The following is a 112,122-nucleotide window of genomic DNA, read 5'->3' on the forward strand; positions in this document are numbered from 1 at the left end:
GAGACCAAATTTTTCCATTTTAAGAATTGATCTAATTTCATTGTTTTTTATGCCCCAAGATATTGATAAAGTAGGATAAATAATAAAATATATAATATCTTGAGACTAATACCACCAGTCAGACCATATTTAGATAGGTTCATAAAGGGTTTTATATGCATGCTTATATATGTAGCTTGTTGGCCTTTGTTAGCTTATTTAGCTGGAAACTTAATCCCAGCAATTGGATCAGGTGATCTATCAAAAGTTTCTAGCATAATAATTAAGTCTTTATTAGTATTTTTAATTCAAAAAACTGCTCAATTTGGACAGGATGTATTCATAGCAAAACCATCATTAGAAATTAGTGAAGTAATGAGGGGAAATTTATTTAGCAAAATTCAAAAAATAGATATGACTTCTGTCCAGAAGATTTCAGCCGGAGATATCACATACAGACTTACAGAGGATGCTGATAGAGTAAGCGAAGTTATTTATAAAACAGCTCAGGATACTATTCCATGTACCTTACAATTATTAGCTGTAATAATATATATGTTTTATTTAGATTGGTCACTCACATTATCAACGTTTTTTTTAGCACCATTGATTATTCTTTCAGTTAATAGTTTTGGAAGAAGAGTTTTATTCGCATCTGAGAAAAGTCAAGAATCAACCAGTAATTTAGCAGAATTAATAGGTGAATCTATAAATGGAATGTCGACGATAAGAGCTTTTGCTGCAGAAAATTGGATTGAGAATAGATTTTATAAAAGATTAATTGCAAATAAAAAAGCAAAATATAAAACATTAAAATTACTAGCATTTCAGCATCCAGTTGTAGGCTTCATAGAGGCATTTGGAATATTAGCAATATTAGGTTTAGGCGCCGCAAGAATTAATTTAGGCCTTCTAACTAGTGAAGAATTTAGTAGTTTTTTTGCTGCAATATTGATGCTTATTGATCCAATAAGCCATGTAAGTACAAATTTTAATGATTTTAAACAGGCAGAAGCATCAATAAAAAGGTTGAATAATATAAATCTAGAACCTATTGAAGATAGTAAGAAAAATTTCAAAAAGTTATATAATATTGAGGGCAATATACGTTTCAAGACTGTTAATTTTGAATACAATAAAGATAATCAAGTTCTTAAAAATATAAATTTAGAAATTAAAAAAGGTGAAGTTACAGCTTTCGTTGGAGCTTCAGGGGCTGGTAAAAGTACAATGATGGCATTGATATTGAAATTTATAACTCCAAATAATGGAGACATTTTTATTGATGATAAGAATCTAAAATTATTGAATACAAAAGATATAAGAAAAAATATTGCACTAGTACAACAACAACCTTTTTTATTTTCAGGGAAAATTATTGATGTAATAAGAATGGGCAGGAGTTATACCGAAGAAGAAGTAATTGAATCAACAAAAAAAGCTAATGCTCACCACTTTATTGAAAATCTTCCTCATCAATATGAAACTAAGATAACTGAAAGAGGATCAAATTTCTCAGGTGGTCAGATCCAGAGGATAGCAATTGCTAGAGCAATACTAGGAAACCCATCTATTCTTCTTTTAGATGAGGCTACAAGCGCATTAGATGCAGAATCTGAGTCAGAAGTTCAAGAAGGGCTTAATAGAGCAATGAAAGATAGAACAGTTATTGTAATTGCTCATAGATTAGCCACTACACAAGGGGCAGATAAAATAGTTGTCTTCGATAAGGGCGAAATTGTTGAGGTTGGGAAACATATTGATTTACTAAATAAAAAAGGGATTTATAAAGAATTATGTGAAAAACAATTGATTAAAAAGTTATGATCCTATTTTATTTATTAATAAAGTTAAATCCATGAGTGAAAATACAAATGATTCTGCCAACCCAGTTTTAACCTTTGAAGGTAAGAAGTATTTGATAAATGATCTTTCTAATGACATAAAAGAATCTATAAAAGGATTACAAATAGCAGAAACACAACTTAAAATGCATGAAGATACTTTGAAATTACTTTCAATTAGTCGAAACTCCTTGGTGAATCAATTAAGAGAAAAACTAAAAGACTTAGAGTAAAGTTTTAATCTTCATGTATTTCTTGTAGAGAGTAAGTATTGATTTTATTACTTTGCAAGGCTTTGATTGCTTTAATGGCTGCCTTCGCTCCAGGGATGGTTGTAAAAGTAGGAATATTATATTCTAAAGCAGCACGCCTTAAATATGCGTCGTCATGAAGAGCCTGTGATCCTATTGGAGTATTAATTATTAATTGAACAAGTCCAGAACGAATTAGGTCCTCTATATTTGGTCTTCCTTCATGGACTTTTAGCACTTTTTCAACATTAATGCCTAAATCTACCAAGTATGCAGCTGTACCTTTTGTTGCAATCAATTTAAATCCTAAAATCAACAATTCTCTGGCAATTTCTTCAAGATTTTTTTTATCTAAATCATTAGTAGACAAAAAAGCAACTCCTTCAGAAGGAACACCATTTCCTGCTGCCAATTCCGACTTAGCATAAGCAATTCCGAAATCCTTAGCTAAACCCATTACTTCCCCAGTAGATCGCATTTCAGGACCTAGAAGTGTATCAGATCCAGGAAATCTTTTAAAAGGTAAAACAGCTTCTTTTACTGCCTGAAATTTTGGAGAAAATTCTTTAGTAAAATTAATATCTTCTAATGTTAAACCTTGCATTAACTGGGTCGCTAATTTTGCAACTGGTTTACCTATGGCCTTGGAAACGAATGGAACTGTTCTGGAAGCTCTCGGATTAGCCTCAAGAATAAATAATTTGTTTTCTTTATTATTTAAATTTGTCACTGCAAATTGTAAATTAATCAAACCAACAACATTTAGTTTTTGTGCAATTAATTTAGTCCAAGTCTTTACATTATCTATAGTTGATTCCGAAAGAGAAATTGATGGTAAACAACAAGCTGAATCTCCCGAATGAATTCCTGCAGGTTCAACATGTTCCATCAAACCAGCAATTACAACTGAACCTTCTGAATCACATAAAGCATCAACGTCTATCTCAATAGCATTATTCAAATATTGATCGAGAAGGATTGGATGATCAGGTGATACCTTAACTGCTTCAGAAATGTATCTAGATAATTCATTCTCATCTTTAACAATTTCCATTGCCCTGCCTCCTAAAACATAAGAAGGCCTTACGACCAAAGGAAATCCAATATTTTTGGCTACCTTTTGTGCTTCATCTTGATTACGAGCTATGCCGTTTAAAGGTTGCCTAATACTTAATTCTTCAAGTATATTTGTAAATTCTTCTCTATCTTCTGCTATGTCGATAGATATTGGAGACGTTCCAAGAATTTTTGTACCAGTTTTTAAACCCTCATCAGTTTTAAGCCATTCAAATAAAGGTAATGATAATTTCAATGGAGTTTGACCTCCAAATTGAACTATCAAACCATAAGGATTTTCAGCTTCTATTATGTTGAGAACATCCTCCAAAGTTACAGGCTCAAAATATAAAATATCGCTAGTATCATAATCTGTTGATACAGTTTCTGGGTTACTATTAACCATTATTGTTTTGTAACCACTTGTTGAAGCTTGATATGAAGCATGACAACAACAGTAATCGAATTCTATTCCTTGACCAATTCTGTTTGGACCTCCTCCAAGAATCATAATTTTCTTTGACTTATTATTATCTGAAATCTCGCTATCAAAAATTTCAGAATTTAAATTAATAAAGGATTCTTCGTAAGTTGAATAATGATAGGGAGTCGAAGATGAGAACTCTGCTGAACAAGTATCGACTGTTTTATAAATAGGTATAATATTTAGATCTTTTCTATATTTTCTCACTTCAAAAAAGTCAGACTTAGTTAACTTTGCTATCTGTTGATCTGAAAAGCCTAATTGTTTAGCATTTAGCATCAAATCTCTATCTAGATCAATAAGTCCTTTTTCTTTCAAAAATTCATTTTCAAAATTAAATATATTACGTAATTTCTCAATAAACCAAGAATCTAAATTAGTAACTTCTTGAATATAAGAATTGGTTTTGCCTATCTGCATAGCTTTTTTAACTATGAGAATTCTTTCAGACGTAGGTGTTCTTAAACTATTATTTATGTGATTCTCGTTCTTAAATTCATCTAGTGAATCACATTCCCATCCAAAAATACCTACTTCTAAGGACCTTAATGCTTTCTGAAAAGATTCTTCAAAAGAACGCCCGATTGCCATTGACTCACCTACGGATTTCATTGAAGTGGTTAAGGTATTTGAAGAGCCTTTAAACTTTTCAAATGCAAATCTAGGGATTTTAGTAACTACATAATCAATTGATGGTTCAAAACATGCAGGTGTTTTTTTTGTAATGTCGTTAATAATCTCATCAAGTGTATAGCCAACCGATAATAAAGCCGCAATTTTGGCTATGGGAAATCCAGTTGCTTTACTTGCCAATGCAGAGGATCTACTCACACGAGGATTCATTTCTATTACAATTACTTCTCCATTAGATGGATTTATTGCAAATTGAATATTACTCCCTCCAGTTTCAACTCCTACCTCTCTAATAATTTTTAATGACATGTCCCTCAATCTCTGGTACTCCTTATCTGTTAAAGTCTGTGCGGGAGCTACAGTAATGGAATCTCCAGTGTGGACACCCATTGGGTCTAAATTCTCAATACTGCAAACTATTACTACGTTATCTGCTGTATCTCTCATTACTTCTAATTCAAACTCCTTCCATCCAATAAGTGATTTTTCAATTAATATTTGATCCCTTGGACTTTCCTCTAATCCAGTTGTACACAATTCAATAAATTCTTCAAGATTAAAAGCAATTCCACCTCCTACACCACCCAAAGTAAATGCCGGCCTTATTATAAGAGGATAGGAATTAATTTTTTTTTGTACTTCTTTAGCTTCAGCCAGGTTAGAAGCTATACCAGATGGGCAAACATTTACATTTATCTTTTCCATCGACTCTTTAAACAATTTTCTATCTTCAGCTTTATTAATAGCTTTTAAATCAGCACCAATTAATTCAACATTATTTTTTTTTAAAAAATCTGACTCTGATAATTTAACCGCTAGATTCAAAGCAGTTTGACCTCCCATAGTGGGAAGAATAGCATCAGGTTTTTCTCTTAAAATTATCTGTGAAATGATTTCAGGAGTCAATGGTTCAATATATGTTTTACTTGCAACCTCAGGATCAGTCATAATCGATGCCGGATTTGAATTTATCAATATAATTTCATAACCAGCTTTTCTTAAAGCTTTGCAAGCTTGAGTGCCAGAGTAATCAAATTCGCATGCTTGTCCTATAACAATCGGACCTGAACCTAAAATAAGAATTTTTTTAAGATCACCTCTTTGAGGCATAATTTAAAACCTTCATTTATTTCATGCTACTTATAAATCATCAGATTTTAATGAAGTTACTTGAAAAGCAACATTTGTTTCTATAGTATTGAAAGAAAATAATTTTTTATGAGCGAACTTCAGCGACTTAAAAGTTTGTTACCTCCAGAGAATGAAAATTGGGTATTTGTTGAAGCTGCTGCAGCTATAGATCCACCTTTAATAACGCTTGAGGAAATTGGTCGTGACGAAGTAGAAATCCAAATTGATTTAGATGAATGGGATAACTTTGCAATTGACCACAGAAATCTATTATTTTGGCACGAAGTAGGCAAGATCCAAAATGACACAATTCCCAGAGATGGTTGGGAAATGGCAGCTCTTGCTATTGGGCTTGGAGGAGCGATAGGGGAGTTGTGGGTACAAGATGGGCTACTTTTATTACTTGCTCTTGGTTTATCAAGTTTTGCAGGTTATAGATTATATATAAAAAATAATTCTGAAAAAAAACTTCAAGATGCTATATTTGCAGATGAAAAAGCTATAGATCTTGCTTGTAGATTTGGATATAGCATACCAAATGCGTATAAAAGTCTCGGAGGAGCATTAAAGGAGTTAATAGATAAAACGCGAAAAAAGAAAAAAAGAAGTTTCTTTGAGGATAGATTAGATGCTCTAAGAAAAAGTGCTGAAAAAGCTAGATCAGAATTGTCTCAGCAAGAAGGTTCAGAAAAATCTGTCTCAAGCGAAAATGTATATGGACAATAAAAGTTTGGTTTTAATGGCAGCTAAAGCTTGTGATGATAAAAAGGCAAAAGACATAAAACTTATAAAAATTGACAAGGTATCTTTCATAAGTGAATGGATACTGATCGCAGAAGGATTATCTGATGTACAAGTTAGATCTATCACTAACTCTGTTGAGGGAGAGCTTAGAGATAAGGCTAATATTGAACCAATAAGAAAAGAAGGTTTTAACGAGGCAAAATGGGCCTTACTTGATTATGGCGATTTGATTGTAAATATTTTTCAACCAGAAATAAGAAAATTTTATGACCTTGAATCATTCTGGAGTAATGGAGATAATCTTACATTTCCATAATTATTATTTTATGAGCCAATCAAAATGTCCTGTTCCTAGAGAGCAACAACCCACAAATGAATACATTGAATTATCAAAATCCAATATTTTTTCATGGCCAAAAACGAAAAAATCATTAATTCTTGTATTGATTAAATTCTGGTTATTTACTTTTGTTATATTTCTTGTTATTTCTTCTGGAAGTATATATTTCAAGACATCTCTTTTAAAATATATTCTATTAAGTTTTTTTAGTAGTTTATCAATACCACTTTTAATTGCCATCAAGTTATATCTTGGTTGGAATCATGTCTTTAAGAGATTAACATCAGAAAGAGTTGAGTACGAAGAATCCGGTTGGTATGACGGTAATGTATGGATAAAGCCCTTAGTTTTAAGAGAAAAAGAATCACTAATAGCCTCAATTGAGGTAAAGCCTATTTTAAAAAATTTAATTCAAATTTTTTCTATTATTTCAGTAATAGCATTATCAGGAATTTTGCTTTTTCAATATAACAATTTCTAAATGAGTTCAAACTTCAAAAACCTATACACATCGAATAATCCTCCTTTAGAAGCAATTTTAATGAGAGGCTCAAATATTGAGTCAATCCATAAAATTCATGCTGTTATTACGGACAAAAAAGGTAGGGTTTTAATGTGCGCAGGAAATCCAGAATATAAAAGTTTTATAAGATCAGCATTAAAACCTTTTCAGGCAATACCTTTTGTTAGTAGTGGAGCTGCATCAAAAATAAATAATGATTCAAAATCAATTGCATTAGCATGCGGTTCACATAGTGGATCAAAACTTCATTCAAGGGAAGCCTTCAAAATATTATGGGAATATGACATCGACATTAATAATCTGAAATGTCCAAAATCAAAGATAAGTCCTTTAGAACATAATTGTTCAGGCAAGCATGCTGCTTTTTTAGCTACATGCAAAAAAATGAATTGGCCATTAGATACCTACTTAAAGGGGAATCATCAACTTCAAATAGAAATATTCAGAATTATTTCTGAATTACTTGAAATCCCAATATCTGAAATAAACGCAGAACGTGATGATTGTGGTGCCCCAACTCTTTATTTAAAACTATTAGAAATGTCAAAATTATATTCACTTCTGAGCAGTTCCGACAATGCTGAATTAGAACAAATCAGTAGGGCGATGACAACTAACCCAATAATGATAAGCGACAACAATAAATTTGATACAGAAATAATTAAGGCATCCCATGGACAAGTTATAGGTAAAGGTGGTGCAGAGGGAATACAATGCTTATGTAAGGTAAATGAAGGCATAGGACTTGCATTAAAAGTAGAAGATGGTTCAAAAAGAGCCAAGCATGCTGTTAGTCTTCATTTACTAAAACAGTTAGAGTGGATATCTGACTTAAGAATTCACGACATAGAAGAAAAAGTGTTTAATTTTTCTGAAGGAGTACGAATTGAAGTTAAAGGTAAATTAAAATTCCAAGAATCCTAAAGAAATAGAAAAAATTACTCTTTCAGATGTATGCTATATATATGTCGCGGGGTAGAGCAGTCTGGTAGCTCGTCGGGCTCATAACCCGAAGGTCGGAAGTTCAAATCTCCCCCCCGCCACCAAATAGGAGCAGCTTAGCGGCTGCTTTTTTAATTTATGCAATTATTTTCAGTATTTTTGGAGATATTATAAAACAATAGGATTTACAAAGAACTAAAGAGAGCTTATTAGAGGCTATTAGAGTTCCTTTTGCATGGAAAATTTTAAATCAACTCTCACTATTAGACCAATAATGATTAAGAAAATTCCAATGTAAGAGTTGAAAGATAGTTCCAAAATACTTAATTAAATTTCTATCTAAATCTTAGCTCATAAATCTTTTTTATTAAATATTCTAATAAGAAAACAATTTTTTAAAAAATAGGAATAATATCTCTTTCTTGTTGAATAAGTAAATTATTAAGGTAAAGTGTCATATAAATTTAGAAAAAATATATGCAGAATTTGCTTCAGCGGGATCTAGGTTCAAGCTTGCTATCAATAGCAATTATTTTGGGATTGATAGGTTTATTTTCTGTTTTCTTGAGAATATTTACAATTTCAATAAAAAGAATCCTTGAAGCAGTATTTAAAAAATCTTAATTATTAAAATAAATAAAATATTTATAGTTAGTCACATAGTTCTAATCCCAATAGGTATAATAACCTAAAAATGTTAATTTTAGATAAGGCAAAGATAGGGGATTATGTTCAAATAAACTTAGAACTATCAAAGGATAGACTTAATAAAGAAATTCTTGATGATATAAATGTTTCTTCAGTGGCTAAGATAAATAATTTTAGAATAACTGATGGTAAGGGTATTGGAGTTATAGTGCAATTATCTAATGGTAAAGAGCAATGGTTTTTTGAAGATGAAATTGAGCTCCTCGACGAAAATGGTAATGTAATTAAAAAGAATTATCTTAAAAACGAGAATAGTAATTTAATATTTGAAGTTTTAAAAGGACTAAATTATGAAAATAAAAATAAGGTAAGAGAGTTACTTAATCCAATTAACTTTTCTCTCTGGCTGGTTGTATCGTTTAGAGATATTTTTTAATTCGTTAAAAATTTCTATAAAATAAAAATAATTTAATAATTTATTTAAATAAAATTTCAGAAATTAAAAATTGAAATGGTGCAAAATATTATCGATGTAAGAAATTTATCTAAGTCATTTGATATTTCTTACAAAGAACCAGGCTTAAAAGGAACAATTAAACATTTTTTTAGAAGACAAACAAAAAGTTTAAAAGTTATAAAAGATATAAGTTTTGAAATTAAAGAAGGAGAAATAGTAGGTTTTCTTGGTGCTAATGGAGCTGGGAAAACAACAATTTTAAAAATGCTTTGTGGCTTAATTTATCCAAGTGAGGGTTCGATTTTAGTGTCAGGCTACTTACCTTTCATGAGAAAAGAAAATTTCCTAAAAAATATCACCTTAATAATGGGACAAAAGCAACAACTAATTTGGGATCTTCCGCCAATTGAATCACTTTATTTGAATGCATCAATATATGACTTAAATAAGTTCGAAGCTAAAAGGAGAATAAAAAAACTATCCGAAATGCTTGAAATTGATGAAGAGCTCTTCATACCTGTTAGAAAACTTTCATTAGGTCAGCGTATGAAGTCAGAATTACTAGCAGCTTTGATACACGAACCAAATATTCTATTTTTAGACGAGCCGACACTTGGATTAGATATTAATGCACAGAGAAATTTAAGAAAATTCCTTCAAAAATATAATAAGGAAACTAATGCAACAATATGCCTAACTAGTCATTACATGAAAGATATTACATCACTATGCAAGAGGGTTATATGTGTTCATGAAGGAGCTATATCATATGATGGAAAACTTGACCTATTATTAAAAAAACTATCTCCTGTTAAAGAAATATTAATAGTTTGTCGCTCAGAAGAAGATGCAATTAAATTAGAAAATTCCGGTTTTACGGTTAAAACTAAAATAAAAAATGAAATCACTATAAAAGTTGAAAACGACTCTATTACTTCTTCTCTAAAAACAATTCTAAATGATTTTGATATTGAAGACCTTTTTATAAATGAACCACCTATAGATGAAATTATTGGGAGGGTATTAATTAAAAAAGATTATGATATCTAATTTGATTAACCGCAAAATATTCACCTTATTAAAGGTGCAATATTCTAACATGTTGGAATATAGGGTAGAAATTGCATTATGGGCAATTTCAGGAATTATTCCTTTTTTCATGTTAAACATTTGGACAAACAATAATCTAAATGAATCGATAAACATTAGCGATGTTATGCTTTCTAGGTATTTCTTATGTGCTTTTTTTGTAAGACAGTTTTCTGTAGTTTGGGTTGTATTTAGCTTTGAAGAGGATTCTCTTATGGGGAAGGTATCTCCGTATTTAATTCAACCTTTAAATCCATTTTTCAGATATTTTGCACAACATCTTGCAGAACAAATAACAAGATTTCCTTTCGCACTAATAATCGCATTTTTCTTTTTTATATTCAATCCAGAAAGTATATGGATTCCAAATTTGGGTATTTTATTCTTATCGATAATATCGACTTTCTTATCTTTCTTAATTCAATTTTTAATTCAGTCAATAGTTGCATGTCTATGCTTCTGGACAGAGAAAGCATCATCGATAGAAAGATTGTTATTTATTCCAACTTTATTTCTCTCAGGTCTTTTAGCTCCAGTAGTTTCATTTCCCGAATATGTTAAATCTTGGATTTATTTAACTCCTTTTCCATATCTAATTGATTTCCCTGCGAACTTACTATCAGGTAATGAAACAAACATTAGTGGAGGCTTAACTATGCAAATTGCATGGATTCTTTTACTTTTCCCAATATTCAAAAAGATCTGGTCTGAAGGAACGAAAAAATATACTGCTATGGGCTCATGAATCTAAGAAAATATCTAAAAGTTTATAAAAAATTCTTACATACTTCTTTGGCTTCTGAGTTGGAGTATAAGACAAATATATTAATTGATTTAATTACTGCAATTTTAAGTTTAATAGGGAGTATTTTTCTATTATCTATTTTCTTTCAAAGTAATGGATATATTGGAGGGTGGAAATTTGAACAGGCACTAATAATTCAAGGTATTTATACAATTTTGAATGGAATAACTAATACATGGTTCAATCCAAATCTTACAGAAATAGTTAAGCATATTAGAGAAGGAACCTTAGATTTCGTACTTTTAAAGCCTATTGATAGTCAATTTTTCATTTCCCTAAAAAGAATTAGTCCATCTGGTTTTTTAGAAATAATGCTTGGATTTTGCTTATTGTTATACTGCATCAAAATTAATCAAATAAATTTAAATTTAACCTTTCTTTCTCTATGTTTAATTACGATAATCTGCTCAATTTGTATCTTATATAGCTTATGGTTTTTTATTTCAACAACTACTATTTGGTTTGTTAAAACATGGAATGCCACAGAAGTATTAAGATCGTTCCTTTATATTGGAAGATTTCCTTTAAATTCATTTTCATTTTCATTAAGAATATTTTTTAGTGTTTTCATTCCTATTGCATTTATAACTACAATTCCCTCCGAAGTTTTCTTAGGTATTTCTCAATTATGGAAAATATTGCTTGAAGTTATTGTTGCTTTAATATTTTGCTCTACTTCAAGAAAGTTCTGGTTATATGCATTAAAGTTCTACTCTTCGGCATCGAGCTAAATAAATATTATTTAACAACCTCCCTGCAAAATTCCCAAATTCTTTGTTTACTTTTCAGATTAGATAGTCGAGATAATTTCTTAAAAGTATTTGTTGATTTTTCAACAGATAAAAGCCTGCAGTTATAGTTGATATCATAATGTCTTGAAATAATTCGTACTTTAAATGCAACATCACAAAGAATAATTATTAGCGTGAGAAAAATTACAATAACAGAAAAAAGAGAAAATGATTTTGAATAATTTTCATTTTCAGTTTTTAATTCAAACTTCATTATTTAACTATATGTTTAGGGCACTTAATTGCTGCAATAGCAACGGCTGTAACTTTGAAATTTTCTGACTTCTCAATAACCTTTTTAACCTCTAATGGTCCAAATTTATTACTTGCATCACTGTAAGAAAGTAGTAAAGATTTATAATTATCATGGCCTAAATCTCTATATTCACAAAAATTATCTCCAACATAGTTCAAAAGAGTTAGTAATGTTAATTCAATCATTAAATCTTTTTAACTAACAAAGTTCATACGAATAATACAATGCATGACATTTTTTACAAGTTTAATTAATAAAATACTTGAAATCATGAAATAAGAAGTTTACTAATGTAATTTAAAATTAAAAAATTTTTTCAGAATTGTAATACTCACACTTATGAAATCATTAAAGCACTATCTGTAGTGGGTAAGTGTTAGTAAATATACACTACTTATAGGGGCTTGCATTTTATAAGAAATTGGTTTAAAAATAAGGTTCCCCATCACCCGGCCCCACGTTTGTGAGGCCTTTTTTTATAGGGTTTGAACCAATAGTATTTTTTAATACAATTAGATATTCATAAAAACATAGAGTAAAAAATAAAGCCAACAATGAATTTAACTTTATTAGCTCTTATGGCAATTTTCGGTCTTTTTTTGACCACAACTGTATTGACCTTATCATTTAATTAATCTATAAAAAATTCTTTATGGATTTAATCAATAAACTAATCCCAACAAACAGACAAACTGATGTAAAAGTTTTCTTGATCAGTATATTTCCTTTTAATTTTGACAAATGAGCCCCGAAATATCCTCCTGTAAAAGAGCCAATTATTAGAATTATTAATGTATTTGAGGGAATTGATCCTATTTTACTCAAAAAAACTGCTCCGGTAAAATTCCAAAAGATCCCAACAGTAAGGAATGTCAAACTTATAGCTCGAAGAAAATCCATTCCAAAGGTTTTTATTAAAAGTATTGTAACAAGCAATCCAGTTCCTGAAGAAATAGAACCATTCAAAATACCAATTAGGAAAATAAAAATTAAAAATCTAATTTTATAAACTGAATTAAATTTAGCTTTTCCAGATGATAAACCCAAATCTGATTTAAGGATTGAGTAAAAAGCCAATAATATTGAAATTATTCCTAAAAATAAATATAAATATTTTTCAGATATATATTCAACTATTGAGGCTCCAAGAATAACTCCTGGCAATCCAAAAATCAAAATTAGCCAAGCAACACGTATATCATTTCTTAGAGATTTGTAATTTCTTAATGAACCTCCTATTCCTAATGCTACTGTTGCTAATTTATGACTAGCCAAAGCCTGATAATAAGGAATCCCAAATAAAATCAATGCTGGCAATTGAAGTAATCCTGCTCCACCTCCAGAAATTGCTGAAAAAGTATTAGAAAAGAAGGAGATCAAAAAGATAGAAATAAATTTATATAAAGAGTTATCAACGTTATCTACTAATGTAGTTAAAAAATAAAGCATTAAATCTAAATTCTAATATTTAATAATTAAATATTCTTATTTTATAAGAAACGAACTATTTACAAAGTATTATCTTCTCTGTTTCAATCAAACTTTAAAAAAACTGTTATTATCTAAAAAATTATCAAGAACATTATGCATAGGCAAGATGCAATTTACCTTGATCAACTATGTCCCAAGATAAGTAATAAAAGTTGGAGAGAGTCACTTCATAAACTTACTAAATATAAATGCATTTATTGCGGTAAACCATCAGAATCCCTTGATCATCTTCATCCAATGTCACAAGGAGGTAAAAGCAGTACAAATAATTGCGTGCCATGTTGTTTGTCATGTAATGGCAAGAAATCAGATTCCGAAGTTCTTAGTTGGTACAGAAAACAAAATTTTTATGATCCTAGAAGAGCTATGGCAATACGAGCATGGCTTAATGATGATTTAAAACTAGCGTCAGTTCTTTTGAACTACTTAAAGTAAAATTAAATAATTAATTTATTAAAATCCCTAAAAATTTATTTTATCAAGCATAAAACTAACATCCCATTTTGGTAAATAATTATTTTGTTTTAAATTATTCTTTTTTCTTTGGAATTAATTTCATAGCTCCTTAAAATTGAAATGTTAGAATAATCATCTTTCCACATTATTGGCGAATCTATAACTTTTCTTTCCGGAGATTTTACTGAAAAAATCAATCCAAACACAAAAAGGATTGTAATCAAGATTAAAGACATTACTAGTTTGTCTGGAATATTATTCATTAGCTTAATCTATCTAGAAAATTTTTTGTCAGGAGTTGTTTTTTCGTATATTTCTAGAAAATAAGATTTAAAATAGTCAACTCCCAACTTGCCAATTAATCCAAATGACCAACCACATTCATTTACTACTTGTAAGGAAATTTGATTTGCCAAGTCATCTTTCTCAATCCATTGTTTTTGTGGATTGTAAGAAAAAGATATAATATTTTCTGTTTTTAATATGGCTGATTTCATTGCTTCATCTTTAGAAAAACCATTTTGAATAGCCTTGCAATATTTTCTAGAGAAATTATTAGAGATCCTATTTTGTAGTAAAGAAACACTAGGATCTGACTTTTCAAATGCTAAACCTATTGGAGGATTAAATAGATAAATTATAAAGAGAACTAAACCAAAAAAGAAATTTAACAATAGCTATTAATCAATATTTATAAATTATATAATAGTTTCTTTTTATTTTCTTTTCAATTTAATCTTATAAAAATTAAAAGCTAAATTTAATTTCAATTTATTAATAATTAATAGTATTGCAATAAGTTCAGTAATAATATTCAAAGGTTTATTTGACTACTAATATGTACGATTCATTGATGACTCTGCTATTTTTCCCTGATTGGACAAACGGATTACCATCAGACTTTCTAATTCTTCATTTTTTCGTTGGGGCTGTGATTTTTCCATTCAACATGATTCATGCAAAAGCAAGAAAAATCGATAGTAATAATCCACAGGAAGCAGCTAATGGATATAAAAATTCAGACACTACTACATTTTTTGGCTTCGAAGAAATCAATTAAATTTTAATAAAATTAATTAATTGATTATAATTTTCCTAAATACTTCCTTAAATCTTAAAATTTTTAGTCCTAGTGAACCCTTAGGTATATTGATCTTGTTTTTAGGATTAATATTTACTTATATGATTTTCTATATTATTTATGCTGTAAGCACTAATAAAGAATCAATCGAAGATATAAAAATAAGAACAAAAAAGGAGTCTTTGCAAAAGGAGAAAATAGGAAAATTATTCCCTAAGAAAAAATAAATTTAATTGTTTTATTACTATTCAGCAATCTATTTATATTATTGATTATTAAATCAGTAGGATCAAAAAACATTAATTTTAGCTCTCTTAAGTCAAACATTTTTCTATAAATCATTATTTTAACAACTCAATTTTTCGTGTGAGAAATTAATTTTGTATTAATACAGCAAAAATATTTTCATAACTAGAAAAAAATGTTAAAAATGAAGAAATGATTTAGAAACTTGGAGAATTCATCTCAATATCTATTTCTAGCTAGTGGAGCAAAGAATGGAGAAGGGTTTTGGATTGTGGGAGTCAAAAGTTGTGATGAAACTATTCTTGAAGATAAAAACCTTTTAGATTGTCATAGAAAAGAATTAATAGGAAATGAATCAGCAAAGGATATTCTTTTCGCTATTAATTTAAACATAAACAATTTATTTAATGAACTAAAAAATAAAAATTTTTTAATTAAAAGACCTTCCATGGGGATTTCATTTGATATACCACTAGATATCTTGGAAGGTATATTTGATTTTTGGTTAGATATTTATAAAAATCAAGAAGCTTGGGAAACTTGTATAGGTCTTCTTAAAGTTAGAAAAAGAATTTCCCTAACAAACCTAATTGAAAGCGAAGGTTTAAAGGGTAACTCTAAAAAATGGGCTATAAAAGTTGAAACTTTACATACTTATGTGCCTACTGTACCTAGGATAGAAAAGTTAAATGAACCTATGTGGAAATAATACTATCTTTAATTAATCAATATATTTACTTCGTAGGATATTTAAGTAAAAATAAGATTATTTAATAATTAAAAATGAATAAGCCATATTCTTTTAATAACGATCAAATGAACGGAATAGTGGAGGATACTTACACCAACATAATAAAAGAATGTGAAAACCTAAAAAAAAATACTAATTGCCCAAATGAGCAGGTAGTAGCGCTTTTAAGTGTAATCGCCTCAAATTTTGCTACTACAACTGATAAAAGCTTAAATTAACATGACAATTTATTTTACCTGGAATGATTTTGATAAGAGCGTATTACACATAGCTAATAAATGTAAGTCTTTAGAGTTATCTGGAATATATGGAGTTCCTCGCGGTGGTTTATGTCTCGCTGTAGCACTAAGCCATAAATTAAATATTAATTTAATTTCAGAGCCAAGAAAAAATTCATTAATAGTAGATGATGTTTATGAAACTGGTATTACATTAAACACTTTAAAAGATATAGATGGAGCTACGTTTTTTGTATTATTTAGTAAGATGAAAACTAAATGGTGGAATACTGTATTTATATCTAAAAAAAGCGAATGGATAGTTTTCCCATGGGAAAACACTTCTAATTTCCAAAGCGATCGCAACGATTACATCATAAAAAGAGGTTTAAGTTGAAAAAAAAATTATATTTAGCAAATCCATATGGCTTTTCAAAACAAACAAAAAAACTCTTAAATGAATTTATTAATATCTTCAAGGATTTAAATATAGAAGTATATGAACCATTTGAAAGGACGAAACACATTCTAAAAAAAGATGGTGAATGGGCATATGAGCTAGCAAGACGTAATTTCCATGATTTGCAAAAATGTGATTGCATTTTTGCAATTGTGAATGGAACGCCTCCAGATGAAGGCGTAATGATTGAATTAGGTATTGCAATTGCACTAAAAAAGAAAATCTTTTTATTCAGGGATGATTTTAGAAATTGTTCTGACAGCAATCAATACCCCTTAAATCTCATGTTATTTCTTGGACTGCCAAGATATAATTGGGAAAAATATTTTTTTGAATCCTTAGAAGATATAAAGAATAACAAAAAAGGATTTATAGATTGGGCAAAACAAACTAAATAAACAAAAAATTTTTGAGTAAAATTTTTAAATATAAAAAATAAATCTGACAAGGTGTTAGAATATAACTTTATTAAGGAAATTTTGACACAAGTTACAGTTGGAGAGAATGAGGGAATTGAGTCTGCCCTAAGAAGATTTAAAAGACAAGTATCAAAATCTGGAATCTTTGCAGATTTAAAAAGACTTAGACATCATGAAACCCCTATTGAAAAATACAAAAGAAAGTTGCAACAAAGAAGAAAAGCAAGAAGAAGATAATTTGAACTAGGCTTTATAAGTAGTCTTGAATTTATATTTTTAATATTTTAGTAAGTTAAAAAAATAATTATTTAAGCTTTTTAAGCTTCTTAACAAGATTTATTCCAACACCTGATACGGCAAGAAGATCGTTTTCGTCTGCTTCAATAACTGCATTAATTGTTTTAAATCCAGCCTCATATAGAGCCTTAGCACTTTTAGCTCCAACGCCAGGAAGTGTCGTTAAGGTTTGAATATTTTTCTTTGAACTTTCTTTTTTTGATTTTGTCTTTGTTTTTGTAGATTTTGGAGACTTAGTTATTTTTTTTTCTTTTTTTAATTTAGTTTCAGAGGATGCTGGACTTTTAAATAGAATAGATTTTAGTTTACTTAGAATTTTTGTAATCATTGATATATTAAAGCAATAAAATTATATCTTCCAATTAAATATTATCAAAATCCAAAAGAATTAATAACAACACTAAAAATAATTGAAAAAAATAATTTATTTACACTTATATAAAGACACATAATTAATATTTGTGCAAGCTTAGGAATCTTATAAGTGATTTTACATTACTCTGAAAGTTTTAAAAAAAGAAAAATGGTTACTTTTCAAAATAAAAAGTATTTACTAATAGTAAAATTAGAATTTTATTAGTAAGACGAGCACAGTAAAATGAAGGTTATATTTATAAGTGGTCCTTCTGGTAGCGGTAAAACCACCTTATCAAATCAAATAATATTAGAAATTAAAAATGGTATTGTTTTAAGTACGGATAATTACTACAAAACAAATCTAATAAGTAAATTTCTTTCAAAATTTGTAGAAGGTTATTTCGATAAAAGTATAAGTTTTAATTACAATTTATTTAAAAATGATTTTAATTTAATTCTAAAGAATGGAATTTCAATGCATGAGCGTTCTTATAATTTCGAAAAGAAAACAATGAAAAATTTATTAAGAGAAACAAATAATATTAATTTTTTAATTGTCGAAGGTATTTTTGCTAAAGAATTCTCAAACACTTTAGATAATTTAAATTATTTTTTTTTAGAATTAAAAATTAATAAAAATGAGTGTCTAAAAAGAGTTATACAAAGAGATTTAAAAGAAAGGGGGAAGTCAAAAAATCAAGCAAAAAAAGATTTCTTAAAATCATGGGATATTTATTATGAAAACATCAAAAATAAAAGAATAAAAAATAAAACAAATGAATTCATTATTACAAAAAATACTAATATTGATGAAATACTTAAAAAAATTATTTAATTAAGTCTTTTATTTTTTTCACTAATGTTAAAGCACTTAAAATTGAGCCTTCAATCCTACCAAATCCTTCTCCTTCAAACCAATCTCCGCAAAAACCAATTCTATATTTTCTACTTAATTGTAAAGATAATGGGACGGCACATCCAGAAGGTTGAGAAGCTCTCCATTTCATAATAGTAATTTTCTCATTACAAGTTAATTGATTTACTGAGGAATTACCTTCAAACAGTTCATTGAAATTTGTAAATATTTTTTGTTTAAAAAGATCTTCATCTTTTGCATTTATATAAGAATTAATAAAATCTATATTTCTTGAATGTACTACAATACCTAATTTATTATTATCATCTAGCTGAAAAATAATCCTTTCAAATTTATATTTATTCTCTAGATTCTTATTTAAATAAAAATATCTTTGTTTTTTAGAATAAAAATCTTTAAAACTATAATTTACATTTGTATAAATTAAAAAAGTTAACCTAGGAATAAATGATTGTTTACCTAAAAAATTTAAAAGCAAATCAATTTTTATATCTTTATTTTTAGGAATAGCTTTTCTTAATGGGATTTGATTTATGTTTAATATTTTTAATGACCTTTTGTGTAATAACAAATTAGTTGTAGAAATAAGAAATTTAGATTTGTATTCATCTCCATTTTCAGATGTTAATGTCCATTCATCATTATTAAATTTCAAATCAACTATTAATGTCTCAAAATAATAATCTATTTTTCTCCTTGAATCATTCAACTGTATTATCTTTTGTGATAATTGACTCATAGAAAATAAAGAAAGATAATTTACCCCGCAAGTAAATTCAGATTTATTAATGGTATCTAAATTAGATGCCTCATCTAGAAAAACTAATTCTGAATAATCTTGTTTAATAAATTTATTATCCAATAATTCATCAATATATCTTTTTAATAAGAGGTTATTTTTAGAGTTGCAAATATTGAAATTTGGAGCACCATGATTAAGACTCCATCCTTTAAATCTTTTACTTATTCTTGTACTTGATCTCCCTCCAAGTCCCCGTCCAGCCTCAAATAAAGCAATCCTTTTTGTAATGTTATTATCTAGATACTTTGAAGTAAAAACGCATGATGATATTCCTCCTCCTATTATTATTAAGTCGTATGTAGAATCACTTTTCATAAGTCTGAAATTGATTGAAATTATCTTTTATTTTCTAAAAAAACTATTAAGAGAATCAAGTTTTTCTGATGATGAAAAATCAGTTTCAATAAGAGGAGTAATATTATTATATTTATAAAAACAAATTAACTCTCTTGTAAAATCATTAAAATCATCTAATGAATATAAATACTTTTCTGATATGTGAACCCCTTTCCAAGGACGAAATTTAAACCTTGCTATAAATTGTTTTGAAGGAATTAATAAACTCCCAAATAGATTTAATTTTTCATATTTAGCTTTGTTCTTAATAAAAGCCACTTCATTCTGAAGTACTTTAATATCTGTGCCATATTGAAACCAAACTGAATTTATTAATCCTGTAGAAATTTTCCTCTCAAACCTATCTCTTTCTGAAGGCGATTTATAATATTTTTTTAAGTATGGATTATGAGCTATACCTAATTTAATTTTTACAACTTTTTCTTTTTTTATTTTACTTAAAACATTAACAGAATCAAAGTTTTTTTTCTTATTAGATCCTGATAAAAGAAGAATTTCATAATTTCTATTTGAATAAGAGTTTTTTAAAAAATCTAAAAAATCATAATATGATTTTTCTTCATTTTTAGAGTATTGATGATAAAGACTATAGTGATAAGTTACATTAAATTCTTGGAAGTTTTTTGATATATATTTAATGGTGGAATTAAACAATTCCTTCTTAATATTACCCTTGCATGGAATGTTGATATTTGTTATTTCATTAAATTTGCAAAACTTAAGTTTATTTTCTAATTGTAAAATATTTTTAAAGGACAATTCAAACCTTAAATTATTAATCATCAATTAGTAAATAAAACTTATATTTAAATATTTTAACGAAAACAAGCATCTGATATGATTCTAATTTTTGAGACATTATCATTATTCCTTCTCTTAATTAAATAGCTGGGTGAAACCTCCAATACTGCTTTTATAGAAATTTTATCTTTTGATGATTTTTTAATGATATTATTGAAACATTGCCAGTTCTTTGGAATTATTATTCCAGGCCAGGACAAATAAAGACCTGCAAAAATCCCAAAAAATAGAATCAAAAAAGATCTCATATCAAAATATTTAATATGATTAAATAATATAAGCAAAAAGGCAATTTAAAAGTTTACAAGAAAATAGTTAATTAATTTTATATTTTTTTTTTAGGAAATCATATAACCATAAAAGATTTTAATGTACTCGAGAGGTTAGAATATCAAAAAGTATTTTGAAAAATATGGCAAGCCAAGACTATCTAATTGCAATAGCATTAATAGAGCAAAACCTTGTTAGAGCGATGCCTCTTGGAGGGAAAGAAATCAAAGGTAGTATTGAGGAACCTGAAAATTTCAAGAAACTTGGAGAGGAGGTCATTTTAAATCTTCTCCTTAGAGTGTTTCAAAGAAGCGATGAAGGTGCATTGAAGAGGTCTTCTGAAGATAATGGATTACTTCTGGTTAATATGCATCCTAAAAGGATGCAGAAAGAACTTCCATTTATTAAGTCTGAATGGATAAGAGACGGAGATACTCAGCAATTTTTAAAATACCTTGGCAATTTATCTAAAGAAGTATGGACTGCTTCATTTGTAAAATACAAAGGAATTGAATTTACTTCTATCTCAAAAAATGATGAGATCTAAAATTTCTATATTAATTTTCACTTTAGAGGATTTCTTTTTTTAGCTTATTATTTTCCTTTGAGATCCTAAAACAATTCTTACCATTTCCAAAATCTATTGAATAATATTCAACATCATTTTTTATATGCAAAGCACAATTGCCTTCAATACAAATACACGATTTAATAATTTCTCTCCTTATAACATCATTAACGTAAGGTTCCCTTTCTTTCTCTTCGTCAAAATGAGGACAGGCTACATCATTAACTATCCCTAGGCAATCTAATATAGACAATTCTCTTGCAAAAGAATCAGTAATACCCTTATCAAACCAACAGATAGCTCCAGCACTTACACCACTCATTACAATTCCTTTTTCATAAGCATTTTGTAAAATGTTATGTAAATTCCATTCTTTCCAAACTGCCAACATACTTTTAGTATTCCCTCCTCCAACATAAATGATATCTTGACTTAAAATTTTCTCCTCTAAGTTCTCTGTTCTTGAGAAAAAATCTATATGACTTGTTATGCAATCAAGCTTAGAAAATGCTCTATAAAAATTCAGTTTATAGAGACTACTGTCTCCAGATGCTGTAGGTATGAAGCATATTTTTGGTCTTTTTTTATTAATTAAAGAAATTAAATATTTCTCAATTTCAAGAGAGCCTAAAGATCTTCCAAATCCACCTCCCCCAATTGCGACTATATTTTTACTATTCATATTAAATGTATGATTTGTTTATGAATTTAAGACAAATTACTATTAAAGATCAAATTGAATTAAAGAAGGTTTATTTTGATTCAATTCAATCATTAGATGAAAAAATATATACTAAAGAACAAAAAAGAGCCTGGTCAAGTCAAGCATGGGATAATCAAAATTTTAATAAGTCAATAACTCAAGGAAAAGGATGGCTTTTAAGTGAAGAAGGAATAATTATTGCTTTTGCTATAAGATTTCCCATCAATAGAATTGCTTTATTTTACTGTAAAGGTAAATTCCAGAAAAAAGGCTTTGGCTCTAAGTTACTTAATAAATTAGAAGATGAAGCCAAGAAGGAAGGTTTAGATTCTCTTTCAACTGAAGCTAGCTTGATAAGTTATAAATTATTTCTTAAAAATGAATGGAAAATTATACGTAAAGAAAAAATAAATATAAACGATATTTTTTTTGAAAGATATAAAATGATTAAAATTATTAATTAGAATAAATTAATGCTTAGAAAAAGCAAAGGGATAATAATCATTCAAAGAATGCTAGTCTGGGCTTTATACTTTTTTTCAGGATTTATACTTTATTCAAACAAAGGTAGTTTATATTCTTTTTTAATTACTTTTTCAAGAATTTTTTATCCATTATCTATATTTTGGTTGCAAATAAGAATTAAAAAAAGGACGAATTTTCTGCCTATCGATTCAAAAATGGGGACATCACAATTATGGTTTAATTTATTACCCGTTATTGCATCTCTATTAACAGTAATTTTTTCTATAACAAATGCTTTCTTTTATATATTTGAAAAATTAATTAACTTCTAAATTAAAAAAACTAATTTATCTCTATTAAAATTTATTTCATAAAAACATAATGTAAAGAAATTTGCTTTTTACTTAAATTTGTTTAAATTTTAATTAGAAACCAAATAGAAACATGAAAAATATTTCATTAAAAGGAAATATGAATTTTCATAATAAAGAAAAAGAAATAATTAATTATGAATTTTTCTCTTTAAAAATCACAGATAGTTTATATAAAAAAGATATTGGTAAATTTCTAGAGACTCTTTCTTCTCATTTTATTTAGGAAAACATATTAAATTTCTGATCTTCAAATTATAACAGTCTTATAAATAAATAAGTTTTTGAAGGATAATAAGTAAAATCAAATAAAATCTAATGCAATTATTTCTTGCTGACTGTCAATTTCCAAATATTGAAAATCAAGTTAAGGCTTATCAATTATTTGTCGAAGTCTGGGAAAACGGTGAAATGGCAAAATCTGATAAAACAGACAAATTTGAGATGTTATTTAGAGTACATGCACCCGGCGAAGGGAGAGTAGTTTGTTTATGTAAGGCACAAAGCGATAAAGAAATATTTGAGCATTTTGCTCCATGGAGAGCCAAATTCGGTATTCATATGGAATTTACACCTGTAATAAGTTGTCAAAATGTTGTTGATTACCATAAAGATTTGTTCAAAACCTTAGGAAAATAAGCTTGAAGCTAAACATTATAATGATTAAACCTTTCCCCAGTCTTATCTATAAAAGAAAAGATAAAAACTTATCTTCTTCAAAAACTACGCCTATGCAAGAAGAAAAAGTTAAATCTAAACCATTAATAATATTTGGTTCCATCATCTCATTAACTTCTATCTTTTTACTTTTATTTACCATTAATAATAAATTTGGATGATTTGAGTAATTATCACTAATAGTTAATAACAAAAATTATTTATCATAAGTCAAGAGTTATTAAACATATGGCATTTAACGAAGGTGGGATGGCATCAGGCCTTCTTATCATTGCAGTATCAATAGTTTTTGCAGCAGGTTTTGGATTTTTAGTATTGCATTTTGTCCCTGGAACACCATTTTAATAAACCATGTTGGATTAAATATCACTAGATATATTTAAACACTAACAGTTTCTAAATCCTGGATTTGTCTATCCTCAGGATTAGATTTATTCTTTAATTTGTATACATAAACCAATGAACCTAAAGCAATACTAGTAGAGGCTAATATTCCTGATATGAGTATTAAAGCAAAAAGACCTCCTATTAGCCCCCCTTTAAGCCTCAACAAGTTTGATTTTATTAAAAGAATTGATAAAAAAACAATAGTTGCTTTTAGAGAAGAGATTTTCAGAAAAGTCAATGTATAAAAAGGGTTTAACAGCATCTCATTAGCAATTTAAATTAAATATTATTCTAGAAATAAATTATTAAAACCGCACAAAAAAAAAAGACTCTAATGAGTCTTTTAATTTAAATCTATAAAAGATTTATTAATTTATGCATCTTTATCGAACTTGCTTAGGTTAGGGCCTGCAACCAAACCAACTAGAGCAAAAAGAACTAAAGATAGGACACCAACAGCAGCTGCATAAGGATTGAAACCACCTAAAGAAAAGGAAGCTAATAAATTCATGATTTAAAAAACAAATATCTTGGAGTTAAGCATACAGAATATTTGAGGGAAATATACCTATATTGAGACATTTCTTCGTAATTATGAAAATATTTAGCTAAATCCTTCATTACCAACACACAAATTTTTTATTTTTTATTTTATTATTAAGAGATACATAATAGCTTTTGATTGCATATTTAAGACAATTAACACTAATTTTCCCTAATGACTTCTAACTATACCTTTATTTATGATGGAGAATGTCCATTTTGCAATCATTTTGCAGAACTTCTAGAAATCAAAAGCAAGCTAAATAATATTAAAATTCTTGATGGTCGTAAGAATTTAAACCTAATTAAATCTCTTTTAGAAAAAGGTTATGACATAGATAAAGGTGCTATTCTCCTGAAAGATGAAGATATCTTTCATGGAGCAGAAGCAATAAATACTATTTGCAAACAGATAAAAAACCCTTCAAGTAGTCTACTTTTATTACTTTCTAGAATATTCAAATCAAATAAAAGGACAAAAGTATTATTCCCATTACTTGTTAGAGCAAGAAGATTAGCATTGATATCAAAAGGCATATCAACATCTCTAGTTTAAAATCAAAGATTTATAAACAATAAATAACATATTTATAAGCTTCTGTATCAATAAATGATAATTAATTATTTATTAGCTAGAACTAAGTGGTAACACTAAATATAAATGATAGAAAACTTCAATCCCTTTATTTCATTAGGCGGTGACAACCAAAAAGTTAATCATATGGCTGAAGCTGCACTTGAAATGAATTTAACATGCAATGATTTAAAGAAGGATTTAAATTTAACTGATGGGGATGTAGTTGATATGTTACAACTAGTTATGGATAGTTTTAAAAATAATAATTAATTTTAAATCGTTATAAATATTTTTTATATTCCTATTTATTTAATGAAAACAATACAAATTGAGTTTTCAAAATATGAATCAGTTAACTTCTTATGGTCTGAATTAATAGAGGATTACGGATTTGATAAAGCCAGAAAAATAATTTCTCAAGCTATTGACTTACAAAAAATGAATGGCACGAAAAATACCACTATGCCAATCATATTTTCTGGAACAGGAGGATTAGCTCTAATACCCAAACAAATGCTAGAAAAAGAGGATTTTAAAATTAGTTATAAAGATAATCAAGTTTTAATATTTAATCTAAAAAGAAAGTCATTTCAAATTTTAAATGAAGCAAACTAATATATATTAGTACCTTCTCGATAAAGTCAAAATTACTTTATAGTTTAGTAAAACAATTTAGTGATAATGACTTTTGAGGCGACCTACCTTGGATCAAATGGTTGGTTTATAAATTTTAAAAAAACTAATTTAATTATTGATCCTTGGCTCAAAGGAGATTTAATTTTTCCACCTGGAGAATGGTTTTTCAAAGGCTCATTAGAACAAGATATTTCGATCAATAAAGATGTAGATATCATTTTATTAACCCAAGGATTACCTGACCACTGTCATATTCCTACATTAGAAATGTTTAGAAAGGATATTCCCATAATTTGTCCTAGAAGTGCTAGTGGAATATTAGAAAAAATTGGTTTTACTTCAATTGCGATTCTAAAGCCGAATGAAAAAACTCAACAATTTAATTTAAGTTTTGAAGCTACTGCTGGGGCTCCAGTCCCACAAATAGAAAATGGATATATTGTTAGAGACGATGAAGATAATAGCTTTTATATAGAACCCCATGGATATCTTGATGAAAATTTAGACAAACAAAATCTTGATGCAGTAATAACACCTACAAAAAATTTAGAATTACCCTTAGTAGGTTCTTTTGTAAAAGGTGCAGAGGTAATACCTAAATTGATTAATAAATTTAATCCGAAATTTATACTCTCAAGTACCGTTGGGGGGGATGCAAAATATTCAGGTTTTTTAAATAACTTTATTTCAGTACAAGATTATAAAGAAGAATTGAATTGTAATCTTATTAATTTAGAGAGTATGCAATCTATTATGATTTAAATTGATCTTAAAAATCCTTAAATTTCTCATTTAGAATCAACGTAAATTCAATTTATAAAGGAGTACAAAAATTCATTCATTTTTATATACCTCAATACTTTTTTTAGTTCTAAATACAAGTTATTTTTGTGACAATGCAAAGCTTAATCTTGTGATTAGAAATAATATTAATGGTGACTTCACCATAATAAAAAAGATATCTGAGTTAAAGCCAGGTGCATTTATCAATATAAATTGGAATAAAAAAAATCTTATGCTTCCTTACTCTCTAAGGAAAGATTATATTTCATTTACAGACAGAAAATGGGAATGGAGATACCAATTAAATAAAGATGGTTTTCCTAATATGAATAATCCATCATTAAATGAACTACTTCCTTCTGGGGAGATAAAAACACATCTTTGTGAATGTGAAGATAATAAGTCGAACTTATAATTTCAAGACAAGTATCCTAGATTATTCAATTCCTGAAACTTTTAATAAAGATGAACAAACCAATAAGTGAAAAGAAAATTTCAAGATATGTAAAACTTGAAGATTATAAAGTATTTGATTATGAAATACCTGAAATTTTTTTGGACTTCGTAATAAAGAAAAATTCAGTTAATGTTAAAACAACACTTAGATTGGTAAAAAACAATAAGAATACTAAAAATCTTATTCTTGATGGTATCGATATATTAATTAAAAAAATATACATAGATGACTCTCTTTTAGAGGAGAAAAATTATAAACAGCAAAAAAATAATTTAGAAATTAAAAATATAAATAAAGATAGTTTTTCATTAAAAATCGAAGGAATAATTAAACCAAAGGAAAATACATCCCTTTTAGGAATGTATGAGAGCAATGGAATAATAACTACGCAATGCGAGGCAGAAGGATTTAGAAGGATAAGTTACCACTCTGATAGACCAGATATTCTAAGCAAATACACAGTGAGGATTGAGGCTGACAAGAATGATTATCCAATATTACTTTCAAATGGTAACGTCGTGAAAGAAAATAAACTTACAAATAATCGACATGAAATAATTTGGGAAGACCCATATCCTAAACCATCATATCTATTTGCATTGGTGGCAGGGAAACTTAATTGTGTAAGAGACTATTTCATAACAAAATCAAATAAAAAAGTAAAAATAAATATATATGTCGAAGATGGCGATGAAAAATATGTTCAACATGCTATAAGTTCATTAAAGAAATCAATGAAATGGGATGAGGACAAATATAACCTTGAATACGATTTATCATTATTCAATATAGTTGCAGTTAGGCACTTTAATATGGGAGCCATGGAAAATAAAAGTCTCAATATTTTTAACTCAAAACTAATACTCGCTGATTCTGAAACAACAACTGATGAAGAATTAGAAAGAATAGAAGGGGTGATCGCTCATGAATACTTCCATAATTGGACTGGTAATAGAGTGACATGTAGAGATTGGTTTCAATTATCTCTAAAAGAGGGTTTAACAGTATTTAGAGATCAACAATTCACTGCAGACCTTCATAATCATGAAATAAAGAGACTTGAGGATGCAAAATTTCTTAGAAGAAATCAATTTAGGGAAGATTCCGGTCCAACATCACATCCTGTTATGCCAGAAAAATATCAAGAAATAGACAATTTCTATACGACCACAATATACGAAAAAGGTTCTGAAATAATTAGAATGCTTAATAATCTTGTAAAAGAAAAAAATTTTTATAAAGGATTTAGTAATTACATCTCAACTTATGATGGTAAGGCAGCAACAATAGAACAATTTGTCGATAAAATATTAGAGAACAATAAGGAAATTGATCCTGAAGAATTTATAGTCTGGTACAAGCAAAATGGCACACCAAAAGTTAACTTTAAGAGAATCTGGGATCAAACAGACAAAAAACTTACAATTCAAGCCTCTCAAAGTAATCCCATAAAGAATAACCCAAATAATGATTTACCTCTAATAATCCCTATAAATTTAGCTATATTTTGCGATGAAAATAAAACAATAAAAAAAACAGTCGTTCTAAAATCCAAAAAACAAGAATTTATTTTTAGGAATGTAAGATCTCAGTTCCCAATACCTTTGGTAACTTATTTTCGAGAATTTTCTTCACCTGTAGAGTGGGGATCAGATACCACCTTGGATGAAGAATTTTTAATCTTAAAATACGAAAAAGATTATTTTATTATATCTAATACAGTAAAAGTATTCTATAAAAATATTATTGCATGCAGATTAAATGATAAACCAGATTTTAAAATCGAAAATAAATTAATAAGCACCTTAATATCATTTATAAACAATAGAGATATTAATTTATCTCTTTTATCAGAATTACTAAGTATTCCGACTTTTGCTGAAATTGAATCAGAAATGATAAATATAGATCCTTTAAAAATATATAAAACTATTGATGAACTAAATTATTTATTCGGTACCCGATTAAAAAAGGAATTATATTTTAAGCTCCAAGAAATAGAAAAAAATCTAGATAAAGTTTGGCCTGAAGGAAAACATGAAAGGAAGTTAATCGAAACTATATGGAAACTTCTTTTGCACAGTAATGATGAGGAAATAAAAAACAAAATAATTAATTATGTCGATGGTACTTCGATGACGCTAGCAAAAGCTGCATTGAATTCTTTTAGTAGGATTGATTGTCCTGAGAGAAAAATAATATCAAAGATATTTTTCAATAAATGGAATAATAATTGTTTAGTGTTGGATAGTTGGTTTGCATTCAATGCATCTATAGAAATTAATGGAAAAACAAGTAGCATTGAAAAATTATTTGAAAATAAGTTTTTTGATTCAAAATCACCAAACACATTAAGAGCAATATTAAATACTTTCGTAACAAGAAATAGTATTTTTCATGCAATGGATGGATCTGGTTATAAATATATTGCAAAAAAGATAACTCACTTTGATAAATTAAATCCAATCGTAATTTCCCGTTTTGTGAAGGTATTTAGTAGATACAATTATTATTCAGAACCATACAAAAGTAATATGATTGAAACTATTAAACAGATCAAAAGAAATAAACTTTCAACAAATACTAAAGAAGTTTTAGATGCGATAATAGAGTAGATGTCTTTATATTTAATTAAATATAATAATAGAAATTGTAATTATAAGTAAGAAAATAAATACAAGATATTTATTAATAAAAATATCTTTAAATAAATTTTTATTATGATCTTTATTCCACTTTTTATTGACGTATTCCTTAGTTATAAATTTATTAGGTCTGCCACAATATAAACATGTTGGAGATGTAAGTAAAATTAAATTTTTACATTGGGAGCACTTTTTTTTTTCCATAATTTAATTTTACTGAATAAAGTTGAAACCAGAAATAAAAAAGTAATTTAATTCTTATTTTTATTATTTTGAATAATTAAATATCATTTCAAAAACAAAATTGAATTAAACTATTTTATAAAATTCAATATAATAAAAGATTAATATTTGGTTTCATATGTTTGCTATTGCACTTGGATTGTCTCCTATTGAAAAAATCACTGTTGCAATAACTGCTTCGATTTTTTTAATTTCTTTTACATGGATCTCAATTAAGGGAGATTTAAATAAAATTGCTAAGGAACTAATTGAAGATAATGATAATAATCAGGATAATTAAAGAATCCTTTAACCTACTTTTTATGCAAACCAGGATAATCAATAATATGTCTTATTTCTTTAAGAGAAGAGCCATATACTTTATCACCATTTAAGTGAACACCTTTCCATTTTACTTTTCTATTATAAAAACTTTTACTAGTATTTTTTAAGAGATAACCTTCAGTATCACAATTTAAAGTTATATCCCAACCCTTATAATTTTCTATCATTTAGATTAAAAGATCTATTATTGATAATACTCAGAGAAAGAATAAACAAAAACAAAGGAAATAAGTATTTTTTTCGTTATGTTTTCTTAATATTTATTTAGAGCTGACTTTTATTTTACGAGCAGCTTCATCAGCATTTTTCCTAGCCAAATTAATGTCTGAATTTGATGAAAGAACAACTCCCATTCTTCTGCCTTTCCTGGAGATTGGCTTGCCAAATATGAGTACTTTAGTATTTTCAACTTCTAATGCTTCATTAAGACCTTCATAAATAGGATTCATATGCTCTTGGTCGGAAAGTATAACTCTGGTTGCAGAGGGTTCTATTAGATTTATATGGGGTATAGGTAAATTTAAAAAAGCCCTTAAATGTAATTCAAATTCATTAATATTTTGACTAACTAATGTAACCATACCAGTGTCATGAGGTCGTGGAGATAATTCTGAAAATATAACCTCATTTTCTTTAACAAAAAACTCTACACCGTATAATCCAGATCCATTTAGATTATTTAAAATTTTAGTTGTCATTTTCTTGGCTTCACTAATTAAGGATTGATTAATCTCCAAAGGATGCCAACTGCATTGATAATCTCCATTAGATTGAAGATGTCCGATTGGTAAACAAAAAATATTTTCACCGTTGTTTTTTCTTACAGTTAAAAGAGTAAACTCAAAATCAAAATTAATAAATTCTTCAATAATTACCCCTTTAACTTGGCCTCTAGAATTTGCTTGTGCCTGACTCCAGGCTTGATTTAAATCATTTTTTGATCCAACCAAACTTTGTCCCTTACCTGAAGAGCTCATTAAAGGCTTAAGTAAAAGTGGAAATCCAATTTCATCTGCTTTTTTTTCTAGGTCCTCAAATTTATAAATATAATCATAATTTGCAGTTTTTATTTTTAAATCTCTAGAAACCAATTCTCTAATTTTATCTCTATTCATTGTTATTTCTACAGTTCTAGCATTTGGGACAATCTTGAAACCTTCATCCTCTAATTCTTTTAAGGCTTCAATTGAAAGTGCCTCTATTTCAGGGACAACAAAGTCGGGAGTAAATTCTTTTATAGAATTTTTTAAAATATTTTTATCTCCCATATCAATTACTTTTGAATAATCAGCGACTTGCATTGCCGGTGCTTTCTCATATCGATCAATAGCAATAACTTCTAATCCTAATCTTTTGGATTCTATTACTAATTCCTTCCCAAGCTCGCCACTACCAAGTAATAAAATTCTTTTTTTAGAAAAAACTGAATCATTCATATTTATAAAGTATTATTCATCATCATCAGAAAGCTGACTAGTTGAATCATCTCTATTTTCTTTATCTTTAGAGAAACTAAATAAAGATTTCGTACCCAACAAATTCTTACTTCGCATACTATTAGTCATTGATATTGAAATTGCACCAAAAAAGAAGACTCCAATCATTGCCCAAATAATTCGTTCTAAAGCAATTGCAGGTGAAAAACCTTGACCGGAATTAATAATTTCAGTAAGTGGGTCTAAAGGGTCCAAATTTAAACTGTTAAATAATAATAATTATAAAGGCTTAAAGAAATTAAAACTTAAAACTTACAAAAGAAATAACACAAAATATTGAATATTTTAAACACAAAAAACGCTATACAATGTTATCTTCAAAGGGTGATTTTTTTAAGACATGCAAGTTGACGTACAAAATACTACTGTTTTTTCAGCAGATGGATCATCTATAAAACTTGGTCAATACTCAGGGGAAGTAATTTTAGTGGTTAACGTAGCTAGTTATTGTGGGAATACTGCTCAGTATGAGGATCTTCAAAAGCTTCATGATTTATATTCAAGCAAAGGGCTAAGAATACTTGCATTCCCATGTAATGATTTTGGTAAACAAGAACCAGGCTCACTTTCAGAAATAAAAGATTTTTGTACCACAAAATATGGAGTTAAGTTTGAAATCTATGAAAAAGTTCATGCAAAAGGTGATACCACAGAACCATATACAACGCTTAATAAAGTTGAACCAGAGGGAGACGTTGAATGGAATTTCGAGAAGTTTCTAATAGGAAAAGATTGTAAAGTAATTGCAAGATTCAAGCCAAGTGTTAAACCATTTGATGAAAACTTAATAGCAGCTATTGAAGTAGCTTTAGATTCATAAAAATTTCCTTATAATTTACTAGAAAAATATTAAATCAAACAAACTTTATATTGAATCAAAAGATAGACAAAAATTTTGTCGAAATAAATTTTGGAATAAAAACTTGTCTAAATAATTTTTAATTTAACTTCTTATTTTTTATCAGAATTAACTTCTACGTCTATTATTTCATCTTTAGCTAGACTTTTTTTTGGTTTAATTGATTTTACCTCTGCCTCTTTTGCTTCTTCCTTAACCTCACTTTCTTCTGCTTCCTCTGCTTCTGCTTTTACCTCTGCCTCTTTTGCTTCTTCCTTAACCTCACTTTCTTCTGCTTCCTCTGCTTCTGCTTTTACCTCTGCCTCTTTTGCTTCTTCCTTAACCTCACTTTCTTCTGCTTCCTCTGCTTCTGCTTTTACCTCTGCCTCTTTTGCTTCTTCCTTAACCTCACTTTCTTCTGCTTCCTCTGCTTCTGCTTTTACCTCTGCCTCTTTTGCTTCTTCCTTAACCTCACTTTCTTCTGCTTCCTCTGCTTCTGCTTTTACCTCTGCCTCTTTTGCTTCTTCCTTAACCTCACTTTCTTCTGCTTCCTCTGCTTCTGCTTTTACCTCTGCCTCTTTTGCTTCTTCCTTAACCTCACTTTCTTCTGCTTCCTCTGCTTTTAATTCTGAATTTTCTAAAGTTTGATTTTCTTCTTTAGTTAATAGGAATTTTAATAACTTTTTGAATAACAAGGTACCTTTTTCAATTCTTTTTGGACCTAAAATTGATAGTAAAACAACTAAAATTATGAATATTTCAGGTGAATTTAAACCTAATAGTTTCATAAATTTCCATATTCTAATTATATTTTAGTACATGCTTAATATTAAATCTAATTATTCTCAAAAGTTGGTAAATAAAGATCCCTATTTGATGCAATTATCCCCTCTTCTTTAAAGAATATTTCTAGATCTTTTAAATCATTTATATCTACAAATTCCGCACAATTATCTAATATATTGTTATGAGTAAAACCCCACAAATTTTCCAAATATTCATCGTCATCAGGGAAAGTAACAAATTTCAAATATGTATTATTTAAGGCATATTCACTTGCAAATTCAGAATCTAATCCTTGCCTTTTAGCATCACAAAAAACTTTGGCAAATCTTTTACCTACAGATGTCTGAGCACTTGATAAATCTAAATTACCTTGGATCGCATTTACATTTATTGGAGCAATAAAAATGATTATTGGTAGTATAATAGATATTAAAATAAACAATAAAATAATTTCCTTTTTTAAAATGTATTCAATATAAACTAGCAAAAAAAGTAATGAATTAGGCCTATTTAAATAAAATCACTTATCAAAAAATTAAATATATAAAATAATAAAGATAGAGTAAACTCCATTTCAGAATTTATAATAAATTAAAAAATATTTAAAATAATATGTCTTCAGATATAAAGATAAAAGGAAGGGGAGTTAACAGGATAATTAAGAGTAAGGTGATGCTATCGCCCTTAGCAGGGGTTACAGATAACATTTTTAGGCGACTTGTTCGTAAATGGGCTCCTAACTCTTTACTTTTTACAGAAATGATAAATGCCACGAGTCTTAAAAAAGGATTTGGAACACAAAAAATCAATCAAATAAATTTAGAAGAAGGTCCAGTAGGAGTTCAAATATTTGATAATAGACCATATGCTGTTTCTGAAGCCGCTAAACAAGCTGAGGACTCTGGAGCTTTCTTAATTGATATAAATATGGGATGTCCAGTAAAAAAGATTGCAAAGAAAGGTGGAGGCAGTGCCTTAATTAAAGACCGTAAACTTGCTATAGAATTAGTCAAAAATGTCGTAAAAGCTGTAAAAATTCCAGTTACAGTAAAAACTCGACTCGGATGGGATAGTAAAGAAGAAAATATAGAAGATTTTTTATTTAAGCTTCAAGATGCGGGAGCAACAATGATCACACTTCATGGAAGAACTAGAAAACAAGGTTTTTCAGGTAAATCAGATTGGGAAATGATCGGGAGACTTAAAAAGTTATTGGAAATTCCAGTAATTGCTAATGGAGATATCAAAAATCCAGATGACGCTCTTAATTGTTTAAATAAAACAAATGCAGATGGTGTAATGATTGGACGAGGGATTTTAGGATCTCCATGGAAATTAGGAGAAATAGATTATGCCATTAAAGAAAATAAAAATTTTAAAGAACCAAACGCAGAAGAAAAACTATATTTAATTATTGAGCACCTTGATGAATTAATAAAAGAAAAAGGAGATCACGGTTTGCTAATTGCTAGGAAGCATATTTCATGGACATGCAAAGATTTTAAGGGTGCATCAAATTTGCGAAATAACCTGGTTAGAGCTGTTGATAAAAATGAAGTTAAAAATTTAATAAATAAAATGATTAAAACTTTGAATAAAGAAAAAAATAGATTAGCTTAAAACAACATTATTCTTCCAATGAAAATAATTAGTAAAGAAACAAGTAAAAGAGTTTGTGATCATATGAACAATGATCATATTGATTCAGTTCACAAATATCTTATTCATTATGGGCAGATATCAAGCTTTGAGAATGCTTATATGGAAGAAATTAATAACAGTTATATAAAAATAAATTACGATGGCCAGTCAGCAATTATCAATTTTAAAAATGAAATATCTGAAGAAGAAATTCATTCAACTTTAGTATCAATGATTAAAGATATTAAATAAAAAATATTTTATATAAGAAAAAAATCTAATTTTTATTTTCATAGTAATCTGTTATCTTTTTACATTCTTCAAATGAAAGCATGCTTAATCTAGAAGTGGCTTTTATTTTTAGAATTGCACAAACAGCTAATAAATCGGAGATATCAACATTAAGCGCTTGAGAAAGCTCTAGGACCCTAAGACCTTTCATTAGCAAAAATAATATCTTTTTCTATATTATCAAGAACATTTAATTCAATGGGCTGCATTTTTTCCTAAACCTGCAACAAATGGAAATGTTTGTTCATCACCAAATATATCTTCTGCAGAAGAATTAGAAATATTAGTTTTTTTGTTATTATCAGGCTTAATTTCTTCAATTTCATTAGAAACATCATCTTTAATATTATTTCCAATTTCTTTTGCTAATAAATTATTCGTATTAGAAAATATTGAAAAAACTAATACACCTAAAAACAAAATAATTCTTTTCATAAAAACATATTTATCTAATACTATTTTCTTATCCCATTAAAGTTATTTGGAAAAACTTGATAATTTTAAAACAAATCTAAATAAATCAATGTAAAAAATATTCATCTTCCTAACTTATTTCTATTTTTAAATCTAACTAAAAAATAAAGACCTAGTAATAAAAGAATTGCTAAGGAGTACTGATCAAGAAAAAAATAAACTATATAGACGAGGAATGGGAATAAGCAGGCCCTCTTGAAATTTAATTTCTGTTCTTTTGACATTTTTTTCCAATTTAAATATTCTTCCCATTGAAAAATCTTCTTAATTTTTCTACTACTATTATTACTATTAAACATAAATTTATAAATATAGTTTTGGTGATTCTTATATTAATAAAGAATATTAATCTACAATATCAGAATTAGCTTTTTTCATTGAATAAAGATATTTTCTTAAATAAAAAATGAACTCAAAACCAGTTTGGAAAATAGAAAAAATTGTTTTACCTCAACATGCAGACCATGCAGGCGTAATGTGGCACGGTACATATTTTAATTGGCTTGAAGAAAGCCGAATAAATGCACTTTTAGAAGTAGGTATAAGTTATTTTGAACTAACTAAAAAAGGCTTAGATTTACCTTTAATCAATACTTCAATAAAATATAGATCTCCTTTATTTCTTGGTGAAAAAATAACCATCGAGAGTGAATTCAATATTAAAAAAAGTCCTAAGATTAATGTAATTTCAAAATTTCTTAGCAATGAAAATGAAATCTCTACTATTGCTGAAGTCAATTTAGTCTTAATAAATAAATTTAATTTTTCTATAATAAGAAAAAGACCCGACTTCTTATCAGAAGCGTTTATTAAATTAAACGGTTGAAATTATAATCCGTTAATTGAACGATTTATTAAATTATTAATTATGAATATATTACAAGTTATTGATTCTTACCAATATGAAATGGAATCAAGATATCAAGAAAAATCAATGCTTACAAATCTTTTTACAGAGCACAAATTCATTGGATGGTTAGGGTTGTTTATAATATTTTTCTCTATCTTTGCAATTTTTGTTTTTCAATTTCTTGAGTGGGAAAGTAATGACAATAATAAAAGTTAGCAAGAATTAATGCTTATAATTCAAATGAATGATTAAAAAAATGGCTATCTATTTAAAAATAACAAACCCTACAGAGGTTGTAAAAAAAAAGACCTCAAAATGGCTTACAGATATTACGCCTGAAAGAATTGATAGGAAATTGGTTGAGGATGAAGTAATAAAAGGCATTATCGAGCAATTAACATTAGAAGGAATAAAAGGCGAAATATCAGCAATTAATGGGTTTGAAGTAAATGAATCTTCAGTAATAACAAAAAATAATTTTGTTATTAGAAAAACAAAAACTTTTTAGATCCAAAATAAAAATTTTAAAAGAATTATTTTTATTTTAATTATTTTTTTTAATTTTTATAATTGTAAGTGATTATAAAATTAAAAAGAAACCAAATTTTATTTTCAAAGGAACGCATTAGATAAAGGAAAAAGATGCTTACGGTACCTAGGATTATAAAAAATGGACTGGCAATCCACCTCTTGATGAAATAGCTATAGAGAAAAATATATTAAATGGATCCAAGTGATTTAAAGAGTGTATAAAATATTTTTTGGGAAAAGAATTTTAAATAAATTTGGCAATATGGAATTATTTTTCGACAAGTGGAGATGCAATTGTAATGAGAATACTAATATTGATGATGAGATAATTGGATCCAATAGAAATCTTCAAAATTAAGATTGGTTTGTATTCATATAAAGTTAAATAGAGAAATCATGCTTAAACCTACTAGAAAATGATTACTCAAAAAAAATTAACGAAAGATATTAAATTTAAAAATCATTGCATTAAAATCCTCAAACAACATGTCTGGGAAGTTAAATAAAAACCTAATACTGGAGATCAAGGGGTTGACTTAATTGAGTCAATAAATCATATGAGAATATTTATTCAATTCAAAGATAATAAAAAAGCTATTGGAAATAAAGGGTTCAAGAATTTTCAGCTGTTAAATTAAATTATTTTGGAAAGCTACACATGCAATAATATTCTCAAAATCTTGCTTTACAAAGTCTGCCCATCAACTAGAAAAATCAAATAAAGTAAAACTAATCAATGAATATCAATTAAAAGATTTAGAAATGTATGTTTTTTAATAGTTTATATCAATTGTGTTAAGCCCTCTTTGTAAAGCAATAGTGTTGTAAAAAGCCCTGAGGCCCACATTAAACCTCTAACTGTTGGGATATTAAATACATAGGCACCAATGTATAAAAAACGGAAAATAGGATGAATTAATGCTGCAATAATTGCAATATTAGAGTCAGTTAAAGTAATCAAACAAAGAAGGCATCCAGGGGCATGTAGGGAAATACTTTCCCAACAATTTTGATGACACCAAACCGCTCTTTTACCAAAAGGAGTTAATTCGTCAAATAAAGCCCTTGGAGCAGACATATTTTCAACAGAATATCCTGCTTTAACTCTTCCTATAGTTAATGGAATAATAGATAATAAAACAACACCTACTGATAGACAAAGGCTCCAGGCAAAAACTACTTGCATTTCAATAAAATAATATTATTAGCTTAATAATTACAGCTTTCTATCGTGATAAATAAAAATCATTACCTTAGATAAAACTTCGTAAGGACTGATATAGTTTATATTAAAAAAATTATTTTATGGATAGTACAAAGCTTATTTTGATTGCTGGCATCAGTTTATTAATATATTTTGCTTTTATGTTTTTAGGATTCTTTCTGAAAAATAATAATCTAAAAGCACAGAATCTAAAAAAAGACTAAAAACTTCTTTTTAGCATCAAAATTTTAAATTTCTAATAAATAATTTTATATCTTTTTGGATATATTTTATGGAAATAAAATTTAATCCCAATAATAATAATAAAATATAGAGTTTTTATCGAGTAGCTGCTGATAGATGAAAAAATTTTATAAATTTATTAAAAGTTTTCTGTTTGTATCAATTTGGCTAATTTTATCCTCATTTTTAACACAATTTTGGAATACCTTTCATTGGGAATATATTTACTTAAACTGTAGAATCATATTTGACAAGGAATTTTGGTTTATTGCAGAAAAAATTCTTTTTGGATTTGATATTGGATACTGGTTAGAAGAATCACTAAAATTCTTAAGTTATGAATTACCTAAAGAATCTTTTAAATATTTTCCAATTTATTTTGTTTTAAAGTTTATTTGGATCAAGAATTAATTTTATTCCTCTTTGTTTAAGCTAATTCAGACCAATTAAATTAAAGGGATCAAGAAATTGAATAAAATTAATAAAAGGAGAATATTAAAAAAACTATTAGAACTACTCCGCCTAAGCTCCCAGACACCCTCTAAATCATTTCTCTTTTTGCTGAATGCAAAGTTATTATCAAATTCAAGTTGATTAGCAATATCTTAGATTTTCTCTGAATTTGGGGTTTTTAGAAGAAAATTTAATAATTCATCTTCTAATTCCATTTAATAACCGCTGAGTATAAAGCTAAGGATAAATACCCACCTCCGTATGCTATATTCTAGCCAGAATGTGTTGATTCAATGACAAAGAGCTATTGGTTAAAGAAAATTTCAATTCCAAATGCTGATTTATTTCTGGAATATATAAGAACAGTTTTGCCTTGGATTAAATCTGTGGGAGGAGTTATAGTAAAAAGAGATTTGATACAAGAATCAACCTCAAATGAATGGGATGGAGGGCAGCTAGGATTAGTAATAGAATTTGAATCAAAATTTGCTGCTAAAAAAGCATTTTATTCTGAAGTATTTCAAAAATATCTTCAGTCCAGGGATTTAATGGAACTTGTTACTATAAGTACTCTTTAAGAATTAAACAATAGAGATATCAGGCAAACATCTTGTAAGTATTTATTACTATTAAATTATTTATGTAATATTTATAACTTCACTACAAATTAGATATTTTGCAAAATTTGATTGTACAAGTAATTAGTTAATCAAATGAACTATTCAACAGAAAAAGATGATTATTTGATGACAACTCCATATACAAAAAAAATTCAGCAAAAATTCGAAAAGGTTAAGTCATTTTTAGAGCAAAATGGATTTAATCCTTCATCAGAAAGCTTAATGCAAGATATTGTCAGTTCAGAAGAATATATTGCTAAAAATGGCTTATAAAAAATCAGAATATATTAAGAGTCCTTAAATAATAAAAACCGCCTATTAAAAAAGGTAATAATATTCCAACAAATAAAAATATAGATTTTTTTGATTCACTTTCTGATATAGGATTAATTTCTGGTTCTATTGCAAAACCATTCTGTCTACCACCACTTTCGGTTGTATAACCTTTTTTATTCATAAGAAAAATAATCTATGCAGATTATCTCATGTAAAAAAGTTTTTTAAAAAATTTTTTACATTTAGAATTATAATAATTTCTTGTTCTAATAATTGATTTCGATCTGAGATTTCAATTTGGCAGCTTTTTTTAAAAGCCCTACAACTTCCTTACGACCAGTAGCATATTCAGCCTTATTTAGTAAGTCACTATATTGTTTTGTGATTTCTCTATGTTTCATTTTTAGTAATTTCTTAATTAAATTATAAAGTTACTAAAAATATTTTTTGTATAAAAAATATCAAAATAGAGTTCTAGTACCTTTACCTATTGAAACCAACCTTTTTTCTTTGGTTTAATCTCTTGTTTAATAAATTCTTTTTTTATACAAAATAGTCCTTTTTTTGAACTATTTATAGTAGTTAACTAAGTCGATAATTAATATTGCTAATAATGAAAAGCCTAAAATCAATGGTAAATAGGGATATTTTTTCAAAACTTCATTAAATATATTTTTCGATGTTTGCTCCCCCTTTTTCTTTTCTCTAGGTGGCAAGCCTAACTCTTCCCTTCTCTTAGCTTCTCCCATAATTTCTAAAAATATTTTAATCCTATTTTATACATATAGAAATATTAATGTATTATTCGAGAGTTTAATTATTAATGGTTAATTTAATATATATTTTGGATATATTTAAAATAAATAAATAAAAAATGATAGAAATTGTTTGGTCAGTAAATATAATGATTGCAATTCTGATTATTGGGGTTGCGTGGATTCTTTACTACATATTCACTTATGATCAAAAATTTAGTTCCTAAATAAATGTCAGATAAAGATCTAAGTAATTTTCTAAAAAAAATAGAACAACTAAATCAAATTGCTGAGCTTATTAAAAATAATCCTAGTAAAAAGTTGTTACTTTCAAAGTGCAAAAATCATGATGAAGTAATTAAATTAACCTCTCAATGGGGTTTTGATATTGGTAAAAGGTGGGGAGAATATTAATTGATTTTATTATCAGCATTATTAAAATTGCCATCAACTTCAAATTAAATTCCTAAGATTAATTAGTATTTTTTGTATTGGAGTTATGAAAGAAATTGCAGAGATAAAGTCAAATATATATAAAATAGCCGCTGTTACAGATAGGGGGCAAAGATTAAATAAATTAATTTCTCCTATGTATGAGGAAAAAAACAATGAAATGGTGGAATTGATTGATGATCTTAAAAACCTTAGTTTCGAAATATCAGAAAAATCATTATCTGGAGAGTGGGAATTGATTTTTTCTAATGTTGAATTATTTAGAAGTTCTCCTTTCTTCCTTGCTATTGAAAACGCATTAAATGATGAATTTAAAAGTAATCTTTTTTTTAAATTACATCAATTGCAAGTAGGATCATTTGGAATATCTACTATTGGGAGAATTGCTCAAAAGATTGATTTTGATAATAAAGAATTTATTTCTACTTTTGACACTACAATATTTGGGCTCACAACAATTCCTATCTTAGGTTGGTTTAAACTTTTACCTACCTTTGGTGGAAGAGTAATAACCCTAGCAAGTGATTTAGTTTTAAAAAATAATTCACTTGATATGAACTTACAAAAGACAAAAGTTTCCAAAGTTGATGGACTTAATAAGATTCCATTCTTTAGTGAATTACTTATGGATAGATGGTATCCAGTTAAAGATGTATGGAATAAATTACCTTGGAATAAAGAATCACCAAATTGCCATGTATCAATTGTATATTTAGACGAAGAAATGAGAATTATGCAGGATATGTATGGCTCTATTTTTATTTATATAAGGCCTTCAATTTCTTTATTGAATCCAAATACAATATCTGATAATTAATTGAAGGTTGAATAATATTCATAGTAATTTCCAGAAGAAATCTAAAAAAATTTATTTTAAAGATTTATTAATAAATACATGTCGCGTGTCAAATACGAATAGTTTATGTTCGTAGTGAACAATTTTTATTATGCTTAGGAATCAAGAAAAAAATTCACTTGTTAGAGGAATTTTTTTAATAGTGGGATGGGGCTTTGGTTTAGACCGATTCTATGAAGGAGATAAAAAAGGTGGTTGTTTATCAATCATAGGTTGGAGTCTCACATTTTTTAGCTTTGGCTTTTTGAAATGTTCAGGATATGAATATGTTGATGGAGTAAAAAATTATTCAGAATATTCTCCTAATCCTTTAATAGTATTACCTTTACTTGCTGTAGCATATGGTGGCTTTCTAATAATTAAGAAGGCATTTAGATTAGCAAAACAATTTGAGAATGCGGAATAGTACTACAAGTAAGAAAATTCAAGATAATAATCCAGTACCTTTCAAATAAAATTTAAATAAAAGAATTACTAAAAGGTTTATTATTGCTAAGGCTACCAATCCATTTCTGTTCTTAACATCTAACTTCTTAACTAAATTAGAAAGATAAACGACTGGATTTTCAGGCTCTTTATTATCCAAACTTTATTAAAATATTAATTTGAGAAGAAATTATCACAGTTTCAATAGAAGAATCAATATTGTAAAGATGAATATCCAAAAAGAAAGAAATAATTTCTAATCCATAATTCCTGCATTTCTTAAAAAAGCTTTACCAATATTGCCAATCAAAAGAAATGCAGACAAATTAATTAAAAGGATTATTAATAATGCCAACATTTTGTGGTTTGGATTAGTTGAAATGCTATCAAATCCCTTATTAAGAAATCCTTCAAAAAGTGATTTAGCTTTGTTTAGTTTTTGTTGAGTTGAATCAAGATTAGTTTTTTCTTTAGAAGAATCTTGATTACTTGCTTTCTCTAGGAATTCTGTAAAGGCCTTAACATTCTTTTCTTTTGTATTCCCCTCATTAAGATCTTTATTATCTTCATTAAGATTGGAGGACGATTCGATTGAATTATTTTCCTCAGGATTAAGATTTGAATCTTCCAAATTAGTAGTAAATGCTAGGAGTATATTACACCATAAAAAAAACCACTCGATTAATTTTAGAGAGGGTTAGCTAAGGTTAAAGTTATTATTAAATTTATAATTTATTTTAATTAAATTTGCGGTAGTAGCATACTGAAGTTTTAATTTAGATTATATTCAAGGTGATTTTTTTATTACATATGTTAGATGCGAATACTAAAAAAGCATGTAAAGATGATATCTCAATAAGAGAAACTAAAATTAGAAATATAGAACATGCTATTGAACAAGCAGAATTAATGATAAAAGAATCAAAAATGAGCCAAGAAGAATTAAACTTCTTAAAAAGAAAAATATCGGACTCAAGACAGGATTTAGAGATACTTTATTTAATGAAAATTCAATAAATAAACTATTTATGTATGAATCTTTAAAAAGATTTAATTTTCTTAAGAAAATTAATTTGTATATTTGAGGACTTATAAAGTTTAAAAGGAATGTAAAAATTTATATAAAGGTTTCATTTATGTTTAAAAATAATATGTATGTACCTTTATAAGGTTATTCCTTACATCTTTATTTTAATTACTGCTATTGCAAGCAGCTACTTATATAGTTACTTAGTTCTCGCTGCTATTTAAATTCTTTGAATATTTTAGATACTAAATAAATTAAAATATTTTCAAAAACTAATTGTATGAATAAAGTAAAAATAGCAATTTTTGCAATATCGATAATCATATTATCCTTTATCGGAATAAAAAAATTAGTTTATATAAATCAAGCTAAAGATTTAAAAAATAAAGAAGAATCGATCTTAAATGAATCTACTCGTGTTTTAAGTGAATGCTTTGATCTAGAAAATAAAAGTAAAAGGACTCTTAATAAATCAATTGAATTAATTGAATATTGCTTAGAGGAATATGGATATAAAAACTGATTTCAAATTTTAATTACTAATTTCTTTAAATCACCACTAAAATAAATCTAATACTTTTGTTTTTGATAAATTAACTTGGTTTTTTCCATAAATTTTGTTATTAATAAAATTTTCCTAATTTAATGTTTCTTTAAAATGACTAAAGTCAAATGTTCTTATTTGGGAGATTTAAACTGTGAGGCTATTCATCTACAATCAGGAAGTCTTATAAAAACGGATGCGCCTTTAGATCACTTTGGCAAAGGTGAAAGTTTTTCACCAACTGATTTATTAGCAACATCTCTAGGTACTTGTCTGCTAACCATTATGGCAATTAAAGCTAAATCAAAAGGATTTGATTTGGAAGGTATATATTTAAATATTGAAAAACTTATGACGCAAAATAACGAAAGAAAGATAAAAAAACTAATAATAGATATTTTTATACCAGAAAGCACTTCTAATGAAACTATTAATTTCTTGAAAATAGCTTCCCAAGATTGTCCAGTTACAAGAAATTTATCTCAAGAAATAGATATTAAAATTAGTTGGCATCATAAATAAATCACAAAAATAATAATTAAAGAAACTAATGAAATACATTATTGGAATAATCATTCTGCTTTTTGGAATATATATTATTACTGATTTAGCATTAAAGACTAGGTATACAAGAAAAAGACTTTCAAACAAAAAAAGTAAAGCTTTTTAATTTTAAAGTTGAATATTAAAAAATAGAGTCATTTATATAATTAGAATAAAAGCTTATTTTAGTTTTATTTTTTCACTATTTTTTTGTCAATCAAACTAATCAAAGGGATCATAAAATTTACATTTATTCCAACAGTACACCATATATAAGTAACAATAAAAATTATTTTTATATATAAATTAGGGGGCAAAGTGAAAAGTATTTTGAAAAAACCTCCAATGAATAATATCAATATTCCAAGTTGAAATAGACCTTTAAATATCCATATAAGTCCATTTTCTTTAATGTTTTTATAAAACAAATAAAAAACAAAGCTTGATAACAATATATATATGAGATTAATAATCATCTTTTAAAGAAAATCTAATAAATTTGTCATTAAAAAGTCATGTTCACAATTATCACTTTTTTATATGAGATATTTTTTTAAAAAATGAAAAATTATACAAAAAACAATAAAAACATAATTTAATTTTCCAAATTTTATTCTAAAAGATTTTTGATTTTAGTAAATCAACTCTTTTTTGATTTACTCCTAAGTCACTTTCTCCAACTCTTGATTCTGATCTTATTAATAAGATATTTGATTCAGGCAAAAATGATACTTCTAAGTCGTCTACATACTTCATCCATTTACTGGTAGCCTCAGCATGAAGATAATCGCCATCAATTTCTACAATCTCTGTTCTCGGAGTGTTCTCGATTAATGTTTTAATCTCTTCAAAAGGTTCTTCAATATTGTTAACCTCCCATTCTTCTCGTACACAATGAGCAACTTCAATACAAGGTATTAATTCTATATGTGAGGCAAATGATGAAGAAGGGAATAAAAAGCTTGAACAAATTAAAATTGCTAGAAAAAGTATTTTCATTAACAGAAGAATTTAACAATCCATAATCTAACTAATCAAATTACTAATTTGTAATGACGTTTCTCATTATTTTTGAAGAAAACATATATGTTTATTATATTCAGGATTTAATATGTATTTATATATTTCTAAAAATCCTCAAAAAAAAAGATCCCTAATAAAGAGATCTTTTTAAAATTGATTTAAATCAAGTGTTTCCTTGTTTCCACTGAAATAAATCAATTCCTCCTACACACATATTTAATATCACATCAATTTATAAGATACGTAATACCTTTTAGACCTCTATCTTAACTGTCACATGGCAAAAAAAACAAAAAGTACTCAAACATCGAGGTCGGAGTACTTTTAAAGTTATCAGAAAAAAGTGTGTGAGGAGTTTCTGATGTATTTAATTTACTCCGTAGGTAATTTAAAAGGCTACAGTATAAATTACTAATTATTTAAATCTTTCAGAAAAATTGGGCGTTGATGAAAAAAATAATCAAGAACATAAAAAATTCATGAAAAGCATTTACAAAAAAATCATTTTTATTATTTTGGCAATTGCTCTTTTTTCAGTAATAGTGGGTGTTGTCAAATATTCGCTTACTTATATTGAAAATAATCCCGAAAAATACTTACCTACACAGAAGTAAGACAAAAATTAAGTATAAATTCACTTCAAAAAATCTATAAAGTGTCTTAAATATGTTCTACATAGACAGATTGAGTCATGAAAATCAAAAATACTTCACTTCCTAATCAGAGTAATATTCATTTAGGTCAATTCAAAAATATGCATAAATATCAAATACTTGAGAATTACTGGAAGAAAAGAAAGAAAGAATGTGAAAAAAATCTTTCAAAATTTTGCTAACCAATAATTATGAATTTTATTTTTTCTTTTTTATTAGCATCTGTGATGTGGGTACAAGTTCCACAGTGGGAAGCTGACTGGTCAAAATGTGCTGTAGATGTCCCCGATTCATCATGTCACTGGTACGTAGCTGCTCCCGATAATACGTTTGGGGAAGGATTTAATTGGGAAAACGCTCCTTGGTTTGATGCTAATGGATTACAGGATGTAGCTAAAATTGAAAAAGAATCTGTAGTAGAAAAACTTCAAAATAATTAAAGTTTCTATTTCATCAATTAACTTTTAAAAGTATTTAAATCTATTTGCTTAGTGGTTAACTTTTGATTAATTAAAAAATTTTTATGCGTTTCAAAGTAAGTCTCAAAAAAAATGGAAAGGAATTTGATGAGGTTGTTATAGCTAATAATAAAAAAGAGGCTATGGAAGTAGCTTTAAAAAACAATCCAGAAGCTCAAGCATTAAACTCTGATTGGACATTTAAGATTTAATTATTTGCGAAGTTTAGGAATCAAAAGAGATGCGACACAAATAACACTAATTGCAGGTCCAGGCGACAAATTAAAGACTATAGAGAGAATAAAGCCCAGAAGTGAGATGCATAATCCAAAAAATGAAGACCTCATCATTGCAATTCTTAAACTATGAGCCTTATTAATCCCTAATAGAGTTGGGGTAGAAAGAAGAGCAATAACAAGAATTACTCCGACTGCTGACATTGAACTAACAATTACTAATGCCGTCGTAAAACTCAAAGCAAGATTTAATAAAGAAACGTTTATACCACTAGCGGATGCACCTTCTGGATCCAATCCCACATAAACAACCTTTTCATATCCAAAAGTCATTAAAAGTATAAATACTAAAAAAGCAATTATTGTTCTAAGTAAATCTCCAAAATTTGCTGTCAATAAATCGCCAAATAATACTGCCTCCAAATCAATCCTTATTCCGAGTAAAGGGATTATAAGGACCCCAAACCCAAGCATTCCAGCGAGAATAGTATTCATAACTGCTTCATAATTTTCACTTTTTCTATTAGTTAAACTTTCCGCAATTACTGAGCCCAGAAGACCACTTATAACACCACCAATTGAGGGGTGAATTCCAAGCGCTAGTGCGAGAGCAAGTCCAGGCAACACGCAATGAGAGATTAAATTAACTTGTAATAATCTCTTATGAGTGATTAATACAGTTCCCATAGCTGGGCATAAAATCCCGGAGAATATAGTTATTATTAATGGAACCAGCCACCAGTTGTTATTAATAAAAGACATTATTCGAATGATTCGGTATGATCAAAAATACGGGACAAAAAAAGATTTCGGAAACAATGGTAACTAATTCTGACATTACCAAAAGACAAGAACAACTTCTTGAAGAACTTAATAAATGCGAGGATGAATTGACTGGTCAAAAGTTGCATAGACAATTGATAGAAAGAGGAAAGGTTATGGGACTGACGACTGTTTACAGGAATCTTCAAGTTCTGATAAAGCATGGCTTAATACGTTCTAGACATCTCCCAACTGGAGAGGTTCTGTACACTCCCGTAGATAGAGATATTCATCATTTGACCTGTGTTCAATGTGGTGAGACATCAAAAATGGAAGGATGCCCGGTAAAAGATATTCATACACCCAAAACAAATCCAAAGAAATTCCAATTGTTGTTTCATACCCTCGAGTATTTCGGGCTTTGCCAAAACTGTTATCAAGCTCAGAATTAAAAAGGAACATTCTCTAATCACAGAAATTATTTTCGTTTATAGAGCTAATGTTTATTGCCTCTAATTTATCTTTTATTTGGTCAGGACTACCAACTGCCAAAACACTTTTATCAAGAACGATAACTTGATCATAGTTATTTAAAGAATCGCCCCAATCATGGCTACTTACGAGCAAAGAAAGTCCCGCATCCGCAAGTTGACGAACAATTTTAAGAAAATCTTCCTTTGCAGGTGGGTCCAAAGCTGCACAAGGTTCATCTAAAAGAAATATTTTTGCCGGGGACATAAGAGTTTTTGCTAATAGAGCTCTTTGCTGCTGTCCTCCTGAAAGAGAATCGAGTCTTCTATTAGCCAAACTTGCAATGCCTACTCTCTGCATTGTCGCCTCTAATTCACAACATTTATTAATCCAAGAATTAGGATATGCTAGAAGAGTCTTAATTTGAAATGGGTTATTACTTCTTGATTTTGAATACTTTATTTGACCAAGAGATACCAATTTTTCAACTGTAATGGGGAACTTCCAATTCATAGAACTTCTTTGAGGCATAAGTGCGACAAGAGCTCTAGATCTATATAAATTTTCACCGTCAATTTTTATTTCGCCTTTATCTGGAGTATTTTGTCCTTGCAAAATTCTCAAAAGAGTTGATTTACCTGCGCCGTTTGGGCCAACTAACGCTGTTAGAGTTCCAGGTTTAATCTCAACCGATACCTTATTCAAAACTGGCTTACTTTTTTTTGCGTATGCAAAGGTTAAATTTTCAGCGACTAAAGTAGCCATTAATTAATCTTTTAAAAAAGTCACTTTACAAGCTTACCAATAATACAATTTGCGTATTATTTTCATAACATTTGATACCTTTACTTGTCAGACATAATGAAAATGATTATCATTTTTTAGTATTAAATCATTTTTCATGTCAATTTTTAAAAGACTTTTAATAAATAAAAAATGTTCGAGTAAGTCAATTATTAAAAATTCCGTAATCGCTGGAACGATTATATTTTCTAGTTTTGGGCAGGATGTTATGGCTAAAGGAAAGTCATACGTAGCAGTAGAACCACTAGTTTGTGATTTAGTTAAATCAATTGCATTACCATCTGACGAAGTTACCTGCTTAGTAGATAGAAAACAAGATGTTCATGACTTAAAGATCAATCCAAGGCAAGCTCAATTACTAAATAGCGCAGATAAAGTATTTACTCTTGGTAAAGAAATGACTCCAAGTATGAGAAATTGGGAAAATAAAAAGAATACTGTTGTTGTAGGTGTTAGTGCAATAGACGTAGATTATCATTCTGATCACGGAGGTCATGATGATCACTCAGACCATGGTGGACATGACGATCATTCTGAACATTCAGCTAAAGTAGATGATCATTCTGATCATGCTGATCATGGAGGTCATGATGATCACTCAGACCATGGAGGACATGATGATCATGCTGAAGGTGCTTTCGAATGGGCAGGCAAATTTCAACTTTCTAAGGGTTCTTACAAATGGTCATTTGAAAAAGTCGATGGCGAATATGCAGATCCTGCAATGAAGATGGTGATTCTCAAATCTAATGACATAGAAGGGTCTGAAGATTTAGCCAAAGAATTATTAGGATCTAAAGACTCAATAAGCAGAAAAAATGATGGTACTTTGATAGCAAGTAATAAAGCTTTTGTTCTTAACTTTGATCAAAGAAAAGAAAGTACTGTTTTTAACGTGGATATCAAAGAAGATGGTCAATATATATTTTTTACTGAACACATGCCTTTTGAGTTTGAAGCAACTCAACACTTTTTTAAAGACGTTTCAAATAGTAATGTAGAACCAATAGCACAAGTTCCAGACGAAGGAGAGGGGCATCATCATCATGACCATGGAGGTTTAGATCCACATGTATGGCATGATCCGCATAACATAATAAAAATGGGAGATCTTATAAGCAAAAGTTTAAAGAAAGATATTTCAGTTTTTAATAGAGGTGACAGAAAACTAATTAATGAAAGATTCGAAAAAGCTGATTCTCTGTTAGAAGGCTTAGATAGTTGGATCGTCGAACAAGTAAGCTCTATTCCTGAGGAAAACAGAGTAATTGTCTCTAAACACAAAGCATTGGAATACTACGGTGATGCATTTGGTTTTGAAACCATTAGTTTACTTGACTTTCTTGGAGACTCCTCAAGCTTAAGGCCAGACAACATAAGTTCTACTTTAAAAATGCTAGATGAAGAGAAAGTTCAGGCAATATTTCCTGAACAAATTCCAGCATCTAAGTTATTAAGGAACTTAAGTAGACAAAGTTCAGTTCCTTTAGCTTATAATCAAATATTCGTTGATGGATTGATGATGGATGGTAATACAGTTTCAGTAGCTGTTCACAATACTTGTACAATTGTTGATTCATTAGGTGGAAGCTGTGATAAAGAATCTGGCTCCAATCTTGAGTCTGAATGGTACAAACTTTCAGATTAAATTTTCCTAATAAAAACGGTTTTCATTTCTTATAATTACTATTATTAAAATATTGTTTATTTAGTAAAAAGCAGTAAATGAGCATCACAGATAAAATTCCCGTAACCATCCTCACTGGATTCTTAGGTTCAGGTAAGACTACTTTGCTTAATAGAATTTTAAGTGAAGAGCACGGAAAAAGAATAGCCGTAATTGAGAATGAATACGGTGAAGTAGGTATAGATCAAGGTCTCGTAATTAATGCCGATGAAGAAGTGTTTGAGATGTCAAACGGGTGCATTTGTTGTACTGTTCGCGGTGATTTAATAAGAGTCCTTGGCAACCTTATGAAAAGAAGAGATAAGTTTGACTATGTTTTAGTAGAAACAACAGGATTAGCAGATCCAGGCCCAGTTGCTCAGACTTTTTTCATGGATGAAGAGATTAGTTCTGAATTTACTCTTGATGGAATTGTGACTTTAGTTGATGCTGCACATATTGATCAACAGCTAGGCAGGAGTGACGAAAGTTCAGAACAAGTGGCATTTGCAGATGTTCTTGTCCTTAATAAAACTGATTTAGTCTCTGATGATGCACTAGATACTCTTGAATCGAGATTGAGAGATATGAACCGAATGACTCGAATTATTCGAGCCGAGAATGCCAAAGTACCCATTGAAACAGTCTTAAATCTAAGTGCATTTGATCTTGATCAGATACTTAAACGCAGACCAACATTTCTTGAACCAGAATATCCTTTTGAATGGACAGGTGTTTACGATCTTGATGCAGGTAAATATGAATTAATGCTAGAAGAAGGACCCGATCCAGAAATGTCCCTAGTAGCACTCGTTAACCAAGGTGAGAATGAGGAGGAACTTAAAGATGGTGCTGAATCCTCCGTAAGACTTTATGCAGAAAAAGCTAATACTTTAGAGCCTGGAAATACTATTCCATATGGAGAACATATAAATCTCAAATTGGAGGATAAAGGAAATAAATCCTTCATCCTGAACATAGAAAAACCAACAAAAGTTGGTTTGTTTACACAGCACACTGCTGAAGAATTCAATATGAAAGTCATTAAAAGTGACGAAAATAAAGAGATTCCATTTAATACTGAAAGATTCTGGCAAGCAGAGCATGAACATGATGATGAAGTTGGCTCAATTGCTATAGAGCGTTTTGGAGATGTTGACCCAGAAAAACTAAATACTTGGATGGGAAGACTTCTCTCAGAAAAAGGGGTGGATATATTCAGAACTAAAGGGTACATAAGTTACTCAGGGAACCCAAGAAGAATAGTTTTCCAAGGAGTACACATGTTGTTTACTGCACAACCTGATAAAGAATGGGGTAACGAACCTCGTAGAAATCAACTTGTTTTTATCGGTAGAAATCTAAATGAAAAAGAAATGCAAGAAGGCTTTGATAAATGCCTGATATAGAACCATTTAGCCCAAGAGGCATGTTCCACGAGGGATGGACAGCTGAAGTTAGCGATTATGCCATAGCATGTGGCTGGGCTCTTAAAGGGAAACAATTTATTGTTGGCGACGTAGCAGGTGGTATTTTTGCATTCGAAGGAGATACTGGAAAAATTATTTGGAAAAAAGAAAATACTCATTCTGGTGGTCTACTAGCAATGGCAATTCATCCAGAGGGTGAAATTTTTGTAACATCAGGTCAGGATGGAAATGTTCAAATTTGTAATTGCCATGAAGGTAAAGTTATTAAAACACTTGATCTTGGCAAAGGTTGGGTAGAACACCTCAAGTGGTCTAATGACGGTTTATTTCTTGCGATAGCTTCCTCAAAAAAAGTATATGTATTTAATGAAATTGGTGAAGAGAAATGGATCTCAGAAGACCATCCAAGCACAGTAAGTGCAATAACGTGGTCAAATAAAAATGAGCTAGCAACTGCTTGCTATGGAAGAGTGACATTCTTTGACATAGTTAATAATAAAACGAATCAAAAACTCGAATGGCAAGGATCATTGGTATCTATGGAATTAAGCCCTGATGGAGATATAGTCGCCTGTGGGAGTCAAGACAATTCAGTTCATTTTTGGAGAAGATCAACAGGAATGGATGCAGAGATGACGGGATACCCTGGCAAACCAAGTCACCTTTCTTTTGATGACAGTGGAAAATTACTAGCAACTAGTGGCAGTGAAAGAATTACAGTATGGAGCTTTATAGGAAATGGTCCAGAGGGGACTATGCCAGGAGAGCTATGTCACCATACAGAACCCATTTCGAGCCTAGCCTTTTCAAATAAAGGTATGCTTGTAGCCTCAGGATCTAGGGATGGTTCTGTTGTCGCAAGTTTCCTAAAAAATGACGGCAATGGAGACCCAGTTGGGGCTGCATTCGCCGGAGATTTAGTAGGGGCAATATCCTGGAGACCTGATGATTGTGCACTTGCAGCAGTTAATGCAAAAGGTGTTGTAAATGTATGGAAATTTAAAGTTCGTACTAACCTTTTTTCAAAGGGATTTAAGTAAAAGTAGAAATTGATAAAATTACCAATAGTTAGTTTTTAAATGTCTTTCCATACAAATGACCTCACAGTCATTATCTATCCCTTTTGGGTGAATATCGCAATATGAGAGACATTGAAAATATTCGTCTATAGGATTAGATTTGTCAGTTTTACTTACTTCTTTCGAATGATTCATAAAAGATTTCCTAAATTATTTAAAATCAAAATAGTCGAATTAAATACCAAAAGAAATAAGCAAAACTTACTAAAAAAATCTCAAAAAAAATCGGCAATTGATTACTACTTTGGGACATTTTCAATTAAAAAGCAATGCGTATAAAAACGGATTGTCATTAGAGAAATATTTTCCTAATTTTATATTGTTGAGTTCTAGGAGGTCTTTCAGAATGATCGATAGCCTGCCTGAAATTTCGGAATAAACCGAACTAATTTAATTAACTGCTCCAATTATTTTTTATTAATGTCTAAGCTTCCTTCTTCTGCATCGTTTAGGTGCCCTTTAAGAAACAAGCTTAATTCTAGAGTTTTTGCCCCAGTTAAAGACAATTAGTTAATTTTATGAGCATTAGCTTAATAGACGTTATTAACAAGGATCCATGATTTAGGTGCGTTATTAACTTCATAAGAAAAAAATAAGTAAGAGATAAAAGAGGGCTTAAATAAGCCCTCTTTTTTTATAAAAAAATTAGATGACATTCTTCTATTTTTATAGATAATGATTAAAACAATAAATTAAAAAAGATGGTTAGATATTATTGCCCCTATTGCAATCCTAAATATCAATTTCAAAAAGAGTCCAAAAATGGGACTCTCATATGTGGATTGTGCGGGGAGGGTCTTGTAAAAAAACCATTTATTAGGTTAAACCAGATAATTGCTTTAGTTGCTGCTTCGTCATTACTTCTACCATTAATATATACTTTTATTTTTTTAATTAAAAATCAAATAAATCTTCCTAATAAAAATTATCAAGCAAATAAGAATTCTTTGATAATTATCAAAGATAAAATTTCATAAAGCAAGTTGGAATAATTTCATTAGTTCAACCTCTACAAAAAGATTTATTTAAACATGAATTTTTACTTTCAATATCCATTTGATCATTAACATTGTTTAATTTTTTTTCTATCTTAATTAATTGAACTTTTTGTCCACAATGGTCCTTGCAACCACCATTAAATAAATTGTGTGCATATAAAGTGGGAATATTTGTTAAAAGTAATAGAAAAATTAATTTAAAAATTTGATAAGAATTAGATTTTATTTTTAATATCATTTTCCCAAAATTAGTATTTAAATAATACCAGTTAATTCCAAGGAGTGTTTATAAGACCCCAAATATCGAAGAAGAAAAATAAAACTGCAATAACTACAAGATCCCAAGCTCTTTCCCTAAAAGCCCAAGGCGCAATAAAAACCTCCCCAAGTCCATGAAGTGCCGCTCCAACGGGTAAATGATCAAGGACCAACAAACTATGAGAGAGAATAAAAAGAAAGCTTGCGAAATATCTAAAAAAAATAAATTGCCAATTACCAGAACTCATATTTTTAGATTTTTAAGAAATATAATGCAATGATCAGAATAATGAAATAGATCAAGTTAAGAGATGTTTTTTTTTGTAGCTATAAATACGAATTAAGATTCGAAGCTAAAGTAAAAGTTATAAAACGATGAAATATATGTTTTCAAATTATCGTCCTAAAAATAGTTTTGATGAATACTTTAAGGATAATGTCAACTCTGCTAGGGAAATATTAATTCCACTTCTGTCCTCTTTAGATAATATGGGTCTTGAAGAATTAAACAGAAATCATTCTGCTGCAAAAAAATTATTACTAAGACATGGTGCAACTTTTAGATTAAACGATACTGGTTTAAAAGGCACGGAGAGAATATTACCTTTTGATCCACTTCCAAGAATAATTAGTAAAGATGATTGGGTAACATTAGAAAAAGGTTTAAAACAAAGGCTTGAGGCAATTGATTTATTCCTAGATGATATTTATAATTCTCAGAATATAATTAATGATGGAATAATTCCAAGAGAATTAATAGAAAGTTCAGATGGTTGGAGACCCCAGATGATAGGTTTCAAGCCTCCATTAAATAAATGGTGTCAAATTTCAGGACTTGATTTAATAAGGGACAGAAAGGGAGATTGGCATGTTTTAGAAGATAATTTAAGGTGTCCTTCTGGTGTTGCTTATTTTTTAGAAAATAGATTAGTTATGAAAAATATTTTCCCTAATCTTTTCTCTGGAAGGATAGTAAAACCAATTGATGAATATCCATCATATCTTCTAAAAACTCTTCAAGAACTTGCTGTTTGGACAGACACCCCCAAGATAGTTCTACTAACTCCTGGAATTTTTAACAGTGCGTATTTTGAACATAGTTATTTAGCTCAAGAAATGGGCATTCAACTTGTTCAAGGTCATGACTTAGTTTGTAATGATGATTATGTATATTTAAAAACTACCTCTGGATTAAAAAGAGTAGATGTTATTTACAGACGAATTGATGATGATTTCTTAGATCCTCTTAATTTCAGGAAAGATTCCTGCCTTGGTGTCAGCGGATTACTTGATGTTTTCAAGGCAGGTCATGTTGCTTTAGCAAATGCCCCTGGGACAGGAATAGCAGATGACAAAATGATTTATTCTTTTGTTCCAAGAATGATAAAATATTATCTCAATGAAGAAATTATTATTAAAAATGTAGAAACATATATTTGTCATTACCAAAAGGATCGGGAATATGTTCTAGAAAATTTACCAAAACTTGTTGTTAAGTCTGTTGCTGAAGCTGGGGGGTATGGAATGTTAATTGGGCCCCACTCAACAAGCAGTGAAATAGAAGAATTTGCTAATAAAATCAGAAAAAATCCCAGAAATTTCATAGCGCAACCAACATTAGAATTATCTACAGTGCCATCGTTATGCAATGGGGAACTATATCCATGTCATGTTGATTTAAGGCCATACATATTAAGAGGGAGAGATACATGGGTTAGTCCTGGTGGGCTTACAAGAGTCGCTTTAAAAAAAGGATCATTAGTTGTCAACTCTTCTCAAGGGGGTGGATGCAAAGATACATGGGTTGTGGGTAAATAATATGCTTTTAAGTCGTGTAGCAGAATCTCTTTATTGGATTAATCGTTATTTAGAACGCGCAGAAAATATATCTCGTTTCGTGGAAGTAAGTGAAGCAATGTCATTAGATTGTCCACCAGGAAGCGCAGAACCCTGGCTCCCACTAATTGACGCTTCAAGCGACAGAGAATCTTTTGATAAAAGATTTCCAGAGAAAAAACCTGATGACGTTATTAATTTTTTAATAAGAGATCGTTTAAATCCAAACAGTATAATTTCTTGCATTCAAATGGCAAGAGAAAATGCCCGACAAATCAGAGACGTCATGACTACAGAAATGTGGGAACAGATTAATATCTTATATTGGAATATGCAAGAAGGAGAGGCAATATGGAACAAACCAAGACAAGAACAATTAAGTGAAATAAGGAGGGAATGTCAGCTTTTCTATGGAATTACAGATGCCACTCTAAGCAAAGACCTTGCTTGGAGATTTAGCATTCTTGGAAGATTAATTGAGAGAGCTGACAAAACATCGAGGATTTTAGATGTCAAATATTATTTACTTCTTCCTAGCTTGAATGAACTAGGGGGAGTTCTTGATGAGTTGCAATGGATTGCTCTTTTACGCTCAGCTGGAGCTTATCAAATGTTTAGGAAAGCAGAGCAAAATTCTATAAAGCCTAATTCAGTTGCAAGATTCCTTTTACTGGATCCAATTTTTCCTAGATCAGTAAGATACTGTTTAGATGGGATAAGCAATACTCTTAAAATGATAGAGTCCTCTCCTCCTCCTGAAAACCCTACAGAATTAGAGTGTATGAGAGGTTTACTTAAAGCAAAGTGGAGTTATATCAGAATTGAAGATATAATCGATGATGGTTTACATGAGGCAATCGATTCATTGCAAATTGATTTAAATAAATTAAATGATCTCATTCAAGAAAAATATTTTATTAATTAAGAACTTTATTAATGAGAATTAAATACCTTCACAAACTTGAATATAAATATGAAGATCCTGTTCAATTAGGCGAGCATAGATTGTGTATAAAGCCAAGGTCAAATGGATTCCAAAAGCTGAAGAATTTTGAATTAAAAATAACCCCAAAACCAGAAATTATTTATCCATTACTTGCTGCCAGTGGCGAAGAGATTAATAGAATTAGATTCAATGGTTTAACTGATAATTTAATTATTGAATCAATTAGCGAAGTTGATACTATTAAACATCCAAACATTATCGATGGGGTTAAAAATAGAGATTTAACATTACCTTTCTGTAGAAGTATTATTAACAGAGATTTACAGGGCGCATTAGAGGGGTGGATGCCAAATGGACAACACGATCCCTCTGCCGTTGAACTTGCTCAGGAAGCGTTAGCAGGAAGTATCAATAACGCATTATCATTCGCGTACCAACTAATAGAGATCATTCAAGATCGAGTTAAATATACTAAAAGACACACAGGGCCAGCATGGCCAGCGAGCAGAACACTTAGAGAACGTATAGGTTCATGTAGAGATTTAGCAATGCTTATGGTTGAAGCTTGTAGATCTATTGGTATCCCAAGCAGGTTTGTAAGTGGTTATCATTTTGAAGATCCATTACCTTCTGAGTTAGATTTACATGCTTGGGCTGAATTATATATTCCAGGTGCTGGTTGGCGAGGTTTTGATCCTAGCGGGAAAGGATTAATTGATGAAAGATATTTAACATTAGTATCCTCTTCCAAATCTAATCTAACTTCTGTAATTACAGGCAACTTTATAGGTAAAAATAATCTAGAAAATACTCTATCTTGGGAGATCAAACCTCTTGAAATTAAATAAAAATTAAATATTAAAACTTTTAAAAATAAGAAAAAAAGATAAATAAAAATACGTTTCTTTTTTAGTGTTAATTGATACGTTCTTAGATATATATATCTGTTTTCATTTGTTTAATCCTTAAAGACAATTGAACTCAAGTTTAGAAATTCCAGTTTTCAAACGAAACAAATCAAAAATGTTTGAATTGATAAGTTATGAAAAATTTCGCGATACAAAAGATGTCAGATTTTTTGATATTAGTATTAATGAATCTAATTATAGAGATCTAGTAATCCACAGTGGTCCCGCTGTTAGTCCGCCAAATGACGACAATTTTAATAATTGGCAGTTTTACATACACCATAATCAAGAAGATAATCTATTAGCTATCTCAGGGGGAAGAACATTTTTTCTTGTTAATTTTGGCTGGGATTATCCTTTTTATAAAGTTAGATTAGAATCTTGTGGATATATCCTAAGAATCCCTAGAGGAACTTTTCATAGATCAGTATCTGACGAAAAAGGGTCCATAGTTTTAAATCAAGCCATAAGAGATAAAGATGGTACAGTTGAATCTGAATTCAAGGTTACGAATAGCAAAGATAATAAAAAACTTCTAGATTGTATAACTAATTTAGAACCTAGATTTAAAATTTATAGTGTTAAATAATCTTAAAAAGGAGTTCCAAATTTATACATCAATTTAAAAAATTATCTAATTGTTATAAAATACAATTATTCAAATTTTTTAATATGAAATTTTTTAGGTTTTTAAAATATTTTTTATGCATAACTTTTTCTTTCTTAGTTTTATCCTCTCCGGTTTTTGCTGGGGCAAATGTTGCTGTCAAGGGCGAGGGAGATGAAGTCCCAAGTTATGTAAGATCTAATATTACAGGATTTGATTTCCATGGAGAAGATCTTCATTTGTCTTCTATAGCTGGAGCAGTTGCGAGAGACGCAGATTTTAGTGATGTTGATTTACATGGAACTACATTAACCCTATCTGATTTAAAAGGTTCTAATTTAAATGGAATCGACCTGACCGATACTCTTTCTGATCGAGTTAATTTCCAAAAAACAGATCTTAGAAATGCTGTTTTAATAAATATGATCGCATCAGGCAGCAGTTTTGCAGGAGCCAAAATAGAAGGAGCAGATTTTTCTTACGCCATTCTTGACAGCGAAGACCAAAGAAATCTTTGTGAAATTGCTGATGGGATCAATCCAACAACAGGCGTTTCAACAAGAGAAAGTCTTGAGTGTAGTTAGAAATTAAAATTATAAGTAAACTTTCTTACCATTATTAAATTTATAAATCCTTTGTTCATCGTCTTGGAATATAATTTCACCATTTAATTTGGATTTCCTAAATTTTGAAAGTCTTGCTCTGTGTATATTGGATTTTCTATTTATAATATCTTCATTATCGTAGATTCCAATATGAATATTTATATTAGGGTTTGAGAAAGTTTTTTCTTCCTCTCTTAAAAATATTCTTTCAATATTAGTTTGAGTACTCTGTAGTTTATTTTTAAATTTGTCTAATTTTAGGTTCTTTGGTTTTTTAGAATTAAATTTTTTATAGAACAAAAATATAATTCCAAAAATTAAAATAGCTAAAAATATATTCATTAAACTATTTAATTTTTATTTTTATATCTGCACCTAAGTTACTTTTAGTAGTTAATATTTCCTTTTTTAAGATTCCATAAGTAAAAATTTTAGATAAAGTTTTCAAAGATTTATAAACTAAAAAAATAGTAAATAAAAAGAAAACAATAAGGTTTTCTACAAGAATATTTTTATTTTTTTTATCTAAGTTTCTCATAAAAATATTAAATCAATTATTTTTCTTCATTTTCTGCATATGGGCCGAAAAATTCACTAGCGTCTCTTCCTATTATTTTAGCAAGATTTAAGCATTTTTCTATATCCCATTTAGATGCCATTCCATAAAGAATACCAGCAGCGAAAGAGTCGCCACATCCATAAGAATCAACTTTTAATTTCTTGTTTTTAAGAGCCTTATATCTTCCTCCTGGGAAAATCATGCCCCCCTTATCCCCCTCAGTTTTAATAGTATATTTGGGCCTTACCGATAATTCAGAGAAAGAAAAAACTTCACCAGGATCGAGATTACTGCCTATTAATCCATCCAAAAGGACATTTGAATTATTAATTATATTCAATCCCACCCTTGGTGTGGTACAAAGTATAGAAGCAGATCTAGCCATTTTAAAAATCTCTGAGTCAGATGCAGTAATAAAAATTCCGTCCATTTTTTTTAAAATGCTCCAGTCTAAGTTGTCCTTATAATTGGGTGCTAACCTTTCACCAATAACTGTAATTGATCTCTCACCTTGAGAGTCAATTAAACTAAATCCTCTTCTAGTAGGTTTATCACGCCATGCAACATGTAACTTTATACCCATACTTGAAAGAATTTTGAAGCATTTTTTTCCATAATCATCATTACCTAATGCTGTAAAAAAATGAATTTGGTTTAAAGTCAACTCAGAAAGTGTTTTCGCGATAATAGTGCCTCCACCTGCTGGATATTCAAGAGACTTTTTTGAATGAGAAATAACTCCTGGTTTTGGGAATTGATCGACCTTTAAGAAATTTATCCACTCAACATGACCTATTACAGCAAAATTTAAATTTCCTTTTTTAAACTGATCTTCTTCAAAGATATTATTCTTTTCAACAACCATAAGCTTTTAAATACTATTATTAAAATAAATTTTTTTGACAAATGAATTCATTTAACATTTTAAAAGATAATAAAAATATACTATCTTATTTTTACCTTTTTCTATCTATTTTGGGTGCTGTCCTTCCAATGATGGCAAATTTCGAATTTGCTAGGGAATATGGAAATAGTTTTGATATCAATAACTTTATTGCATTGGCTAATGCGAATCCAGCAGCTCAGTCAATTTCCAGAGACTTATTAGTAGGAGCTAGCTCTATTTTTATATGGATAGTAAATGAATCAAAAAAATTGAATATGAAGAACATGTGGGTTGTCTACATTGGGACTTTTCTTATAGCATTTGCATTTTCTGCACCCTTTTTTTTATTTCTAAGAGAAAGAAGAATTATTGAGTTAGAAAAAATTAATTAAAATAATCTCTTAAATAGAATTGCAAAAATCATAAAGCAACAACATGAAATAGATAGCCAGATAATTGAAGCATAACCAAATAGATCTAATATGCGTCCCGAAATAAATGGCCCAAAGAAATAACCCATAGCGAAACATTGTGATAATAGAGCAAGAGCAAAACCTTTTTTGTTTGAAGGCGCTATTCTAAAAACTACATCTGTTGAAGTTGGAAGAAATGAAGCAGTGCCTAAACTAACTAATATCAATGAAAAAGAAATCAAATAAAAAGCTGGGATATTTAAATAACTAGAAATAAATAATAAAAATGAAGCAAAAGAGAAATTTATTAAACTAAATTTCAATCCAAATAACCTACCTTTCTTTGATATCCAAGACCCTATAGGCCATTGTAAAAACAACAACAAAATTAACTGAATAGAAATTATAAGACTTGTAATTTCTGTACTTAATGCATTCCTATATACTCCACCTTTAACAAGATCCAAAGGTAAAGTTACTTGAATCAAGGCTAAAGAGGTAGTTATGAATAAAATAGATAAAATTATTATTGCGGAGTTTTTGTTCCATTTCAATTGCCCCTGTTTAATTGGATCCACAAATTTTTTTTGTAAATTTTCTAAGTTTATTTTGATAGAAGAATTATTCCTCGATATTAAAGTTGTAATAACTATCATGCAAAATATATCGTTTATAAAAATTGATTTGGAGTACAGAAAATTAGTCATAAAACCCCCTAAAAATACCCCTAAAAATATTCCTAAAGCCTCCGAACTTCTAACAAGTGCGTAAGCTTTTCGTGTGTCGATCGCTTGGCAAAAATAAGGCACTCCAAACTCAGCTGCAGGCCAATATATACCTGCAGCAGCTCCAACTAATGATTGTCCAATTATGTAAAAAAAAGTATCTCTCGAATAAATGAGGAATAAGCTAGCAGCAATACTTAGTATTGATGAAAAAATCAATGGAAATTGTATTTCGCTTGTTTTATTTAGATAATTACCAGTAAAAAATCTCGTTACCGTACCTATTATTGCTGATATGGTAAATCCTAAGCCGATATCTGTTGCCGATAATCCAATATTATTAAAAATGAGTGATGTTAAATAAATAACACCTCCTGCTCCAAATGCAGCGTAAAATCTTATCTTGGTTATTAACCTCAAAGGATATGGAAATTGATTCCACCAATTTTTGCTAATTTGATAACTATTTGGAATAATCACAAGTGAAATACATTTTTTTAATTTTTATAGGTATTTTTGGTTTATTTTTTAATAATGGTTCTAAGGCTGCTGAAAAGATAAATATTAAGTTTGAAGAGATGAAAATCCCTCTTACTATAGAACAATTATCAAAATTAGAAAAATACAAAGAAGATTCAACAGAATTAATAAATTGGTTAAAAAATAATGGATTCATAAAAGTTTTTGAATTATCAAAATTTTTAGAATTTCCAATTTTCAAGGAAGAAGGTATAAATAGAAAATTATTAAGAAGTTGGATAGGGCGTAAAATTTTAACAGAATTAAGCAAAACGATTACAGTTCCTAATGACAAAAATGGGGTAGAAATTTATAACACTATAGAAAATTTATTAGAGGATAAAAAAGAAGTTTCAACTTTAGACATCATAAAGGCATTACCATCAGAAGAAATTTATTTAGATATTGATAATTTAATTTTGATAATTACATCTTGGAAAAATGAATTAGCAATGCAACAAGATCTTATATCCAAATTAAATAATCTTGAAAGAACAACCAAAGAGGCATTGAAAAATGCTGAAAATAAATCCAATCCAAATCTTATAAAGATAAATAAAAAGATTTATGCTCCTCACCGAGTAAAAGCTTTGGAAATTGAATTATGGAAAAATTACAAAACAAACGATGACAAAGAATTAATAATTTTTATGCCAGGACTAGGAGGCGAAATTAATAATTTCGAATGGATAGGGAATGAATTAACTAAAAGAGGTTGGCCAATTGCATTTATAGATCATAAAGGAAGTAATTTAAAAGCATTTGTAGAAGTACTAGAAGGAAACGAAGCAATCCCAGGAGGTGTAGACTTTTTCTTATATAGAATTAAAGATTTAGATGCTGTATTAAAGGCTCATCAAAATGGGGCATTTGGTTTACCTAATGATTCTTATATACTAATGGGGCATTCACTTGGTGCTTTAATAGCACTTTTATATGAGGGCAATAAACCAAACTATCAACTTAAGGAAAGATGTAACTCTTCATTAACAGACTTTGCAGTAACCAATTTATCAAAATTACTTCAATGTCAATTAAGTGAAATAACATTCTCTGAGAAAAATAACGCTAACAAGGCAAGTGCGATAATAGGCTTTAATTCGTTTGGCAGTTTAGTATGGCCCAAGGTTAATAGTTCTGGTATTGAAATACCAACTCTTCTTATAGGTGGCACATATGACCTTATTACACCTTTAATGAATGAACAACTTAGAGTTTTTTCTGCTTTAAATAATCCATCAAATAGGTTTCTTATTATTGAAGGGGCAAGTCATTTCTCTCCAATCAGAATTAATAATAACTACATAGAAAATAATGATGTTTTTAAAATAAGTGAATCTTTTATTGGTTCAGATCCAATTTCAGTACAAGATTTATCTTCGAAATTTATAGTAGAGTTTATAAAAAATATTAAGGATCAAGAGGTCCCTACTGTAATTAAAAACCAGAAAGATTTGGGACTTGATTTCCATCTTTTAGATCTTGAAACTATAAAAGAACTTTTAAAAAATTAGTACTCTATTCTTGGATCTAAATATGCAATTAAAATATCAACAAACAGATTCAAAGAAACTATGAGCATAGAGGTAAAAATTACAATGCCTTGCACCAAGGTATAGTCTCGCTGAGAAATTGCTTCATATAATCTTAAGGCAATACCTGGCCATGAAAAAGTTACTTCAAACAATAGGGCGCCTCCTGCTAATGAAGCCATTGTCAAACCAGAAATAGTGACAATTGGCAATAGAGCATTAGGTAAAGCATGGTTTAAAAATATTTTTTTTCTCGATATTCCTCTACATATAGCGGCATTAACATAATCACTTTTTAATGTCTTATCCAAATTCACTCTTAATGACCGGCTGAATATACCACTTAATAGAAAGCCAAGGGTAATCGAAGGTAGTGCAAGATGATAGAGGCTATCTTTTAAAGCAATAATATTATTTGACAGAATACTATCTAAAACTAGAAAACCTGTAATTTGGGGTTGTTGCTGAAAGATTGGAAATCTACCCCCAATTGGGGAAATGTTTAAATACACAGAAAATAATAATTGAGCCAACATTGCTCCCCAAAAAGGAGGGATCGCATATGTAGCAATCCCAAATATTCTCACAATATAATCAGTCTTTTTACCCCTATGTCTTAACCCAATAAATCCTAATGGGAATCCAATTATCATTGCACTTAATATAGAAAATAAACCAAGCTCAAGACTTGCGGGAAATGACTTTAGAATAATATCTAGAACTGGCTTTTGAGTACTAAGAGATAGACCAAAATTTAAGTGCAAAATATCATTTATGTATGAAAAATATTGATTTATCAAGGACTCATTTAGCCCCAATTTATTTCTTAGAATCTCCCTTGAAACCTCATTGGCACCAGAGCCTAGTATGGCATCAACAGGATCGCCAGGGGCAACTCGCAATAAAATAAAAACTAATGAAGAAATTATCCATAACATTAATGGTATTAATGCAATTTTTAATAAAGAATAATTAAAAAGTTTATTTAAATTCCTACTCATGAATTAACTCAAGATCGCTTAATCTAATAATCCCTGCACCATTAAAAATAGGATTTGATATTTTATTTTGAGACCATGCTTTTTGAGAGGATATCCAAATAGGAATGTAAGGGATTGAATTTGCTGCTATTTTTTCAATTTCCAGTAGTTTGTCGAGTCTTTTATTACCACTTATATTTTCACTCTTTAGGAATAAACTTTCCACTTTATTAGATCCCCAAAAACTACCACTATAAACTGATTCACCTTTTTTACATATGCCATCAACTATTTCATTACAACTTAAAAGTGGAGTGAGATAAGCTTCTGGATCGGAATAAGCACCAGTCCAATCAAGAATAACTGCTGTATAAATTCCCAAACTTAGATTTTTATAAACGGTTGTAGATTCAACGCCATTAAGTTCTATCTCAATGCAATCATTCAAAACATTTTTTATTTCTTCTTGCCAAGTGAGGGCAATAAGTTTATCTGCTGGTACATTCGTTCTATATGTAAGTGGAATTTTCAGTATATTTCCATTGCAATAAGTTTCTTTTTGCAATAACTTTCTCGCTTCTAAATAATTATATTTAGGCCACAGACCTTGATTATCATTTTTTAATATCGGAGGAATTATTGATCTTGATGGCTTTCTCAAACCATAACTTACTTTTTCACTAATTAATTTTCTATTAAGACTTTTTGCTAAAGCCATTCTTAAATTAAGATTATTTAATGGATAAGAACTAGTTCTAAGGCTTATAAAACTTAATTCGGTGAAAGGACTATTACCTTCTTTAAACTTTTTATTTTTGCTTAGATTACTTAAACTATTTCTCTGACTATCATCAATTGAATTTGATAAGAGTACGTCAATTTGTTTACTTTTTAAAGCTCCAAAAAGAGAAGATGAATTAGAGTATCCCACAAAATTAATACCATTATTTAAGGGCTTTTCACCCCAATAATTCAAATTTGGATCAATTAATTGAACTTCATTAGAAAAACTGGTCAAGACATACTTACCAGTACCAACGAATTTTTCATTTAGAAACTTATCAGAATATTCTTTATAAAATGTTGGAGATATTGGTGTTAAATTTACTGATGTAAGTAAACCATTTAAAGAACTTGATGGTTTATTTAAATTTATTTTAACTGAATATTCGCTTGGAGTTTCTATAGATTTAATCTTATTTCCTAAAATATAGTTAATTGTTCCAATTCTTTTAAATCTATCAAAAGTAAACTTTATTGCATTTGAGTTAAATGAAGTTCCATCATGAAAAAAAACATTTCTTCTTAGATTGATTATTATTTGAAGTCTATCCTTTGAAATAATTGGCATCCCTGCTGCTAATTCAGGTATTAATTCTCCGTCAGAATTTAATTCATATAATGTGTCTCCCAGGGAACTGATTAATTGAATTGCTTTGAGAGTATTTGCTCTAGCTGGATCTAAAGATTCGATTTTCCCAGAACTCGCTACTATGATTTTTTGGGATATTTTTTTTGAACCACAAGAGTTCTGTAAAAAAGAAATTAAAATAAAAAATACTGTTAAAAGAACTTTTTTTTTCATATTTCTTAAATACTAACTTATTCTGAGGATTTATTAGAACAAAAAATCTGTAAGGTTATTTGACTTATTTCTAGAGCAAATGTTTTTTCTGAATCACAAGCAAAAGGCCACTCTCTCACCCAACAAATTTTTTTACATATATTTAAACCAATTACTTGAAAAGTCTTATTACTATTTTTAATTTTTACACAAGCGCCTTTATAAAGTTCTTCAGAAAAAATTAAATTATTTTTTCCATTTTTATTATCTAATAGTTCTGAATGAATCATTAAGGTGCTAAAACCAAACACTTACTTTCTTCGGTTTAACAAGCTATAAAGAAATTTGCAAACTATTTCTCTAAATACAACTTAATTGACTAGCAATAATTTTGACTTCATTAAGAGCATTTATTTCATCTTTCGATTTCTCAAAATTTCCATTATTCACCTCATGAGTTATAACAACAATTTCGGCTTTATCCTCACTTGCATCTAGCTGAACAATTGATTCGATTGATACATTATTATTTCCAAAGATATCTCCAATCTTTCCTATAACGCCTGGACTATCAAGACAAATAATTCTAAGATAATTTTTTTTATTTATTTCATTGGATTTTATGATATGACAGTTTCTCCAGAAATCAAAAGATAATAATGGATCGATTGAATTATTATTTTTTACTGAAGAGGCATGCAGATTTAATATATCTGATACTACTGATGCAGCTGTTGGACCACTTCCTGCACCAGGACCATATAACATTATTTCTCCAAGAGGATCAGCCTCTATCAATAATGCATTGTTAACTCCCATAACTGTTGCTAATGGATGAGATTTTGGAATCAACGAAGGGCCTACCCAAATATTCAAAGCAAGTGAATCGTTACTATTAATTTGTCGCCTTTCGGACAACGCCAAAAGTTTTATTTCAAATCCTAATTTATTGGCATATTCAATATCCTTTAGATTAATTTTACTAATGCCCTCCGAATGTATCTCGTCTCTTTTGATTTTACCTCCAAATGCGAGTTCACTAAGAATAGAAATCTTATCAGCAGCATCATGTCCCTCAACATCTGCAGTTGGATCTAATTCTGCATACCCAAGTCTTTGAGCTAATTTTAAGGTTTCCTTATAATCGGCATTTTCATTTGCCATCTTTGAAAGAATAAAATTTGTTGTGCCATTTATTATCCCAACCATTTTTTTTATGCTGTTACTTTTTAATGATCTTTTTAAGGGTTCAATTATTGGAATCCCTCCGCAGACCGCAGCCTCTGACAATATATAAACTCCTTCTTTAGCTGCAGTTTTGTATATTTCTTCTCCATATCTTGCAATTACTGCTTTATTTGCTGTAACAACAGATTTACCTGATTTTAATGATTGCAGAATAATATCTTTCGCCAAATCAACCCCGCCCATTACTTCAACAATTACATCTATAGAGGGGTCATTAATTAATTTGAATGGATCATCAGTTAATAAATTATTATCTAGATCAAAATCCCTTTTTTTACTAAGATCTTTAACCGCTATTTTTTCAATATCTATTTCTTTTAGAATTGGATGTAAATCAACTTCAGAACTTAATATTTTATAAACCCCTGAACCAACAGTTCCGAAACCTACAATACCAATTTTGCATTTTCTCATTTTTTATTTCTTTTTACTTTGAATTTAATTTTATATTATTGGGCCTACAAAAATTCATTTGCTTGAGACTGCATTTTCAATAAAATGTTTAAAAAACCATTTGACCGTGAAGGAGTTAAGCTTGCTTTCAAACCAGTATCTTCTATAAATTTCTTATTTATTTTAACAACTTCATTAGGTGTTAATTCATTTAATCCACTAATTAGAAATGCCAATAAACCTTTTGTTATTAGTGCATCAGAATATCCTTCCCAAAATAATTTACCGCCTTTAATATTTGCCTTAACAAAAACTTCTGAAACGCATCCCATAACTTTGTTCTCTTCAACAAGGATCTTACTATCTGGTTCTTTTAATTTTTTTCCTAACCATAAAATGTATTCATATTTTCTTTTTGGATCTTCTGATTTCTTTAACTTTTCAACTAATTTTGATAAATTATTGTATTTTTCTTTATTTTCCATTGTTTTAAAAACTATTTATAAATTGCTTTAAAATTTTTATTATACAAATATTTCTTTTTCTGTGATAAAGCCTGATAAGGGAATATCCCACTCAGCCCTGGTTAATGGAGTCTTACTTACACAATTAGAAGTTAATACTCCAATACATGGAACATTACGCCAATTTTTATCTCTTCTTAATTTATCAAAATAGCCTCCTCCATAACCTAATCTTATTAAATTTTTATCAACAGAAAGACATGGAACAAATATTATACTTATCTGCTCATGACTTAATAAAAAAGAGTTATTTGGACTTAGTATCCCCTCTGAGTCTTTTGTAAGAGTTTTTTCATCCCATGGATAAAAAAACAACTCTTTCTTATCTATACATTTTGGCAAAGCTACAGAATTTTTTTCCTTGAGACTTCTTATATCTACTTCATTTTTCAAAGGCCAATATATAGCTATGTAACCAATATTTTTATATTCCTTAACAAAGGTATCAACAAATAGTTTTACATTCTTTTCTACATTTTCCCTTTGAATTAGAGAAATCTCATTTCTAAGTTTTCTAAACGTATCCCTCTCAAATTTCTTTTTATCAAAGATAGTCATATTAGATACTCAGTTAAAGCCTTCCTCATTTAGTTTTGTTAATGCTATGGCCAATGCATCAGCTGAATCATCAGGTTTTGGAGGTTTGTTAAGTTCCAAGTTATACATAACCGCATCAAGAACTTCTTTCTTAGATGCTTTTCCTGACCCTGCAATGGTTAACTTTATCTGTGCAGGGGAATATTCACTAATATTAATTTTTTTAGAGGCCAATACCATCATAATCACGCCTCTAGCCTGCACCACACTAATAGTAGTACTAGATCTATAAAAGAAAAATTTCTCTACCGCTGCTAAATTTGGCTTCCAATGACTTATTAATTCATTAAGATCTTTGAATATCTCATAAAGTCTATCCTCTTCTTTTTTTTCTTTACCTGTCTCAATAACTCCACAATCTAGCAATATCTTTTTATCATTTTTTATTTCAATAATTCCATATCCAACTCTGGCTAATCCAGGGTCTATCCCAATTATTCTCACTGTAATTAGGCTTCTGCAGACAATTGAAATTTAGAAAGATTATCTTTTTCATCTAACTCAAATACTTTACAAAAAGCTTGAATAACTTTTTCACCTGAATCAACTTGTTCTAATGGATCTTTTCTTAGTCTATGTCTCAATGAACATGAAATAACCCTCGCTATATCATATTCATTTACTTCAGTCCTACCCTCAAAGGCTGCAATTGCTCTTGCAGATCGATTTGTAACAATATCTCCACGCAAACCATCAACATCAAGTTCTCCACAGATTGCGGAAATATTTAATCTAAGATCATCATCCATTTGAACAGAATTTAAAATTTCTTGAGCTTTAATAACCTTTTGCTGAAGTTCATCCTGTTGTTTCTCAACGCTCAATGAAAACTCATCAGGATTATCATCAAAAGATGTCCTTTGATCAACTACCTGAACTCTTAATTCAGCATCTCTAACTGTCTTGACCTCAACACTCATTCCAAACCTATCCAATAGCTGAGGTCTTAATTCCCCTTCTTCTGGATTACCTGAACCAATTAGAACAAACCTCGCAGGATGTCGAACTGAGACTCCCTCCCTTTCAACTGTATTCCATCCGGAAGCAGCCGAATCTAAAAGTACATCAACTAAATGATCATCAAGCAAATTCACTTCATCAACATAAAGTAAACCTCTATTAGCTTTTGCCAATAAACCAGGTTCAAATGCCTTAACGCCTTCACTCAAAGCTTTCTCTATATCAATGGTTCCACAAAGTCTGTCCTCAGTAGCTCCTAAAGGCAAATCCACCATAGGTACTTGTTTTTGAATACACTCTAGATTTTCTCCTTGAACAATTTTTTCTAAAACTTCTTTACTCTGCAAATCAGGATCAATTAGCGAACTATTATATGGATCGTCTTTAACAACGTCTATTGCGGGCAACAAATCTGCTAAAGCTCTAATTGTAGTTGACTTTCCAGTCCCTCTATCACCCATTATCATCACTCCTCCAATTCTTGGATCAATAACATTTAACAAGAGTGCTAATTTCATTTCTTCCTGACCAATTACAGCTGTAAAAGGAAAAACTCTTCTTTTCTTTGTTGTAGTCACAGTTTAATTTTCTTTAATATTCAAATAATCAATAGATGTTACTTCAGAAAATGTTTTTAGTAAATATCCCTATCAAATTAAAACTACAGAGAAATAAAATCTAATTTGATTTATAACTTCCTAATTCCTTTTTGAATTGTTCAAAAACCAGTTTATTTGATGGACAATTCCTCTTAAAACATTTATTTCGTGCATTGTTGTATTTGCCCGTGATAAATAATTCTTAAATTTACTTATTTTTGCCTTAGAGGTATGTTCTAAAAGATATCCAACTCCAAGAAGCATTTCCTCAATCTCCACAAATGAATCATGTATTTGTTTTGATGATGCAAGATTAAAAACTTCTAATTCCTTATTGAAATTTCTTTTAGAAGACTTATTTAATTCATACAAAACTATTGAAACTGCATGAGAAAGATTTAAAGAAGGATTATTCTTAGAAGTAGGTATATTAAAAGTCTTATTTGCCAAAAGTAATTCATTATTACTTAAACCTCTATCTTCTCTGCCAAATATAATTGCTAAATTATTAATTTTTTCAAAAGATAAAATCCAACTAACTATATCTTCTGAAGATTCAAAGACTGAATCTTTACTAACATCTATCCTGCCACAAGATGCGATAACTAAATCACAATCAAAAATTGCATTTTCTAAATTATCGAAAATTTTGCAATGATCAAGATATTTTTGACCTTTAAGGGCCATTTTTTTTGCTTTTAAAGAGAATATATCGCATTTTGGAGAAACAATTCTTAATTCATCGACTTCAAAATTGGAGCATAACCTTGCTACACTCCCAACATTTAAAGGGCCGTTTGGTTCAACTAATATTACTTTTAAATTAGAAAAATTTTTCCCCAAAATCATTCAAGGCTATGTAGATATTTTAACAAATTGGACATATTTACAGGATCAATTTCAAAACTTGGCATGGGAGGAGTAAGCCCACCAGTAACTTGTTTTATTATCTCTTTATCATTCAATCGTTGAGTTATTGAATGCAAGTCTGGCCCCACTAATCCTCTTGCTGTAATTCCATGACATCCAACACAATTTATCTTAAAAAGAGCATCTCCTTCCTTAGCAGATCCATTAAGCTCAAGAGTATCAATAATATATTTATTATTTTCATGATTATTTAAGAAAAATATTGAAAAACATAACAATGAAACTATAAAAACAATAAAAAACTTTTTGAAAAATTCTCTTTTAATGTCTCTTTCTGCTGCAGATGATGAAGATGTTGACACAAAAAATAGTCTCTATGTAAAAATTGTTAGTAAGAAATTCAAAAAAGGCAAAAAAATGATCGAGCCTCTTCTATGTGGAATTGTTTTAGGGTTAGTTCCAATAACTCTTCTTGGATTATTCGTAAGTGCTTGGAATCAATACAGAAGAGGTTCAGGTATGTTGGACATTGATTAAAAATGTTAATCTTGATTGCCCATAGTCTCTCACATCTATAGTTTCCCATAAAGTACTTTTTTTAATATCCAAGTCTGGAGAATGTTCACAAATAACTATTGAATCATTTTTTAAAAAATCACAATTGAATATTTGATTTAAAACTAATTCATGGAATTTTACATTATATGGAGGGTCTATATAAACAAAATCAAATTTTAATTTATTTAAATCTACAATTTTAGATGATAACTTTCTCTCATAATCTGGTTTTGTCCAGCTCAAAACGTCTTTACAAATAACATCAATATCATTTTTTCTATTATCTATATCTTGCAACGAAAGTAAATTTTTTAAGCAAATTTTTGAGTTGTTTTTGTTTTTCTCAATAGCAATAATTTTTCTTGCCCCGTGATTATATGCTTCACATGATATGGCTCCTGTTCCACTAAATAAATCTAACCAGTTACTATTTTCAACTCTGTTATTCAATATATTAAATATAGCCTCTCTAACTCTCAAAGTTGTAGGTCTTGTATAAATATTATTTGGACTTTGGAGTTTTTTACCACCTATTAATCTTAAATTTGTCTTCATCAGTAATTATCAGTTATTGAATATTACTAAGCCATCTTCTCAAAAGTTTTTCTCCAGTTTTACCAGATTTCTCAGGATGAAATTGACAAGCTAATAAATTATCATTTTCAATCATAGCTGTTAATTTTTCAGAACCATAATTAACCTGAGCTGCAATAATACTGAAGTCATCTGGGATTGCATGATAGGAATGGACAAAATAGACCCAATTATTTAATTCCTCTAGTTCTAATAAAGTATTTGTTTTTGTAGGTAGAAGTTCGCACCAACCCATGTGGGGGATTCTTTGATTAACTATATTGGGTATTTTTTGAATTTTGCCCTTTAAAATACCTAGTCCTTGAACTTTTCCTTCATCACTAGATTCAAAAAGAAGTTGAAGACCTAAACAAATTCCTAAAAAAGACTTACCACTATTAATCCAATTTTTCAAATCAATTATCAAATCAGTATTTATAAGATTAATCATCGCAGGATCAAATGCTCCAACTCCAGGAAGTATTATCGCCTTACAAGCTTTTGATTCACTAAAGTTTTTAATTAAAATTATTTCTTCTCCAAGACTTTCTAGAGATTTTGTTACTGAATGAATATTACCCATTCCATAGTCTATAAGTCCAATTTTATGCAAAGCTATTTATAGATGCTTAGTTAAAGTGCTCGAAAGAGTTGCTTTTGGTACGGCTCCAACCACAGTATCAACTTTCTGACCTCCTTTAAAGATCATTAATGTTGGAATACTTCTAATTCCATATTGACTCGCAACATTTGGGTTTTCATCTGTATTTAATTTAAAAACTTTAATTTTCCCTTCAAAGTCTTTCGAGATTTCTTCTACAACTGGTGCTACCATCCTACATGGACCGCACCATGGCGCCCAAAAATCAACCAATACTGGTAGATCACTTTGCAGTACATCCTTGTCAAATGAAGAATCAGTTACGGCTGGAGCTGATGACATAATTTAAGTATTCCTTTTAGAAAATTTAGCAAGCTATTCTTTTAAGTGATGATTTCATTACAGATAAAATAATATAAGTAACAAAATATCTAAAAAAAGCCCGAATAATCGGGCGATTTAGTGTGTGAGGAGTATGGGGTTTCCCCCATTTTTTAATAATAACTCCTAAAGAGAAAATTGTTCAATTTAAATATTATATATACTTATTTTTATAATTTTGCTCTAAATAAACTATTTACCCATCCCAAGCTGCTGAGCTTTTTGATAAACCTTACCCTCCGTAAGAAGAGATGGTGCAATAACTATTTCAACCTCCTGCATTTCTTTAATATTTTTAGCCCCAAGAGTACTCATTGATGTTCTAATAGCTCCTAATAAATTATGTGTACCATCATCAAGCAAAGCAGGGCCTTTAATTATCCTTTCTAAGGAACCTGTCGAACCAACTTCAATTCTTGTCCCTCTTGGCAATATTGGACTTGGAGTAGCCATACCCCAGTGAAATCCTTTACCTGGAGCATTTGAGGATTTAGCTATTGGTGAGCCAATCATTACAGCATCTGCACCACAAGCTAAACATTTACAAATATCTCCGCCTGTTACAATTCCTCCATCTCCGATAATAGGAATATAATGACCACTTTCTTTAAAATAATCATCTCTTGCCGAACTACAATCAGCAATTGCAGTTGCTTGTGGGATTCCAATTCCTAGTACCCCTCTTGAAGTACATGCCGCTCCAGGGCCTATACCAACCATTAATCCTGCAACTCCAGCCTGCATAAGAAGTTTAGCAACTTCGTAAGTAACACAATTACCAGCTATAACAGGGACATTCATAGATTGACAGAGGTTTTTAATATTTAAGGTTTCCTTACCTTCCATGCCAAGATGCTCAGTTGAGACGACTGTTCCTTGAAGAAAAAATAAATCTATTTTGGAATTATTAAGTGTTTCCTTAAATTTTATGGCAGCTTGAGGAGTTCCACTAAACGCAGCTATACCTCCTCTTTCTTTAACCTCATTTATTCTCTGTAAAATTAATTTCTCCTTAACAGGTTCACTGTATATCTTCTGCATTAATGGGACAAAATCATTTTTCCCTACTGATGCTATTTGATTTAATGTTTCATCAGGATTATCATAACGTGTTTGAATGCCTTCCATATTAATAACCCCTAGGGCACCTAATTTGGTAAGTTCTACAGCCGTATTAACATCCACTACGCTGTCCATAGCGCTAGCTACAATTGGAACTTCTCTCTTTAAATCCCCTATTAACCAGGAAGGATCAGTTAAATCGTAATCTAGTGTTCTTTTGCCAGGGACTAAAGCTATTTCATCAATACCATAAGCCCTTCTGACATTTTTGTTCAAACCAAGTTCAATATTCACGGATTTTTTAATTTATTCTGATTAAATTAACAACTAAAGGGGTAATAAGCCAAGGTTTATTCAAAAACAACAGGTTTTTTTTAAATTTGTGTGTAAATGTGAGTATTTGGGAATTAAATATATCCTTTTTTTTATTCATTATGACAATCAGCGATTATTATTAAATAAAGGTTTTTTGTATGTCTGATATTATAGATTCCGGAAATTCTGGATTAAGCGAAGATAACGATCGAATTATTCAGACAGACTTAAGAAATGAGATGTCTCGCTCTTATCTCGAGTATGCAATGAGCGTCATAGTAGGTCGTGCCCTTCCTGACGCGAGAGATGGATTAAAGCCTGTTCATAGAAGAATTCTTTATGCAATGTATGAACTTGGTTTAACAAGCGGTAGACCTTACAGAAAATGTGCAAGGGTCGTTGGGGAGGTACTTGGTAAATATCACCCCCATGGTGACACTGCTGTCTATGATGCCTTGGTGAGGATGGCTCAAGATTTTTCTATGAGAATGCCACTTATAGATGGTCATGGGAACTTTGGTTCTGTCGATAACGACCCTCCCGCAGCAATGAGATATACAGAATCTCGGCTACAGTCTCTTACAGATGAAAGTTTACTAGAGGATATTGAATCTGAAACTGTAGATTTCTCTGATAATTTTGACGGATCACAACAAGAGCCAACAGTCTTACCTGCAAGAATTCCTCAACTACTTTTAAATGGATCATCTGGAATAGCAGTAGGTATGGCAACTAATATTCCACCCCATAATTTAGGAGAATTAATCAATGGTCTCAAATCAATAATCAACAATCCTTCAATTGAAGATAGAGAACTTTTTGAACTAATTAAGGGTCCTGATTTTCCTACTGGTGGTCAAATATTAGGAAGAGATGGTATTAGAGAAACCTTCAAAACAGGAAGAGGTTCAATAACCATGAGAGGGGTAGCAAATATTGAGCAAATTAAATCAGCTGGTAGGGCTGAAAAAGATGCCGTAATAATTACAGAACTCCCTTTTCAAACTAATAAAGCTGGATTGATAGAGAGAATTGCAGACTTGGTTAATGAGAGAAAATTAGAAGGTATTTCTGATATTAGAGATGAAAGTGATCGAGATGGGATGAGAATTGTTATCGAGCTAAAAAGAGACGCATACCCACAAGTAGTTTTAAATAACTTATTTAAGTTAACACCTTTACAAAATAACTTTAGTGCCAATATTTTAGCTTTAGTTAAAGGAGAACCCACAACTCTCTCACTTCGGAGAATGTTAGATGTATTTCTAGATTTTAGGGTAGAGACCATAAGACGTAGAACAGGATTTCTATTAAGAAAGGCAGAAGAAAGAGATCACATCGTTAAAGGGCTTTTATTGGCTTTAGATGCTATGGATGAAATTATCAATCTAATAAGATCTGCAAAAGATACAATTTCAGCTCGAGAAAAATTACAAACTGATCATGAATTATCTTCTACACAAGCAGAAGCTATTTTACAAATGCAGTTAAGAAGATTAACCGCCTTAGAGGCAGATAAAATCAAAGCGGAACATGACGAATTAACTAAAAAAATCAACCAATATCAACAAATCTTAAATAGTAAAGAAAGAATTTTTGAAATTATTCTCGAAGAACTTAATAAAATCGATGAAAGATTTTCTTCTCCAAGAAAAACAGAAATTTTAGATCTAGGAGGTGGTCTTGATGATATTGATCTTATAGCTAATGATCGATCAGTAGTTTTATTAACTGAAGCAGGTTATTTAAAAAGGATGCCTGTTAATGAATTTGAATCTACCAGTCGTGGGTCAAGGGGTAAAGCTGGCACAAAGACTCAAGGAGATGATGAGGTGAAATTATTTATAAGCTGCAACGATCATGATACTCTTTTGCTTTTCAGTGATAGAGGGGTAGCTTATGCTCTCCCAGCATATAGAGTTCCTATGAGTAGCAGAACGGCAAAAGGTACTCCATCAGTTCAACTTCTCCCAATACCAAGAGAAGAAAAAATAACTTCACTTGTTGCAGTTGATTCTTTTGATAACGATTGTTATTTATTAATGTTAACCAAGTCTGGATTTATAAAAAGGACTTCACTTTCTGCCTTCTCAAAAATTCGCTCAAATGGTCTAATAGCAATTAATCTTGAGGATGGAGACGCCCTAACATGGGTCAGACTATCCAAAGAAGGCGATAGTGTTTTAATTGGATCAAGAACAGGAATTGCGATTCATTTCAGATTAGATATAAACGAATTAAGACCCCTTGGCAGGACAGCAAGGGGGGTTAAATCAATGAACTTGAAAAAAGGGGATAATCTTGTATCCATGGATGTTTTAACATCTGATTTGGTTGATAAATTAGCTAAAATTGATGATCTTAATAAAGAAATTGAAGAAAATATTGAAGTTAACTCTTCGGATGGGCCCTGGGTATTAATAGCCAGTGCATTTGGTCTAGGAAAGAGAGTGCCAGTAACTCAGTTTAGATTACAAAAAAGAGCAGGGATGGGTTTAAGAGCGATAAAATTCAGAATTCAAGATGATGTTCTTGTTTGTTTAAAGGTCCTAGGAGAAGGAGAAGAATTACTTTTTGTGACCGAAAAAGGTGTAATAGTTAGAACAAATGCAGATAAAATTTCTCAGCAATCCAGAGCAGCTACTGGAGTAAAATTACAACGACTGGACGAGGGCGATCATTTATCAGAAGTGGTATTAGTTCCTCGTGAACAAATAGAGGAAATAGACCAAACAAGTCCAGAGGAATAAAATTAAAAACGAATGGTTAATTAGACAATATGGAAATACTTGATATTTTAATTTTAGGATCTGGTCCAGCAGCATTATGTTTAGCTTCTGAATTAGCAAAGCAGGATCTAAATATAAAGGGAATATCAACTAAATCTCCAAGTGAAAAATGGGAGAATACATATGGAATTTGGGCATCTGAATTAGAAGAATTAGGGTTAGAGTCTTTGTTATCTCACCGATGGTGTAAAACAGTTAGTTTTTTTGGAAATGGGGAAAATAAACAGGGGAATTTTCCAACAAAACATAACTACGATTATGGTTTAATAAATCAAGAAGCCTTTCAAAATGAACTATTAAAAAAATGCAAAGGGATTGAATGGTTGAACGAAACAGCAAAAGATATTACAGAGAAAAACAAACTATCTGAAGTAATTTGTTTTTCAGGTCTAAAAATAAAAGCAAGGTTAGTTATTGATGCAAGTGGGCATAAAAGTAATTTTGTAAAAAGACCAGTTAAGAATGAAATCGCTCAACAAGCTGCGTATGGAATAGTTGGCAAATTCTCATCCCCACCTGTTAACAAGGAACAGTTTGTTTTAATGGATTTTCGTCCAAATCATTTAAGCAAGGATGAAAAATTATTATCTCCTTCCTTTCTTTATGCAATGGACCTGGGAAATGAAACTTACTTTGTAGAAGAAACATCATTAGCTAGTTTTCCAGCATTATCGCAAGAAAGTCTTAAAAAAAGACTTTTTAAAAGACTTAATAGTAAGGGTATTAAAGTAAGTGAAATTTTTCATGAAGAGAATTGTCTTTTCCCAATGAATTTACCCCTCCCATTTAAAAAACAATTTGTACTTGGTTTTGGTGGAGCTGCAAGTATGGTGCACCCTGCATCAGGATATATGATCGGATCTTTATTAAGAAGGGCCCCACTCCTTGCAGAAAAATTAGCAATCTTTTTAAAAGAACCTCATCTAAGTTCTTTAGATCTAGCAACAAAAGGTTGGGATATCCTATGGCCATACGAGTTAACACAAAGGCATAAACTTTACCAATATGGTCTAAGAAGATTAATGAGTTTTGACGAAAGTAAATTAAGAAGTTTTTTCTCAAATTTCTTTAGATTATCGACCAAAGAATGGGTAGGTTTTCTTACTAATACTCTTCCACTTCCAAAACTAATTTACGTCATGAGTAAGATGTTTATAAATTCACCTCTAAAAGTAAAACTAGGAATGCTTAAGTTAAATTAATATTTTATTTTCGCCAATCATTAATGTTAATATCTGGGAAAACTTTATCTTCTTCCTCAATATCTTCAAGAAATTTTAAATTAATGTTGGAATGATTTTTAATCATTTCAACTAATTTCCAGAACCTAAACAAGTGTCTTTCTATCCTCTCTTTTGCAAGCTTAGTTGTAGTTCCAGCTCTTAGGATAAAACTCCAATCAGATGACTCAGAGAGAAGCAATTCTCTTGCTGCTTGTTTGAAAAGTCTTAAAGATAATTCATTATTAAAATTTTTCGAGCATAAATCAACAAAAGTTGAACCTGCTTTTGTGATTTCTGGAACGATCCATGCATTTGCATCATTAATCCAGTAATTATGGTAACCACCTTGTCCCCAGCTTGATGACGATGGATCACAAATCTGAAGATTTGGCTTTTGAAGTAAGAATTCTTTTAAATTTGTAAGCTTAATTGAATATTTACTCGAGTTCTTTAAAATATTTTCAATAAAAAAAGGTCCCTCATACCACCAATGACCAAATAACTCTGCATCAAATGGAGCCACTAATAAGGGCTTAAAGGAAGACGATAAAGTTAATTTTTCTAATTGTTTGGATCTCTCTAGAAGATAAGCATCAGCATGTTCTGAAGCCTTCTTTTTGGCTTCATTTTCTAAGTAAAACTCCTTTTCCCCTAATGGGACGTTTTCATCTGTAATCTTATGAAATTTTAAACCCAAGGGTCTTTTAGTTGAAATTCCTTTCTTTTGAAGCTTAAAGATAGGTAATTCCCAACCTAAATCTTTATGAAATTCCCTATAAACTTTGTCTCCCGGGAATCCATCCTTAGCAGACCAAACGGGCAGGGTTGACTCACTATCTCTTCCGAAAAATGCAACTCCTTTTTTCGAGCAGATTGGAGCGTATACTCCATACCTAGGCCTTGGTGTGGAATTAAGAATCCCATGACCGTCTAAGATTGCATATCTAATTCCAGAATTAAATAGAATTTCATCTAAATTTTCGTAATATGCGCATTCAGGTAGCCAAATACCGAGAGGCTTAATTCCAAAAATATTTTCATGGCTCCTAATGGCTGTATTAATTTGTCCTTTAACAGTTTCAGGATTCTCTCTTAGGATTGGCAAATATCCGTGTGTAGCAGCACAAGTGAGAATATCCAAATTTCCAGAGATACTTAAAACTCTAAACTTCTCAATTAAATTTCCTGAACATTTTTGCCAGTATAAGTATTTGTCATTAAGATTTTTTATCAAAAATGCAGAAGCATTTTTTTCTTTTTGAGGCAGTTCGTTTAAGAAATCATTCCTTGTTTCAATCCAGCTTGGGAAAGTTTCTTGAATTTGTTTATTATCTAGAAGTGATAATAATGTTGGAGACAAACTAATAGTAAGTTTTGTATTTAAAGGATTTTCATTTTTGGAAGATTCTATTGATTGAAGTAGTGGTATATAACATTCCAATATCGCCTGAAATAACCAGTCCTCTTCTAACGAATTTCTTTCATTTTTTCTTACATAAGGAAGATGGGCATGTAAAACTATCGCTAACTGACCTAAAACATTTTTTTTTGGGTATTGCCCATTCATACTTTTTATAAGTTATGCCTGTAATTCTATAAAAAATCAAAATTAACCTTTTATAAAAAGGAAGCTTTAATCTTAAAACAATACTTTAATAATTAAAGTATTTTATTTTTTTCTTCAGAATTTTAACCAATATTGTTAAGTAATAAGCCCGCAGCAAATTTTTATTGAACTAGATCTAGTCAATTTTTTTTAATTAGCTTAATATAAGTTTAAGTGATTCGCGCGAATGTCCAAAGATCCTGGAAGAATTTTGATCTTTGATACAACTCTTCGAGATGGAGAGCAATCTCCTGGTGCCAGTTTAAATCTTGAAGAAAAGCTTGCTATTGCACATCAATTAGCAAGATTAGGAGTAGATGTTATTGAGGCTGGATTCCCTTTCGCAAGTCCCGGAGATTTTAAAGCTGTTAATAAAATTTCCAATGATGTAGGGAAAGAAAACGGTCCTATAATATGCGGTTTAGCTAGAGCGTCCAAAGGAGATATAAAAGCATGTTATGAAGCAGTAAGTCCAGCCCCAAAGAAAAGAATACATACTTTTATTGCCACAAGCGATATTCACCTTAAACATAAACTTAAAAAGTCCAGAAAAGATGTCCTTCAAATAGTTCCAGAAATGGTTAATTATGCAAAAACATTGGTAGAAGATATTGAGTTTTCTTGTGAAGATGCTTCAAGGAGTGATCCAGATTTTTTATACGAAGTGATTCAATTAGCAATTTCTGCAGGTGCGACAACTATAAATATCCCTGATACTGTTGGATTTACAACTCCTAGTGAATTTGGCAAATTAATTTCTGATATAAATAAAAATGTTCCAAATATTGATGAAGCAGTAATATCTGTTCATGGTCATAATGATTTAGGTCTAGCAGTTGCCAATTTTCTAGAGGCAGTAAAAAATGGAGCGAGACAACTAGAATGTACGATTAATGGAATTGGTGAAAGAGCAGGAAATGCCTCTCTCGAAGAATTAGTAATGGCGCTGCATGTAAGGAAAAGTTTTTTTAATAGTTTTTTTAAAAGAAATCCAGATTCGCCAACTCCTCTTACTGCCATAAGAACAGAAGAGATAACAAAAACTTCTAGGCTCGTTTCCAACCTAACTGGAATGACTGTTCAACCCAATAAAGCAATTGTGGGAGCTAATGCTTTTGCCCATGAATCAGGCATTCATCAGGATGGAGTCTTAAAAAATAGACTAACTTACGAAATTATCGATGCAAAAACTGTTGGTTTGAGTGATAACAAAATATCTTTGGGAAAACTTAGTGGAAGAAGTGCAGTAAGAGCTAGATTAGAGGAGATGGGATATGACTTGAGCAGGGAAGACTTAAATGATGCTTTTGCTCGTTTTAAGGATTTAGCTGATAGGAAAAGAGAAATTACAGATAGAGACTTAGAAGCAATTGTTAGTGAACAAGTACAGCTTCCGGAAGCTAAATTTCAGTTATGTCTTGTACAAGTAAGTTGCGGTAACGCATCTAAACCTACCGCCACTATTACGCTTCTAAACACGGCAGATAATACTGAGGATACAGCTGTATCAGTAGGGACTGGACCTGTTGATGCTGTGTGCGAGGCTTTAAATAAATTAGCTAAAGTTCCTAATGAATTAATTGAATTTTCTGTAAAGTCGGTAACAGAAGGTATTGATGCATTGGGAGAAGTAACAATAAGAATCAGAAGGGATAATAAGATATATTCTGGTCATTCTGCTGACACGGATGTGGTAGTTGCTGCGGCGAATGCTTACGTTAATGCTTTAAATAGGCTTGTATTTTCTGAGAAAAAAAATTCAATTCACCCACAATTTGATAATTTAGAAAATTCTAATAAAACATTTCTATCTAATCCTGCAAATTAAATTATTTCTTAGGATTATTAAGTAGTATAAAAAATAGTCTCTTAATACTGTAGATTTATTTAATAGTTTAAGCTGTAAATAATGAGAGAAAGGTTACTAGGATATTGGGCACTTTCGTGGGTTGGGTTAATCAGCAATATAATTGCACTTCCAATTATCGCATTAATAATAAGTTATGGGCCTCCACTAAAAGTTGCGAATATAACTCTAGCCATAAGTCTTGGCTGGCCTGCTGCTATCGTTGGAATAGTTTCTTCAGCAGCTCTATTAGCAGAGAGAAAATGGGGAGTAACTTTAACTTTGGTATCTCTATCAATGGTAATTTCTGGTATGGGTCCTTATTCAGTGGTAAGGATCATAACTCTAAAAGACATTTTTGGAATTGGTGGGTTTGCTCTTTTAACAACATTATTAAGTACGTTAGCTCTTCTATATTGGTGTAATCCAAAACATCGAAGAAGTATTAGGCTATAAATTGAAAATCAAGAAAAGGTATTATTCTTACTTGTTGGATACTGAATTCTTCTATGTCTAATTCTTTTCCATACATTTAAGAATGCCCTTTTTATTAAAAAAATTTCTCCCTTCGATAAATTACTATCATCTATTTGGCCATCTTTTTGACGTGAGTAGATAATTTTAGATATTGTTTCCAAAGCCTCTTTATCAGATGCATTAATATTCATAGCTCTTAGAGCTGCTTCACATCCATCAGCAAGCATTAAGATAGCTGTTTCTTTTGACTGAGGAATAGGGCCTTTATATCTAAAATCATTTTCATTAATCTTGAGATTTTTTTCTTTAGCTTTGTGAAAGAAATATCCCATTTTTAGAGTACCTTGATGCTCTGGGATAAAATTGGCTATTGATTTAGGTAGTCTGTTTTTCCTTGCATACTTTAATCCTTCATCAACATGTGCTTGTAAAACCTCTGCACTTCTAAAAGGATCATCTATTTCGTCATGAGGATTCCTTGAACCATCCTGATTTTCAATAAACCAATTAGGGGCGTGTAATTTACCAACATCATGATATAACGCTCCAGTTTTAATTAGATCAATATCACCCCCAATCATTCTTGTTGCTTCCTCTGCTAAACCACATATAAGTAGGGTATGTTCAAAAGTACCGGGAGCTTCAAGAGACAATCTTCTAATGAGAGGTTTCTCTTTATCTGCCAATTCGAGTAATCTTGCCTTAGTTAATAGTCCAAATATCGATTCAAATATAGGTATAAATAAAATAGTAAAAAGCATTACTATTGCCAATAACAAGGAATCTGAAAATATTTTGCCGTTAGCAAAAACAAATTCTTGCTTATCAATAATAGATATTTTGTCCTTACCTATCAAAATCCATTGACTTAAAAATGCTCCAATGGGAACAAAAATTGATAGTTGGAGTAACTGAGCTCTACTTCTTATTCTTCCTCCAAGGAGAGATACTATTGAAGCGCAAACTAATGAAATGAAAAATAAATTGTTATTAATTTCAATTACTGAGCCAGGCAAACTAAGGCTTGCTATTGATACCCAAGCCAAAGCCGTTATGCTTCCCATTCCTTGGGATATAATTAACGCCGGTGGGATAAGCATTGATAACGGACTTATCGTTGAAGCTAAGGCTATTTTCAAGAACTGTACTGCTAAAAGAAGAGAAATTATCAAGATAATCTGTCTTGAAGTAATTGTAGGATTCTCTTTTTTAGAAACTAATATCAAAATCCAAGAACTAATAAGTGCTTCAGTAAAGGTCAAAAGCCAAGAAAAAATATCTAAGATATTTAAAGGCGAAATAAGAAGTAATTTATAAGAAGAAATTATTGAGATTAAAATGCATATTAAAAATATTATGAGATTATCAATTTTTGAAATTCTAGTTGGTTGTTTTATTGGAACTTGACTCCTCCTCCACAGGTAAAGAAATTTTTTTAGAATAGTTGTAATGTTTTGCACAGAATATAATTAAATCTATTTGAATAATTTAAAATTATAGGCATGCTAGGTGTAAAAAGGAGATCTTTTTCGAAATGTCATTAAAATTAGACGGTAAAAAATTATCTCTTGAAATTGAAGAAAGATTAAATGACTATATTTTTATTAATAAAAAAATCGCAAAAAGGGCTCCTGGTCTAGCCGTAATAAGAATAGGTGAAGACCCAGCGAGTGGTGTTTACGTTAATAACAAGGAAAAAGCATGTTCAAGGGTTGGGATAAAGAGCTTTATCTTTCATCTAAAAGATAATGTAGAGCAAAAAGAAGTTGAACAATTAATAAACAAACTAAACTTTGATAAGAATATTGATGGAATGTTGCTACAACTCCCCATTCCAAAGAAGTTTGATGAGCAACGACTGATAAGTTATATCAATCCAAGCAAAGATGTAGATGGATTAAATGAGATAAACATCGGCAAATTAGTGAAAAATGAGCCTGCGATGAGATCATGTACACCAGCAGGAATTATTAATTTATTAAGGTCCCAAAATATTACAATTGAAGGAAAGAAAATTGTTGTTATCGGAAGAAGTTTACTAGTTGGAAAACCTTTATCGCTTATGTTGTTAAACCTTAATGGGACGGTAACAATGACTCATTCAAAAACATTAGATTTAAACAAAGTCTGTAAGGAAGCTGACATTCTAATTGCTGCTGCAGGGAAACCAAATCTTATAGATTCTAGTTTTGTAAAAGAAGGTGCAGTGATTATTGATGTTGGAATACATAGGTTAAAAAGTTCTGATAAAAATAAAACCAGATTATGTGGCGATGTATTATTAGAAGATGTCATTCCTAAAGTATTGGCTTACACGCCTGTTCCCGGAGGTGTTGGACCAATGACCGTAACAATGTTACTGGTAAATACTATTTTTAGCTGGCAAAAACAATTTGGCTTATCGTCAACCCTAAATGACCTTTTGCCATAAATCCTAAGATGAAAAAAATTATTTTAAAAGGTATAAAATGACTGAAGCTATAAGCAACATTTCAGATTTCGAAGAATATCTTAAAAACGCAAAAAAAGTTGTAGAAGAAGCGCTTGATTTCTCCCTAGGCCCTGAAAATCCTGAAATACTTAGAGAGTCAATGAGATATTCTCTTTTAGCTGGAGGGAAAAGAATACGTCCAATTTTATGTTTAGCCTCTTGTTCGCTGGCAGGAGGAGAACCTTCTTTAGCTGTTCCTACGGCTGTAGCTATAGAAATGATTCATACAATGTCTTTAATTCATGATGATTTGCCCGCTATGGACAATGATGACTTAAGAAGAGGTAGGCCAACAAACCATAAAGTATATGGAGATGCAATAGCTATTCTCGCAGGCGATGCTTTATTAACTAGAGCCTTTGAAATGGTCTCTTTAAGAAGTCCAGGAGTTGATCCAACCAGATTATTAAATGTAATTGGTGAACTTTCCTTAGTAGCAGGTGCACCGGGTTTAGTTGGAGGACAAGTTGTTGATTTAGAATGTGAAGGGAAAGAAGTTGACCTTGAAACCTTAGAGTATATTCATCTTCACAAGACTGGGGCTTTATTGAAAGCTTGCGTAAGAACAGGCGCGATGATCGCAGGAGCTAACGAAGAAACATTACAAGCTCTGACAACATATGCAGAGGGAATTGGATTAGCCTTCCAAATAATAGATGATATTCTTGATTTAACTTCAAGCAGTGAAAAGCTTGGCAAAACTGCCGGCAAAGATCTTTTAGCTGACAAAACTACTTACCCTAAATTACTTGGAATGGAGGAGTCAAAGAAAAGAGCATTTGATTTAGTAGAAAACGCAAAAAAAGCAATTAAACCTTGGGGGGCAGATGCAAAGTATTTAATATCATTAGCCGACTTTATTACAAATAGAGACAGGTAAATAGTTTTAATTTATGTCTGAGTTTTTTGCCTTTTTTAATAATTCAGTTCTTTTCTGGAGTTTATTATCCTGTTTACTAGCTCAATTTTTTAAAATTGTATTCAATTTCTTTTCAACTGGAGAGATAAGATTTGGAATTGTATTCGAGACAGGTGGTATGCCTTCAAGTCATTCCGCATTAATAACTGGTGCTACATCCGGTATAGGTTATGAATTAGGATTTGATAGCTCGATATTCGCATTAGCTGTTGCTGTAGCACTTATAATTATGTATGACGCTAGTGGTGTTAGAAAATCAGCTGGAATTCAAGCTGCAGAAATAAATAAACTATCAAAGAAACTAGACCCTCAATCTGAATTACTTTTAAAAGAAACCCTAGGCCATACAAAAATTGAAGTTATGGTGGGTAGTTTTTTAGGACCATTAATTACTTTGCCTGGAATATTTTTTTTAGGTTCCCCTCTCAAGATATTTGATTTGATAATAAATTAAGAATCCTTTGAATAAGCAATTTGGGTAGCATCTATAAAGTTTTTTGCAACTTCTGGAGAACTTGGAAAATGTAAGTGAATCCAACTTGCATGTAATTTGTTATCAAAAAAGCCTTCATTTTTATATTTAGTTTCCCAAGATTTAATTTTCCATGGAGGAGAGAGTTTTTTCTGAGGCTCATCTTTTTTTAAATCAAATTCAAATAAATTATTTTCAATTTCCCAATAATGAAATTCATGTCCTCTAATTAATTGATTTTGTTTAATGATCGGAGTATCTTTTAAACCCTTAATGTATCTATACCCTACTGAAAGCTTACGTTTTTTCGATCTAAAAGGTAGGATTCCACTCATTTTATGATAATTACCATTTTCATCTTTTATGAAGTCTCCTAATATCATCATCCCTCCGCACTCTGCATATATAAATCCATTTTTGCGGAATTTCCTTAACGAATTTAAACTTTTCCTAGAATTACTTATATGATCAGCATATTTTTCAGGAAATCCCCCCGGAATAATTAAAGAAGAAGCTTCATTAGGTATTTCTTGATCTTCATAAATACTCCATGAAATCAAAGGTATTCCTATTTCACTCAAAAACTCCTTAGTTTCAGGGTATTGAAAGTGAAAGATTTTATCTTCTGCAATTGCGATAGGTTTAGTTTTATCAATTTTAAAATCTTTAAAACTAACAGAATTAAATATTTTCTTTTGAGGAGATTTCAAGAATTTAATAAGAGAAAATACATCAAGATTTCTTTCGGCGAAATTTGCAAAATATTCAACATCAATTTCTTTACCATTATCCAATGGAGATATCAAACCTAAATTAGCTTTGTTTAAAGTTATGTTTGAATCAGAAGGTAAAAAACCAAGAATTTCGATATCTTCATTTTTGAAAACCTCTTCTATTAATTTTTTATGTCTATCTGAATTAACGTTGTTAAATATAATTCCTACTATTGACAACTCACTATCGAAATCTCTAAAACCTCGAATAGTCGCCAAAAGAGAAGCTACTTGACCTCTAGCATTAACAATAAAAATTACTGGAGCATTGAGAAGTTTAGAGATATTTGCTGTACTTGAATAGGTTGTTGAACCTAATCCATCAAATAAGCCCATTGCCCCTTCAATTAATGAGAATTCATATTTCAAAGAATGTTTAAAAAAACTTTCTTGAACCCATGCCTCACCACTTAAAAAAATATCTAAATTCCTACAAATAGGTTGACCAATTGAACTAAGTTGTTGTTGATCAAGATAATCTGGGCCAACCTTGAAAGTTTGTATCTTAATACCTTTTGAAAACGCCCAACAAGATATCAAAAGCGATAATGTAGTTTTCCCACTATCAGTTGAAGGAGAAGATATTACACAAGGCATTTATTAGTTATTAAAACCATTAAATATTTGAAGAGCTATTTTAATAGAATTTTCAAAAAGAGGACTTGTATTACCTCTACTACTTCCCAATAATTTACTAACATCATACTCTGATGAAGAAAAAGAATTTGGAACAACTTGTTCTATTAATTCCATATTAGCCATTCCCCCTGCTTCAAGTCTCATACATTCCACTGATTCACATCCAAGTATTACACAAGTGTTGTTTTTTTGAACATCACTAATTCTTGAAATCAACCTCAATCCAATAACTTGTCCTAAATGAATACTTGGATTTCCCAAAGATAAAGGATTAATTGATGCAGAAATTTTTTCACCATTAATTCTTTCAAATTCTATTTTTGTTGATTCTGTATCCCTTTCAACTCTTAGAAAAGACCAACCAAGTTTATCACTAATCCATGAGATCAAAAACAAAGCTTGAATCATATGATCTCCTGCGATATCAATATCAATATCAGAAATATGATCTAAAATTGGTCTCCTCGATGGGGGATCAAAAATCATTGCCAATGATTCCCTCCAATTTTTCAACCTAACCCAATTTAGATCATTAATAGCTTTATTTGATTTCTTTAGTTGATCTAAAACTTTTAAACATCTGTTAGGCGATCCAAGCGCAGTATCAATTATTAACCTTAAACCATAATTAATAAAATATTCGAAAATTTCAGGCGATTCATCCAAGCTCCCATTCCACCACAACCAAGAAGGTAATTGATCAATAGATAATTGATCAATTATTTTTAATCCTTTATGGGTTATTGAGGCAGAGTCTCCCCTAATAACAACTAAATCTCCACATATAGGTTGCATAGCTGGAGTATCACTTAATGGACAGTAAGCGGACACAAAAGTTTTGATATCTGAATTTTTATTTAACGTTGGCGCTAGAGTTATTAATCTTCTTGGATTTAATGTACTTATTGATGATTCAAAAAATTGTCCTCTAAAGTCTTCAAAGTCTTTATTAGATAAATCTTCTTTCAACAAATTCAATAATTCTTCACTATTAAGGGAAGTAGTGATAGGAAGTCCTTGATCTAATATAAATTTTTTAGCTACTTCAATTATCTCTGGACTTAAGTTTCCAGTAATTGGTCCATTTACTAATCCTTTTTGTACCAAACATTGTTCTAGCCAAGCAGGCTGCCAGACCATTAACGTAAAAGTATTAGCTCCTGTATTATCTTTATCTTCCGAAATCCATAACTTATTAAGGTAATTAGAAACCTCCTGATAAGGAAGCTCTAATGGGGTTTGGAGTGTTAGTTGAGGTTTCATTTTTAAGGTCTGCGCCAGAAAATATTATCTTTTGAAAGTAATTGATCAGACTCAGGAGGTCCCCACGTCATAGATTCATAATTATAAATAGGTAACTTCCAAGGAGAATTATCCATCAATTCTATTAATGGCGTATAAAGTTTCCAAGCTGCCTCTACTTCATCACTTCGTGTAAATAAGGTTGGATCAGAAAGCATTGCATCAGCTAGTAATCTTACATAGCCTTCATCTGAGGGTTCTCCAAATGATTCATCATAAGAAAATTCCATCTCAACAGGTCTGGATTTCATCCCAGAACCAGGGGATTTTACCTCAAAGTTAAAAGTAGCACCTTCATTTGGCTGAATTCTTAGGATAAGTTGATTTGGAGCAGGATTTATTATTGTTGATTCAAATAAATGAACAGGAACGTCTTTAAAAGTCAAGACTATTTCTCCAAGTCTTTTAGGTAGTCTTTTCCCAGTTCTTAAATAAAAAGGTACCCCTTGCCAACGCCAGTTATCAACGAAAACTTTTGTCGCAATATAAGTTTCTGTTGTGCTATTACAATTAACACCATCTTCCTGCCTATATCCTTTGAGAAGATTTGAGATATTTCCTCCCTCCCCATATTGACCTCTTATACAACAATTCCACGGTTCATTTTCGTCAGCAAGTTTTGAAGCTTGAAGAACCTTAGCTTTTTCATTTCTTATAGCTTCTGGTTCAAATTTCCCAGGAGGTTCCATAGCAGTAACAGCGAGCATTTGAGTCATATGATTTTGAAGCATATCTCTTAAAGCACCAGAGCTTTCGTAATAACCTGCTCTATCTTCAACACCTACTGTTTCAGATGAAGTAATTTGAACACTTGATATATAATTTCTGTTCCAGATTGGTTCAAAAATAGTATTAGCAAACCTCATAACAAGAATGTTTTGAACTGTCTCTTTACCTAAATAATGATCAATCCTATAAATCTGACTTTCTTCAGCACAACTTTGAACGATCTTGTTCAATTTTTTTGCACTTGAATAATCTCTTCCAAAAGGTTTTTCAATCACTAAACGACTTTTCTTAGGGTCATCTAAAAGGCCAGCTATTTTAAGAGCTTTACATCCACTTGCATAGAAATTTGGAGATACTGATAAATAAAATGTTCTATTTCCATGAGTAGCTTGTCTTTTATCAATTTTATTTAATCTTTTAGAAAGCCTTACGACATGATCGCTTTGTTGTAAGTCAACTGGTTCATAAAAAAGATAATTGGAAAATTGTTCCCACTCCTTTTCCTTACCAGAAATTTGAGTGGATAGCTTTACTTTCATCTTTTCTCTAAATTCATTATCAGTCCAAGGTCTTCTCGCACAACCAACTATTCCAAATTCACTAGGAATTCTTCTTTGCAAATAGAGTTCAAATAAGGCTGGTATTAATTTTCTATGAGTAAGGTCTCCACTAGCACCAAATATTACTAAGCATTGTGGAGATATAACTCTTTCCTGCCGTAAACCTAATCTTAGAGGATTACTTAAAGTTGAAGGCATATTTTTAATATTCTTTTTTTAAAATCCTCTTTTTTTCTAAGATTAGCTACATATTGTGTCTAAACCAAAAAGTATTTAGTAGGAGAAACTTATATCTAAATCTTATGATTTAGTAGGTTTCTACGTGCCATCTTCCTGCTTTTTTTAGTTGAGGTCTTAATTCTGACCAGTTCAATCCTTTTTCTTCAGCCGCCTTTGTCATAGCTTCATCTATTCCAGGCTCCATACCCTTTAATCCGCAAAGATATATATGAGTCTTCTCATCTTCAATCATATTGAAAAGCTCGTTAGCTGATTCTAAAACTCTGTCTTGAATATACATTCTTCCACCTTTTGTATTTTGCTGTTCACGGCTAATAGCTTTTGTATATGTGAAATTATCTGGATAATCAGTTAGATATCTCTGAAGATCTTCCTCGTATAACAAATTAGCTGATTTAGGAGCACCCATAAATAACCAAGCTTTACCTTTGAAATTCCATTTATTTTTTTCTTTTTCAGTTGCTTCAAACATTCTTCTTAAATAAGCTCTCATGGGGGCTATTCCAGTTCCAGTAGCTAACATAACTATGTTTGCATCCTCTTCATCTGGAAGAAGCATCTCCTTACCTACAGGGCCTGTTATTTTAACTTTATCTCCAGGCTTAATATCGCATAAGTAAGTGGAACAAACTCCATTGATCGTTTCACCATCTTTTTCGTACTGAAGCTGTCTAACACAAAGAGAAACAGTATTTCCTTTATAATCATCTCCATGTCTGGTGCTAGCTATTGAGTAAAGTCTTAATTTATGAGGCTTTCCATTAGCATCCTCTCCAGCAGGCATGATACCAATGCTTTGGCCTTCAACATAATTTAAGAATGGATCACTATCTTTGAGGTCGAAAGTTATATGATTTACTCTACCAATAGCTCCTTCTTTAAGAAGACTGTAGTTTTCTATTACTGTGCCTTCATAAGGTGTCTTTGGTCTATAGATATTTACTGGTACATCAGCATGCTTCTTCTTCTTAACAACATTATTCGTTACTCCCTTTGCAACAGGTGCAGGCTTAGGAACTGATTTTTGTTCAACAGATTTTACCTGAGATTTTTTTGGCTCTGTATCTTGAGGGAAGTTTGAGGCCCTTTTACTAAAAGTTTTTAGAATAAAATAAAAAACTCCTATTACTACTGGTATATGAGCTAAGCCGCCTGCGATAACTGTTGATTGTGAATACATTTTTTAGTTTTCTTTATATAAAAGATTATCAATTTGTAGTTTAATTTGTAGTGATTTTATAAAAATGGTTACGTTTTGAGATCGGAATAATTTAATCAAATTATTTTTATTTTTCAATATTTGTTGTTTTTATCTGTATAGTTACACAGAAATAATTTTTTATCTAATTAAAAAATTCATTTATGATTAATCCTCAAGAATCAGTAGATCATTCTAAAAATAGTGATTACAGGACAATTGAGCAAACGATGGAAAAGCTTTCTGACGGGACAAGAAGACTTGCAGCTCAACTAACTACTTCTGCAAGTTTGGATTCTTTATGGAATGTTTTAACAGATTATGATCGATTAAATCTATACATCCCAAATCTACTTTCAAGCAAAAAAATATATCAAAAGAACAATAATGTCCATTTGAAACAAGTTGGGGCACAAGATTTTCTTGGCATGAAATTTTCAGCTGAAGTAACTATAGATTTATTTGAAGATAAAGAGCTTGGCATTTTAAAATTTAATTTGATTAAAGGAGATTTCAGAAAATTTGAAGGTAGTTGGAAAATTCAAAACATTAAAAATACTTCAAAAAATTCGTTAATTTATGATCTTACTGTTCAAGGTTGTCAGTGGATGCCAATCGGCATGATAGAGAAAAGACTAAAAAAAGATCTTTCAGAAAATTTGATTGCCGTAGATAGGCAAGCGAAATCATAAGAAAAATAGTATAAGAGTTTAAATAATAGCCCCAAGGGGATTCGAACCCCTGTCGCCTCCGTGAAAGGGAGGTGTCCTAGGCCTCTAGACGATGGGGCCAGGAAATTAGCATAACAGCTTATTAAAATTAAGAGTAAGGCTAGCCTTTCGTCAAGTAGTGTTGCTCTTTATTTTGTCCTTGCCACACGGGAACCGTAAAATGGAAGCAAGAACCTACACCAATTTCAGATACAACCCATATTCTTCCTCCATGGACTTGTACTATTCTCCTGCATACAGACAACCCAATACCAAATCCTGAGGTTCCTTCAGAAGTCTGTGGCAGCCTAACTCTATCGAGAAAAATTCTTTTCTGTTCGTTCAAAGGAATACCTGCACCTTTGTCACAAATTGTTATTTCTACCCATTGATTTGTCTTATGAATCATTGTAATTTTTATTGATCCATAGTCTTTAGAAAATTTAATAGCATTTTCAATTAAATTTAAAAATACCTGCCTCATTCTTCTTTGATCCGCAAATACACTTGGCAGATCAGATGGAATATCAGTATCAATTTCAATATCCCTCAATCTCCAGAATTTTTCTAATTCGAGTATTGCTTCAGCACTAATGTTACCTAAGTCAATTTTCTGAGGATTAAACAACGCTTCCCATTTTGTTGTTCCAACCTCTAAAAGATCCTGAGATAAGAGTTCAATCTCTTCTAAACGTCTTTTAATAACCTCTTGCAATTTCGCAATGTCTATTTGTCCAAGTTTTTGACTTTGAACAGCCAAAGTTGCAGCAGTCAAGGGAGTTCTTAATTCATGCGCGACCATTCTTAATAATCTTTCCTGAGATTCTATTCTTTTTGTTAAAGTCTCATTTTCTTGTCTTAAAACGAGAAGTTCGTCCTCCAGAAGGTATTCTTTTTGAGTTCTTATGGAATCAATTTTGGATGGTTGCAAATTAATCCCTAGATTTTTTGTTAAGCCTTCCTGGTTCCACCTTGGCAACCATTTCTGCAACTGTGAGAAAATATTACTTCCAGCAAATATTTGCTTTGGAGCTGGAGAAACCTTTATGAGAGCGGGAATAGCAACTAATCTATGTAATTCAAGTAATTCAGGCTGTTCTGTGGGCTCGGAAATCTGAAGAGATATCTCAAAATTACAATCATCTGATTCTAAATAAGCTATCAGAGATTTGATATCACTACTAGAAAGTTGATTTCTAGCTGCTACAAGTATTAATTTAAGCTCTTTTTTATCATTCAAATGATTACCCCTGAAGTGTTGAAAAGCTGTTAATCCTTATAAACACATTAAGATATTTAATTTTATTCTACAGATAAGCTATGAAATAAATAGGTCTTATTTATATATGGTTGCTATTAATCAAAAGAAAAATCTAAATTTTGGCGAAAATAATTCCCCAGAAATTAATTTAAATAGTAATTTAAAAAGATGGTTTTCTAGAAATATTGGATTGTGGAAATCTAATAGAACATATTTTCTTGATGAGGTTCAAAAAACTTATAATCTATGCATGAATATAAACATTCAATCTGTTGAAAGCAAATCTGAATGGGAGTCGCATTATAAATTCACATGGTATCCAGAAAAAGCATATAACTTTTTTGATGAAAATCCGCAATATCAAGAACGAGGAGAAATGCGTGCAATCTTAAAGGGGCATCAACTTATTAGAGAAAGTTTTTATTTAAGTAATGATGAAGGGATTTCAAATATTAAACAAGTCGATGAACACGAAATGATTTTTGAATCTTCTTATAAAGATTGGTATATTGTTGAACATACAAGACTAGTGGATTCTGATAATTATAGATTTAGGGTTATATATTCATGGAACAAAAATAAGCTGAAAATAGTAGAGAATCATCACGAAATAAAAATTATTAAGTAAGATCTTTTTAACTATTAATATTAATAGTTAAAATGTTATCTTGTAGGAAAGATTATCAGTTAATGGGTATTATTTTTCCTTCAAATAGAATTCTTAAATTGTTAAGTATTGGCTTTATTATATCCTTTTCGCTTTCTGAGATTAATGCAATAAATAAACAAATTAAAGCTGAACAAAATTTGATCGCTGCCTCTGAAAAAGATCTTTTCCTATATAGGCAAATGGGGGCATCTTATCTTTGTATAGCTTCAAAAGCTAAGGTAGATTTTGATAAAGGTCTTGGCATTGCCAGTGCTACTTTTGCAAATGTAATAATTGGCAAACATGGTGGTGCTATTAAAGAGTTAGGAAATGAAAAGCTTGACAAAAAAAAATTATATAACGCAGGCACATTTCAAATTGTTGGAAGTGCTCTTAAAATTTGCCCTGAGAGCATTCCAAATAATATCAAAAAAGATTATGAAAAAAGTTTAAAGCAACTTGTAAAGCAAAGTAAAAAATAATTTCGTTAATTATCTGAACATTGAACTAACCGAACTTTCTTCGTGGATTCTCCAAATGGCTTCACCCAACATATTTGCGACAGAAAGGACTTTTAACTGCGGGAAATCATCTTTAACAATAACAGGTATGCTATTGGTAACAATAACTTGTTCGAATAAATCCTTAGTACTTAATCTTTCATAAGAAGGAGGAGAAAATACAGCATGTGAGGCACATGCGAATATTCTATTAGCGCCTTCTTTTTTTAATAAATGAGCTCCAGAACAAATTGTGCCTCCAGTATCTATCATATCGTCTATGAGAATAGCCGTTTTACCTTTAACTTCACCAATAACCGTTAGACTTTCAGCAATATTATGAGCTGATCTCCTTTTATCAATTATAGCCAAAGGTGCATCTTTCATTAATTTTGCAAAGGCTCTTGCTCTAGATACCCCACCTACATCGGGAGAGACAACCACAACTTCCTCTAAATTTAAACTTTCTAAATAATCAATTAATACAGGTGATCCGTAAATATGATCGCACGGTATATCAAAATAACCTTGTATTTGAGCAGAATGCAAATCCATTGCAAGAACTCTATCGACTCCTGACTTCTCTAGTAAATTAGCAGTAAGTTTTGCAGTTATAGATTCTCTTCCTGAAGTCTTTCTATCTGCCCTTGCATATCCAAAATAAGGGATTACGGCCGTTATTTGTCTTGCAGATGCCCTCTTGCAAGCATCAACCATTATCATAAGTTCCATTAAACTATCGTTTACTGGAGCAGATGTAGGTTGAATTAAGAATACATCGCAACCTCTAATAGATTGCTGAATCTGAACATAAAGTTCACCATCAGCAAATCTTTTTGATATCAGAGGTACATTTTCAATCCCTAAGTATGATGCAATTTCTTCAGCTAATTTAGGATTTGTTGTTCCACTTACTAACCTTAATCTACTATTAGTTAGATTAAAATTGGATTCTTTATTCTGCACCGCCGTGATAAAACTTGTCACGAAATTAGCACTATAAAACTATATCTTTATCGTAGTCGGTTATGTGAATTTCGCAAAAGATAATCACTAGATCTGTTCAAAAGTCACAACTCTTAAGCAAAATGTAAACTTAAGTCGATTAAAAATCAGAATTTTTAAAATTAAGTTAAAAAACATTTAGGGTATTATTTGTCAAAAAAAAAAAAAAAGTATATCGTTGAATTTAGAGAATCAATAACAATCTAATTGTAAAGAATCAAAATATAATTAAAAAAATGTCTATTCAAACAGCTCTTAAAAAAAAATCATTAGGTGTACTCATGCATCCTTCATGTATCCCAGGAGGAAGAGTATGTGGAACCTTTGGTAAAGGGGCTAAAGATTGGATAAAAAAGCTTCATAAGCATGGGATCGAATACTGGCAATTTTTACCTCTTACACCAACTGATTCTACTGGGTCTCCATATAGTTCACCATCTAGCTTTGCACTGAATCCATGGTTTCTTGACGTAGATTATTTAATCGAAGAAGGTTTTATCTTCATTTCTAATTTAGAAGAATTAGGACCCTCAAATAAAAATAAGAATCATTTTGATTTTGATATTGCGACTAATTTAACAAAAAAATTAGGTCGCCTCCTTTTGCAAGGTTGGACTTCTCAATCTGAAGAGAGAAAACTTGATTTCAATCAATGGATTAGCAAGAATTCTTGGGTTGAGGATTATGCAACATTTGTTGTTATCAGGGAGGAATTTAATATGTTGCCTTGGTGGCAATGGCCTAAAGAATTTAAAAAAAAAAATAACAAGTTTTTAAAATCATGGATTTATACAAAAAGTGAAGAAATACTTACTAAAAAATTAATACAGTGGCATTTAGATAAGCAATGGAGATCTATTAAAAATTATGCGAAATCATATAATATTAAGTTAATTGGAGATTTACCCTTTTATGTTTCTAGGGACAGCGCCGACGTATGGAGTAATAAATCACTATTTTCAATTTTTAAAAATGGAGATTTAATCTTTCAAAGTGGTGTGCCTCCTGATTATTTTTCATCAACAGGACAATTATGGGGGACCCCAACTTACTTTTGGTCAAAACATAAGAGTACTAATTTCGATTGGTGGAGAAAAAGATTTAAAAGGCAATTTGAACTTGTTGACTTGTTGAGATTAGATCATTTCAGGGGTTTGGCAGGTTACTGGAGAGTCAATGGCAATTCTAAAACAGCAATTTCTGGTAAATGGATAAATTCTCCAGGAAGAACATTATTAAATAAACTAAAAATTGATTTAGGGACTACCTACCTACCAATTATCGCTGAAGATCTAGGAGTAATTACACCTGATGTAGAAAAATTAAGGATAAATTTTGAACTACCTGGCATGAAAATATTACAATTTGCTTTTGATGGAAATGAAGATAACCCATATTTACCCAAGAATATTGACGGAGAAAATTGGGTTGTTTATACAGGCACCCATGACAACTCTACTTCCATCTCATGGTGGGAATGTTTAGAAAATAACTCCAAAAAACTAATAAAAGATGAGTATAAATTTTCGGAAGATCCTTCATGGAGTTTAATAAAAATGGGCATGGAAACAAATGCTAATCTCTTTATCGCTCCAATCCAAGATATATTATCTTTAGATGACTCAAGTAGATTAAATATACCTGGTACTACAAAAAATAACTGGAAATGGAAGTTAAATCGCCCTTTAGGAGAAATAGAAAACAATATTAGAAGATTTAGTGAGCTAGGAAATAATTTTGGCAGGACAAGAAAATAGATATTTTTTTTAAGATTATTTATCAATCATTTTATTTTCAATATTTTGAATCTCAATAACATTTACATTCAAAATAAAGTATCTCTTTAATATAAATATAGTTAGTACTAAAATAAAAAAATACAAAAGAGTTCCCTGCCATGTATTTATAAGGTCGAATTTGCTGACAAGAAAATCCTTTTTTTCATTCTTAAAAGTTTCTTTTTCTCTAATTACTAATTTTACTAATGTATTTTTTTTTAATACTAAGCATTCCTCCAATTTAATTAATATGGATCTTATAAAGGGATACTTAGGTCTAATATTTATATTATTATTTTCAATTGAAATTATTGTTTGTTCAGGAATTTTTGATATTTGTGAGAGTTCTTTTATTGTTAGGTTTTGTTCGATTCTTGCCTGTTTTACTAACTTAGCAATTTCTATATACTGATCAACTACCCCATTACTAAAGTCTTTATTATTTTCAGATTTTTTATTAAATAAAAAAAAGTTTTTCAAAATATACATTCCATATTAGCTAATTTATTAATTCTTTAACTACTTAATCTTATGAGAAAAATAATTAAATTAATTTAATCTTAATCAATTAAAAATAATAAGTAAATTTATTAGATATTAATATAAAAACTAAACTGGAGAAATAATTTTTTGAACTGCACTTTTTGCAATATTCAAAGGGCTAAAAGTATCTCTAATTAAACTTAAGAGTTTTTTCGCATCAGTAAATTCTAATTTGTCATCTTTTATAAGACTTAAAAGAAGATTCTTACGAACTTCCGATCCTTGTTTACCGACAAATAATTTCAACCCAGCATTAGCAACTGGTATAAGATCTGAATTAATATTTTCAGAATCTTTAAATAAAATATTCAATAAACTTTCAACTTTTTCAATTTGAATTCTACCTTTTTTATCAAAAACAACTTCTAGAAGAATTTCTAAAATCTCCTCAGAATTATCGGTAAGTAGTTTTTTGGCAATATAAGGATATGCAATTTTTAAGATTTTAAATTCAGGATCTAGTCTTAGCGCTAATCCTTCTTGACTAACAACTGCCCTTATTATTAATGCAAATCTACTAGGGACCCTAAATGGATAAGAATACATTAGCTTTGAGAATTTATCTGTTACGTTTTTAAGATTAAAATTCCCAACCTCAGCACCTAGAGATCCTCCTAGAACTTCTCTTAATGGTGAAACAAGTTTTTGAAGATCTTGATCTTTGGTTAAAAAACCTAATTTCTGGAAATCTTTTGCAAGAAGATAATATTCTTCATTTATTATGTGAACAATTGCCTTAATGAGAGTAAGTCTATCTGAGTTTGTAATTTCATCCATCATTCCGAAATCCACATAAGCTAAATGACCACAATCTGCATTACCTCCTTTTAGAGCAAACATATTGCCAGGATGTGGGTCGGCATGAAAATATCCATATTCAAATAATTGCTGTAGACCACTGATTACACAAGTTTTTATAAAAGAGGAGGGTATTAAGTTATTTTCCTCCAATAAATACCGATCTCTTAACTTAACTCCATCAATCCAAGAGGTTGTGATAACCCTTTTTGATGAAAACTGTTTTTCAAATTTAGGGATAAAAACATTAGGGTTTTCTTTGAATAAATCTGCAAACTTTAAAGCATTTTCGCCTTCTTTTTCGTAGTCAATTTCATCAAAAAGTGACCTGCCAAATTCATCTATTATTTCTCCAATTCCAACACCAATATTTAATGGTAAAAATGGTGAAAAGAAGGTTGCTAGAAACCTTAAAATTACAACATCTCTTCTTATAAGAAAGTACAAGTTTGGCCTCTGTACTTTCACAGCAAGATAAATATTATTTTTTATTTTTGCTTTGTAAACTTGACCTAAGCTTGCTGAAGCAATAGGACTATCTGGGAACTCATCAAATAATTCATTAGCAGGAGCTCCAAGTTCTTCTTCAATAATTTTTAAAGCAATTTTGTGATCAAATGCTGGGAGATTATCCTGTAAGTTTGCTAGTTCTGTAAGCCAATCTTGTCTAACAAGATCCGGTCTAGTTGAAAGTGCTTGTCCTAATTTTATAAAACAAGGTCCTAAATCAGTTATTACATCAAAAAGATATTTTGAAAGATTTTTTTGTACATTTTTATTTTTACTGTTACCTTGAAAAAGTATTCTTATAAAAAGAAAAATAAAAGTTAAAACGATATATAAAACTCTTGGGATTAAAATCCATGGTCTCAACATCAACCAAACTAAGTCACCTTTTGCTGAATATTTCGAATAAGATCTTGTCATTAAAATCAAAAGATATCAAAGAAGAATTCCATTTAGTTCATTCTATATATGTCAATAATACTTTATGAGCATTTCATCTTTTCTAACTAAAAAGTTTTTCAAGTCATTTTTCTTTCCCGCTCATAACAGAGGGGCAGCTTTACCAAAGAAGTTAGTAAAATTATTAAAAAATCCCCCTGGTTATTGGGACTTGCCGGAACTGCCAGAGATAGGGTCACCACTATCCCAAAGCGGATTAATTGCTAAATCTCAAAGAGAATTCTCTGAAAAATTTGGAGCCAAAGGATGTTTTTATGGAGTTAATGGAGCTTCTGGATTAATACAATCAGCGATAATTGCAATGGCTAATCCAGGCGAAACTATCCTGATGCCCAGAAATGTTCATATAAGTGTTATAAAAACCTGTGCAATGCAGAATATACTTCCAATATTCTTTGACCTGGAATTTTCATCAGAAACAGGGCATTACAAACCAATAACAAAAATCTGGTTGGAAAAAGTATTTAAAAAATTAAATTTCAATGAGAATAAAATTGTAGGGATAATTCTTGTAAGTCCCTCTTATCATGGATATGCAGGAGATTTAGAGCCTTTAATAGATCTTTGTCATCAAAAAAATCTACCTGTTTTAGTTGATGAAGCCCATGGTTCTTATTTCCTTTTTTGTGAAAATCTTAATTTACCAAAATCCGCTTTATCATCAAACGCTGATTTAGTCGTTCAATCATTGCATAAGTCGCTCAATGGTTTAACTCAAACGGCTGTACTCTGGTACAAAGGGGATCTAGTAAATGAATATAATTTAATCAAGAGTATTAATTTGTTGCAAACTACTAGTCCAAGTTCCTTATTACTTTCTTCTTGTGAAGAGTCTATTAAAGACTGGCTTAATAAAAAAAGTTTATCAAAATATCAAAAAAGAATTTCAGAAGCAAAAAGTATTTACAAAAAATTAATGCACAAGAATATTCCTCTCATAGAAACCCAAGACCCCTTAAAAATTGTAGTAAATACCTCTAAGGCTGGAATTGATGGTTTTACTGCTGATAAATTTTTTTATAGAAATGGTCTTATTGCTGAATTACCAGAAATGATGACTCTCACTTTTTGCTTAGGATTTGCAAATCAAAAAGATTTTATTAATTTATTTGAAAATTTGTGGAATAAATTACTATTAAATTCTAATAAATTAAAAAGTTTAGAAGTGCTCCAATCCCCCTTTAAATTAGTTCAAGCACCCGAAATTGAAATTGGAATTGCTTGGAGAAGTGAGACTCGTAGTATTCCTTTCTCACAATCATTAAATAAAATATCTGGAGATATTATTTGCCCTTATCCTCCTGGGATACCTCTACTAGTTCCTGGAGAAAAAATTGATAAAGATAGGTTTAATTGGATAAATAATCAAAGTTTATGCAACAAAGATCTGGTAAATTTTAATATAAGAGTCATATAAGCATAGAAATTTGATATGAGATTAAGAAGCGGATTACTTATAGGAATTTTTGGTTTAATTGTTGTTTTGTTGGGGGGATGGTTTTTTACATTAGCAACAGCTTTGCTTACTTATTTAGCATTATTGGAATTTTTTAGAATGGCAGAATTTAAAGGAATAAAACCAGCTACAAAAACAACATTATTTTCATCTTTCGCTATTATAATTTCGACTTATCTTGAGACCATTGGTTTGCTTGAAGGAGAAATATCAAATTCAATTTTGCCAATCTGTTCAGTTGGGATATGCACTTGGTTGCTTTTGCAACCAAAACCTGGGACAATTTCAGACATTGCCGCCTCTATTTTTGGGTTATTCTATTTAGGTTTTTTACCTAGTTACTGGATTAAGTTAAGGGGATTAGATTCAGTGATAATAAGTTCTAATAATGGTTTTATTTCGTTTGAAAACTTATCAGATACTACAGGTATTCATTTAACTTTAACTTCTTGTTTTTTAATTGTAGCTAGTGATATTGGTTCTTATTTCATTGGGAAGTTATTTGGTAAAACATCTCTTTCTCCAATATCTCCCAGCAAAACTATAGAAGGTTTAATTGGAGGAATATCCTGTTCAATTTTACTTGCAATATTTTTCGCATTTCTACTGAATTGGGAAAAACCATTATTAGTTGGTATCTTGTATGGAATTTTAATTTCTCTTATGGCATTGGTTGGAGATTTAATTGAGTCAATGATGAAGAGAGATGCAAAAATAAAAGATTCCGGAACTTTTTTACCCGGACATGGAGGTATTCTTGACAGAATTGACAGTTACATCTTTACTCCATCTGTTTTATATTATATTTTTATAATTCTCAAATATCTAAATTAATTAAAAATCTTTTATTCCAAAAAATAATCTTGGATAATTTTACTAGATAATGATGGTAGATCGACATGAGGAAGATGACCACAATTTTGCAAGCCTACAAAATTTAATTTTTCAATTTTACTTATATTTTTAATCTCTTTTTTTCCTAGAATGCGATCATTTTCTCCACATAATGTTTTAATAGGGATGTTTTGGATATATTTATGTGTTCCAGCAAACCCTCCACTTTTTGCAAATGATGCAAGTGAATTCCTCCATCCTTTACAACCTAAATGAATTGAAGCAATTTGCTCTTCCATCTCACCAACACATTCATCTGGAAAAGCAAATGCTTGCCTACAAAGACTTTTTCTGACCTGCGGCAATCCAAGAAATGAGGCCCCAATTTGGTTAAGAGGGAAAGGGATACTCTTAGGTTCTCCGAATAATCCAGCCGGGGATAAAAGGATAATTTTATCAATAGAATCAGGAATTTCGAAAGCAAGTTTTAAAGATGTTGAGCCACCCATAGAGGCACCAATAATTTTTAGATTCTTAGTTATTTGTAAGGTCTTAAGAAGATCAATTAAATACGAAATTATTTTCGAGGAATTGTATTCATTTGTTGCGCACCTAGGACTAAAACCAAAACCTAATAGATCAGGAATTATAACTTGGAAATTTCTTTTTAATGATTTATATATTCTCCTAAACTCTAAAAAACTACTATCAAAGCCATGTAGAAGAAGTATAGGTTGACCTTCTCCTCCCATAACCACAGGAAATTTTAAAGAGTTCCAATTTTCATTGAGTTTTATCCACTTAACATCATTTGCCAAATAAAGACCTAATGGGTCTAATAGTGACAATTTGGCACTTTCGAAAAATTCCACATTTAAATTATTTAATTGTTCAAAATGGTTTTTAGTCAAAAAAATGATTATATTTTAATTTTTTGTTGTTCAAAATTTGTAATGACCTCTATTATGTCCTGTTTAAAAATTTCAAAAGGCAAAAAATGAATCTCAGATTTATCTCGACAAGTAAAATCAGCAATTTTCTCTAAATTATTATTTTCAAAAACATTTATTCCAAGTTGTGCAATAGTAGTTGGTAATTTCAATTCTTTCATGAGTACCAATAATTGTTTAATCGATTGATCAGCTAATTTATTATTATTTTTAATTTCTTCTAGTCTTAATTGCAATAATAATCCTACTCCAACAATCTCACCATGTAAGAATTTATTAGGGGTAATTATCTGAGTAATTGCATTATGAATAGCATGTGCTGCGGCAGTCCTACACTTTTCTCCACCAATACCTCCGATTAATCCTGCTGTAAGTCCACAAGCTTCTACAGTATTTCGCCAAGAAGGATTATTTTCGAATTGTCCTTTAAAAGCTTTTTCTCCATCTATTAATAGTTGATCTCTTAAAACTCTTGATATCTGAATCGCTTGTTGAACAAGTCCATCATCTATTGTTGAACTTGTTATTGAGGATTCATACCATTTTGCCAAAGCATCAGCTATGCCACTAGCAAGTGTTCTAGATGGGGCTTTTTGAATAAATTTATGATCATATACTAGGATTCTTGGACAAGATCCTAATGCAACATCCTTTATGAATTGGCCATCTTTTGTATAAATATTCGATAAGGCTGTCCAACCTGCACATGTAGAGGCGCTAAGAGGCACTGTAATACAAGGGATATTAAGACACTCTGCTATATATTTCCCAGAATCTAGAACCTTGCCACCTCCAGCAGCGATAACAGAATCATTATTATTCTTTAAAATGATATTCTTTACTCTTGAAATGTCTTCATAACAACAATCAAATTGTAAATTAGCAGAATTAACAATAAGGTTTTGATTTTTTAAATCATTAAATATTTTATTTCTCAGATTATTTGTATGAATCCCCCTACCTAAAATTAATGGACTTTTGGTTAATTTAGTAATTTGAGGTAAAGCTTTTTCCCAAGCATCTTTCCCCCTAAATACAATTTCTGGAGAAATTAACTGCATATTTGTTTTAATGCCTAAAAGTTAGCACTTGCTAACTCTTGAGAAGACTCTTCAGAAGAAATATTGATTGTAACTTTTTTATTATCGTCTATATCAACTAAAGCCTTGTCTCCATCTTTTATTCTTCCTGAAAGAACTTCTTCAGCCAAACTATCCTCTAATAATCGCATAACAGCTCTTCTTAAGGGTCGTGCTCCATATGAAGGATTATAGCCTTCTTCAACAAGTCTTTCTTTGAAAGCATCAGTTACGCTTAATTTAATGCCCTTATCTTCTAGTCTTGCAAAAACCTCTTGTAACATAATTTCAGCAATTTCTTTAACCTCGTTTTTAGATAGTTGCCTGAATACAATTATTTCATCAAGTCTATTTAAAAATTCAGGTCTGAAGTATTGCTTTAGTTCTTCATTAACTAAAGATTTAATTCTATTGTATTGACTATCTTCAACAGAATCACCAGAAAACTCAAATCCTAAGCCGCCTCCACCTTTCTCAATCACTTTTGAACCAATATTAGAAGTCATTATTAGCAAAGTATTTTTAAAATCTACAGTTCTACCTTTGGAATCTGTTAGTCTACCGTCCTCAAGAAGTTGTAATAACAAATTGAATACATCTGGATGAGCTTTCTCTACTTCATCAAATAAAACAACGGTATAAGGTCTTCTTCTAACCGCCTCAGTAAGTTGACCACCTTCATTAAAACCGACATATCCCGGAGGGGAACCTATAAGTTTACTAACAGTATGTCTTTCCATAAATTCTGACATATCTAATCTAATCATGGCTTCTTCGCTACCGAAGAAGTAGGAAGCTAATGATTTAGTCAATTCAGTTTTTCCTACACCAGTAGGTCCTGAAAAGATAAAACTTGCGATGGGCCTATTTGGATTTTTTAAACCAACTCTTGCTCTTCTGATAGCTCTAGAAACAGCTTTTACAGCTTCATCTTGTCCAATTAGCCTTTGGTGAAGTGTTTCCTCCATATTGAGTAGCTTGACTGATTCAGTTTCAGTTAATTTTTGAACAGGTACACCAGTCCAAGATGCAACAATATGTGCTACGTCCTCTTCATTAACCATAGGGTTTTGTAAAAGTTTTGAATCATTTTTTACTGAGTTTGTATCAACACTAGATTCATCCTCAGTTGTAGATTCTTTTTTATTTTCAAGAACCTCTTTAATTTTTGCAGATAATTCGATCTCCTTTTCTCTTAATTGGCCAGCTTGATCAAAATTTTGATCTCTGACAGATTCTTCCTTTTGTTTTTGAATTTGTCTCAGTTCTTTGTCTATTTGTTTTGCTTCAGGTGGAAGTTTAGAGTTTATTAAACGTACTCTACTTCCTGCCTCATCGATAAGGTCTATAGCTTTATCGGGCAAGAACCTATCGGATATATATCGATCTCCTAGGTGCGCTGCAGCTTCTAAAGCTTCATCAGTAATTTTTAAGCGATGATGTTGTTCATAACGTTCTCGAAGACCTTTTAAGATTTCGATCGTATCTTCAATAGATGGTTCACCAACCATTACAGGTTGGAATCTTCTCTCTAGAGCGGCATCTCTTTCAATATGTTTTCTATATTCATCGAGTGTTGTTGCTCCAATACATTGGAGTTCTCCTCGGGCTAAGGCTGGCTTCAGAATATTTGCTGCATCTATAGCACCTTCAGCAGCTCCAGCACCAATTAAAGTATGCACTTCATCTATAACAAGTATTACATTACCGGCAGATTTAATTTCTTCCATTATCTTTTTCAATCTTTCCTCAAATTCTCCTCTATATTTTGTTCCAGCGACCAAGAGTCCTATATCAAGAGTTAAAACTCTTTTATCTTCAAGTATGTCAGGAATATCTCCTAGCTGTATTCTTTGAGCTAAACCCTCTGCAATAGCAGTTTTACCTACGCCAGGTTCACCGATAAGAACGGGATTATTTTTAGTCCTTCTACCTAATATTTGGACTACGCGATCTATTTCTGCATAACGGCCAACTACTGGATCGAGTTTTGATTCACTAGCAAGCTTTGTTAAATTTGTTCCAAATTCATCAAGAGTTGCCGTTTTTAAATTACCCTTGCTTGAATTAGCTCCACTTCCGACTTCAGCTGTTTCACCAAGCATCCTTATGACTTGAGTTCTCACTTTAGTGAGATCAATACTTAGATTTTCTAGCACCCTTGCAGCTACGCCCTCACCTTCTCTTATTAAACCCAGTAAAAGATGTTCAGTCCCTATATAATTATGACCCAATTGACGCGCTTCTTCAAGAGATAATTCTAAGACTCTTTTCGCCCTAGGGGTAAAGGGTATTTCTACAGCTACAAATCCTGAACCTCTACCAATTATTTTTTCTACTTCTATTCTTGAATCTTTTAAATTGACACCTAGTGATTTAAGAACCTTTGCCGCAACTCCTGTACCCTCACCAATTAGACCTAATAAAATCTGTTCTGTTCCAACGAAATTATGACCAAGTCTTCTCGCTTCCTCTTGGGCAAGCATAATGACTTTTATAGCCTTTTCTGTAAACCTTTCAAACATTAGAAGATTAAAATCCTACTAATAACCTACCAGTAATATGTCAATTTTGTGTTCAGAATGAGCTTTTGTGAATACCCAAAAGTATATTTTATTGAATTAAATTTAACTTTTTTAATGATATAGCAATAAATTATAGTAATTTCAAGCATTCTGGTTATCCGCACAATTAAATTTTTAAATTATTTGGTTGTTAATTTTTTTTCTTTTAATAAAGCATCTGAACCGTCTTTATAATAATTTCTTCTTATTCCTACAGTACAAAAATCAAATCTACTATAAAATTTCTCAGCCACGACATTAGTCTGGGAGACTTCTAAAAATAATTTATTTATATTTAATTTTTCACATTGTTTTATTAAATAGCTCATAAGGTAAGATCCAAAACCTCTTTCCCTATATTTCTGATTTACTACAAAAAAATTTATTTGCGCTTCATCAAGAACCACATGAAAAACACATATCCCTATTACTAAATTTGACAGTAATAACCCAAAGACTTTTATACCTTCTTTTTTAAATTCGTTAGCCCATTGCTTTTTACTCCACAAAGAAATTGTATTTGAATCTAATTCATAACATAAATCAATATCTTTCTCATTTATATCTTTAATGGATATCATTTTATAATAAATATAAAACTTAAAAAATTTGAAATTAAAGTCATTATATATATGACAATTTTAGAATAACTCTACTTGAAATTCTCCCATGGAAGAAAAAAAATCCTTTTTAAAAAAAAAGATTGACCTCAAAAGTCCTAATAAAAATATTGTACCTATTACTACAACCATTGGAAATGATGGGAAGTTATCAGTTGGTGGATGTTCTATTGAAGAATTAGTTAAAAAATATGATTCTCCTCTTTATATATTGGATGAAATCACTTTAAGAAACTCATGTAGAGCTTACAAAAATGCCTTGGAAAAATATTACCCAGGGAAATCTCTGCCAATATATGCCTCGAAGGCAAATAGTTCTATCTTTATGAGTAACCTTGTTTCCTCAGAAGGATTAGGACTTGATGCGGTTTCAGAAGGAGAACTATTAACTGCTCTTAAAGGTGGGGTACCAAATGAAAAAATTGTTTTTCATGGTAACAATAAATCAGACAAAGAGATAGAGTTTGCAGTTAGAAATAATATTCAAGTAATTGTAGATAATGATTATGACTTAGAAAGATTAGAGGGCATTTCAAATTCATTTAATCGTGATTTAGAAATAATGATTCGCTTTACTCCCGGAATAGAATGCCATACACATGAATACATAAGAACGGGATCATTTGATAGCAAATTTGGTTTCGGAATTGAATATTTAAATATTTTATTTGACAGAATCAATAATACAAAACATTTAAAATTAAAAGGATTACATGCTCATATTGGTTCCCAGATTTTTGAATTAGACCCACACAAGGATCTGGGAGAAATAATGGTAAATGTTATTTTAGATGCCAAAAAATTTGGCCATAATATTCAAAAATTGAATCTAGGTGGAGGTTTAGGTATTAAATATACAGAGAATGACGATCCTCCTTCAATTGATGAATGGGTAAAAACAATTTCCACATCCGTTGTTAAAGCTTGTAAAAAACACAATTTAGATTTACCTACATTGATGTGTGAGCCTGGAAGATCTATCGTATCTACAGCAGGAATAACAATTTACAAAATAGGTGCCTTTAAAGAAATCCCCGGGATCAGAACGTATTTGTCAGTTGATGGTGGCATGAGTGACAATCCAAGACCAATAACATATCAATCGAATTATTCTGCATGTTTGGTAAGTAATCCCTTTAATATTAATTCCAAAAATAAATATACTATTGCTGGCAAGCACTGCGAATCAGGAGATGTATTGTTTAAGGAAATAGAACTAGCAGATTGCAAAACAGGAGATCTTATATGTGTTTTTGGTACTGGTGCATACAATAATTCAATGAGTTCTAACTACAACAGAATTCCAAGACCTGCCGCTCTCTTAGTTTGTAATGGTGAAGCAGAAATCATTCAAAAAAGAGAAAGTCCATTTGATCTTTTAAAATATGATGTCTTGCCTGATCGCTTTCTCAAACAAAATTAGGTACATTTAAATTAAATTTGTTTTTAATGTGAATTTCTGGGGGATTATAAATTTAAAGCTTTTATTAGATGTTTTATTCGCTGTCGGTTTCGGACTTTTATTATTTTCTAGAGTAAAAGAACAGCGGACATTATGGCTTTTAAGGGGATATTTATTTTTAGTCTCATCCGCATGGTTTATTCAAAGATATGCATATCTTCCATTAACATCAAAATTAATTGATGCTGTAGTTCTAGCTTGCTCTCTCTCTTTAGCAATTCTTTGGCAAGGAGAGCTAAGAAGATTAATGGAATTATTAGGCACTGGCAGGTTAGCTGTATTACTAGGAAATCCAACAAAGGAATTTAGGGCAACATCCACTACTATTACTCAGTTAGTTGATACTGCAGGTAAACTTTCTCAGAATAGGAGAGGTGCTTTAATCGTTGTGGATTTGGGGAGTGATTTAAGGCCTGAAGATTTTTTATATTCAGGTACAAATATTCAGGCACAATTATCAACTGACCTTTTAATAAATCTTTTTGCAACAGATACGCCTTTACACGATGGAGCAGTTCTTGTGAAAGGTAACAAAATAATATCTGCTGGTGTAATACTTCCGCTCTCAAGACAAGGAATCAGCAGATACGGCACAAGACATTTAGCTGCATTGGGAATTACAGAAAGATTTGACAGGTGTATTTGCATTGTTGTTTCTGAAGAAACAGGTACATTATCATTAGCAAACCAAGGGAAACTTGAAAGACCAATTACCAGTAGTAGATTACAAGAACTTCTTGTAAATTTAATAGGGAATCAAAACTCAATAGGAATAAATAAAACATCTTTAAGTAAAAATGCTTTGTCCCAAAAGACAAATCCAAGTGATATTATTAGTGATATCAATGAAGAAGAGTCCAATAAATCAGAAATCATTACCGCCAAAAAGGATTAACTAATGAGTTTAGAGAAAATAATAGACAATAAAAATAATGACTTATCCATTAAAATAGATAAGCAAAAAGTGCCAAAACATGTAGCAATAATTATGGACGGCAATGGGAGATGGGCGACTAGAAAAGGTTTACCCCGATCATTTGGACATAAACAGGGCGTTAGTGTATTAAAAAAAATCCTCAAAGCTGCCAAAAATTTAGGTTGTAAGGTAATTACTGTTTATGCTTTTTCAACTGAGAATTGGACAAGACCAACAAAAGAAGTTAATTTTCTTATAAATCTATTTAGCGAAGTTTTAAAAAACGAAATTAAAGAGATACATGAAGAATCAACAAAAATAAAATTTATTGGAGATTTAACTCCTTTCCCAAAAAATTTAAAAGAAATAATCTCTAGTTCAGAATCACTTACTAAAAACAACAATAAATTTTTATTCAATGTTTGTGTTAATTACGGCGGTAGACAAGAAATCGTAAAAGTTGCAAAAGAACTAGCATTAAAATCTTCTTCTGGGGAAATAAAACCAAGTGAAATTAATGAAGAATTATTTAATTCAGAACTATTAACTGGAGGGATAAAGGATCCAGAATTACTAATAAGAACTAGTGGCGAAAAAAGGATCAGTAATTTTCTTTTATGGCAATTAGCATATTCAGAAATTTATATATCTGACGTACTTTGGCCAGAGTTCAATGAGCATGAATTTCTTAAAGCAATAATTGATTACCAATCAAGAAATAGACGTTTCGGCGGTATAGAATCATTACCAAATGAATCTTTTGAAGATTCTCAATATTCTATCTAATAAAAAATGCCTAATTCGAATAATCAGTTATTAAAAGAAATTAGGTTCGATTGGAATAAAGAGGAGATATTGGAAATACTTGATATGCCTCTTATTGATTTAATGTGGGAATCACAAACTGTTCACAGGAAATTTAACAAATACAACATTCAATTAGCATCTTTGTTCAGCGTAAAAACTGGTGGATGTGAGGAAAATTGTTCGTACTGTAGCCAATCAATTTATAGTGCTAGCGAAATCAAAAGTCATCCACAATTTCAAGTTGAGGAGGTTATGGCAAGAGCTAAAATAGCAAAAAATGAGGGCGCAGATAGATTTTGTATGGGTTGGGCGTGGAGAGAAATTAGAGATGGGAAATCTTTTAATGCAATGTTAGAGATGGTTAGCGGTGTAAGAGATTTAGGGATGGAAGCATGCGTTACTGCTGGGATGCTTACAGAAGAACAAGCTTCCAGGCTGGCTGATGCAGGTTTGACCGCTTATAACCACAATCTTGATACTAGTCCTGAGCATTATAAAAATATTATTACTACTAGAACTTATCAAGATAGACTAGATACTATAAAAAGAGTAAGGAATGCAGGAATAAATGTTTGTTGTGGAGGGATAATAGGCTTGGGTGAAACTAATGGCGATAGAGCATCCCTTTTGGAAGTACTTTCAAACATGAATCCACACCCTGAAAGTGTTCCTATAAATTCATTAGTAGCTATTGAAGGTACTGGTTTAGAAGATAATCAAGAAATTGATTCGATTGAAATGATAAGGATGATAGCTACGGCAAGAATTCTTATGCCTAAAAGTAAAATAAGATTAAGTGCAGGGCGAGAGAAGCTTTC

139 protein-coding genes and 2 tRNA genes (2 of these 141 only partly in view) are annotated in these 112,122 nt (G+C 30.2%); 77 read left to right on the forward strand and 64 right to left on the reverse strand.

Translation table 11 applies throughout. The features are described 5' to 3' along the window. Positions 1–41, reverse strand: partial view of an RNA-binding S4 domain-containing protein gene (locus PMT9312_RS04975; RefSeq protein ID WP_011376524.1) — the beginning only. It extends 136 nt beyond the left edge of the window; 41 of the gene's 177 nt are visible here — the first part of the coding sequence; the start codon lies at positions 39–41; its stop codon lies off the left edge, out of view. 118 nt (positions 42–159) lie between these two features. Between PMT9312_RS04975 and PMT9312_RS04980 the strand changes: the two genes are divergently transcribed. Next, a complete protein-coding gene (locus PMT9312_RS04980) occupies positions 160–1,806 on the forward strand; it encodes an ABC transporter ATP-binding protein (protein WP_049751222.1) in 1,647 nt (548 codons plus the stop codon). A gap of 31 nt (positions 1,807–1,837) precedes the next feature. Then, complete coding sequence (locus tag PMT9312_RS04985) at positions 1,838–2,056, forward strand: DUF6447 family protein (protein ID WP_011376526.1); 219 nt, start codon at positions 1,838–1,840, stop codon at positions 2,054–2,056. Positions 2,057–2,060: 4 nt separating this feature from the next. On the opposite strand, the gene carB is transcribed toward PMT9312_RS04985, so the two are convergent. Further along, entirely contained in the window at positions 2,061–5,357 is a 3,297-nt protein-coding gene (carB, locus tag PMT9312_RS04990; RefSeq protein WP_011376527.1) for a carbamoyl-phosphate synthase large subunit, read from the reverse strand. 108 nt (positions 5,358–5,465) lie between these two features. Here carB and PMT9312_RS04995 point away from each other — a divergent pair, with 108 nt between their 5' ends. The 9 genes from PMT9312_RS04995 (at position 5,466) to PMT9312_RS05035 (ending at position 11,657) form a co-directional block, all read left to right on the forward strand. After that, positions 5,466–6,104 carry a DUF3318 domain-containing protein gene (locus PMT9312_RS04995; RefSeq protein WP_011376528.1) on the forward strand — a complete coding sequence of 213 codons (639 nt, stop codon included), beginning with the start codon at positions 5,466–5,468 and terminating at the stop codon, positions 6,102–6,104. After that, complete coding sequence (gene rsfS / locus PMT9312_RS05000; RefSeq protein WP_036924515.1) at positions 6,094–6,438, forward strand: ribosome silencing factor; 345 nt, start codon at positions 6,094–6,096, stop codon at positions 6,436–6,438. Before PMT9312_RS04995 ends, rsfS begins: the two co-directional genes overlap by 11 nt. Positions 6,439–6,448: 10 nt before the next feature. Next, complete coding sequence (locus PMT9312_RS05005; RefSeq protein WP_036924616.1) at positions 6,449–6,943, forward strand: CGLD27 family protein; 495 nt, start codon at positions 6,449–6,451, stop codon at positions 6,941–6,943. Then, entirely contained in the window at positions 6,944–7,909 is a 966-nt protein-coding gene (locus tag PMT9312_RS05010; protein WP_011376531.1) for an asparaginase, read from the forward strand. It abuts the gene before it with no gap. A gap of 45 nt (positions 7,910–7,954) precedes the next feature. Then, positions 7,955–8,031: transfer RNA gene (locus tag PMT9312_RS05015), tRNA-Met, on the forward strand. 590 nt (positions 8,032–8,621) lie between these two features. Beyond that, entirely contained in the window at positions 8,622–9,011 is a 390-nt protein-coding gene (locus PMT9312_RS05020; RefSeq protein ID WP_011376532.1) for a cytochrome b6-f complex subunit PetP, read from the forward strand. Positions 9,012–9,086: 75 nt separating this feature from the next. Next, complete coding sequence (locus PMT9312_RS05025) at positions 9,087–10,082, forward strand: ABC transporter ATP-binding protein (protein WP_011376533.1); 996 nt, start codon at positions 9,087–9,089, stop codon at positions 10,080–10,082. Further along, the gene (locus PMT9312_RS05030; RefSeq protein WP_011376534.1) at positions 10,072–10,866 is read left to right on the forward strand and encodes an ABC transporter permease; all 795 of its coding nucleotides are present in this window, start codon (positions 10,072–10,074) and stop codon (positions 10,864–10,866) included. Before PMT9312_RS05025 ends, PMT9312_RS05030 begins: the two co-directional genes overlap by 11 nt. Beyond that, positions 10,863–11,657 carry an ABC transporter permease gene (locus PMT9312_RS05035; RefSeq protein WP_011376535.1) on the forward strand — a complete coding sequence of 265 codons (795 nt, stop codon included), beginning with the start codon at positions 10,863–10,865 and terminating at the stop codon, positions 11,655–11,657. The genes PMT9312_RS05030 and PMT9312_RS05035 overlap by 4 nt, the downstream gene beginning before the upstream one ends. A 7-nt stretch (positions 11,658–11,664) precedes the next feature. Here PMT9312_RS05035 and PMT9312_RS05040 read toward each other — a convergent pair whose 3' ends face one another. From PMT9312_RS05040 to PMT9312_RS05050, 3 genes are all read right to left on the reverse strand, one after another. Then, on the reverse strand, positions 11,665–11,931 hold the full coding sequence (locus tag PMT9312_RS05040; protein ID WP_011376536.1) for a hypothetical protein: 267 nt from the start codon (positions 11,929–11,931) through the stop codon (positions 11,665–11,667). After that, on the reverse strand, positions 11,931–12,158 hold the full coding sequence (locus tag PMT9312_RS05045; RefSeq protein ID WP_011376537.1) for a hypothetical protein: 228 nt from the start codon (positions 12,156–12,158) through the stop codon (positions 11,931–11,933). Before PMT9312_RS05045 ends, PMT9312_RS05040 begins: the two co-directional genes overlap by 1 nt. 451 nt (positions 12,159–12,609) lie before the next feature. Further along, positions 12,610–13,422: a sulfite exporter TauE/SafE family protein gene (locus PMT9312_RS05050; protein WP_011376538.1), complete on the reverse strand. Its 813-nt coding sequence runs from the start codon at positions 13,420–13,422 to the stop codon at positions 12,610–12,612. 135 nt (positions 13,423–13,557) lie between these two features. On the opposite strand from PMT9312_RS05050, the gene PMT9312_RS05055 reads away from it, so the two are divergent. After that, positions 13,558–13,899, forward strand: coding sequence for an HNH endonuclease (locus PMT9312_RS05055; protein WP_011376539.1), 342 nt, complete (start codon positions 13,558–13,560; stop codon positions 13,897–13,899). A gap of 89 nt (positions 13,900–13,988) precedes the next feature. Here PMT9312_RS05055 and PMT9312_RS05060 read toward each other — a convergent pair whose 3' ends face one another. Next, a complete protein-coding gene (locus PMT9312_RS05060; protein ID WP_036924512.1) occupies positions 13,989–14,183 on the reverse strand; it encodes a hypothetical protein in 195 nt (64 codons plus the stop codon). 9 nt (positions 14,184–14,192) lie between these two features. Next, complete coding sequence (locus tag PMT9312_RS05065) at positions 14,193–14,594, reverse strand: hypothetical protein (protein WP_011376540.1); 402 nt, start codon at positions 14,592–14,594, stop codon at positions 14,193–14,195. A gap of 179 nt (positions 14,595–14,773) precedes the next feature. Between PMT9312_RS05065 and PMT9312_RS05070 the strand changes: the two genes are divergently transcribed. The 7 genes from PMT9312_RS05070 to rpsU all read left to right on the forward strand — a co-directional run bounded on the left by PMT9312_RS05070 (position 14,774) and on the right by rpsU (position 17,332). Next, on the forward strand, positions 14,774–14,980 hold the full coding sequence (locus PMT9312_RS05070) for a hypothetical protein (RefSeq protein ID WP_225866658.1): 207 nt from the start codon (positions 14,774–14,776) through the stop codon (positions 14,978–14,980). A 20-nt stretch (positions 14,981–15,000) separates the two neighbouring features. Continuing rightward, a complete protein-coding gene (locus PMT9312_RS10100; RefSeq protein WP_011376541.1) occupies positions 15,001–15,228 on the forward strand; it encodes a hypothetical protein in 228 nt (75 codons plus the stop codon). A gap of 224 nt (positions 15,229–15,452) precedes the next feature. Beyond that, entirely contained in the window at positions 15,453–15,956 is a 504-nt protein-coding gene (locus PMT9312_RS05080; RefSeq protein ID WP_011376542.1) for a hypothetical protein, read from the forward strand. Positions 15,957–16,030: 74 nt separating this feature from the next. Further along, positions 16,031–16,216: a hypothetical protein gene (locus tag PMT9312_RS05085; RefSeq protein ID WP_036924505.1), complete on the forward strand. Its 186-nt coding sequence runs from the start codon at positions 16,031–16,033 to the stop codon at positions 16,214–16,216. Position 16,217: 1 nt separating this feature from the next. Next, positions 16,218–16,613, forward strand: coding sequence for a phosphoribosyltransferase (locus PMT9312_RS05090; RefSeq protein WP_011376543.1), 396 nt, complete (start codon positions 16,218–16,220; stop codon positions 16,611–16,613). Continuing rightward, positions 16,610–17,074: a nucleoside 2-deoxyribosyltransferase gene (locus PMT9312_RS05095; RefSeq protein ID WP_011376544.1), complete on the forward strand. Its 465-nt coding sequence runs from the start codon at positions 16,610–16,612 to the stop codon at positions 17,072–17,074. Before PMT9312_RS05090 ends, PMT9312_RS05095 begins: the two co-directional genes overlap by 4 nt. A gap of 81 nt (positions 17,075–17,155) precedes the next feature. Next, positions 17,156–17,332, forward strand: a complete 177-nt coding sequence (gene rpsU / locus PMT9312_RS05100) for a 30S ribosomal protein S21 (protein WP_002806486.1) — start codon at positions 17,156–17,158, stop codon at positions 17,330–17,332. 67 nt (positions 17,333–17,399) lie between these two features. On the opposite strand, the gene PMT9312_RS05105 is transcribed toward rpsU, so the two are convergent. Continuing rightward, positions 17,400–17,720: a helix-hairpin-helix domain-containing protein gene (locus PMT9312_RS05105; protein ID WP_011376545.1), complete on the reverse strand. Its 321-nt coding sequence runs from the start codon at positions 17,718–17,720 to the stop codon at positions 17,400–17,402. Between the two features lie 270 nt (positions 17,721–17,990). Between PMT9312_RS05105 and PMT9312_RS05110 the strand changes: the two genes are divergently transcribed. Further along, positions 17,991–18,584, forward strand: a complete 594-nt coding sequence (locus PMT9312_RS05110) for a uridine kinase family protein (RefSeq protein WP_011376546.1) — start codon at positions 17,991–17,993, stop codon at positions 18,582–18,584. On the opposite strand, the gene PMT9312_RS05115 is transcribed toward PMT9312_RS05110, so the two are convergent. Further along, positions 18,577–19,743 carry an NAD(P)-binding protein gene (locus PMT9312_RS05115; RefSeq protein WP_011376547.1) on the reverse strand — a complete coding sequence of 389 codons (1,167 nt, stop codon included), beginning with the start codon at positions 19,741–19,743 and terminating at the stop codon, positions 18,577–18,579. The two genes, PMT9312_RS05110 and PMT9312_RS05115, sit on opposite strands and share 8 nt — an antisense overlap. A gap of 27 nt (positions 19,744–19,770) precedes the next feature. Beyond that, entirely contained in the window at positions 19,771–20,568 is a 798-nt protein-coding gene (locus tag PMT9312_RS05120; RefSeq protein WP_011376548.1) for a hypothetical protein, read from the reverse strand. Positions 20,569–20,998: 430 nt separating this feature from the next. Here PMT9312_RS05120 and PMT9312_RS05130 point away from each other — a divergent pair, with 430 nt between their 5' ends. Next, entirely contained in the window at positions 20,999–21,403 is a 405-nt protein-coding gene (locus PMT9312_RS05130) for a hypothetical protein (protein ID WP_011376550.1), read from the forward strand. Between the two features lie 22 nt (positions 21,404–21,425). Here the strand turns inward: PMT9312_RS05130 and PMT9312_RS05135 are convergent, their stop codons facing one another. Continuing rightward, positions 21,426–22,106: a peptidase E gene (locus PMT9312_RS05135; RefSeq protein ID WP_011376551.1), complete on the reverse strand. Its 681-nt coding sequence runs from the start codon at positions 22,104–22,106 to the stop codon at positions 21,426–21,428. A 20-nt stretch (positions 22,107–22,126) separates the two neighbouring features. Between PMT9312_RS05135 and PMT9312_RS05140 the strand changes: the two genes are divergently transcribed. The 3 genes from PMT9312_RS05140 to PMT9312_RS05150 all read left to right on the forward strand — a co-directional run bounded on the left by PMT9312_RS05140 (position 22,127) and on the right by PMT9312_RS05150 (position 23,602). Continuing rightward, a complete protein-coding gene (locus PMT9312_RS05140) occupies positions 22,127–22,591 on the forward strand; it encodes a GNAT family N-acetyltransferase (protein WP_036924501.1) in 465 nt (154 codons plus the stop codon). Between the two features lie 445 nt (positions 22,592–23,036). After that, positions 23,037–23,189 carry a hypothetical protein gene (locus tag PMT9312_RS09770; protein ID WP_193741845.1) on the forward strand — a complete coding sequence of 51 codons (153 nt, stop codon included), beginning with the start codon at positions 23,037–23,039 and terminating at the stop codon, positions 23,187–23,189. Between the two features lie 92 nt (positions 23,190–23,281). After that, on the forward strand, positions 23,282–23,602 hold the full coding sequence (locus PMT9312_RS05150) for a DUF3303 domain-containing protein (RefSeq protein ID WP_011376554.1): 321 nt from the start codon (positions 23,282–23,284) through the stop codon (positions 23,600–23,602). A 46-nt stretch (positions 23,603–23,648) separates the two neighbouring features. On the opposite strand, the gene PMT9312_RS09775 is transcribed toward PMT9312_RS05150, so the two are convergent. The 3 genes from PMT9312_RS09775 to PMT9312_RS09780 form a co-directional block, all read right to left on the reverse strand. Next, entirely contained in the window at positions 23,649–23,834 is a 186-nt protein-coding gene (locus tag PMT9312_RS09775; protein WP_036924499.1) for a hypothetical protein, read from the reverse strand. 186 nt (positions 23,835–24,020) lie between these two features. Beyond that, on the reverse strand, positions 24,021–24,290 hold the full coding sequence (locus PMT9312_RS05160) for a hypothetical protein (protein ID WP_011376555.1): 270 nt from the start codon (positions 24,288–24,290) through the stop codon (positions 24,021–24,023). 111 nt (positions 24,291–24,401) lie between these two features. Then, entirely contained in the window at positions 24,402–24,539 is a 138-nt protein-coding gene (locus tag PMT9312_RS09780; protein ID WP_011376556.1) for a hypothetical protein, read from the reverse strand. A gap of 207 nt (positions 24,540–24,746) precedes the next feature. Between PMT9312_RS09780 and PMT9312_RS05165 the strand changes: the two genes are divergently transcribed. The 7 genes from PMT9312_RS05165 to PMT9312_RS05200 all read left to right on the forward strand — a co-directional run bounded on the left by PMT9312_RS05165 (position 24,747) and on the right by PMT9312_RS05200 (position 30,192). After that, the gene (locus tag PMT9312_RS05165) at positions 24,747–25,127 is read left to right on the forward strand and encodes a DCC1-like thiol-disulfide oxidoreductase family protein (RefSeq protein WP_011376557.1); all 381 of its coding nucleotides are present in this window, start codon (positions 24,747–24,749) and stop codon (positions 25,125–25,127) included. A gap of 105 nt (positions 25,128–25,232) precedes the next feature. Then, entirely contained in the window at positions 25,233–25,418 is a 186-nt protein-coding gene (locus tag PMT9312_RS05170; RefSeq protein WP_011376558.1) for a hypothetical protein, read from the forward strand. Between the two features lie 42 nt (positions 25,419–25,460). Continuing rightward, a complete protein-coding gene (locus tag PMT9312_RS05175; RefSeq protein WP_011376559.1) occupies positions 25,461–25,763 on the forward strand; it encodes a hypothetical protein in 303 nt (100 codons plus the stop codon). A gap of 66 nt (positions 25,764–25,829) precedes the next feature. Then, positions 25,830–26,546 (forward strand): MBL fold metallo-hydrolase, encoded by a 717-nt coding sequence (locus PMT9312_RS05180; RefSeq protein ID WP_011376560.1) that lies wholly within the window; start codon positions 25,830–25,832, stop codon positions 26,544–26,546. A gap of 151 nt (positions 26,547–26,697) precedes the next feature. Further along, the gene (locus tag PMT9312_RS05185; protein ID WP_011376561.1) at positions 26,698–26,982 is read left to right on the forward strand and encodes a hypothetical protein; all 285 of its coding nucleotides are present in this window, start codon (positions 26,698–26,700) and stop codon (positions 26,980–26,982) included. A 50-nt stretch (positions 26,983–27,032) separates the two neighbouring features. Next, entirely contained in the window at positions 27,033–29,639 is a 2,607-nt protein-coding gene (gene pepN / locus PMT9312_RS05190; protein WP_011376562.1) for an aminopeptidase N, read from the forward strand. Between the two features lie 391 nt (positions 29,640–30,030). Then, a complete protein-coding gene (locus PMT9312_RS05200; protein WP_011376563.1) occupies positions 30,031–30,192 on the forward strand; it encodes a hypothetical protein in 162 nt (53 codons plus the stop codon). 13 nt (positions 30,193–30,205) lie between these two features. Here the strand turns inward: PMT9312_RS05200 and PMT9312_RS05205 are convergent, their stop codons facing one another. The 3 genes from PMT9312_RS05205 to PMT9312_RS05215 all read right to left on the reverse strand — a co-directional run bounded on the left by PMT9312_RS05205 (position 30,206) and on the right by PMT9312_RS05215 (position 31,927). Further along, positions 30,206–30,403 (reverse strand): hypothetical protein, encoded by a 198-nt coding sequence (locus PMT9312_RS05205; protein ID WP_011376564.1) that lies wholly within the window; start codon positions 30,401–30,403, stop codon positions 30,206–30,208. Positions 30,404–30,496: 93 nt separating this feature from the next. After that, positions 30,497–31,672: a formate-dependent phosphoribosylglycinamide formyltransferase gene (gene purT / locus PMT9312_RS05210; protein WP_011376565.1), complete on the reverse strand. Its 1,176-nt coding sequence runs from the start codon at positions 31,670–31,672 to the stop codon at positions 30,497–30,499. 12 nt (positions 31,673–31,684) lie between these two features. Beyond that, the gene (locus tag PMT9312_RS05215) at positions 31,685–31,927 is read right to left on the reverse strand and encodes a hypothetical protein (protein WP_011376566.1); all 243 of its coding nucleotides are present in this window, start codon (positions 31,925–31,927) and stop codon (positions 31,685–31,687) included. Positions 31,928–32,072: 145 nt separating this feature from the next. Between PMT9312_RS05215 and PMT9312_RS05220 the strand changes: the two genes are divergently transcribed. Next, positions 32,073–32,552: a glutathione peroxidase gene (locus PMT9312_RS05220; protein WP_011376567.1), complete on the forward strand. Its 480-nt coding sequence runs from the start codon at positions 32,073–32,075 to the stop codon at positions 32,550–32,552. Positions 32,553–32,683: 131 nt separating this feature from the next. Here the strand turns inward: PMT9312_RS05220 and PMT9312_RS05225 are convergent, their stop codons facing one another. Continuing rightward, positions 32,684–33,358, reverse strand: a complete 675-nt coding sequence (locus PMT9312_RS05225; RefSeq protein WP_011376568.1) for a hypothetical protein — start codon at positions 33,356–33,358, stop codon at positions 32,684–32,686. Between the two features lie 47 nt (positions 33,359–33,405). Next, positions 33,406–33,798, reverse strand: coding sequence for a hypothetical protein (locus PMT9312_RS05230; RefSeq protein WP_011376569.1), 393 nt, complete (start codon positions 33,796–33,798; stop codon positions 33,406–33,408). A gap of 170 nt (positions 33,799–33,968) precedes the next feature. Here PMT9312_RS05230 and dusB point away from each other — a divergent pair, with 170 nt between their 5' ends. Beyond that, positions 33,969–34,976 (forward strand): tRNA dihydrouridine synthase DusB, encoded by a 1,008-nt coding sequence (dusB, locus tag PMT9312_RS05235; RefSeq protein ID WP_011376570.1) that lies wholly within the window; start codon positions 33,969–33,971, stop codon positions 34,974–34,976. An 18-nt stretch (positions 34,977–34,994) separates the two neighbouring features. Then, entirely contained in the window at positions 34,995–35,249 is a 255-nt protein-coding gene (locus PMT9312_RS05240; RefSeq protein WP_011376571.1) for a DUF2470 domain-containing protein, read from the forward strand. Positions 35,250–35,274: 25 nt separating this feature from the next. On the opposite strand, the gene PMT9312_RS09785 is transcribed toward PMT9312_RS05240, so the two are convergent. Both PMT9312_RS09785 and PMT9312_RS05245 read right to left on the reverse strand, forming a co-directional pair. Continuing rightward, positions 35,275–35,439, reverse strand: coding sequence for a translation initiation factor IF-2 N-terminal domain-containing protein (locus PMT9312_RS09785; protein ID WP_193741800.1), 165 nt, complete (start codon positions 35,437–35,439; stop codon positions 35,275–35,277). Between the two features lie 44 nt (positions 35,440–35,483). Further along, positions 35,484–35,723, reverse strand: coding sequence for a hypothetical protein (locus tag PMT9312_RS05245; protein WP_011376572.1), 240 nt, complete (start codon positions 35,721–35,723; stop codon positions 35,484–35,486). Positions 35,724–36,168: 445 nt separating this feature from the next. Between PMT9312_RS05245 and PMT9312_RS05255 the strand changes: the two genes are divergently transcribed. From PMT9312_RS05255 to PMT9312_RS05265, 3 genes are read left to right on the forward strand one after another with little or no spacing between them, the layout of a single operon-like run. Then, the gene (locus PMT9312_RS05255) at positions 36,169–36,588 is read left to right on the forward strand and encodes an acyl-CoA thioesterase (RefSeq protein ID WP_011376574.1); all 420 of its coding nucleotides are present in this window, start codon (positions 36,169–36,171) and stop codon (positions 36,586–36,588) included. Positions 36,589–36,630: 42 nt separating this feature from the next. Next, positions 36,631–36,828: a hypothetical protein gene (locus PMT9312_RS05260; RefSeq protein WP_011376575.1), complete on the forward strand. Its 198-nt coding sequence runs from the start codon at positions 36,631–36,633 to the stop codon at positions 36,826–36,828. Positions 36,829–36,868: 40 nt separating this feature from the next. Further along, on the forward strand, positions 36,869–37,120 hold the full coding sequence (locus PMT9312_RS05265; RefSeq protein WP_011818540.1) for a hypothetical protein: 252 nt from the start codon (positions 36,869–36,871) through the stop codon (positions 37,118–37,120). A gap of 804 nt (positions 37,121–37,924) precedes the next feature. Here the strand turns inward: PMT9312_RS05265 and PMT9312_RS05275 are convergent. Then, positions 37,925–38,329, reverse strand: coding sequence for an MAPEG family protein (locus PMT9312_RS05275; RefSeq protein ID WP_011376577.1), 405 nt, complete (start codon positions 38,327–38,329; stop codon positions 37,925–37,927). A gap of 1,007 nt (positions 38,330–39,336) precedes the next feature. Between PMT9312_RS05275 and PMT9312_RS05285 the strand changes: the two genes are divergently transcribed. After that, positions 39,337–39,621 (forward strand): DUF1330 domain-containing protein, encoded by a 285-nt coding sequence (locus PMT9312_RS05285; protein WP_011376579.1) that lies wholly within the window; start codon positions 39,337–39,339, stop codon positions 39,619–39,621. 135 nt (positions 39,622–39,756) lie between these two features. Further along, positions 39,757–39,936, forward strand: coding sequence for a hypothetical protein (locus tag PMT9312_RS05290; protein WP_011863071.1), 180 nt, complete (start codon positions 39,757–39,759; stop codon positions 39,934–39,936). A 4-nt stretch (positions 39,937–39,940) separates the two neighbouring features. On the opposite strand, the gene PMT9312_RS05295 is transcribed toward PMT9312_RS05290, so the two are convergent. Together PMT9312_RS05295 and PMT9312_RS05300 are read right to left on the reverse strand one after the other, a co-directional pair. After that, a complete protein-coding gene (locus tag PMT9312_RS05295) occupies positions 39,941–40,120 on the reverse strand; it encodes a hypothetical protein (RefSeq protein ID WP_036923929.1) in 180 nt (59 codons plus the stop codon). Positions 40,121–40,508: 388 nt separating this feature from the next. Further along, positions 40,509–40,688 (reverse strand): hypothetical protein, encoded by a 180-nt coding sequence (locus PMT9312_RS05300; RefSeq protein WP_036923932.1) that lies wholly within the window; start codon positions 40,686–40,688, stop codon positions 40,509–40,511. A 237-nt stretch (positions 40,689–40,925) separates the two neighbouring features. On the opposite strand from PMT9312_RS05300, the gene PMT9312_RS05305 reads away from it, so the two are divergent. The 3 genes from PMT9312_RS05305 (at position 40,926) to PMT9312_RS05315 (ending at position 42,409) form a co-directional block, all read left to right on the forward strand. Then, positions 40,926–41,108: a Nif11 family protein gene (locus tag PMT9312_RS05305; RefSeq protein WP_011376580.1), complete on the forward strand. Its 183-nt coding sequence runs from the start codon at positions 40,926–40,928 to the stop codon at positions 41,106–41,108. 85 nt (positions 41,109–41,193) lie between these two features. Beyond that, on the forward strand, positions 41,194–41,964 hold the full coding sequence (locus PMT9312_RS05310; protein ID WP_011376581.1) for a PAP/fibrillin family protein: 771 nt from the start codon (positions 41,194–41,196) through the stop codon (positions 41,962–41,964). Between the two features lie 130 nt (positions 41,965–42,094). Further along, entirely contained in the window at positions 42,095–42,409 is a 315-nt protein-coding gene (locus tag PMT9312_RS05315) for a hypothetical protein (protein ID WP_011376582.1), read from the forward strand. A gap of 18 nt (positions 42,410–42,427) precedes the next feature. On the opposite strand, the gene PMT9312_RS09790 is transcribed toward PMT9312_RS05315, so the two are convergent. Next, the gene (locus PMT9312_RS09790) at positions 42,428–42,589 is read right to left on the reverse strand and encodes a hypothetical protein (protein WP_193741801.1); all 162 of its coding nucleotides are present in this window, start codon (positions 42,587–42,589) and stop codon (positions 42,428–42,430) included. 96 nt (positions 42,590–42,685) lie between these two features. Next, positions 42,686–43,060 (reverse strand): hypothetical protein, encoded by a 375-nt coding sequence (locus PMT9312_RS05320; RefSeq protein WP_011376583.1) that lies wholly within the window; start codon positions 43,058–43,060, stop codon positions 42,686–42,688. A 179-nt stretch (positions 43,061–43,239) separates the two neighbouring features. On the opposite strand from PMT9312_RS05320, the gene PMT9312_RS05325 reads away from it, so the two are divergent. The 3 genes from PMT9312_RS05325 to PMT9312_RS05335 all read left to right on the forward strand — a co-directional run bounded on the left by PMT9312_RS05325 (position 43,240) and on the right by PMT9312_RS05335 (position 44,522). Continuing rightward, on the forward strand, positions 43,240–43,446 hold the full coding sequence (locus PMT9312_RS05325; RefSeq protein WP_011376584.1) for a hypothetical protein: 207 nt from the start codon (positions 43,240–43,242) through the stop codon (positions 43,444–43,446). Positions 43,447–43,736: 290 nt separating this feature from the next. Further along, positions 43,737–43,979: a hypothetical protein gene (locus PMT9312_RS05330; RefSeq protein WP_011376585.1), complete on the forward strand. Its 243-nt coding sequence runs from the start codon at positions 43,737–43,739 to the stop codon at positions 43,977–43,979. A 135-nt stretch (positions 43,980–44,114) separates the two neighbouring features. Next, positions 44,115–44,522, forward strand: a complete 408-nt coding sequence (locus tag PMT9312_RS05335; RefSeq protein ID WP_011376586.1) for an OsmC family protein — start codon at positions 44,115–44,117, stop codon at positions 44,520–44,522. 636 nt (positions 44,523–45,158) lie between these two features. Here PMT9312_RS05335 and PMT9312_RS05345 read toward each other — a convergent pair. Next, the gene (locus PMT9312_RS05345) at positions 45,159–45,542 is read right to left on the reverse strand and encodes a DUF1499 domain-containing protein (protein ID WP_011376588.1); all 384 of its coding nucleotides are present in this window, start codon (positions 45,540–45,542) and stop codon (positions 45,159–45,161) included. Between the two features lie 868 nt (positions 45,543–46,410). Here PMT9312_RS05345 and PMT9312_RS05350 point away from each other — a divergent pair. Together PMT9312_RS05350 and PMT9312_RS09795 are read left to right on the forward strand one after the other, a co-directional pair. Continuing rightward, positions 46,411–46,659: a hypothetical protein gene (locus tag PMT9312_RS05350; protein ID WP_011376589.1), complete on the forward strand. Its 249-nt coding sequence runs from the start codon at positions 46,411–46,413 to the stop codon at positions 46,657–46,659. Positions 46,660–46,742: 83 nt separating this feature from the next. Then, the gene (locus PMT9312_RS09795; RefSeq protein ID WP_011863089.1) at positions 46,743–46,889 is read left to right on the forward strand and encodes a hypothetical protein; all 147 of its coding nucleotides are present in this window, start codon (positions 46,743–46,745) and stop codon (positions 46,887–46,889) included. Here PMT9312_RS09795 and PMT9312_RS05355 read toward each other — a convergent pair whose 3' ends face one another. Further along, complete coding sequence (locus PMT9312_RS05355) at positions 46,890–47,675, reverse strand: metal ABC transporter permease (RefSeq protein ID WP_011376590.1); 786 nt, start codon at positions 47,673–47,675, stop codon at positions 46,890–46,892. Between the two features lie 17 nt (positions 47,676–47,692). On the opposite strand from PMT9312_RS05355, the gene PMT9312_RS05360 reads away from it, so the two are divergent. Next, the gene (locus tag PMT9312_RS05360) at positions 47,693–48,127 is read left to right on the forward strand and encodes a Fur family transcriptional regulator (protein WP_011376591.1); all 435 of its coding nucleotides are present in this window, start codon (positions 47,693–47,695) and stop codon (positions 48,125–48,127) included. 13 nt (positions 48,128–48,140) lie between these two features. Here PMT9312_RS05360 and PMT9312_RS05365 read toward each other — a convergent pair whose 3' ends face one another. Continuing rightward, positions 48,141–48,911, reverse strand: coding sequence for an ABC transporter ATP-binding protein (locus PMT9312_RS05365; RefSeq protein WP_011376592.1), 771 nt, complete (start codon positions 48,909–48,911; stop codon positions 48,141–48,143). A gap of 136 nt (positions 48,912–49,047) precedes the next feature. On the opposite strand from PMT9312_RS05365, the gene PMT9312_RS05370 reads away from it, so the two are divergent. From PMT9312_RS05370 to PMT9312_RS05380, 3 genes are all read left to right on the forward strand, one after another. After that, positions 49,048–50,598, forward strand: a complete 1,551-nt coding sequence (locus PMT9312_RS05370; protein WP_011376593.1) for a metal ABC transporter solute-binding protein, Zn/Mn family — start codon at positions 49,048–49,050, stop codon at positions 50,596–50,598. Positions 50,599–50,675: 77 nt separating this feature from the next. Further along, the gene (locus PMT9312_RS05375) at positions 50,676–52,025 is read left to right on the forward strand and encodes a CobW family GTP-binding protein (RefSeq protein WP_011376594.1); all 1,350 of its coding nucleotides are present in this window, start codon (positions 50,676–50,678) and stop codon (positions 52,023–52,025) included. Then, positions 52,013–53,086, forward strand: a complete 1,074-nt coding sequence (locus PMT9312_RS05380) for a WD40 repeat domain-containing protein (protein WP_011376595.1) — start codon at positions 52,013–52,015, stop codon at positions 53,084–53,086. Before PMT9312_RS05375 ends, PMT9312_RS05380 begins: the two co-directional genes overlap by 13 nt. Positions 53,087–53,104: 18 nt before the next feature. On the opposite strand, the gene PMT9312_RS09800 is transcribed toward PMT9312_RS05380, so the two are convergent. Then, a complete protein-coding gene (locus tag PMT9312_RS09800) occupies positions 53,105–53,260 on the reverse strand; it encodes a hypothetical protein (protein WP_193741803.1) in 156 nt (51 codons plus the stop codon). A 566-nt stretch (positions 53,261–53,826) separates the two neighbouring features. Between PMT9312_RS09800 and PMT9312_RS09995 the strand changes: the two genes are divergently transcribed. Continuing rightward, complete coding sequence (locus PMT9312_RS09995) at positions 53,827–54,102, forward strand: DNA gyrase (protein WP_011376596.1); 276 nt, start codon at positions 53,827–53,829, stop codon at positions 54,100–54,102. Between the two features lie 25 nt (positions 54,103–54,127). Here PMT9312_RS09995 and PMT9312_RS05390 read toward each other — a convergent pair whose 3' ends face one another. Further along, on the reverse strand, positions 54,128–54,361 hold the full coding sequence (locus PMT9312_RS05390; protein ID WP_011376597.1) for a hypothetical protein: 234 nt from the start codon (positions 54,359–54,361) through the stop codon (positions 54,128–54,130). 31 nt (positions 54,362–54,392) lie between these two features. Next, positions 54,393–54,629, reverse strand: coding sequence for a hypothetical protein (locus tag PMT9312_RS05395; protein ID WP_011376598.1), 237 nt, complete (start codon positions 54,627–54,629; stop codon positions 54,393–54,395). 127 nt (positions 54,630–54,756) lie between these two features. On the opposite strand from PMT9312_RS05395, the gene PMT9312_RS05400 reads away from it, so the two are divergent. From PMT9312_RS05400 to PMT9312_RS05420, 5 genes are all read left to right on the forward strand, one after another. Further along, a complete protein-coding gene (locus PMT9312_RS05400; protein ID WP_011376599.1) occupies positions 54,757–56,199 on the forward strand; it encodes a circularly permuted type 2 ATP-grasp protein in 1,443 nt (480 codons plus the stop codon). Position 56,200: 1 nt separating this feature from the next. Beyond that, positions 56,201–57,142 (forward strand): alpha-E domain-containing protein, encoded by a 942-nt coding sequence (locus PMT9312_RS05405; RefSeq protein WP_011376600.1) that lies wholly within the window; start codon positions 56,201–56,203, stop codon positions 57,140–57,142. An 11-nt stretch (positions 57,143–57,153) separates the two neighbouring features. After that, the gene (locus PMT9312_RS05410; protein WP_011376601.1) at positions 57,154–58,011 is read left to right on the forward strand and encodes a transglutaminase family protein; all 858 of its coding nucleotides are present in this window, start codon (positions 57,154–57,156) and stop codon (positions 58,009–58,011) included. A gap of 175 nt (positions 58,012–58,186) precedes the next feature. Next, entirely contained in the window at positions 58,187–58,660 is a 474-nt protein-coding gene (locus PMT9312_RS05415) for a hypothetical protein (protein ID WP_011376602.1), read from the forward strand. 83 nt (positions 58,661–58,743) lie between these two features. Next, the gene (locus PMT9312_RS05420) at positions 58,744–59,262 is read left to right on the forward strand and encodes a pentapeptide repeat-containing protein (RefSeq protein ID WP_011376603.1); all 519 of its coding nucleotides are present in this window, start codon (positions 58,744–58,746) and stop codon (positions 59,260–59,262) included. A 9-nt stretch (positions 59,263–59,271) separates the two neighbouring features. Here the strand turns inward: PMT9312_RS05420 and PMT9312_RS05425 are convergent, their stop codons facing one another. Then, positions 59,272–59,625 (reverse strand): hypothetical protein, encoded by a 354-nt coding sequence (locus PMT9312_RS05425; protein ID WP_011376604.1) that lies wholly within the window; start codon positions 59,623–59,625, stop codon positions 59,272–59,274. A 212-nt stretch (positions 59,626–59,837) separates the two neighbouring features. Beyond that, positions 59,838–60,707 carry a carbohydrate kinase family protein gene (locus PMT9312_RS05435; RefSeq protein ID WP_011376605.1) on the reverse strand — a complete coding sequence of 290 codons (870 nt, stop codon included), beginning with the start codon at positions 60,705–60,707 and terminating at the stop codon, positions 59,838–59,840. 41 nt (positions 60,708–60,748) lie between these two features. On the opposite strand from PMT9312_RS05435, the gene PMT9312_RS05440 reads away from it, so the two are divergent. After that, positions 60,749–61,120: a DUF2834 domain-containing protein gene (locus PMT9312_RS05440; protein ID WP_011376606.1), complete on the forward strand. Its 372-nt coding sequence runs from the start codon at positions 60,749–60,751 to the stop codon at positions 61,118–61,120. Here the strand turns inward: PMT9312_RS05440 and PMT9312_RS05445 are convergent. Beyond that, positions 61,117–62,346, reverse strand: coding sequence for an MFS transporter (locus PMT9312_RS05445; RefSeq protein WP_011376607.1), 1,230 nt, complete (start codon positions 62,344–62,346; stop codon positions 61,117–61,119). The two genes, PMT9312_RS05440 and PMT9312_RS05445, sit on opposite strands and share 4 nt — an antisense overlap. Before the next feature lie 2 nt (positions 62,347–62,348). Here PMT9312_RS05445 and PMT9312_RS05450 point away from each other — a divergent pair, with 2 nt between their 5' ends. Next, complete coding sequence (locus PMT9312_RS05450) at positions 62,349–63,899, forward strand: alpha/beta hydrolase (RefSeq protein WP_011376608.1); 1,551 nt, start codon at positions 62,349–62,351, stop codon at positions 63,897–63,899. Here PMT9312_RS05450 and PMT9312_RS05455 read toward each other — a convergent pair. The 10 genes from PMT9312_RS05455 to PMT9312_RS05500 form a co-directional block, all read right to left on the reverse strand. Beyond that, positions 63,896–64,918: an ABC transporter permease gene (locus PMT9312_RS05455; protein ID WP_011376609.1), complete on the reverse strand. Its 1,023-nt coding sequence runs from the start codon at positions 64,916–64,918 to the stop codon at positions 63,896–63,898. The genes PMT9312_RS05450 and PMT9312_RS05455 overlap by 4 nt on opposite strands. Continuing rightward, positions 64,911–66,482: an ABC transporter substrate-binding protein gene (locus PMT9312_RS05460; protein WP_011376610.1), complete on the reverse strand. Its 1,572-nt coding sequence runs from the start codon at positions 66,480–66,482 to the stop codon at positions 64,911–64,913. The genes PMT9312_RS05455 and PMT9312_RS05460 overlap by 8 nt, the downstream gene beginning before the upstream one ends. A 17-nt stretch (positions 66,483–66,499) precedes the next feature. Then, positions 66,500–66,751: a hypothetical protein gene (locus PMT9312_RS05465; RefSeq protein ID WP_011376611.1), complete on the reverse strand. Its 252-nt coding sequence runs from the start codon at positions 66,749–66,751 to the stop codon at positions 66,500–66,502. Between the two features lie 70 nt (positions 66,752–66,821). Next, positions 66,822–68,123: a homoserine dehydrogenase gene (locus tag PMT9312_RS05470; RefSeq protein WP_011376612.1), complete on the reverse strand. Its 1,302-nt coding sequence runs from the start codon at positions 68,121–68,123 to the stop codon at positions 66,822–66,824. 44 nt (positions 68,124–68,167) lie between these two features. After that, positions 68,168–68,587 (reverse strand): SufE family protein, encoded by a 420-nt coding sequence (locus PMT9312_RS05475; protein WP_011376613.1) that lies wholly within the window; start codon positions 68,585–68,587, stop codon positions 68,168–68,170. A gap of 39 nt (positions 68,588–68,626) precedes the next feature. After that, positions 68,627–69,184: a 5-formyltetrahydrofolate cyclo-ligase gene (locus PMT9312_RS05480; protein WP_011376614.1), complete on the reverse strand. Its 558-nt coding sequence runs from the start codon at positions 69,182–69,184 to the stop codon at positions 68,627–68,629. A gap of 9 nt (positions 69,185–69,193) precedes the next feature. Next, the gene (gene ruvC, locus PMT9312_RS05485) at positions 69,194–69,667 is read right to left on the reverse strand and encodes a crossover junction endodeoxyribonuclease RuvC (protein WP_011376615.1); all 474 of its coding nucleotides are present in this window, start codon (positions 69,665–69,667) and stop codon (positions 69,194–69,196) included. Between the two features lie 5 nt (positions 69,668–69,672). Next, entirely contained in the window at positions 69,673–70,761 is a 1,089-nt protein-coding gene (gene bchI, locus PMT9312_RS05490) for a magnesium chelatase ATPase subunit I (RefSeq protein ID WP_011376616.1), read from the reverse strand. Positions 70,762–70,881: 120 nt separating this feature from the next. Further along, positions 70,882–71,631 (reverse strand): RNA methyltransferase, encoded by a 750-nt coding sequence (locus PMT9312_RS05495; RefSeq protein WP_011376617.1) that lies wholly within the window; start codon positions 71,629–71,631, stop codon positions 70,882–70,884. After that, positions 71,628–72,014 carry a c-type cytochrome gene (locus tag PMT9312_RS05500; protein ID WP_011376618.1) on the reverse strand — a complete coding sequence of 129 codons (387 nt, stop codon included), beginning with the start codon at positions 72,012–72,014 and terminating at the stop codon, positions 71,628–71,630. Before PMT9312_RS05500 ends, PMT9312_RS05495 begins: the two co-directional genes overlap by 4 nt. Before the next feature lie 55 nt (positions 72,015–72,069). On the opposite strand from PMT9312_RS05500, the gene petG reads away from it, so the two are divergent. Continuing rightward, a complete protein-coding gene (gene petG, locus PMT9312_RS05505; protein WP_011376619.1) occupies positions 72,070–72,189 on the forward strand; it encodes a cytochrome b6-f complex subunit V in 120 nt (39 codons plus the stop codon). On the opposite strand, the gene rsmD is transcribed toward petG, so the two are convergent. The 4 genes from rsmD to PMT9312_RS05525 form a co-directional block, all read right to left on the reverse strand. Next, positions 72,166–72,765 (reverse strand): 16S rRNA (guanine(966)-N(2))-methyltransferase RsmD, encoded by a 600-nt coding sequence (rsmD, locus tag PMT9312_RS05510; protein WP_011376620.1) that lies wholly within the window; start codon positions 72,763–72,765, stop codon positions 72,166–72,168. The genes petG and rsmD overlap by 24 nt on opposite strands. A gap of 13 nt (positions 72,766–72,778) precedes the next feature. Further along, positions 72,779–73,396: an imidazole glycerol phosphate synthase subunit HisH gene (gene hisH / locus PMT9312_RS05515; RefSeq protein ID WP_011376621.1), complete on the reverse strand. Its 618-nt coding sequence runs from the start codon at positions 73,394–73,396 to the stop codon at positions 72,779–72,781. Between the two features lie 6 nt (positions 73,397–73,402). Continuing rightward, the gene (gene trxA / locus PMT9312_RS05520) at positions 73,403–73,726 is read right to left on the reverse strand and encodes a thioredoxin (protein WP_011376622.1); all 324 of its coding nucleotides are present in this window, start codon (positions 73,724–73,726) and stop codon (positions 73,403–73,405) included. A 231-nt stretch (positions 73,727–73,957) separates the two neighbouring features. Continuing rightward, positions 73,958–75,121, reverse strand: coding sequence for a GuaB3 family IMP dehydrogenase-related protein (locus tag PMT9312_RS05525; RefSeq protein WP_011376623.1), 1,164 nt, complete (start codon positions 75,119–75,121; stop codon positions 73,958–73,960). Between the two features lie 179 nt (positions 75,122–75,300). Between PMT9312_RS05525 and gyrA the strand changes: the two genes are divergently transcribed. Further along, positions 75,301–77,892, forward strand: coding sequence for a DNA gyrase subunit A (gene gyrA / locus PMT9312_RS05530; protein ID WP_011376624.1), 2,592 nt, complete (start codon positions 75,301–75,303; stop codon positions 77,890–77,892). A 29-nt stretch (positions 77,893–77,921) separates the two neighbouring features. Then, positions 77,922–79,133: a lycopene beta cyclase gene (gene crtL, locus PMT9312_RS05535; RefSeq protein WP_011376625.1), complete on the forward strand. Its 1,212-nt coding sequence runs from the start codon at positions 77,922–77,924 to the stop codon at positions 79,131–79,133. A 4-nt stretch (positions 79,134–79,137) separates the two neighbouring features. On the opposite strand, the gene PMT9312_RS05540 is transcribed toward crtL, so the two are convergent. Beyond that, positions 79,138–80,721 carry a glycoside hydrolase family 57 protein gene (locus PMT9312_RS05540; protein ID WP_011376626.1) on the reverse strand — a complete coding sequence of 528 codons (1,584 nt, stop codon included), beginning with the start codon at positions 80,719–80,721 and terminating at the stop codon, positions 79,138–79,140. 226 nt (positions 80,722–80,947) lie between these two features. Here PMT9312_RS05540 and PMT9312_RS05545 point away from each other — a divergent pair, with 226 nt between their 5' ends. Both PMT9312_RS05545 and PMT9312_RS05550 read left to right on the forward strand, forming a co-directional pair. Beyond that, the gene (locus PMT9312_RS05545; protein ID WP_011376627.1) at positions 80,948–82,588 is read left to right on the forward strand and encodes a 2-isopropylmalate synthase; all 1,641 of its coding nucleotides are present in this window, start codon (positions 80,948–80,950) and stop codon (positions 82,586–82,588) included. Between the two features lie 81 nt (positions 82,589–82,669). Further along, on the forward strand, positions 82,670–83,062 hold the full coding sequence (locus PMT9312_RS05550) for a hypothetical protein (protein ID WP_011376628.1): 393 nt from the start codon (positions 82,670–82,672) through the stop codon (positions 83,060–83,062). Positions 83,063–83,070: 8 nt separating this feature from the next. Here PMT9312_RS05550 and PMT9312_RS05555 read toward each other — a convergent pair whose 3' ends face one another. Then, positions 83,071–84,543: an HDIG domain-containing metalloprotein gene (locus PMT9312_RS05555; RefSeq protein WP_011376629.1), complete on the reverse strand. Its 1,473-nt coding sequence runs from the start codon at positions 84,541–84,543 to the stop codon at positions 83,071–83,073. Positions 84,544–84,617: 74 nt separating this feature from the next. On the opposite strand from PMT9312_RS05555, the gene folD reads away from it, so the two are divergent. The 3 genes from folD to PMT9312_RS05570 are packed head-to-tail and all read left to right on the forward strand — an operon-like array spanning position 84,618 to position 86,947. Beyond that, positions 84,618–85,514, forward strand: a complete 897-nt coding sequence (gene folD / locus PMT9312_RS05560; protein ID WP_011376630.1) for a bifunctional methylenetetrahydrofolate dehydrogenase/methenyltetrahydrofolate cyclohydrolase FolD — start codon at positions 84,618–84,620, stop codon at positions 85,512–85,514. Positions 85,515–85,551: 37 nt separating this feature from the next. Further along, complete coding sequence (gene crtE, locus PMT9312_RS05565) at positions 85,552–86,454, forward strand: geranylgeranyl diphosphate synthase CrtE (protein ID WP_011376631.1); 903 nt, start codon at positions 85,552–85,554, stop codon at positions 86,452–86,454. A gap of 13 nt (positions 86,455–86,467) precedes the next feature. Then, entirely contained in the window at positions 86,468–86,947 is a 480-nt protein-coding gene (locus tag PMT9312_RS05570; RefSeq protein ID WP_011376632.1) for a divergent PAP2 family protein, read from the forward strand. On the opposite strand, the gene PMT9312_RS05575 is transcribed toward PMT9312_RS05570, so the two are convergent. The 4 genes from PMT9312_RS05575 to PMT9312_RS05590 all read right to left on the reverse strand — a co-directional run bounded on the left by PMT9312_RS05575 (position 86,944) and on the right by PMT9312_RS05590 (position 92,388). Next, positions 86,944–88,335, reverse strand: coding sequence for a cobyrinate a,c-diamide synthase (locus PMT9312_RS05575; RefSeq protein ID WP_011376633.1), 1,392 nt, complete (start codon positions 88,333–88,335; stop codon positions 86,944–86,946). The two genes, PMT9312_RS05570 and PMT9312_RS05575, sit on opposite strands and share 4 nt — an antisense overlap. A 3-nt stretch (positions 88,336–88,338) precedes the next feature. Beyond that, positions 88,339–89,640, reverse strand: a complete 1,302-nt coding sequence (locus PMT9312_RS05580; RefSeq protein WP_011376634.1) for a glucose-6-phosphate dehydrogenase assembly protein OpcA — start codon at positions 89,638–89,640, stop codon at positions 88,339–88,341. A gap of 2 nt (positions 89,641–89,642) precedes the next feature. Then, on the reverse strand, positions 89,643–91,166 hold the full coding sequence (gene zwf / locus PMT9312_RS05585) for a glucose-6-phosphate dehydrogenase (RefSeq protein WP_011376635.1): 1,524 nt from the start codon (positions 91,164–91,166) through the stop codon (positions 89,643–89,645). Positions 91,167–91,275: 109 nt separating this feature from the next. Beyond that, positions 91,276–92,388 carry an FAD-binding oxidoreductase gene (locus tag PMT9312_RS05590; protein WP_011376636.1) on the reverse strand — a complete coding sequence of 371 codons (1,113 nt, stop codon included), beginning with the start codon at positions 92,386–92,388 and terminating at the stop codon, positions 91,276–91,278. Positions 92,389–92,570: 182 nt separating this feature from the next. On the opposite strand from PMT9312_RS05590, the gene PMT9312_RS05595 reads away from it, so the two are divergent. Further along, a complete protein-coding gene (locus tag PMT9312_RS05595) occupies positions 92,571–93,098 on the forward strand; it encodes an SRPBCC family protein (RefSeq protein ID WP_011376637.1) in 528 nt (175 codons plus the stop codon). Between the two features lie 26 nt (positions 93,099–93,124). On the opposite strand, the gene PMT9312_RS05600 is transcribed toward PMT9312_RS05595, so the two are convergent. Together PMT9312_RS05600 and PMT9312_RS05605 are read right to left on the reverse strand one after the other, a co-directional pair. Then, positions 93,125–93,197, reverse strand: a tRNA-Glu gene (locus PMT9312_RS05600). Between the two features lie 40 nt (positions 93,198–93,237). After that, positions 93,238–94,356 carry a histidine kinase gene (locus tag PMT9312_RS05605; protein ID WP_011376638.1) on the reverse strand — a complete coding sequence of 373 codons (1,119 nt, stop codon included), beginning with the start codon at positions 94,354–94,356 and terminating at the stop codon, positions 93,238–93,240. A gap of 106 nt (positions 94,357–94,462) precedes the next feature. Here PMT9312_RS05605 and PMT9312_RS05610 point away from each other — a divergent pair, with 106 nt between their 5' ends. Continuing rightward, entirely contained in the window at positions 94,463–95,005 is a 543-nt protein-coding gene (locus tag PMT9312_RS05610; protein WP_011376639.1) for a hypothetical protein, read from the forward strand. A gap of 62 nt (positions 95,006–95,067) precedes the next feature. Next, positions 95,068–95,508, forward strand: coding sequence for a hypothetical protein (locus PMT9312_RS05615; protein ID WP_036923949.1), 441 nt, complete (start codon positions 95,068–95,070; stop codon positions 95,506–95,508). Positions 95,509–95,517: 9 nt separating this feature from the next. Here PMT9312_RS05615 and PMT9312_RS05620 read toward each other — a convergent pair whose 3' ends face one another. Then, complete coding sequence (locus PMT9312_RS05620) at positions 95,518–96,513, reverse strand: ribose-phosphate pyrophosphokinase (protein WP_011376641.1); 996 nt, start codon at positions 96,511–96,513, stop codon at positions 95,518–95,520. Between the two features lie 254 nt (positions 96,514–96,767). Between PMT9312_RS05620 and malQ the strand changes: the two genes are divergently transcribed. Then, complete coding sequence (malQ, locus tag PMT9312_RS05625; protein ID WP_011376642.1) at positions 96,768–98,288, forward strand: 4-alpha-glucanotransferase; 1,521 nt, start codon at positions 96,768–96,770, stop codon at positions 98,286–98,288. Between the two features lie 15 nt (positions 98,289–98,303). On the opposite strand, the gene PMT9312_RS05630 is transcribed toward malQ, so the two are convergent. Together PMT9312_RS05630 and PMT9312_RS05635 are read right to left on the reverse strand one after the other, a co-directional pair. Beyond that, positions 98,304–98,798 carry a helix-turn-helix domain-containing protein gene (locus PMT9312_RS05630; RefSeq protein WP_011376643.1) on the reverse strand — a complete coding sequence of 165 codons (495 nt, stop codon included), beginning with the start codon at positions 98,796–98,798 and terminating at the stop codon, positions 98,304–98,306. Positions 98,799–98,918: 120 nt separating this feature from the next. Next, positions 98,919–100,577 carry an ABC1 kinase family protein gene (locus PMT9312_RS05635; protein WP_011376644.1) on the reverse strand — a complete coding sequence of 553 codons (1,659 nt, stop codon included), beginning with the start codon at positions 100,575–100,577 and terminating at the stop codon, positions 98,919–98,921. A 64-nt stretch (positions 100,578–100,641) separates the two neighbouring features. Between PMT9312_RS05635 and PMT9312_RS05640 the strand changes: the two genes are divergently transcribed. Continuing rightward, entirely contained in the window at positions 100,642–102,033 is a 1,392-nt protein-coding gene (locus PMT9312_RS05640; RefSeq protein ID WP_011376645.1) for an aminotransferase class I/II-fold pyridoxal phosphate-dependent enzyme, read from the forward strand. Between the two features lie 15 nt (positions 102,034–102,048). Next, positions 102,049–102,906 (forward strand): phosphatidate cytidylyltransferase, encoded by an 858-nt coding sequence (locus tag PMT9312_RS05645; RefSeq protein WP_011376646.1) that lies wholly within the window; start codon positions 102,049–102,051, stop codon positions 102,904–102,906. 11 nt (positions 102,907–102,917) lie between these two features. Here PMT9312_RS05645 and PMT9312_RS05650 read toward each other — a convergent pair whose 3' ends face one another. From PMT9312_RS05650 to rimI, 4 genes are all read right to left on the reverse strand, one after another. Next, the gene (locus PMT9312_RS05650; RefSeq protein WP_011376647.1) at positions 102,918–103,817 is read right to left on the reverse strand and encodes an alpha/beta fold hydrolase; all 900 of its coding nucleotides are present in this window, start codon (positions 103,815–103,817) and stop codon (positions 102,918–102,920) included. A gap of 8 nt (positions 103,818–103,825) precedes the next feature. Then, a complete protein-coding gene (locus PMT9312_RS05655) occupies positions 103,826–104,917 on the reverse strand; it encodes an iron-containing alcohol dehydrogenase (protein WP_011376648.1) in 1,092 nt (363 codons plus the stop codon). 14 nt (positions 104,918–104,931) lie between these two features. Beyond that, positions 104,932–107,460: an ATP-dependent Clp protease ATP-binding subunit gene (locus tag PMT9312_RS05660; protein WP_011376649.1), complete on the reverse strand. Its 2,529-nt coding sequence runs from the start codon at positions 107,458–107,460 to the stop codon at positions 104,932–104,934. A 179-nt stretch (positions 107,461–107,639) separates the two neighbouring features. Continuing rightward, a complete protein-coding gene (rimI, locus tag PMT9312_RS05665) occupies positions 107,640–108,080 on the reverse strand; it encodes a ribosomal protein S18-alanine N-acetyltransferase (protein ID WP_011376650.1) in 441 nt (146 codons plus the stop codon). A gap of 88 nt (positions 108,081–108,168) precedes the next feature. Here rimI and lysA point away from each other — a divergent pair, with 88 nt between their 5' ends. The 4 genes in view from lysA to bioB are tightly spaced (at most 28 nt apart) and all read left to right on the forward strand, a layout consistent with a single transcriptional unit that may run on beyond the window. After that, positions 108,169–109,542 (forward strand): diaminopimelate decarboxylase, encoded by a 1,374-nt coding sequence (gene lysA / locus PMT9312_RS05670; RefSeq protein WP_011376651.1) that lies wholly within the window; start codon positions 108,169–108,171, stop codon positions 109,540–109,542. Positions 109,543–109,570: 28 nt separating this feature from the next. After that, the gene (cdaA, locus tag PMT9312_RS05675) at positions 109,571–110,476 is read left to right on the forward strand and encodes a diadenylate cyclase CdaA (RefSeq protein WP_011376652.1); all 906 of its coding nucleotides are present in this window, start codon (positions 109,571–109,573) and stop codon (positions 110,474–110,476) included. 3 nt (positions 110,477–110,479) lie between these two features. Then, positions 110,480–111,283 carry an isoprenyl transferase gene (locus PMT9312_RS05680; protein ID WP_011376653.1) on the forward strand — a complete coding sequence of 268 codons (804 nt, stop codon included), beginning with the start codon at positions 110,480–110,482 and terminating at the stop codon, positions 111,281–111,283. Between the two features lie 6 nt (positions 111,284–111,289). Then, on the forward strand, positions 111,290–112,122 hold the 5' portion of the coding sequence (bioB, locus tag PMT9312_RS05685) for a biotin synthase BioB (protein WP_011376654.1). 175 nt of this gene lie beyond the right edge of the window; only the first 833 of its 1,008 coding nucleotides appear in the window; it begins with the start codon at positions 111,290–111,292; its stop codon lies off the right edge, out of view.

Source organism: Prochlorococcus marinus str. MIT 9312, from assembly GCF_000012645.1.
In the GTDB taxonomy this organism is placed as follows: Bacteria; Cyanobacteriota; Cyanobacteriia; order PCC-6307; family Cyanobiaceae; genus Prochlorococcus_A; species Prochlorococcus_A marinus_L.

Bases quoted from the DNA above. Each gene is read 5' to 3' on its own strand.
- PMT9312_RS05255 (WP_011376574.1), top strand. From the start codon at position 36,169: ATGAACTCAAAACCAGTTTGGAAAATAGAAAAAATTGTTTTACCTCAA.
- PMT9312_RS09800 (WP_193741803.1), bottom strand. From the start codon at position 53,260: ATGAATCATTCGAAAGAAGTAAGTAAAACTGACAAATCTAATCCTATA.
- PMT9312_RS05035 (WP_011376535.1), top strand. From the start codon at position 10,863: ATGAATCTAAGAAAATATCTAAAAGTTTATAAAAAATTCTTACATACT.
- PMT9312_RS05460 (WP_011376610.1), bottom strand. From the start codon at position 66,482: ATGAAAAAAAAAGTTCTTTTAACAGTATTTTTTATTTTAATTTCTTTT.
- PMT9312_RS05290 (WP_011863071.1), top strand. From the start codon at position 39,757: ATGAACTATTCAACAGAAAAAGATGATTATTTGATGACAACTCCATAT.
- PMT9312_RS05495 (WP_011376617.1), bottom strand. From the start codon at position 71,631: ATGATTTTGGGGAAAAATTTTTCTAATTTAAAAGTAATATTAGTTGAA.
- PMT9312_RS05030 (WP_011376534.1), top strand. From the start codon at position 10,072: ATGATATCTAATTTGATTAACCGCAAAATATTCACCTTATTAAAGGTG.
- PMT9312_RS05550 (WP_011376628.1), top strand. From the start codon at position 82,670: ATGAGAGAAAGGTTACTAGGATATTGGGCACTTTCGTGGGTTGGGTTA.
- malQ (WP_011376642.1), top strand. From the start codon at position 96,768: ATGTCTATTCAAACAGCTCTTAAAAAAAAATCATTAGGTGTACTCATG.
- PMT9312_RS05660 (WP_011376649.1), bottom strand. From the start codon at position 107,460: ATGTTTGAAAGGTTTACAGAAAAGGCTATAAAAGTCATTATGCTTGCC.
- PMT9312_RS05205 (WP_011376564.1), bottom strand. From the start codon at position 30,403: ATGATAGAAAATTATAAGGGTTGGGATATAACTTTAAATTGTGATACT.
- rsmD (WP_011376620.1), bottom strand. From the start codon at position 72,765: ATGAAGACAAATTTAAGATTAATAGGTGGTAAAAAACTCCAAAGTCCA.
- PMT9312_RS05405 (WP_011376600.1), top strand. From the start codon at position 56,201: ATGCTTTTAAGTCGTGTAGCAGAATCTCTTTATTGGATTAATCGTTAT.
- PMT9312_RS05470 (WP_011376612.1), bottom strand. From the start codon at position 68,123: ATGAGAAAATGCAAAATTGGTATTGTAGGTTTCGGAACTGTTGGTTCA.
- PMT9312_RS05040 (WP_011376536.1), bottom strand. From the start codon at position 11,931: ATGAAGTTTGAATTAAAAACTGAAAATGAAAATTATTCAAAATCATTT.
- PMT9312_RS05410 (WP_011376601.1), top strand. From the start codon at position 57,154: ATGAGAATTAAATACCTTCACAAACTTGAATATAAATATGAAGATCCT.
- PMT9312_RS05480 (WP_011376614.1), bottom strand. From the start codon at position 69,184: ATGACTATCTTTGATAAAAAGAAATTTGAGAGGGATACGTTTAGAAAA.
- PMT9312_RS05050 (WP_011376538.1), bottom strand. From the start codon at position 13,422: ATGCTTTATTTTTTAACTACATTAGTAGATAACGTTGATAACTCTTTA.
- PMT9312_RS05380 (WP_011376595.1), top strand. From the start codon at position 52,013: ATGCCTGATATAGAACCATTTAGCCCAAGAGGCATGTTCCACGAGGGA.
- PMT9312_RS05570 (WP_011376632.1), top strand. From the start codon at position 86,468: ATGTCTGAGTTTTTTGCCTTTTTTAATAATTCAGTTCTTTTCTGGAGT.
- PMT9312_RS05110 (WP_011376546.1), top strand. From the start codon at position 17,991: ATGAAGGTTATATTTATAAGTGGTCCTTCTGGTAGCGGTAAAACCACC.
- PMT9312_RS09770 (WP_193741845.1), top strand. From the start codon at position 23,037: ATGAAAAATATTTCATTAAAAGGAAATATGAATTTTCATAATAAAGAA.
- PMT9312_RS05645 (WP_011376646.1), top strand. From the start codon at position 102,049: ATGAGATTAAGAAGCGGATTACTTATAGGAATTTTTGGTTTAATTGTT.
- purT (WP_011376565.1), bottom strand. From the start codon at position 31,672: ATGAATGATTCAGTTTTTTCTAAAAAAAGAATTTTATTACTTGGTAGT.
- PMT9312_RS09780 (WP_011376556.1), bottom strand. From the start codon at position 24,539: ATGAATTTATTAGCTTCCTTTTCTTTAGGTGGTTTCAATCCTTATGCA.
- PMT9312_RS05575 (WP_011376633.1), bottom strand. From the start codon at position 88,335: ATGCCTTGTGTAATATCTTCTCCTTCAACTGATAGTGGGAAAACTACA.
- trxA (WP_011376622.1), bottom strand. From the start codon at position 73,726: ATGTCATCAGCTCCAGCCGTAACTGATTCTTCATTTGACAAGGATGTA.
- PMT9312_RS04995 (WP_011376528.1), top strand. From the start codon at position 5,466: ATGAGCGAACTTCAGCGACTTAAAAGTTTGTTACCTCCAGAGAATGAA.
- rsfS (WP_036924515.1), top strand. From the start codon at position 6,094: ATGGACAATAAAAGTTTGGTTTTAATGGCAGCTAAAGCTTGTGATGAT.
- PMT9312_RS05005 (WP_036924616.1), top strand. From the start codon at position 6,449: ATGAGCCAATCAAAATGTCCTGTTCCTAGAGAGCAACAACCCACAAAT.
- PMT9312_RS05260 (WP_011376575.1), top strand. From the start codon at position 36,631: ATGAATATATTACAAGTTATTGATTCTTACCAATATGAAATGGAATCA.
- PMT9312_RS05630 (WP_011376643.1), bottom strand. From the start codon at position 98,798: ATGTATATTTTGAAAAACTTTTTTTTATTTAATAAAAAATCTGAAAAT.
- folD (WP_011376630.1), top strand. From the start codon at position 84,618: ATGTCATTAAAATTAGACGGTAAAAAATTATCTCTTGAAATTGAAGAA.
- PMT9312_RS05070 (WP_225866658.1), top strand. From the start codon at position 14,774: ATGACTCTGCTATTTTTCCCTGATTGGACAAACGGATTACCATCAGAC.
- PMT9312_RS05455 (WP_011376609.1), bottom strand. From the start codon at position 64,918: ATGAGTAGGAATTTAAATAAACTTTTTAATTATTCTTTATTAAAAATT.
- dusB (WP_011376570.1), top strand. From the start codon at position 33,969: ATGTCTTCAGATATAAAGATAAAAGGAAGGGGAGTTAACAGGATAATT.
- crtL (WP_011376625.1), top strand. From the start codon at position 77,922: ATGGAAATACTTGATATTTTAATTTTAGGATCTGGTCCAGCAGCATTA.
- PMT9312_RS05680 (WP_011376653.1), top strand. From the start codon at position 110,480: ATGAGTTTAGAGAAAATAATAGACAATAAAAATAATGACTTATCCATT.
- petG (WP_011376619.1), top strand. From the start codon at position 72,070: ATGATCGAGCCTCTTCTATGTGGAATTGTTTTAGGGTTAGTTCCAATA.
- PMT9312_RS05175 (WP_011376559.1), top strand. From the start codon at position 25,461: ATGAAAACAATACAAATTGAGTTTTCAAAATATGAATCAGTTAACTTC.
- PMT9312_RS05590 (WP_011376636.1), bottom strand. From the start codon at position 92,388: ATGTATTCACAATCAACAGTTATCGCAGGCGGCTTAGCTCATATACCA.
- PMT9312_RS05475 (WP_011376613.1), bottom strand. From the start codon at position 68,587: ATGGAAAATAAAGAAAAATACAATAATTTATCAAAATTAGTTGAAAAG.
- PMT9312_RS05025 (WP_011376533.1), top strand. From the start codon at position 9,087: ATGGTGCAAAATATTATCGATGTAAGAAATTTATCTAAGTCATTTGAT.
- PMT9312_RS05055 (WP_011376539.1), top strand. From the start codon at position 13,558: ATGCATAGGCAAGATGCAATTTACCTTGATCAACTATGTCCCAAGATA.
- PMT9312_RS05420 (WP_011376603.1), top strand. From the start codon at position 58,744: ATGAAATTTTTTAGGTTTTTAAAATATTTTTTATGCATAACTTTTTCT.
- PMT9312_RS05390 (WP_011376597.1), bottom strand. From the start codon at position 54,361: ATGATATTAAAAATAAAATCTAATTCTTATCAAATTTTTAAATTAATT.
- pepN (WP_011376562.1), top strand. From the start codon at position 27,033: ATGAACAAACCAATAAGTGAAAAGAAAATTTCAAGATATGTAAAACTT.
- PMT9312_RS05220 (WP_011376567.1), top strand. From the start codon at position 32,073: ATGCAAGTTGACGTACAAAATACTACTGTTTTTTCAGCAGATGGATCA.
- PMT9312_RS05615 (WP_036923949.1), top strand. From the start codon at position 95,068: ATGGGTATTATTTTTCCTTCAAATAGAATTCTTAAATTGTTAAGTATT.
- carB (WP_011376527.1), bottom strand. From the start codon at position 5,357: ATGCCTCAAAGAGGTGATCTTAAAAAAATTCTTATTTTAGGTTCAGGT.
- PMT9312_RS05305 (WP_011376580.1), top strand. From the start codon at position 40,926: ATGTCAGATAAAGATCTAAGTAATTTTCTAAAAAAAATAGAACAACTA.
- PMT9312_RS09785 (WP_193741800.1), bottom strand. From the start codon at position 35,439: ATGAAAGGTCTTAGGGTCCTAGAGCTTTCTCAAGCGCTTAATGTTGAT.
- PMT9312_RS05330 (WP_011376585.1), top strand. From the start codon at position 43,737: ATGAATAAAGTAAAAATAGCAATTTTTGCAATATCGATAATCATATTA.
- PMT9312_RS05350 (WP_011376589.1), top strand. From the start codon at position 46,411: ATGAATTTTATTTTTTCTTTTTTATTAGCATCTGTGATGTGGGTACAA.
- PMT9312_RS05150 (WP_011376554.1), top strand. From the start codon at position 23,282: ATGCAATTATTTCTTGCTGACTGTCAATTTCCAAATATTGAAAATCAA.
- PMT9312_RS05275 (WP_011376577.1), bottom strand. From the start codon at position 38,329: ATGCAAGTAGTTTTTGCCTGGAGCCTTTGTCTATCAGTAGGTGTTGTT.
- PMT9312_RS05140 (WP_036924501.1), top strand. From the start codon at position 22,127: ATGAATTTAAGACAAATTACTATTAAAGATCAAATTGAATTAAAGAAG.
- PMT9312_RS05165 (WP_011376557.1), top strand. From the start codon at position 24,747: ATGACTTCTAACTATACCTTTATTTATGATGGAGAATGTCCATTTTGC.
- PMT9312_RS05310 (WP_011376581.1), top strand. From the start codon at position 41,194: ATGAAAGAAATTGCAGAGATAAAGTCAAATATATATAAAATAGCCGCT.
- PMT9312_RS05285 (WP_011376579.1), top strand. From the start codon at position 39,337: ATGACAAAGAGCTATTGGTTAAAGAAAATTTCAATTCCAAATGCTGAT.
- lysA (WP_011376651.1), top strand. From the start codon at position 108,169: ATGGAAGAAAAAAAATCCTTTTTAAAAAAAAAGATTGACCTCAAAAGT.
- PMT9312_RS05540 (WP_011376626.1), bottom strand. From the start codon at position 80,721: ATGAATGGGCAATACCCAAAAAAAAATGTTTTAGGTCAGTTAGCGATA.
- PMT9312_RS05200 (WP_011376563.1), top strand. From the start codon at position 30,031: ATGTTTGCTATTGCACTTGGATTGTCTCCTATTGAAAAAATCACTGTT.
- PMT9312_RS05465 (WP_011376611.1), bottom strand. From the start codon at position 66,751: ATGATTCATTCAGAACTATTAGATAATAAAAATGGAAAAAATAATTTA.
- PMT9312_RS05400 (WP_011376599.1), top strand. From the start codon at position 54,757: ATGAAATATATGTTTTCAAATTATCGTCCTAAAAATAGTTTTGATGAA.
- PMT9312_RS05655 (WP_011376648.1), bottom strand. From the start codon at position 104,917: ATGCAGTTAATTTCTCCAGAAATTGTATTTAGGGGGAAAGATGCTTGG.
- PMT9312_RS05135 (WP_011376551.1), bottom strand. From the start codon at position 22,106: ATGAATAGTAAAAATATAGTCGCAATTGGGGGAGGTGGATTTGGAAGA.
- PMT9312_RS04980 (WP_049751222.1), top strand. From the start codon at position 160: ATGCTTATATATGTAGCTTGTTGGCCTTTGTTAGCTTATTTAGCTGGA.
- PMT9312_RS05415 (WP_011376602.1), top strand. From the start codon at position 58,187: ATGTTTGAATTGATAAGTTATGAAAAATTTCGCGATACAAAAGATGTC.
- PMT9312_RS05020 (WP_011376532.1), top strand. From the start codon at position 8,622: ATGTTAATTTTAGATAAGGCAAAGATAGGGGATTATGTTCAAATAAAC.
- PMT9312_RS05595 (WP_011376637.1), top strand. From the start codon at position 92,571: ATGATTAATCCTCAAGAATCAGTAGATCATTCTAAAAATAGTGATTAC.
- PMT9312_RS05265 (WP_011818540.1), top strand. From the start codon at position 36,869: ATGGCTATCTATTTAAAAATAACAAACCCTACAGAGGTTGTAAAAAAA.
- PMT9312_RS05045 (WP_011376537.1), bottom strand. From the start codon at position 12,158: ATGATTGAATTAACATTACTAACTCTTTTGAACTATGTTGGAGATAAT.
- PMT9312_RS05010 (WP_011376531.1), top strand. From the start codon at position 6,944: ATGAGTTCAAACTTCAAAAACCTATACACATCGAATAATCCTCCTTTA.
- PMT9312_RS05375 (WP_011376594.1), top strand. From the start codon at position 50,676: ATGAGCATCACAGATAAAATTCCCGTAACCATCCTCACTGGATTCTTA.
- PMT9312_RS05580 (WP_011376634.1), bottom strand. From the start codon at position 89,640: ATGAAACCTCAACTAACACTCCAAACCCCATTAGAGCTTCCTTATCAG.
- PMT9312_RS05335 (WP_011376586.1), top strand. From the start codon at position 44,115: ATGACTAAAGTCAAATGTTCTTATTTGGGAGATTTAAACTGTGAGGCT.
- PMT9312_RS05245 (WP_011376572.1), bottom strand. From the start codon at position 35,723: ATGAAAAGAATTATTTTGTTTTTAGGTGTATTAGTTTTTTCAATATTT.
- PMT9312_RS05120 (WP_011376548.1), bottom strand. From the start codon at position 20,568: ATGATTAATAATTTAAGGTTTGAATTGTCCTTTAAAAATATTTTACAA.
- PMT9312_RS09795 (WP_011863089.1), top strand. From the start codon at position 46,743: ATGCGTTTCAAAGTAAGTCTCAAAAAAAATGGAAAGGAATTTGATGAG.
- PMT9312_RS05130 (WP_011376550.1), top strand. From the start codon at position 20,999: ATGGCAAGCCAAGACTATCTAATTGCAATAGCATTAATAGAGCAAAAC.
- PMT9312_RS05225 (WP_011376568.1), bottom strand. From the start codon at position 33,358: ATGAAACTATTAGGTTTAAATTCACCTGAAATATTCATAATTTTAGTT.
- PMT9312_RS05435 (WP_011376605.1), bottom strand. From the start codon at position 60,707: ATGGTTGTTGAAAAGAATAATATCTTTGAAGAAGATCAGTTTAAAAAA.
- PMT9312_RS05425 (WP_011376604.1), bottom strand. From the start codon at position 59,625: ATGAATATATTTTTAGCTATTTTAATTTTTGGAATTATATTTTTGTTC.
- PMT9312_RS05610 (WP_011376639.1), top strand. From the start codon at position 94,463: ATGGTTGCTATTAATCAAAAGAAAAATCTAAATTTTGGCGAAAATAAT.
- PMT9312_RS05345 (WP_011376588.1), bottom strand. From the start codon at position 45,542: ATGAAAATACTTTTTCTAGCAATTTTAATTTGTTCAAGCTTTTTATTC.
- PMT9312_RS05085 (WP_036924505.1), top strand. From the start codon at position 16,031: ATGAATAAGCCATATTCTTTTAATAACGATCAAATGAACGGAATAGTG.
- rimI (WP_011376650.1), bottom strand. From the start codon at position 108,080: ATGATATCCATTAAAGATATAAATGAGAAAGATATTGATTTATGTTAT.
- PMT9312_RS05545 (WP_011376627.1), top strand. From the start codon at position 80,948: ATGTCCAAAGATCCTGGAAGAATTTTGATCTTTGATACAACTCTTCGA.
- PMT9312_RS05315 (WP_011376582.1), top strand. From the start codon at position 42,095: ATGCTTAGGAATCAAGAAAAAAATTCACTTGTTAGAGGAATTTTTTTA.
- PMT9312_RS05160 (WP_011376555.1), bottom strand. From the start codon at position 24,290: ATGCTGTTAAACCCTTTTTATACATTGACTTTTCTGAAAATCTCTTCT.
- PMT9312_RS05115 (WP_011376547.1), bottom strand. From the start codon at position 19,743: ATGAAAAGTGATTCTACATACGACTTAATAATAATAGGAGGAGGAATA.
- PMT9312_RS05365 (WP_011376592.1), bottom strand. From the start codon at position 48,911: ATGGCTACTTTAGTCGCTGAAAATTTAACCTTTGCATACGCAAAAAAA.
- gyrA (WP_011376624.1), top strand. From the start codon at position 75,301: ATGTCTGATATTATAGATTCCGGAAATTCTGGATTAAGCGAAGATAAC.
- PMT9312_RS05090 (WP_011376543.1), top strand. From the start codon at position 16,218: ATGACAATTTATTTTACCTGGAATGATTTTGATAAGAGCGTATTACAC.
- PMT9312_RS05355 (WP_011376590.1), bottom strand. From the start codon at position 47,675: ATGTCTTTTATTAATAACAACTGGTGGCTGGTTCCATTAATAATAACT.
- PMT9312_RS05060 (WP_036924512.1), bottom strand. From the start codon at position 14,183: ATGAATAATATTCCAGACAAACTAGTAATGTCTTTAATCTTGATTACA.
- PMT9312_RS05105 (WP_011376545.1), bottom strand. From the start codon at position 17,720: ATGATTACAAAAATTCTAAGTAAACTAAAATCTATTCTATTTAAAAGT.
- PMT9312_RS04985 (WP_011376526.1), top strand. From the start codon at position 1,838: ATGAGTGAAAATACAAATGATTCTGCCAACCCAGTTTTAACCTTTGAA.
- PMT9312_RS05325 (WP_011376584.1), top strand. From the start codon at position 43,240: ATGTTAGATGCGAATACTAAAAAAGCATGTAAAGATGATATCTCAATA.
- PMT9312_RS05300 (WP_036923932.1), bottom strand. From the start codon at position 40,688: ATGGGAGAAGCTAAGAGAAGGGAAGAGTTAGGCTTGCCACCTAGAGAA.
- PMT9312_RS05640 (WP_011376645.1), top strand. From the start codon at position 100,642: ATGAGCATTTCATCTTTTCTAACTAAAAAGTTTTTCAAGTCATTTTTC.
- PMT9312_RS05295 (WP_036923929.1), bottom strand. From the start codon at position 40,120: ATGAATAAAAAAGGTTATACAACCGAAAGTGGTGGTAGACAGAATGGT.
- PMT9312_RS09995 (WP_011376596.1), top strand. From the start codon at position 53,827: ATGGTTAGATATTATTGCCCCTATTGCAATCCTAAATATCAATTTCAA.
- PMT9312_RS05635 (WP_011376644.1), bottom strand. From the start codon at position 100,577: ATGACAAGATCTTATTCGAAATATTCAGCAAAAGGTGACTTAGTTTGG.
- PMT9312_RS05180 (WP_011376560.1), top strand. From the start codon at position 25,830: ATGACTTTTGAGGCGACCTACCTTGGATCAAATGGTTGGTTTATAAAT.
- PMT9312_RS05370 (WP_011376593.1), top strand. From the start codon at position 49,048: ATGTCAATTTTTAAAAGACTTTTAATAAATAAAAAATGTTCGAGTAAG.
- PMT9312_RS05440 (WP_011376606.1), top strand. From the start codon at position 60,749: ATGAATTCATTTAACATTTTAAAAGATAATAAAAATATACTATCTTAT.
- PMT9312_RS05240 (WP_011376571.1), top strand. From the start codon at position 34,995: ATGAAAATAATTAGTAAAGAAACAAGTAAAAGAGTTTGTGATCATATG.
- PMT9312_RS05170 (WP_011376558.1), top strand. From the start codon at position 25,233: ATGATAGAAAACTTCAATCCCTTTATTTCATTAGGCGGTGACAACCAA.
- zwf (WP_011376635.1), bottom strand. From the start codon at position 91,166: ATGCCTTCAACTTTAAGTAATCCTCTAAGATTAGGTTTACGGCAGGAA.
- PMT9312_RS05360 (WP_011376591.1), top strand. From the start codon at position 47,693: ATGATCAAAAATACGGGACAAAAAAAGATTTCGGAAACAATGGTAACT.
- crtE (WP_011376631.1), top strand. From the start codon at position 85,552: ATGACTGAAGCTATAAGCAACATTTCAGATTTCGAAGAATATCTTAAA.
- PMT9312_RS05395 (WP_011376598.1), bottom strand. From the start codon at position 54,629: ATGAGTTCTGGTAATTGGCAATTTATTTTTTTTAGATATTTCGCAAGC.